The organism is Vibrio halioticoli NBRC 102217 (assembly GCF_000496695.1).
In the GTDB taxonomy this organism is placed as follows: Bacteria; Pseudomonadota; Gammaproteobacteria; order Enterobacterales; family Vibrionaceae; genus Vibrio; species Vibrio halioticoli.
Genome location: NZ_BAUJ01000003.1, coordinates 173,015 through 288,357, shown reverse-complemented (window position 1 = coordinate 288,357; position 115,343 = coordinate 173,015). Strand labels below are relative to the sequence as shown.

The following is a 115,343-nucleotide window of genomic DNA, read 5'->3' as shown; positions in this document are numbered from 1 at the left end:
GTAACGGTTTAGATTTTGCTTAGCCTTAGCATCACAAGGATAATGATACAGCTCCGCTTGTTGCAGCGTTCGCATTCTAAAGTCATTGTCGCTATCGAGCTCAAACACTTGGCAGTGCGTTTCTATCAACTCAATGGCGGGTAAAAAACGAGCTCGTTGCAAGCCATTGCGATACAACAGATGCGGCGGAATATTCGAGGTGGCCACTAAAATGATATTGCGAGCAAACAGCGCCTGAAACAAGGTGCCAAGCAGCATGGCATCGGTAATGTCCGACACAAAAAACTCATCAAAACAAATAACATCCGCTTCGCTCTTAAATTTATCGGCCACTAACTGCAATGGGTCCGCTTGTTGCTCTAACTGTTTAAGCTCATCGTGCACCCGATGCATAAATCGATGAAAGTGCATTCGCATCTTGCGTTGATTTGGATATAAGTCATAAAAGCTGTCCATGAGGTAAGTTTTGCCTCGCCCCACCCCGCCCCATATATACAGCCCTTTAGGTGAAGTCACCGGCTCGGCTTTATTAAACCAACTGCGCCAACCTTTTATAGGAGCTGTCTTTGAAGTTTGAGTAAATTCTGTCAGTCGTACGTACAAGTCATTAAATTCTTGAACTGCCCTATGCTGTTTAGGGTCAAACTGAAATCCGTGGTGCTTGATATCGTGCTGATATTTTTCTAAAGGCGTCATTTTGGGTGATGAACTCAATTAGATTCTTTATTGGATAAGGTTCTCATAGTAACATGAGGTATGTTTCGGTGTAAGAACACAGTAACTAGATTGTTAACAGATTAACAAAAGGAAATACTATGCCTTGGATTTATGCGATCATCAGTCTATTCGTTGGGATCATCATTGGAGTGATTATTTCTCGTATCACTACGCCTCAATACAAAAAACAAAAAGAACTACAAAAAGCACTTGAGACTTCAAAGTTTGCATTAGAGCAACAACGACAAGACATCAATGACCACTTTTCAGAGTCAGCTCAGCTACTGGAAAATATGGGGAAAGAGTATCGTAAGTTGTATGAACACATGGCAAATACATCAAATGATTTGCTGCCTAACCTACCCACTCAAGACAACCCGTTTGCAAAACACATTGAAGCAAAAGATAAAAAAGAAGATGACAGCACATCAACCAATGTACCACCGAAAGACTACGCTAACGGAGCTACTGGGATGTTAAAAGACGAGAAGAAAGAAATTCTAGATGCCCCTGAAGCAATTAGAGCGTCTTAATTAAGCCTTTTCAAAAGCTTAAGTCTATATCGAATTTCTAGATATCACTCTAGATATGGAACTTGCTCGTTTTTTTTATGTCTCAAACTTCAGTATCAACTAAACGGAGTTAATGATGAAAAGACCTTTGCTTGCTTTATCTGTTGTAGCCTTAAGCTTAAGCTCAATCATCACACCGCTGCACGCCAGTGCAGCTCTACCTTTAAAGGTAGATAATCATGAATTGCCTAGTCTTGCACCTATGCTTGAACAGGTGTCTCCTGCTGTTGTGAGCATTGCAGTAGAAGGTACTCAAGTCTCTACACAGCAGATCCCTGATAGTTTTCGCTTCTTTTTTGGCGACCAACTTCCAGCAGAGCAACCTCAAGAGCGCCCATTTAGAGGGCTGGGCTCAGGGGTAATCATCGACGCTGAAAAAGGGCGTATCGTCACTAATTATCACGTTATCAATGGCGCCGACACCATTAAAGTGCAGCTCACCGATGGTCGTGAATATGACGCTGAGCTTATCGGTGGCGACAAAATGTCGGACATTGCGCTGTTAAAACTCACCAAAAAAGTGAAAGGCTTATCAGAAGTCACCTTTGCCGACTCTGACACACTACGAGTTGGCGACTTTACCGTTGCCATTGGCAATCCATTTGGTCTAGGTCAAACCGTCACATCGGGCATTGTATCCGCTCTGGGACGCAGTGGACTAAACCTAGATAACCTTGAAAACTTCATCCAAACTGATGCTGCCATTAACAGCGGTAACTCAGGTGGTGCACTCGTGAACCTAAACGGTGAGCTCATTGGCATTAACACCGCCATTTTAGGTCCGAATGGAGGTAACATTGGGATTGGTTTTGCCATCCCTTCCAATATGATTCGTAACCTCACCGATCAAATCATCGAATTTGGTGAAGTGAAACGAGGCATGCTAGGCGTACAAGGTGGAGAAATCACCACAGAGCTTGCTGAAGCTCTTGGTTACGAGTCAAATCACGGTGCATTCGTCAATCAAGTGATGCCGGATAGCGCAGCGGATAAAGCCGGCCTACAAGCAGGCGATGTTATCGTTAGTGTCAACGGCAAACGCATAGATACCTTTAGTGAACTTCGCGCTAAAGTGGCCACGTTAGGCGCAGGCAAAAAAGTGACTCTTGGGGTTATTCGCGATGGCGACACCAAGAAATTTGATGTTACTTTAGGTGAGTCTCCGACGCAGCAGACCAAAGCTGAACAGCTTCATGCTGGACTAAAAGGCGCGGCTTTAACCAACACTACTAAAGCGGATGCCTACCAAGGCGTTAAAGTCACTTCGGTTGCTGAAAACTCGCCAGCGGCCTCTTATCAAATAGAGCAAGGCGATATCATTATTGGGGTCAACCGCCAACCTGTAGCGAACCTTGGAGAGTTCCGAGCAATTGCTGAAAAACAGGACGGTATCCTTGCGCTACACATTCAGCGCGGCAATAGAAAAGTGGTAGTGGTTGTTCGCTAGAGCAGACCATTAATACCTTAAGGGAAGCTTAGCGGGCTTCCCTTTTCCTTCACTAAAATTGAGTGTTATGCTTTGCGCTCACACATCATTTATTGAGACCATCATGCTGAGATTCTTATTACGATCTGTTCTGCTTGGATTACTCGCTGCGGCTTTAGTTATTGTTGTGGTTCCTAGTCTGCGTAGTAAAGTAATTCCGACTTCAACTCAGCAAAGTCAAAGCGAAAACTCCCCTAGCCCTATGTCTTTCAATAAGGCGGTAAGGCGAGCTGCGCCTGCAGTGGTCAATATCTACAGTCGCCAATACTCAGAAGAAGATCGCAGCAAGCTAAAAACACAAGGTTTAGGTTCTGGAGTGATCGTAAGCGATAAAGGCTACATCATTACCAATTACCATGTGGTGGCAAGTGCCGATCAAGTTATTGTAGCGCTACAAGACGGTCGCGTCGCCAGTGCTCAATTGATAGGGCAAGATCGCCGCACCGATATTGCGGTACTGCAAATATCGATGTCGGATCTTCCGGTTATTCCACTCAACCCTAACTATTCAGCAAAAGTCGGTGATGTCGTATTAGCCATTGGCAACCCATATAACCTAGGGCAAACCACCACTTTTGGCATTATCTCGGCAACGGGACGTTCTTCCATCAGCAATGATGGACGTCAGGCCTTCATTCAAACTGACGCAGCAATCAATGAAGGGAACTCAGGGGGAGCTTTAGTTAACTCTAAAGGAGAGCTTGTTGGTATTAATACCGCCTCTTTTCAGCAAGCAACGGATTTAGAAACCTACGGCATTTCGTTTGCCATTCCACAAAAATTGGTGTGGAAAATCATGAACAAAATTATTGCTGATGGGCGAGTCATTCGTGGCTATATCGGGGTCGATGGGCAAGATATTAGTTCGATGACCAATCGCCTTTTAGCTGGCAACTTTAATGGTGGCATTATTGTGCTAGGCGTTGAGCCTGGAGGCCCAGCAGATGTTGGCGGAATAAAGCCACAAGACATCATAGTTAAAATTGGCGATATGGTGGCTGATAACCGTCAAAACGTTATGGACGCCATCACCGATGCTCGCCCCGGTTCTAAAGTGAATATCATGATCGTAAGAGACGGCAAACAAAAACAACTGACGATTAAGATCGGAGAAGATAATCGACACTTAACCCACAATCAGGGTGCTCGATAATCGCCACTAGAATATCCTCAACACAATGATTCATACATAATAAAACGGCCTGCAAATGATTTGCAGGCCGTTTTTATAGCTTATCAAAGCTGAATGAACTTACTCGTTAGTTTGCACTTCAATAGCAGTGACGCGCTGTAGACCACGTGGCAACATAGCGCCGCGACGTCCTCGCTCACCTCTAAAGTTATCCAAATCACTTGGTTTCAAGCCTAACTTACGTTTGCCTGCGTACAAGGTCACTGTGGCATTGGCAGGCACCGCTAGCAATTGCGTGACAAACTCTTCACGACTCTTAGCTTTCGCTGAAGGAATATTGATGATCTTATTCCCTTTACCTTTGCTCAGTTGTGGTAAGTCTTTAATGGCAAACATCAGCATACGACCTAAGTTTGTGATCGCAAGGATCTCATCTTGGTCTAACTCTGATATAGGGCTTGGCGTTAAGACTTCAGCACTTTGCGGTAAGTTCACTAACGCTTTACCATTGCGGTTTTTGGAGAGTAAATCGCTACCACGACACACAAATCCGTAACCTGCATCAGAACCAACTAACCATAGTTGTTCATCATCACCCATTAATACCTGACGAATACTGGTACCAGTCGATAGGTTTAAACGGCCGGTAATCGGTTCACCTTGGCTTCTCGCCGATGGCAGAGAATGCGACTCTAATGAGTAACTTCGTCCATCAGAACCTAAGAATATTGCTTGTTGATTACTCTTACCTTTGGCCGAGGTTAAGTATTTATCACCGGACTTATAATTGAGGGTTGATGCGTCTACTTCATGCCCTTTAGCATGACGAATCCAACCTTTCTCAGACAAGACCACCGTAATTGGCTCGTTTGGTAGTAAGTCTTTTTCCGTTAGCGCTCGCGCTTCAGCACGTTCTACTAATGGTGAGCGTCGATCATCGCCGTATTTCTCAGCATCGGCTTTGAGCTCTTTCTTCAGCAAGGTGTTTAAACGACGCTCAGAACCTAGTAGCAACTCAAGTTGTTTACGCTCTTTTTCTAGCTCTTCTTGCTCACCACGGATCTTAAATTCTTCCAACTTCGCCAATTGACGCAATTTGGTATCTAAGATGGCATCCGCTTGAATCGCCGAAAGCTCAAAGCGAGACATTAACACCGCTTTCGGGTCGTCTTCAGTACGAATAATCTCAATCACTTCATCAATGTTGAGATACGCTGCTAACAAACCTTCAAGGATATGTAGACGAGCTAAGATTTTATCTAAGCGGAACTGCAAGCGACGGCGAACCGTTGAACGGCGGAACTCAATCCACTCTTTTAGTATTTGAACAAGACCTTTTACCTGCGGACGCTTGTCCAAACCAATCATGTTTAAGTTCACACGATAGTTTTTCTCAAGATCGGTTGAGGCAAATAGGTGGTTCATTAACTGATCGCAATCCACTCGATTTGAGCGAGGTACGATAACAATACGCGTTGGGTTCTCGTGATCGGATTCATCACGCAAATCATCAACCATAGGCAACTTTTTAGCGCGCATTTGGTTGGCGATCTGCTCTAATAACTTAGAACCTGATACTTGGTGCGGTAATGCAGTAATGACCACATCACTGCCTTCTTTATGCCAAACCGCGCGCAGTTTAATACTGCCACGGCCAGTGCGATAAATTTTCTCGATATCCGTTTTTGGGGAAATGATTTCCGCTTCGGTCGGGTAATCTGGGCCTTGCACATATTGCATCACATCCGCTAGCTCAGCTTTCGGATTTTCGATTAACTCAATAGTGGCGTTGGTTACTTCACGGACGTTGTGTGGCGGAATATCCGTTGCCATACCCACTGCGATACCAGTAATACCGTTTAGTAAGATATGAGGCAGACGCGCCGGTAACATTTGAGGCTCTTTCATCGAACCATCAAAGTTAGGTTGCCATTCCACTGTGCCTTGACCTAATTCGCCCAGCAATACCTCAGCAAACTTAGACAGTTTAGATTCGGTATAACGCATTGCAGCAAAAGACTTAGGATCATCAGGAGCACCCCAGTTACCTTGACCGTCTACCAATGGGTAACGGTAGGTAAATGGTTGCGCCATCAGCACCATAGCTTCATAACACGCTGAATCACCGTGTGGGTGATACTTACCAAGTACGTCACCAACGGTACGAGCTGATTTTTTATATTTAGATGAAGCGGATAAACCCAGCTCTGACATCGCATAAATAATGCGGCGCTGTACCGGCTTTAGACCATCACCAATGTAAGGCAATGCACGATCCATGATCACGTACATTGAATAGTTTAAATAGGCGTCTTCGGTAAATTTGCGCAGCGGTAACTGCTCAACGCCATCGTATGTAATCTCGTTCGACATTCTTATACCTCAGCCATATCGCCTTTGTCTTGTAACCAATGACGGCGATCATCTGCACGCTTTTTACCTAATAGCATGTCCATCATTTCCATTGTCTGTTCATCATCATCTATGGTGAGCTGTACTAGACGGCGAGTATTGGGATCCATGGTGGTTTCACGAAGCTGTAATGGGTTCATTTCACCCAGACCTTTGAATCGTTGTACGTTGATTTTGGCGCGCTTACTGCTTAAACGTTCGATAACACCATCTTTCTCTTCTTCATCAAGAGCGTAAAAAACCTCTTTACCGCAATCAATTCTAAACAGTGGCGGCATAGCAACGTACACATGACCTGCCCCTACCAATGAGCGGAAGTGACGCGTAAACAAAGCACAAAGTAAGGTTGCGATATGCAGTCCATCCGAGTCCGCATCCGCTAGGATACAGATCTTACCGTAACGTAAGCCTTCTAGGCTTTCAGTGTCTGGGTCTATCCCCAGAGCGACAGAGATATCATGTACCTCTTGTGAAGCTAACACTTGATCGGCGCTAACTTCCCAAGTGTTCAAAATCTTACCACGCAGTGGCATGATGGCCTGAAACTCACGGTCTCTCGCCTGTTTAGCTGAGCCTCCCGCCGAGTCACCTTCCACCAAGAATAGTTCGGTGCGAGCTAAATCTTGTACGGTACAATCGGTTAATTTACCTGGCAATGCAGGCCCTGATGCTACTTTTTTACGTACCACTTTTTTGCTGGCGCGCATACGGCGGTGAGCATTTGCAATACACGCCTCTGCCAGTTGCTCGGCAATATGTGGGGTTTCATTCAGCCACAGGCTAAAGGCATCTTTGATGACACCAGAAACAAAAGAAGCACATTGACGAGAAGAGAGTCGCTCTTTGGTTTGTCCGGCAAATTGAGGATCTTGCATTTTGATCGACAATACATAAGAACAGCGATCAAAAATATCATCACCGGTCAGCTTCACGCCACGCGGTAATAAGTTGCGGAATTCACAAAACTCACGCATCGCATCTAGCAAACCTTGGCGCAAACCGTTTACGTGCGTACCGCCTTGTGAGGTCGGGATTAAGTTCACGTAACTTTCAGTAATTAATTCGCCACCTTCTGGTTGCCAAATAATGGCCCAATCAGCACCTTCAATCTCACTAGAGAACTGACCGGTAAACGGCGTTTCCGGTAAAACTGTGTAACCTTTAACACCTTCAGCAAGATAGTCTTTGAGACCACTTTCGTAGTACCACTTGTGCTCTTTACTATTGACTTTATCTTGCAGGGTAATTTCGAGGCCAGGACACAATACGGCTTTGGCACGCAGGTTATTGATCAGCCTTGATACAGAGAAATTCCCTGAATCAAAATATTTAGTGTTTGGCCAAAAGTGCACACTAGTACCGCTGTTGCGTTTACCACAGGTACCAACAACGGAGAGTTCTTCGACCTTATCGCCATTTTCAAAAGCGATTTGATAAACTTGTCCATCACGGCGAACGTTGACTTCAACTCGTTGCGATAGTGCGTTTACAACCGAAATACCCACCCCGTGCAAACCACCAGAAAATTGGTAATTCTTATTGGAGAATTTACCACCGGCATGCAGCTTACATAAAATAAGTTCCACACCAGAAATCCCCTCTTCAGGGTGAATGTCCACAGGCATACCACGCCCGTCATCAATCACTTCTAGAGACTGATCGGCATGTAGGATGACCTGTATTTTGGAAGCATGTCCAGCTAACGCTTCATCGACACTGTTATCAATAACTTCTTGCCCAAGGTGGTTGGGACGTACAGTATCGGTATACATTCCAGGGCGACGGCGGACTGGCTCCAAGCCATTTAAGACTTCTATCGCCCCAGCGTTATATTGTTCAGTCATAATTTGAAAATTTACTCTTGGCGTTGTTAAACATCGCTTCTCATCATTGAGAAATTGGCAATCTTATAGATGCTTAAAATTGTTAAAACGGCAATGGCAGATGAATTGATTCTGGTCGTTAATTAACCGTGATACAACTTGAATGCTTTACATAGTCTGGCGCAGTGGCGGTTATGTCAAGTTTGCACTGATTTCCAGATAAAAAAGCATGACAATTGTGCAGTTATCAAGCAAACATCATGAATTGTAGCGTAAGGTTTACATTAGAGTTGAAGAAACTCCACTATCGCGCTTGGGTAGCGCTCAAACCCTATAAAACTATGATCGCCGTCTTCTTCTACGGTCTGTTTGCACCCTATAAATTTATCTACAGCTTGTCGATAATCGAGGACTTCATCCCCTTTTTGTTGCAACAGCCAGAAATCTGCAGTTTGATTAATTTTCGCAACATCAATGGCTCTGAGTTGCTCAACATGTTCCTGCTTTAGAATGTATTTTTCTTCAGTATAGGGATTGAATTGTGGGCCTAAATAATCTTGCAGTAAATCAAAAGGTCTTGCCGCTGGATTAATTAAAGCGGCTTTAAAACCATATTCTTTATTGAGCCATGTTGATAGATACCCACCCATCGAACTTCCCACTAAACCAATTTGATATTCTTGGCTCAATTCATCACATAAAGTGCGTAGGCTTTGAATGCAAGGCTCTGGGTAAACAGGCAGTTGCGGAGCAACAAAGCGAATGTCCGGTCTATGATTTTGGCAAAACTCTCTCATTAACTGAGCTTTATGCGACTGAGGTGAACTATTAAAGCCGTGCAAATAAAGCAACAAAGAGGGTTTGTTATGCATTGTCATTTAATAGCCTTGCGCGTCAAAATCTGGGACGAAACAGCCTTCATCAAGACGATGTAACTGCGAATCTAAACGTCCATCCTTATGCAGCTGTATATGGCGCCAACCTGGTGGTAGTGTATCCAAAGCAAACTCATGGGTATTGGCCTTAAACTGAATGCACGTTGACGGTGTCGCAATCACTTTTATACCGTGACACTCTTGTTCAAAATCTTGATGCACATGTCCACCCAATACAGCGCGAACATTATTATGCTTTTCTAAGACACGCCAAAATTGATCGGCTTTTTGTAGTTTGTGTTGATCAAGCCAAGTGCTACCAATAGGTAATGAGTTATGGTGTAGCAACACTAAGGTATGGCGTTCTGGATGCTGGCTCAATTTTTCATCGAGCAGATCAAGTTCATGCTGCTCAAGGTAGCCGTGGGGTAAACCTTCAACTTGGCTATTGAGCATGATCAATTGCCAATAGTCTCCAGCAAATACATGCGAGACTTCATTGATTTGCTCAGAAGGTAAGACTTTGCCCATATTTGCTTGTAGATCATGATTACCGGGTAACCAGTAACAAGGCTTCACCAGTTTTTTTATGCCGTTTGCAAAACGATTGTAAGAGGCGACTGAATGATCTTGAGATATGTCACCCGTGGCAATAATGGCATCAAAAGGTAGGTTGTGCGCGGCAATATCATCCACTACAGCTTGAAAACTCAACCCTGTATTCACACTTAGCAAACACCCTTCGTCATCAGCGAATAAGTGCGTGTCTGTAATTTGTAGTAATTGGACGGTTTCTTCCGTCACAACTATATGCGGTTCCACAATCAGTCTTTCCAATATTATTTATAAGCTGAGCTCATAACAGGGGCTCTCTACTAATTCCCATTTTTAAACAAAATGTCAGCCAATCTCCAAGAAATTTATTCAATTGGTGCTTTTCATCTTTTTGCACCATTTTTTTATTTGGGTAATCATGGCGTGCATTCACTATTCTCATTTTTTCACTTGCACATACTTCTGCAACCCTTGCATCGTGATATAGACGTACCGTCATGCTTGGAAGTGGAAAAATGGGACATACATCACACTGATAAACGTTCACCAAAGTGGTATAACGAGTAATTTCCAAAATATTAATCTGATAAACTTGATCTTGCACTTGATACGTTCGTTTATCTCCCACCACTGCAGGACGAGGAAGCAAGGCGTTTAATTTGGCATAATTAGTCTCATACAAACGCATAAGGCCTGCAAAATCAACATGATATTCTGAATTTACTTTTCTTGGATTAACCATTGTTTTCTCAGTTGTTGATGATTCAACATCAACCACTGAATCGTTATGATAGATGCTGCGTTCTCAATTGTACCATTTTTCACTCGTTCGTAAGCCTCTTCTCTACTTAGAACATGTACGCGGATATCTTCACCTTCCGACTCTAAACCAAAAACACCACCGGATAGCGGTGCTTCTATCTGCCCAACATATAATTCTAGACGTTCAGAGCAACCCCCTGCCGAAGGATAATAACCGCTGATGTGTTGAATGGCTTTCACGGCCAAGCCAGCCTCTTCAACGGACTCTCGCTTAGCCACATCAATTGGGTCTTCACCTTCTTTATCCAACATTCCTGCCACAATTTCTAACTGCCATGGCCTTGCATCACCAAGTGCACCAACACGAATCTGTTCCACCATCACCAATTGGTCTGTCACTGGATCGTAAGGCAGCATTGCCACAGCGTGTCCGCGTTCAAATAGCTCTCGCTCTATCTCTTCACTCCACCCCCCGGCAAATAGTCGATGACGAAATGTCACTTGAGTCAGGCTGAAAAACCCCTTAAATAAGGTCTTTTTTTCAATAATTTCAACATCTTTATTGTGGAATGTCGGGTAAGAGCTAGGGTTAGACATAAGCATTCTCTTTACGGGGTGAATGACAAGCTATTTTAAGATATTTAGCTATTATCATGTATAAGATTAATACTACCTGAATAGATAATGAACTGTGTTTTTTTAACAAAAACATGTAACAATAGCCATATTATTGGTTTTTGTAGTACCCTGTACGATACTGTATAGGATGCTGTGTAAAATTGTGTAAAAACAGTTCAAATTCAAACCAATACCTATATTCTAATCAATTAAATATAAATTTAAGTAGCAGGAAGAGTTACGACAATGAAGAAAGCGCTGTCCATCTTTATCTCAGCTTCTCTGTGTGGTCTGTCTGTATCAGCCAGTGCAGAAAATCTAGCTGATGTTTATAATCAAGCGAAAAAGAGTGATCCTCAACTGTTACGTTCAGCGGCTCAACGTGACGCAGCTTTTGAATCGATTACTTCATCACGCAGTTCCTTGCTTCCTCAAATTAACCTAACCGCTTCTTATGACTATGGTGAAGGCTACACTGGAGCAAAAACTAACGCTGTTCAAGCTGGCATTGGCTTAAGCCAAGAGCTTTATCAACGTTCAAGCTGGGTTACTCTTGAAACCACAGAGAAGAAAGCACGCCAAGCAGACTCTGCTTATGCGGCTAAGCAACAAGATCTTATCCTGCGTACCGCTACAGCCTACTTTGAAGTGTTACGAGCAAAAGACAGTTTAGAGTTCGTTCAAGCCGAGAAAAGCGCAGTTGAACGTCAACTCGATCAAGAAAAACAACGTTTTGATGTTGGTCTATCTGCAATCACTAACGTACATGAAGCTCAAGCTGAATACGATAGCGTACTCGCAGAAGAAGTAAGCGCAAAAAACGCTTTAGTAAATAGCTACGAATCACTACGTGAAATCACAGGTACTGGCCACCAGAATCTAGATATCCTAGATATCAAACGTTTCTCTGCTTCTAAATCAGATAAAACGAACGATGCACTTGTAGAACAAGCTCAGGAAGAAAACCTTAGCTTACTGGCAGCTCGTATCAACCAAGATATCGCAAGAGACAACATCCGTTTAGCAAGCTCTGGTCACCTACCATCGCTGACTTTCAATGCTGATGCTGGCTACGGTAATGGTGAAATCAGCGGTACTGATGTTGATGACACTAAATACAACCTAGGCATTAACCTTTCTGTACCATTGTATACGGGTGGCAATGTTAGCTCTCAGGTAAAACAAGCTGAATATGACTATGTTGCAGTGAGTGAAGACTTAGAAGCGTCTTACCGTTCAGTAGTTAAAACGGTACGTGCATCTAACAACAACATTGATGCAACCATAGGTTCTATCCGCGCATTTGAGCAATCTCTAGTTTCTGCAGAGTCTGCACTATCTGCTGTTGAAACAGGCTATGAAGTTGGCTCACGTACAGTGGTTGACGTTTTAGATTTCACTCGTCGAGTGTTTGAAGCAAAACGTAACCTATCTGATGCTCGTTACAACTACATCATCAGCGTACTGCAATTAAAAGAAGCGGTGGGTACATTAAGCGAACAAGATATCTTAGATATCAACGATGGCTTAAAACCTGCGCCAGTAGAATCTAAAAACTCTTAATCAGTTTTAGAACAGTAAGTAAAAAGGCTAGTCAGTGACTAGCCTTTTTAATGTCTAAATTTTATCTTCGTAACATCTTTTCCGAACGAGATGCCGAGCTTAATCAATAACCTATAGCCAATAACCTGTAGTAAATAACCTATCAAGCCCGCTGCTTTACATGCTCGATTGTAGGTCGGTTACTTAGCGTTAGCGTGATTAATCTTAGTTTTTCACACCGTCAGCGGCGTTTCTTGCATCAACTTCTTCGTCCAAGCTTTTAAGCTTCTCTTCCATTTGGTTACGGCAAACTTCAGCCAATTTACGGACATTTGATTTGCTGTATTCAGAAGTATCTACAGCAGGTAGCATTTCGATAATTACATGTCCGTTATTCCAACGATTCAGTTTTATCTTGTCTTGCGTGGTGCTACAAACAATCGGAATAATCGGTGTTTCAGCACCAATTGCAGTATGAAAAGCACCCGTTTTGAAGGGTAATAAGCCTCGACCACGAGAACGAGTACCTTCAGGGAACATCCACACGGATAAACGCGTTTGCTTCATTTTATCGACCACTTGATCGATAGTGCCTTTAGCTTTAGAACGGTTGGCACGATCAATCAGGATATTCCCTGTTAACCAGTACAATTGACCAAATAAAGGCAACCACAATAAGCTCTTCTTACCTACAGTCACAACATTTGGCGTAACGGCAGAAGATACGGTAAATAAATCCCAAGAGTTTTGATGGTTAGCAATATAAGTTGCTTGGTCTCGCTTATAAGCATCTTCTGGGAGTCTAAGCTCTAGCTTGATACCAAATACGCGGTGCATTGCACCAAAGTAACGACCAAAGGTAAATACGTGCTTTGGATTTCTTGGGCTAAATAGGCAATAGCCACAGCCAAACACAAACATCAATATGGCAAAAATCAAGACCAAAAACATGCGCAGTAAAGCAATCATTATGTAATTCCTAGCGATAACCTTCGCTGTTTAATTGTTATTCTCAATAGTAATTCCCATCGCCAAAATTAAGTGATGGGTATAATGCACATCGAGAGTATCATTGTATAAAGCCTAGTTTTTCACTAAGTCTCTTATTTTCTCTTTCATAGCTCAGGCTTGCTGGACAAAGAAAGTGAGAAGTTAACAGTCTATCAAATAAAAAAACCGAAACCACAAGGTTTCGGTCTTAAATAGAATCTAAATGTGATTAGTCGCTAAACCTTTCAATATTGGCGCCAAGCAGACTCAATTTATGTTCAATTCGGTCATAACCTCTATCGATATGGTAAATGCGATCAACAATCGTCTCACCGCTGGCAATGCAACCAGCAATAACTAGGCTTGCCGAAGCGCGTAGGTCAGTCGCCATAACTTGTGTGCCACTTAAACCTTCGCTATCGCCACAAATCACGGTATGACCTTCAATCTCAGCTTTAGCACCCATGCGTTGCAATTCAGGAACGTGCATAAAGCGATTTTCAAAGATAGTTTCTGTGATTACGCCGCCGCCTTTGGCCATCATATTCAGCAGGGTAAATTGCGCTTGCATATCCGTTGGGAAACCTGGGTATGGCGCCGTGCGAACAGTGATCGCTTTTAGCTCTCTGTCGCCCGTCATATCCGCAGAAATCCAATCTTCGCCCGTTTCAATCTTAGCGCCAGCTTCTTCTAGCTTAGCTAATACCGCTTCCAGTAAGTTAGCACGAGTGTTATGACATACCACTTTACCACCAGACACAGCAGCTGCGACTAAGAAAGTACCGGTTTCGATGCGATCGGGAACAACAGTATGCTCACCACCGGCAAGACGTTCAACACCTTCAATCGTGATGGTATCAGTACCTGCACCGGTAATTTTCGCACCAAGCGCAATCAAGAAATCAGCCGTATCGACAATTTCAGGTTCACGTGCAGCATTATCAAGAACCGTAGTACCTTCAGCTAACGCCGCCGCACTCATGATAGTGATCGTTGCGCCAACGCTCACTTTATCCATGATGATATGAGCGCCTTGTAAGCGGCCATCCACTTTTGCTTTTACGTAGCCATCTTCAATAGTGATGTTTGCACCCAGGCTTTCTAGGCCTTGAATGTGCAAATCAACAGGGCGAGCACCGATAGCACAGCCGCCAGGTAGACTGACTTGACCTTCACCAAACCTTGCAACCAAAGGACCTAAAGCCCAAATAGAAGCACGCATGGTTTTTACTAACTCATAGGGCGCACAGTATTCATTAATACCTGAAGCATCAACAAATAAAGTGGTCGTATCTCCATCACGAGATGCTTTAACACCTAATTGTTGTAACAAAGCTAGGCTAGTATTAATGTCACGTAGTTTTGGTACGTTGTGTAAAACAACAGGTTCTTCAGCCAAAATAGCCGAGAACAAAATAGGTAACGCCGCATTTTTTGCGCCAGAAATTGACACTTCACCGCTTAAAGGCGCTGAAGAGCCAGTTACTCGAAATTTTTCCATTATTAGTCCTTAAAGCGACATTAGTTTTTTATCACGCTGCCACTCCTCGGGAGTAAAAGCTTTTATTGATAGTGCGTGAATTTCGTTGCGTTGAATGTAATCCGTTAGCGGCGCATAAATAAACTGCTGCTTCTTAACACGGCTCATTCCTTCAAAAGAAGCATCAACAGCAATCACTTCAAAGTGGCTACCCTCTCCTTTTACATGAATCTCTGCTAGCTGCAACGCTTCGTCGAGCAGTTCTTTAACTTGTGTACTATCCACTTTCACCCTCAATTTCGATTTCTATGTGCTCTACCAATAATGGCATTGCATTGCTCACTTCAAATAAAGTAAGCAGTTTATTAGGTACAGATCGCAACATTATATGGCAGTCACAATTTTTTGCATGGTCAATTATGTGCAGAATCAGCGCCATTGCCGCAGAATCTGTACTTAATACGGCACTTAGGTCGAGATCTAGTCGTTCAACCTTTGGCTGCCACTGTGCTATTTGCTGCCATAGCTGCGGAATATAGTTTCGATTGAGCACACCACTTAGCATGGCATGCTGATCATCAATCATGGTCCAAACCGCTTTATCACTCATCATTTAGCAGAGTCATAATGGATTGGTGTTTTCGCTAAAGTGGCTAACTCATGAGTGACGGCTGGCAGACCATCTTTACGTATTTTGCCGCCCCACTCCGATTGCTTACTTGATAACAGACTGACGCCTTCTGCCACCATATCAAACGCTTGCCACTCATTGGTTTTTTTGTTTTTACGCCACTTAAACTCTAATTTTATCGCAGGTCGATTAGCCTGCATAATTTCAACAGGGATAGACACAATGCGTTGATCATCGCGAAGATTGCGAGGCGGTGTGTATTTGATCTCTTGATCTTTATACTGAGTTAACACCTGCGCATAAGCCGTTACTAAGTACGCTCTAAATGCGACCAAAAAGTCAGCCACTTCACCCTTGTCAGCTTTTCTTAAGTAATTACCTAATACTTTAAGTCCAGCATAACGGTCGTTGACGTAAGGCATTAGCTCTTCTTCAACCACCACTTTTAATTGCTCTGGAGACTCTCTAAGTTGGGCTTGTTCATTTTTAAGTCTATCAAAAGTACGACTGCCCACTATTTCCATCATCTGATAAGGCTGGGTTTTATCCACAGTGTCACCCCATGCAATTGAGGAAGACAACATCGCCATCAATAAGATAAGTCTTGTCATAATTTTCATGGTTATTTCCCTGAATTATCGCCTACGCTGTACATAAACTGCCCGATCAAATCTTCCAGTACCAAGGCTGACTTGGTGTCTTCTATCAGATCGCCATCCTTGAGTATCTCAGCGTCATCATCCATAAAACCCGGTATTAAGCTAATATATTGCTCACCAATTAAACCCGAAGTTAAGATATGCGCACTTGAAGTATCTGGAAAGTGACCAAAACGCTCTTCAATAGTCAAAGTGACCACTGGCGTAAAGTATTCAGTATCAAGCGTGATATCCGACACTCGACCTACCACTACTCCACCTACTTTTACCGGAGAACGTACTTTTAGGCTGCCTATATTATCGAAAGATGCTTTAAGTTTATAACTATCTTGGCTTCCTAGCGACTTTACATCAGCCACTTTAAATATCATAAACATCACCGCTACAATGCCTAAGATGATAAAACTACCAACCCACAATTCTAACTTCCTTGATTGATTCATACTTAACTTCCAAACATTAATGCGGTTAAAACAAAATCTAGCCCTAATACAGCTAGAGAAGAATGCACTACAGTGCGAGTCGTTGCTTGACTGATACCTTCTGAGGTAGGGACAGCATCATAACCATTAAACAGCGCTATCCAAACTATAGTTACAGCAAACACCAATGATTTAATTACGCTATTACCTATATCTCGTCCCAGCTCTACTGATGACTGCATTGCAGACCAAAAACTGCCGTGATCGATTCCTTTCCAATCCACGCCAACAATGTGTCCGCCTAAAATACCCACCGCGATAAAAATCATCGTCAACAATGGCATTGAAATAACGCCGGCCCAAAATCGAGGGCTGATAATGCGTTTTAATGGATCGACCGCCATCATTTCCAGACTTGAAAGTTGTTCCGTTGCTTTCATCAATCCTATTTCGGCGGTCAATGCAGAGCCTGCTCGGCCTGCAAACAATAATGCGGTAACAACCGGACCAAGCTCTCGTAATAAAGAAAGCGCAACCATTTGCCCTAAGCTTCCTTCAGCGCCGTAATCCACCAGCACAACATAGCCCTGTAAACTCAGCACCATACCGATGAATAAACCTGAAACCAAAGTAATCACCAGTGATTGAGCGCCTACAGAATAGAGCTGCTTAAACAATAGCGGTATATTTTTCATTGGCTGCGGTTTAGCCACCAGAGCACCAAACAGCATCAAGGTTGCTCGCCCAAAAGAGCGGGTAACTCTGATCCCTGATGCGCCTATGTCGGCAACTTTATTGATAGCCCAAGATATCATCGTTGAAATAAATCCCTTTCTAATGGTGCTGACGGAAATGCAAACGGCACAGCGCCATCAGCGCTGCCATGTAAAAACTGTTGTACGCGCGGATCTTGGCTTTGTTCAATATCAACTGGCTCACCGCTTGCAATCACCTTTTTATCTGCGATCAAATACACGTAATCTGCAATGCTCATTAACTCAGGCACATCATGCGACACCACAATTGAAGTTACGCCTAATGCTTGGTTTAACTTTTTAATCAGTTCAACCAACACTCCCATAGTGATCGGATCTTGCCCCACAAAAGGCTCATCATACATTACAACGTCAGGGTCTAATGCAATGGCGCGTGCCAGAGCTACTCTTCGGGTCATGCCTCCGGATAGTTCACTAGGCATTAACTGGGCAGCGCCTCGCAATCCGACCGCTTCTAATTTAAGGAGCACAATAGTACGAATGAAAGATTCCGATAGCTGAGTATGTTCACGAATCGGGAACGCGACATTGTCAAAAACATTCAGGTCAGTAAACAGTGCCCCAGATTGAAATAGCATGCTCATTTTCTTACGAACTTGATAAAGCTCACCACGGCTAAGCTTGGGAATGTTTTGTTGCTCAAACCATATATCACCGCTATCTGGCGGAATTTGCCCTGCGATAAGTTTGAGCAAGGTGGTTTTACCTATACCCGAAGGTCCCATTATCGCGGTGATTTTACCTTGTGGAATCGACAAACTGATGTTGTCAAAAACCACTCTGGAACCCCGAGAAAATGTCACCTTATCTAATGTAATTTTGTTTTTAGCTTCGAGCATCAACACTCCTTGTTGTGACCTGAAAACCATCCAATATCAAAAAAGTTGAATATATCAGACAGTTGGTCGACTTAATCATAGGAATTTTATCAGACTTGTGTGTAAATAATTCGTCTAAAATCTTCCCTTTTTGACAGCTTAACGTCAAAATCACTGTTTAACTCGTACCAATTAATAAAGAGCACACAAATGATCGTAGCGATTTGTCTACTTGTCGTTGGTTTAATCATGCTGGTTTGGAGTGCCGATAAACTGGTATTCGGTTCAGCTGCATTAGCTAGAAATTTTGGAATATCTCCCTTGGTCATCGGTATGACCATTCTTGCCATGGGCTCTTCTGCTCCAGAAATGATGGTTTCTGCCACTGCAGCTTTAGACGGTCGAACGGATACCGCTGTCGGTAATGTACTCGGTTCAAACATTGCCAACATAGCACTTATTTTGGGTATCACCGCACTGGTTAAGCCTTTAATCGTTAGCTCAGGTATATTACGACGCGAGTTGCCACTGATGATAGGTGTCACCTTGATTGCCGGTGGCATCATGTGGGATCACTACCTTGGTTTTACCGAAGGTGTATTACTTGTTGTGCTGTTTGTTGCGTTCATTCTGGCGATGCTACACATTTCTCGAACAGAGAAACACGTTGGCGATAACATGCTCAGTGAGCAAGAGTCTGAAGTCCCTGACGGCGTCGAGAACAAAAAAGCCATTTTCTGGATCGTTGTAGGCCTTATTTTACTGCCACTGGCGGCAAATCTATTAGTCAATAATGCCGTTTATATTGCCAAGTATTTTGGCATGAGCGATCTTGTGATTGGACTGACCATCATTGCCATCGGTACTAGCTTGCCAGAATTAGCGGCCTCATTAGCTGGGGTCATGAAAGGCGAAGATGATATGGCGGTGGGTAATATTATTGGCTCCAACGTCTTCAATATACTGGCAGTTATGGGCATTCCGGGCTTATTGCACCCTTCTTTTCTTAACGAGAATGCCATGAATCGTGACTTTTGGGTCATGCTCGGCGTTTCCGTTTTATTGGTCATTATGGCGCTAGGTAAATCGAAAAAGATCACCCGAATAGAAGGTGGGATACTCTTTGCCATATTTGTTGCCTACCAAAGCTATCTCTTTTTCAATGTAGGTGCATAAGGAGATTCACATGACAGTAAAATTTGACTACCAAAAAGCAGCGCAAAATGTACTCAATACTGAGATAGCAGGACTCACCCAACTGTCTCAATATTTTAATCGTGATTTTGACCAAGCTTGCGACACTATCCTTGCCAATAAACACGGCAAAGTTGTGGTAATGGGAATGGGTAAATCTGGCCATATTGGCAACAAGATTGCTGCGACCTTAGCCAGCACAGGTACATCAGCTTTTTTTGTCCACCCCGGTGAAGCCGCTCACGGTGATTTAGGCATGATTGCGCCCGGCGATATTGTCCTAACCATCTCTAATTCGGGTGAATCGCAAGAGATCCTTTCTCTTTTCCCTGTGTTAAAGCGCCTTAATATTCAAATCATCAGCATGACTGGCAAGCCAAATTCAAACATGGCAAAACTGGCGGATATCCACCTATGTATCGCGGTACCTCATGAGGCATGTCCAATTGAGTTAGCCCCAACAAGCAGCACCACGGCCACCTTAGTGATGGGAGATGCTCTGGCAATGGCTTTGATGCAAGCACGTGGCTTTACCGCAGAAGACTTTGCGCTGTCTCACCCTGGCGGCGCCTTGGGGCGTAAGTTACTACTAAAACTAGAAAACATTATGCATACTGGTACAGATGTTCCTAAAGTTAAAGCAGATGCTTTAATCAAAGATGCTTTGATTGAGATAAGCGAAAAAGGCTTAGGGATGACCGCCATTGTCGATGATGCAGACAAAATCTTAGGCATATTTACCGATGGCGACTTGCGACGCCTTCTCGATAAAAGAATCGACATCCACTGCACCGTTATTGGTGATGTAATGTCAAAAAATCCAAGCTACGCATCGCCATCTCTGTTGGCTGTAGAAGGATTGAATATGATGCAAGAGCGCAGTATCACTGCCCTATTGCTATGTGAAAATGATAAACTGGTTGGCGCGCTCAACATGCACGACCTTTTAAAAGCTGGAGTAATGTAATTCATGAATGAAATGGTCGATTCTCTATACGGTCCAGTTTCAAAGCCTGTTTTTGCTATAGCAAAACAAATTAAGCTGCTTATTTGTGATGTAGACGGCGTATTCTCTGACGGTCTCGTCTACATGGGCAATGCTGGCGAAGAACTCAAAACTTTTCATACACGTGATGGCTACGGCATAAAATCACTGATGAACGCCGGCATCGAAATCGCTATCGTCACTGGACGTCGCTCACAAATCGTCGAAAATCGTATGCGCGGTTTGGGCATAACGCTCATCTATCAAGGGCAAGACGACAAAATTAAAGCCTACAATGACATTATCGATAAGCTCAATATTTTGCCTGAACATACCGGTTATATCGGTGATGATCTGATCGATTGGCCCGTGATGGAAAAAGTCGCATTAAAAGTGTGCGTCAACGATGGGCACCCATTGCTAGTACAACGAGCTAACTATGTCACTAAAATAAAGGGCGGCCATGGCGCAGTACGCGAGGTGTGCGACCTTATTTTGCAAGCTCGTGGAGAATTAGAGCAACATAAAGGTCTGAGTATATGACGGGTTCTCGCATTTTTCAGATAGTGTTAATCGGTATTATCTGTGTATCCGGTTATTATCTACTGATAAATCAAGAACAAGAGGTTATTCAGGTTGAACCTAGCACTGAATTACCTATGTTTACCGGACGCCAAGTGACCAACACCACTTACGATCTTGACGGTATTCGTAGCTACAAAATCAGTTCCGAAAAACTGGATCACTACGCAACCAGTGGCGACACCCTATTTGATAACCTCATAATGTATGTGTATCGTGATGGGACAGTCGAAGAGTGGCAAGTGGTTTCAGATACCGCCGTTTTAGATAAGAATCATCAACTGACGTTAGCCGGAAATGTCATTGCGACAAATTTACTTCCTGACGCCAGTTTTGAAACATTAACTACAGATAAAATGACAATTGAGCTCGACAGCAAAGACTTTAGTTCCGACGTCCAAGTGACTCTAAAAGGACCTCAGTTTCTCAATATTGGCCAAGCCATGCAGGGAAATTTGGATAAAAATGAAGCCGTCTTGTTCAATCATGTAAAAGGGATCTATGAAAAAGCTAAGCCTTAGTCTTTTACTGGGAATATTACTGTCTCCTTCAGTTTATGCGCTCTCTACCGATTCAGAGCAACCGGTGTACATCGACTCTGACAGTCAACAACTTGATATGAAGAGTAACAAGGTTACTTTTATTGGTGACGTAAAAATGCGCCAAGGCAGTATCAATGTGAAAGGGGACAAGGTCATTGTCTATCGTAACCCTAGTGACGGCGCCATAAAAAAAATTGAAGCTTATGGAAAGCTCGCTAAGTTCTCTCAAAAAACCGATGATGGCAAAACTATTCACGGTCATGCAGAAGAGCTGTATTACGATATGTCTCAAGATCAATTAATTATGATCAAACAGGCGATGCTGGCTCAAGATGACAGCACGATCAACGGCCAACGAATTATCTACCATATCACCACCGAAAAAATGATCGCTGAGGGTGGTAAAGGCTCTCGAGTATCAACCGTGCTACAACCTCAACCAAAAGAGAATAAATAGTCGACCTATGGCAGTATTGAAAGCTGAACACCTAGCGAAAAGCTATAAAAACCGCAAAGTGGTTGCAGACGTAAGCCTGCAAGTAGAATCGGGGCAGATCGTAGGTCTACTAGGGCCAAATGGCGCAGGCAAAACCACCTCTTTTTATATGATTGTGGGATTAGTTGCTCGTGACGAAGGACGAATTCTGATTGATGATCAGGATATCAGTATTCTACCGATGCACAGTCGTTCTCGAATGGGCATTGGCTATCTTCCACAAGAAGCGTCTATATTTAGAAAGCTCTCTGTTGAAGATAACATTTACGCGGTATTGCAAACTCGCAATGAAATCTCAAAACAAGAACGAGATGAAAAGCTTGAAGAGCTATTAGACGAATTCAACATTCAACACATTCGTAAAAGTAACGGTATGGCTCTCTCCGGTGGTGAACGTCGCCGTGTGGAAATCGCACGTGCATTGGCCGCCAATCCGCAGTTTATTCTGCTGGATGAACCTTTTGCGGGCGTCGACCCAATATCCGTTATCGACATCAAAAAGATTATTGAACATTTAAGAGATCGTGGTTTAGGGGTACTTATCACTGACCACAATGTGCGCGAAACCCTGGACGTATGTGAGCGAGCATACATCGTAAGCCAAGGACACTTAATTGCCGAAGGTACGCCCGAGCAAGTGCTTAGCAACGAACAGGTTAAGAAAGTTTACCTCGGTGAACAGTTCCGTCTCTAGACGGCCCACTGCAGGCGACTCATAATTATGAAAGCAGCATTACAACTTAAGTTTGGTCAACACCTTGCCATGACCCCACAACTGCAACAAGCCATACGCTTATTGCAGTTGTCTAGTTTTGAGCTTCAACAAGAGATTCAGCAAGCATTAGACTCTAATCCCTTGTTGCAAGTTTCCGAAGAGAGCACTCAATCGGAAGAAAAAACCGAATCTCCAAAAGAAAGCAACCAGCAAGAAAGCACAGAACCGAGCGCACAAGACAGTTCTGAATTAATGGCCTCTAACTCCATTGGTGACGAACTTGCTGTCGACACCTCTTGGGAGGACGTGTACAGCTCCAATTCAGGCAATACTGGTGTGGCTCTTGATGATGAATTGCCTATCTATCAAGGAGAAACTCAAACCAGTCTCTTTGATCACTTACTGTGGCAGTTAGAACTCACTCCTTTTTCTGAGACCGATCATGCGATTGCGATTGCCATCATTGATGCCATTGACGATCAAGGTTTCTTAACGCTTTCTACCGCCGATATTACTGCCAGTTTATCCCTTCCCGATGTCGAAGAAGATGAAACAGTTGCGGTTCTCAAACGTATTCAGCAATTTGAACCCCTTGGTGTCGGCTCTCGAAATTTACAAGAATGTCTATTGTTGCAACTGTATGCCCTTCCTGATGAGACGCCACGCAAACAGCAAGCTTGTGAGATTTTAAAAAATCATATCGAACATTTAGCTAATCGCGACTACAAATTAATCATTAAAGACACTAAGCTCAAAGAAAGCGATTTAATCGCCATATTGCAGCTTATCCAACAATTAGACCCGCGACCGGGTAGTCAAATTGGCAACAGTGATATTGAATACGTTGTACCCGATATTAATGTGATCAAGGTGAACGGCAAGTGGACGGTCTTTCTCAATAATACCGATATGCCCAAACTTGAGGTCAACCAGCAGTATGCCACTATTACAGGGGCAAACAGCAGTGACAGCCAATACATTAAAGACCAACTGCAAGAAGCAAAATGGTTAATCAAAAGCCTTGAAAGTCGCAGTGATACCCTGCTTAAAGTCGCCAGATGCATTGTTGAAACTCAGCAGGAGTTCTTCGAAAAAGGCGCTGAAGCAATGCAACCAATGATTTTAAATGATGTAGCCGAGGCGATTGATATGCACGAATCGACTATATCACGCGTCACAACTCAGAAATATATGCACACACCACGTGGTATTTTTGAACTAAAATATTTTTTCTCCAGTCATGTTAGTAATAATGATGGAGAAGATAAGTCCTCGACTGCGATTCGTGCACTGATCAAAAAATTGGTCGCAGAAGAGAACACAGCTAAACCATTGAGCGATAATAAAATTACCGCTCTACTCGCTGAACAAGAGGTAAAAGTTGCAAGACGCACAGTGGCAAAATACCGCGAATCATTAGGTATCGCCCCCTCTAGTCAACGAAAACGCCTAGTTTAGGCCTTAACAGAAGGAACGCTTATGCAAATTAATATCACTGGTCACCATGTAGAACTTACAGAGTCACTTCAAGAGTACGTTGATACTAAGTTTCAGAAACTCGAGCGTTTCTTTGAACACATTAATAACGTTCAAGTTATTTTAAAACTTGAAAAAGTTAACCATATTGCGGAAGCTACGCTCCATGTAAGCCAAGGCGACATTCACGCCACCGCTGAAGAAGAAAATATGTATGCAGCCATCGACGCATTAGTCGATAAGCTGGTTCGCCAGCTGACCAAGCATAAAGAGAAGTTAAGTAGCCATTAACCATGCAAATTAATCAAGTATTGTCTTTGGACTGCACCAAAAGTGCAGTCCATTGTACTAGTAAGAAGCGCGCTCTAGAGCTTATTAGCCAAATTGCAGCAACCCATTCAGGCCAAGATTCCACGGATCTATTTGAATGTATGCTCGGCAGAGAAAAACTAGGCAGCACAGGGATTGGCAACGGTATTGCCATTCCACATGCACGAATGAGTAATTCAGACCAGGCGATTGCCGTCCTATTACAATGTGATGAAGCCATTGAATTTGATGCTATCGACAATCGTCCGGTTGATTTGTTATTTGCGCTGCTAGTTCCAGAAAATCAATGCAAAGAACATTTAAAAACACTGTCTTGTATGGCGGAACGCCTGAATGACAAAAAAATTCTTAAACAGCTTCGCCATGCAAAATCCGATGAAGAGCTGTTTGAAATAATGGTTGCAGAATCGATTGAGTGTCCAAAGGGATAAAAGAATGCCTGAATCTCGCCAACTTGTTGTTGTTAGTGGTAATTCCGGTGGCGGAAAAAGCGTCGCTCTACGTGCCTTAGAAGATATAGGCTACTATTGTGTCGATAACCTTCCAGTAGCCCTGCTTAGCTCTTTTGTCGACGGTCTGAGCCCAAAACAAACTAAAGTTGCGGTGAGCATTGATATTCGTAACTTACCGAGTAACCCAAAGCAAGTCACTGCGGTACTGACAACCCTAGATGACTCCGTTCAAGTGATGATTCTTTACCTTGAAGCCAACGAAGAAACCCTAGTTAAGCGCTATAGCGAAACCAGACGCATTCACCCTCTCTCATTAATCAAAGATTCACGATCCCTTCAGCAAGCCATTGTAGAAGAAAAGATCTTACTGTCTGCATTAAAAGAACGAGCCGATCTGGTCATAGACAGCAGTAAACTGTCTATTCACGAACTCAGCGAAATGGTGAGAAAGCGTATCCTAGGCCGCGATGGCCAAGAGTTGGTCATGGTCTTTCAATCCTTTGGCTTCAAACATGGACTGCCCTCTGATGTTGACTATGTATTTGATGTTCGCTTCCTGCCGAACCCACACTGGGAACCAGCGCTAAGACCTTTAACCGGTTTAGATAAACCCATTTGTGATTACCTGTACGGCTTTGACGATGTAGTTGAGCTAAAAGAGCAAATCCAAGCTTTTATTGAACGTTGGCTTCCGGCTCTAGAAAAAAACAATCGTAGCTACCTTACAGTTGCGATTGGCTGTACTGGCGGTAAGCACCGCTCGGTATTCCTTACTCAACAAATCGGTGAATACTTTCTTGCACAAGGGCAACAAGTGCTTATTCGTCACAATCAATTAGAGCAACAAAAGTGATCCAATCTCGTCGCTTACTCATCATTAATAAACTGGGATTGCATGCTCGCGCTGCGGTAAAACTTGTCGAATTAGCCCAAAGCTTTGATGCTAAAGTTACCGTCAGTAATGACGGCAATAGTGCCGACGCTGATAGCGTAATGGCACTACTGATGCTCGAATCTGCGCAGGGAGAATACGTCACAGTGACCGCCAACGGCACCCAAGCACCGCAGGCTCTACAAGCGGTGTGCGCCCTCATCGAAGAAAAATTCGAAGAAGATGAATAATACCGCTCGTACTAAATAACTGCTCACTCTAGCTTGTTTAGTGTGATTGGTATAATTTTCACTCAGTCTATTAAAATATTCGTTTTAGATTTAAGAACTTATTAACCCCTTGAATAAAATAGGCTAATATCCTTCTATTAATTTATTTAGTGTACACACCTAATGGAGGCAAATAATGGCGGAACAGATCGAGTTTGATCAAGCCCACCAAACGCTTCAAGAAGTGAGTGATGCGCTGGATAATGGCCGCTTTGTCTTCGTTAGGCGCCAGCTCCAATCTATGGAGCCAGAGGACATTGCCCACCTTCTTGAAGCGTCGCCAAGAAAAAGCCGTGAAGTACTATGGCAACTCACCGACCCTGAAGATTACGGTGAAATTCTTGATGAGCTAAGTGAAGACGTCAAAGATAACCTCGTATCCAAAATGGCTCCCGGTAAGCTGGCAGAAGCAACCGAAGGCATGGATACCGATGACGTAGCCTACGTTCTTCGAAGCTTACCTAATAACGTATCACAACAAGTCCTAAGCCAAATGGATTCTGCGGATCGATTGCGTGTCGAAACCGCCCTTTCCTATCCAGAAGACACCGCTGGCGGAATAATGAATACCGACGTTACCACCATACGTGGCGATGTTGATATTGATGTTGTGCTTCGTTATATGCGAATGAAAGGCGAACTGCCTGAAGCCACTGATACCCTGTATGTGATTGACGACGATGACCGTTTAATTGGTAACCTGTCACTCACCACCCTGCTAACTACACAACCTGATGTCCCCGTCGTCGAAGTCATGACCCACGCCGATGAAGCCATTGCGGTGGATCTTAGCGATACGGATGTGGCGAGCTTGTTTGAACGTAGAAACTGGGTATCCGCGCCGGTTGTTGACCAAAATCAGCACTTGGTCGGGCGTATTACCATTGATGATGTGGTTGATATCATTAGGGAAGATGCTGAGCACTCCATGATGAGCTTAGCCGGTCTTGATGATGACGAAGATACCTTTGCACCCGTAGTCAAATCAGCGCGTCGCCGTAGTGTCTGGTTAGGCGTCAATGTACTGGCCGCCCTAGCAGCCGCTTCTGTTTCCAACATGTTTGAAGCCACCTTAGAACAAATGGCCGCTATCGCTGTATTGATGACCATAGTCCCTTCTATGGGTGGCGTAGCCGGTAACCAGACCGTTGCCTTGGTGATTCGTGGCTTAGCACTTGGCTATATCGGTGACAGTAACCGCAAAGAACTGCTAATGAAAGAAGCGGCTATCGGCTTTTTAAATGGCGTACTTTGGGCGTTAATTATTGGCGCAATTGTTGTGTTCTGGAAACACGATTGGATGCTCGGCTTTATTATCTCCGCCGCAATGCTCACCAACTTATTTGTGGCAGGGGTCGCCGGCGTTACCATTCCGATAATATTGAAGAAAATGAACATAGATCCTGCGTTAGCAGGCGGTATGGCGTTGACCACCATTACAGATGTAATTGGTTTATCGGTCTTTTTGGGGCTGGCGACGATTTTCTTACTCTAGGTGCTTTTCGCTAGCTAAGTATTCGAACTAACCAACATAAAAAAAACGAGCTTTTCAGCTCGTTTTTTTTAATAACTACAAAGGTGGATAGAGGTTAAACACCCGCAACTTTCATCGATTCAATCAGCATAGAACCGGTTTGAATTTGTGAGCGAGTTTCAACATCATTGCCTACCGCCACAATTCGTTGGAACATCTCTTTGAGATTGCCCGCAACGGTCACTTCTGAAACTGGGTATTGAATCACCCCGTTTTCCACCCAAAACCCAGCTGCGCCACGTGAATAATCACCGGTAACGCCATTCACGCCCTGACCCATTAATTCTGTCACTAAAAAGCCAGTACCCAGCTCTTTAAGCATGGCTTGGTAATCTTGTCCGGTAGATTGAACAAACCAGTTGTGAATACCACCAGCGTGTCCTGTAGCCGTCATACCCAACTTGCGAGCGGCATAACTGGTCAGCAAGTAAGTTGCCAACTTGCCATCGGTGATGATGTCGTAATCTTTAGTCGCCACACCTTCGCTATCAAATGGCGTAGAAGCTAAACCTCGCAGAATATGCGGCTTTTCATTTACGTTGAACCAATCTGGCAGAATTTGCTTTCCAAGATGATCAAGTAAGAAAGAGGATTTACGATAAAGACTGCCACCGCTAATAGCACCAATTAAGTGTCCCATTAGCCCTGTAGCCACTTCAGCGGCAAACATCACGGGATACTCGCCAGTAGCAATACGTCGAGCATCTAAGCTCTGTATGGTTCTTTGTGCCGCTTTTAAACCGACTTCTTTAGCAGACCAAAGATCTTCTGCTCTACGGGCAACGCTATAACTATAGTTGCGCTCCATATCACCATTGGCACCCGAACCAATGACGCTGCAGCTAACGCTATGACGGCTTGACGGATAACTGGCCAGAACGCCATGTGAGTTACCGTAAACACGAATGCCATAGTGAGAATCATAACTTGCGCCATCACTTTGTTTGATCTTGTCGCTGTACGCCAAAGCCGCTTGTTCAGCTTCAATAGCAATTTTCGCAACATGATCAGGGTTTGGCTCATCAGGATGGAAAAGGTCCAGATCTTTCACTTCTTTAACCATCAACTCAGCAGGTGCAGGGCCAGCGCAAGGATCTTCAGAAGTGTACTTGGCAATATCTAAGGCAGCCGCAACCGTTTGTGCGATTGCTTTTTCGCTGAGATCTGAAGTGGATGCACTTCCTTTTCTTTGGCCACGGTAAACTGTGATGCCTAGAGCGCCATCGCTATTAAACTCGACATTCTCTACTTCACACATGCGAGTGGATACACTCAGACCCGTAGATTTATTAATCGCTACCTCTGCGCCATCGGCTTTGGCAGACGCCAATGCAAGGGCTTTGGCAACCGCTTCTTCTAATTCTACTTTTTGTTGGGCAATTTGTTGTCTAGCGTCCATAGTTAAATCAATTATTTGCAGGCAATTGTGTTTAGAATACCAAGCTTTTTCCATTCTCCCCAATTTGTTTGTTAAAATAACGGAAATTATGCGCAATACGCATTCAAAATTGAGTAACTAAGAGCAAATTATGGCCAGAAAAAACCAGAAAGCCCCTTGGGAAGAAGAAGAAGAAATCATTTGGGTAAGTAAAACCGAAATGAAGCAAGACATGGAAGCCTTGCAAAAACTTGGCGAAGAGCTTGTGGCGCTAAAACCGGGTGTACTGGATAAATTCCCGTTACCAGAAGATCTTGCTGATGCCATTAAAGATGCACAACGCTTTAAAAACGAAGCCAAACGCCGTCAACTGCAATACATTGGCAAAGTGATGCGTCAAATTGAGATTGAACCCATTCAAGCAGCGCTCGATAAACATCACAATAAGCACTCTCAAGCTTCGGCTGAATTGCATAAACTGGAAGAATTGCGTGATCGCGTTGTTGCTGAAGGTGACTCTGCAATTGAAGAAGTGCTTAGCTTGTACCCTGAAGCTGATAGACAACGTCTACGCCAATTAGCTCGCCAAGCAAATAAAGAAAAGGCAGCCAGTAAGCCGCCTAAAGCATATCGTGAGATTTTCCAGATCTTAAAAGATCTGAACAGCGAAGCTTAAATCGCTTTATTGTACACACTATAATGATGGGCTTTCCTATCATTACAGTGTGTATGTGTCCCTTACTCTGTGCCACCAACTGTGATGGTTTCAAGTTTAACCGTTGGTTGACCTACGCCGACAGGAACGCTTTGTCCCGCTTTACCACACACGCCAACACCCTGATCAATTTGTAAATCATTACCTATCATCGACACCTGCTGCATCGCTTCAATACCAGAGCCAATTAAGGTTGCATCTTTCACTGGACGAGTGATTTTGCCGTTTTCAATCAGGTATGCTTCTGAGGTTGAGAATACAAACTTACCCGAAGTAATATCAACCTGACCGCCGGCAAAACTTGGCGCATAGATGCCTTTTTTGACGGTTGAAATGATCTCTTCAGGTGTATGTTGACCCGGCAACATGTAAGTATTGGTCATACGAGGCATAGGTAAGTGCGCAAATGATTCACGACGGCCATTACCTGTAGGTGCGACACCCATAAGACGCGCATTCATTTTATCTTGCATGTAGCCTTTAAGAACGCCGTTCTCAATTAAGGTGTTGTATTGACCTTCAACCCCTTCATCGTCAATGTTTAACGAACCACGGCGATCCACCATAGTGCCGTCATCCACAATAGTACAAAGATCGGAAGTAACTTTGTCACCCACTTTCCCAGAAAAGACTGATGACTGCTTACGGTTAAAATCGCCTTCTAAGCCATGACCCACTGCTTCATGTAGCAATACACCCGGCCAACCTGCACCTAGCACGACAGGCATAGCACCGGCAGGAGCTGCATCAGACTCAAGGTTAACTAAAGCCAGGCGAATCGCTTCATCAGCAAAGTGCATAGCCACTGTTTTGTTACCATCCATCGCTAAGAATCGTTGGTAATCGTAACGACCACCACCGCCTGAAGAACTGCGCTCACGGCGATCACCACGTTGCACGAGTACACTAATAGATAAACGCACCAATGGACGAATATCAGTAGCATATGTACCGTCTGTAGCGGCAACAAGCACTTGCTCATACACACCACTTAAACTGATGTTCACCTCGCTCACTAAAGGCTCTTTAGTACGAATGTACATATCAAGCTCTTTCAGTAGGTCAATTTTCTGTTGCTTTTCAAGGCTCTGCAGCGGGTTAACACTTGAATAAACCTTGTTTGAGTTGTGACGAGAGAAAGTTTGAACTTGCGCGGTTTGCCCTTGCTTTGCAATGCCTCGAGCGGCAATTGCCGATTGTTTTAAGCTGTCAGCTTGAATCTGGTCTGAATAGGCAAACCCTGTTTTCTCACCACTGATAGCCCTAACACCCACGCCACGGTCGATATTAAATGACCCATCCTTGATGATGCTGTCTTCTAAAATTAAGGTCTCATGCCAGCTCGCTTGAAAGTAAACATCCGCATAATCGATATCACGAGCGGCAATCAAAGAAAGAGTACGCTCCACATCTTGGTCTGTTAGGCCACTTGAAGCCAACAGCTCTTGTTCTACTGTTTCAATTGTCATAATTTACTCATTTTCCTCATCGATAATGAGGCTAAAAAATTTTTGATGTGCAGCAACAGGCATTGCCTTACGAACTTGCTCCACTTGATGTAATTCAATATCAGCAATTAAATTGCAGGGGGTGGTTTGCGCTGTAGTAATGACCTTACCCCAAGGATCAATCACCATAGAATGGCCCCAAGTTTGTCTGCTGGCAGAATGTTGCCCACATTGGCCTACGCCAATCACCCAAGCTTGGTTTTCGATAGCTCTCGCACGAAGCAGAGCTTCCCAGTGTGCCTCTCCCGTCACCGCAGTAAAAGCGGCAGGTACTAGTAATATGTTCGCACCACCGTCACGCAAGACGTTATACAGATTGGCGAATCGTAAGTCATAACAAATCGATAAGCCGAGTTTCGCGAAAGGCGTCTCAACTATCTTTGGCGCAGTGCCGTGCGCAAAGCAATCCGATTCGCGATAGCTACCATGTCCATCAGCCACTTCCACATCAAATAGATGCATTTTGGCGTAGTCGGCAACTAACTCTCCTTGATCGCTAAACACTAAACTTGTGGAGTAGAGTTTACCTTTTGGCGCTCGAATAGGAAAAGAGCCGATGACAATCCAAACCGCCAACTCTTTTGCCAGTTTAGCTATTTGACTCTGAATTGGCCCCGCACCCAACTCCTCTGCAAGTTTTTGATAACCTTCAGCATTATCGAACAGCAAGCAATTTTCTGGAGTAATAACTAACTGACACTGCTGCGCGGCTAATTCCCTCACCTGCTGTTCAATGTATTGGTAGTTTTGCATGACATCACTAGTTGATGTCATCTGCACTAAACCGACGGTTACTTGTTGCTGCATATATGGCTTCCCTATGACTCAGAGCGAAGTTTTTTAGGTACTTCGTAGTCTCCCTTACGGCGCGATTTCTCTCGCACTTTCGGAGCGTTCATTGGCCCTTTGATTTCATAGGTGACCTGAGTAATAACTTCAATTACCGGAGCCACAACAGTGCTGATAGCCAATACGTATAAAGCGGTTTGTGGCGCTACGGCAAAAGCGGTCAGCATTGGAATACCTGACGTTACGTCAGGTTTAAAGGTCACTTCCGCATCCACCATTTGAGTATTCAAATTTGCTAGACCACGAATGGTCATATCGCCGGATATCGAATCCATTTGTAGATCGTTAGTGACAAATATACCATTTTCGACTTTGCCTTTACCTTCGATAGAATCAAAAGCTAAACCATCATCAAACACATCACTAAAGTCTAACTGCATGCGGCGAATCAAGGAGTCTAAGCTAAACATACCCAGTAATTTAGCCGCGCCGCCAACATCAGAAATCACCCCACGGCCAAATTCTGCGTCTAGCGTACCATTGAGGGTATCCATCTGAATATTCCACGGCGAACCTTTCCAATCTAAAGAGGAGTTAAACTCAAATGGCGCTTTTTGAATGCCTGAGTTCACCCCAAACCTTGCCATGATTTCCGAGTTATCTTCGCCTTTAGCATTAAAGTCTAAATGAGTAGTACTGTCTTTATCTGTTAACTTCCACCAGCCGCTGGCTAATAAGCTCGATTGACCACTGGTTAAATTGGCTTTGTCCCACACAATGCGGTCACCATCGTGTTTCATCACCACATCAACCTGACCCACTTTATAACCTTGCATCCAAAAATCATCGATTTGTAAATCAAAGCTCGGCATTTTGGCAAAGAAGGTTTTATCAAAGTCTGAAATTAACGGCTTGCCCGCCTTAGTTTCTTTACGATCACCTCGATCGACAATTGACTCATCAACAAGGTTTTCAGGATCGGCTAAGTACAGTTGTAGTTTAGATAAATGTACACCTAGGTGCTTCCCATCGTAATCGGCTTTACCTTTTAACTGCGAGCTATCTACGTTGAAATCCCACTTATTACCGCGATTACGAGCCAACAAATCCACATCATTCCAATCTAAACCGCCTGCTTTAAGGTTAGTAGTTTGTACCTGTATACGTTGCGGAATTGGAAACTCTGGGGCATTCAGCTCACTAACAATCGGCTTAGGTCCCACAGTGGAACGGTCTAATGCCTGCATCCATTGGTCTAAATCAAACTCTGGTAAACGCAAAGAGGCGTGATGACCAACAATCGGGCTAACTCGAAAACTGCCCGAACCAATAATGGTATTGGTCGCTTTAAGTACCGGTCTTCCCTGAGTAATATCAATTTCAGTTTGGAACTTCGCTTTTGGCAATTGCAGTCTGGCAGAGATTGACTCTTGGTTGCCTGATGCCTGCATGCGAGCTTGCCACACTTCGCCTTTCTTTTTCCGCATTGGCGCTGGATAAGTACTCGCCACTGACGTTAAGTTTGCTTTAGCATCCAACTGATAGGTAAAGCCTACATCATTGATTTGTAAATCAATTCCCATATTCCACGGCGCTCTACCTGAAATAGGCTCTAGCCAAGTTTTACCAAGGTATGGCACTAAGGGATCAACTTGCCAGTCACCAATAAGATCAATACGAGTGTCGTAGCTCGCCTCGGCATTTTGCCCGGTAAAGTCGAGCGAAATCGGTTGATCCAATACCCTTGCTTTTAAACCAGAAGTGCTAACCACATCATTATCAAACTCTATACGACCGGTGGCTTTTTCCAGCATCATTGGCGGCGCAGTAATATTGATATTGTTATTTTTTAAGTCAGCATAGCCCCACGCTCTCGCGTCTTCACCCTCGCTAAATGGAATGTAAAGCTGGAACTGTGAGTCAACTTGTCCTTTGATATCTATGGTAGTTAATGCTGCTCCCACCGAACCAACTAACGGCGTAGCACTCATGTAGTCTCGCACATCAGAGCCTTCCGCTTTGGCTGCGGCAAACAGCTCAATATGCCCATCGCCATGCATTTGAGGAATTTGACCTGAGATGCGATCGGCATGGATATTCAGCAGTTTTGCGTCTCTAGAATCTAAGAACATCGTCTCGTTTTCAAACAGCAAATCAAGTTGCATATCGGTTAATGCTGGCCATGCTGTGCTAAAGCTAAATTTGGTTTTTCGCAATGGAACCCAAGCCTGAAACACACCGTCATTTTTACGATATGGGAACTTGGACAGTTCACCATACCAAAGCAATTTAGCGGTTTTTACCGTACCACCTTGAATGCCTGCAGAAAGGTAATCGGTCAAGCTACGGCCTAAGGCTAAGGTAGGCAAATAACGCCACGTTTCACCAGCGTTAAGTAAATCGGCTTCTGCGTAGAAAGACAAAAATGTAGGTGCATCTTTCGGGAAGTCGAGCTTAAAAGCACCGAGCACTTGTAGATCCGGTGTCGCGGCGGTGACTTTGTCTGACCATAGTCGCCAGCCGTCATCATCGGATTGCCAAACTAAATCAAGCTCAGCTTGACGAATGCGTAGTGGTGCTTGAAATACATCGCCGTAAGGCAATACATCATCAATCATGGTGACTTTGGCTTTCGCCAGATCGGAGCGACCAAAGACTTGCGCTTCTAAAGTATGGAAACCCGGAAGTAATTCCCATTGCTTCATGCGTCCATCTTTAAGTTTGGCTGAATAACGAAGTGTCTCTATGCCTTTACCCATGGAAACACGCATATCCGTCACTTCACCGCCAAGTTGAACGGTATTGATCCAGTCTTGTGTTTTTTCCATATCCGGCAGTAAATCTAATATCGGTGTTAAGCTACCGATTTTTATCTGATTAACATTTAACTTCCACTGCTCTGGAGCCCATTGCAAAGCAAAGTTAAGCTCTGGCCACTGCGAGCCATTCGAGCGAAACGCAAGATCTTGACCATTCACTTGCCAGCCATCGTCAGTGGGATCTAGCTTCATCACTCCACCTTGGATGGAAATGGAGTTCTTTTTGTTATGTTTGTCTTTCCACTCTAAACGCGATGGAGAAATTTCCAGATAAGCATCAATAGGTTGGTTATTTTTAAGAGAAACCCAAGTGTTTAGGCTCACTCTTCCCTTCTCTACCACGATACCATCGGCTAAATAAGGGGAAACCCAAGGGGTAATATTGAAGTTATTTCCTTGCAGATAAAAGTCACCACTGATATCAGCAATGCCATCGTTATCCGTAAAATCAGCAATAACACTGACGCTGTTCAGTTGAACGTCTTTAACACTAATCACCCCGTCAGCACGGTGACGATTGGCTTTGTTGTGCCAGTTAAGGTTTTCGATTTCCACTTCACGCACATCTCCCGCAGCATCTTTAAACACTAAGGTCGAATCTTTGAGTGAAAATTCACTTAACTGACGCAGAATTAGATTTTCTAGATTTTTTAGAAGTTGTTGCTCACCCTCTTTTGGCGGCTCACTATTTGTATTACTGCGGTGGAATAGATCGATATCACTGATATCAATATGCAACCCATTCACAGTTAATTCGCTGATCTTAGGTTGCAAACTTAATAGAGAATCAACCAGATCAAATTCAGCGGTAACTTCGCCAACAGAAAAAGCTTTTACGCCTTTAGGAATGTCTGCTTGTAAGCCTGATAGAGAAAGAGAAGGATGAGTATTTTTCCAATACCCATGTACCTCACCAATGGTGAAGTTAAGGCCAGACGCTTTGTTTACCCAAGTTTCGATTTCTTGTTGATAGTTATCTAACCGAGGCAAAGCAATGCGTAAAGCGGTGACAAGCACCGCTAAAGATACAAATATAAACACTAATAGCGAGAGAAAAAGTCGCTCTAGTCGAACTGAGAATGACGCCAATGAATCACTACCCTACATCATTACAACATCGAACTGCTCTTGAACATAAAGCGGTTCGGCTGTGATTTTAACTTCTTTACCTATAAACAGTTCTAACTCGGCTAATGCGTGAGATTCTTCACCTTGCAATGCATCCGCAACCGCCAATGAAGCATAAACTAAGAATCGGTCTGCATCGTAAGCACGATTAACTCGTGTGATTTCACGAAGCACTTCATAACATACGGTTTCAACGGTTTTTACTGCGCCTCGGCCTTCACAGCTAGGGCAATCTGAACACAATACGTGCTCGATACTTTCTCGAGTGCGCTTACGTGTCATCTCAACTAATCCTAGTTGAGTAAAACCATTGATATTAGTTTTAACGCGGTCATTGTTTAAAGCCGCTTCAAGTGAAGCAAGCACACGCTTGCGGTGCTCATCACTGATCATATCGATGAAATCTATAATGATGATGCCACCCAAGTTACGTAACCTAAGTTGACGAGCAATAGCTTCGGTTGCTTCGAGGTTAGTATTAAAAATGGTTTCTTCTAAATTACGACGACCGACAAAGGCTCCGGTATTAATATCTACCGTCGTCATTGCTTCTGTCTGATCTATGATCAGCGAGCCACCTGATTTTAAATTGACTCGACGATCAAGTGAGCGTTGAATTTCGCTCTCGGCATCGTATAAATCAAAGATAGGTTTATCACCATCATACAACACCAGTTTGTCCATTAATTCAGGGACAAACTCTTCGGTAAACTCAAGCAATGATTCAAACACCATACGTGAATCGACCTGAATTAAAGACAATTCAGTACCGACAAAGTCACGTAAAATTCGCGGAGCAAGCCCTAGCTCTCCGTATAGTGTTGAACGGGTAATGTATTTGGAGCGGCGAACCATCACCTTCTCCCACAAGCGCTCTAAAAAAGCCGCATCTTGAGCCAGCTCTTTTTCATCCGCGCCTTCAGCAGCCGTTCGAATAATAAATCCGCCGGATTCACTGCAATAAGGGGCGACGATTTTTTTAAGACGATTGCGCTCTTTTTCTGATTCGATACGTTGTGATACGCCAACGTGGCTTGCACCAGGCATAAAGACTAAATAACGAGAAGGAAGAGTAATATCGGTGGTTAAACGGGCGCCTTTCGTGCCAAGGGGATCTTTAACCACTTGCACCACGATATCTTGACCTTGGCGAACCAGTTCCGAGATATCACGCACTTTAAATTGCTGTTTTTCGTTTTCGGCAACGCACTCAGTATGAGGCACAATATCTGAAGCATGTAGAAAGGCCGCTTTATCCAAACCAATATCAACAAACGCCGCTTGCATCCCTGGTAATACACGGCTGACTCGACCCTTGTAAATATTGCCTACAATGCCTCGTCTCGCTTCCCTTTCTATATGAACTTCTTGAAGGACACCGCCTTCAATCATAGCAACCCGAGTTTCACTCGGTGTTGAGTTGATCAATAACTCTGCACTCATGGCGCACCTCTAAAACTTATAAAAATTGGTGCAAGAGCTGTTCGGTTTCAAATAAAGGTAGCCCTACGACTGAGTGATAACTGCCCTCAATGCGCGTAACAAACTTTCCGCCTATACCCTGAATTCCGTAGCTTCCTGCTTTATCGCATGGTTCACCAGTCAACCAATAATCTTTTATTTCTTGGCGGCTGAGAGGTTTAAACCATACGTCTGTAATACAAATAATGGTCTCTGTTTTATGAAGATCAGAAACGCAGACTGCCGTCATCACTTGATGTTTTGCGTTCGACAGTTGACCGAGCATTTCTAAGCTTTCTTGCACAGAACCTGGCTTTTCAAATACACACTCACCCTGAGTTACAATGGTATCTGAGCCAATAACGATAGGTTCAACTATGCCTTCAGAGCGAGCTTGCTCAAGGACAGCTTGCGCTTTATTTTCAGCTAATCGCTGTACATATTGGCTAGGGGATTCCCCTGCATTACGAACTTCATCTATATTGCTGATAAGTATAGTAAATTCGTAGCCTAGTTGAGATAAAAGTTCACGTCTTCTTGGCGACGCTGACGCTAAAATAAGAGATTTCTGCATCACTTATCTTACTCTCCAAATACGGCGAACACGACGTAATAATAAAAATAGCCATGGCCAAAGGATAGCGTTAATAAGGGCTACCCACAGTGATGCAGGGTTAAAGACCACATCTTGAATAACAAATTCGCCAAAGAACTCTATGGTAATGCTTAACATGCTCAAAAGCGCCATCACCAACGCTTGTTGCCACAATGCCATGTTGCGAATAACCAAAAAGTTAATCGCCACTAAGTAAGTCACTATTGCCATCATCAAGCCGTGAATACCTAGCGTGGAACCCAATAGAAGATCCCACAATAAACCTAAAAATAATCCTGTTCCCACATTCACTCTATGCGGGGCGGCCATCACCCAATAACAGGTGACCAATACCAACCATGACGGACGCAACATATCCATTGTGCCCGGCCAAGGGATAGTTTGTAGAATCAGAGCGGCTAAAAAAGTCGTCCAGATAACAAGCTTGCCACCAAAGATACTATTCGCCATCTTTTTCTCCGGCTTGTGCTGTTGTTGGATTCTGTTCGGTTGCTGTGGCTGGTACAGATTCAATCAGCGTTGGTTGCTCATTGGCCGACGTTTGCTGAGGCCAAACCAACAGCAGATAACGCAAACGCCCAAAGTCTACCGCTGGAATGGCGGTAATGGTTGAAAACGGTTGGTGGTTATCTATTTGAACTTTATTTACAGTCGCCACTGGATACCCTTCAGGATACACACCACCCAAACCAGATGAGACCAGTACGTCACCTTCTTGAATATCAAAATTACTTGGGATGTGCTGCAAGTGCATTTGCGTCAAATCGCCACTGCCTGCGGCAATCACTCGAATGTCATTACGAATGACTTGCACTGGAATTGCGGCGTTAGCATCGGTCAGCAGTAGCACTCGACTATTGTGAGCGCCAACTTCAGTGACCTGCCCAACAATACCGTTTTCATTAATCACAGGTTGCCCTTGATAAACACCATCGACACGGCCTTTATCAATCATGATCTGTTGGTGATATGAAGAGGCATCTACCGCCATCACTTCCGTCACTACCTTTTTTTCATCTCGCACAAAGCTAGAGCCCAACAGTTTTCTAAAGCGTTGGTTTTCTTCTTTATATTGAGAGAGCAGCGACAGTTCGCTGTTCATTTTCAGTAGCTGTTCACGGAGCGCTTTATTGGTCGACAACAGTTGTTGTTTGCTGCTTACCTGTTCATAAAGCTTGCCAAACATGCTTCTAGGTAGATCAGCAAGGTACTGGATTGGAGCGACAGAACTGTTTAACACGTATCGTACATTTGAGAAGGTATCTAAACGACTATCAGCCAACATTAAGCTGGCTGATAGTAATACGGCAAAAAAGAGTCTCAATTGCAGAGAAGGACCTCTGCCAAAGATTGGATTCATTCTTCATTACCCGTTTTTGTTACTAGTGGGTGTGATTCAGTGGAAGACTTATTCTTCACTAAATAAGTCACCGCCGTGCATATCAATCATTTCAAGAGCTTTACCGCCCCCACGAGCCACACAAGTTAGCGGCTCTTCTGCCACAACAACAGGGATGCCAGTTTCTTCTGTTAGCAAACGATCTAGATCTTTCAGTAGCGCGCCGCCACCGGTGAGAACCATACCATTTTCAGAAATATCCGAAGCCAGTTCAGGTGGGCACTGCTCTAGTGCAACCATAACTGCAGAAACGATGCCAGATAGAGGCTCTTGCAGTGCTTCAAGGATTTCGTTTGAGTTTAGGCTAAAGCTGCGCGGCACGCCTTCTGCAAGGTTACGACCACGAACTTCTAGCTCTTCTACTTCATCGCCAGGGTAAGCTGAACCGATCACATGTTTGATTTTTTCTGCTGTTGCTTCACCAATCAAGCTGCCGTAGTTACGACGAACATAGTTGATAATAGCTTCATCAAAACGGTCACCACCGATGCGCACAGAAGAAGAGTACACCACACCGTTTAGTGAGATAACCGCAACTTCAGTCGTACCACCACCGATATCAACAACCATAGAACCGGTTGGTTCTGATACGCGTAGACCCGCACCGATTGCCGCCGCCATTGGCTCGTCAATCAAGTACACTTCACGAGCACCTGCACCTAGTGCTGATTCACGAATCGCACGGCGCTCTACTTGTGTTGAACCACAAGGAACACAAACCAAAACTCGTGGGCTTGGTTTTAAGAAACTGTTGTCATGAACTTGTTTGATAAAATGCTGAAGCATTTTTTCAGTAACAAAGAAGTCTGCAATTACGCCATCTTTCATCGGGCGAATCGCTGAAATATTACCAGGAGTACGTCCTAGCATTTGCTTTGCGTCATGGCCAACGGCCGCAACGCTTTTAGTTGAACCTGCGCGATCTTGGCGGATAGCCACTACCGACGGTTCATCAAGAACAATGCCTTGTCCTTTAACATAAATGAGTGTGTTCGCTGTACCCAAATCAATAGACAGGTCGTTTGAGAACATTCCGCGAATTTTTTTAAACATAACTAAGCGCTCTTCTCACAATCTTTGGAAGATAAAATTGTATTAAATGTACCAATGCCACACTTATTGGGCAAGGCATTGGACAACAAAGATTGATATAAAGTGCCTTTTTCTGACGCTGTCCTGACTTAGGCACTAAAAAAGTCAGTTTTCGTTACCAATTAACGCCCGCTCACCTTTAAATATGATCCGATCGTTACCTCTAAAGACACCAAAAGTAACGACAGCCGAAGGGTCTTCATCGCCTTTGTCTCTCCAATTGTATTGAAGCCAAGGTTGGTTGGTGTATGACGTGGCTTTTGAGCAGTCAATATTGGTTTCGCTGCGTTGTGGTGATAGCATTCCTTGTCTCAACCATAAACGTACCTGCTCTCTATGAGAATCAGATTCCTTGACGTGTGTGGCTGATAACTTGTTGCTTTTCCCTTCAGTGACCGTATCAAAACCATTTAAGCTAGCAGAGCTATTACTTCCATTAGTCCATATCACTTTGCTACAAAAATGTTGTGGAGCACTATATTCACTACGGCGATCATCTTTATTAATAATAAACTCAGAGGATTTCCAATATTCTGTACGAAGCGGAACTCGTATCTCTTGCCCTGAATTACCAGCAACATCTTTTAAGTGCATTCTTCCATAACGAAAATCAGGTTGTTCTGATAGCCTTATACCTTCGCCATTAAGGTCTAATATTTGAAAATCTACACCATCAACTTTATTGCTAACCCAAAGACCAAATTGAGAATTTGAACCATCATAAGGTCCGTCCGGAATTGTAGTGTAATTAGTTGTTGATGGCTGAGGATCGGGTAATTTTGACATCATAAAATCTTGAGTATGTGGCGCTAAACGTGCATTGCTAGCCACACCATAAATGTCTGCTTTTCCCCAATCACTTCCCTTCCAACTTAAATCAACCCAAGTTGCACTATCTAATCGGGAAGTAAAATCCACATCATTTCCATCAATCGCTAGATAGTCAATATCAACCATAAGGTTGTCTGCAAATAAGCCATAGTTGTAAGTAGGTTCACTTTGTCTATTCTGAGCCTCTACAATAAAATCATGCCCAACAGGTTGATTCATATAGCCAAAGCCGACATAGTTGCCATTTTCTTCTTGCCCTAGAGGATAAACGATATGATCTTCAATCAAGGCAAGTTTGGCTGGATAAAAACGTCCTACAGGTATTGTTGATGGGTTAACCGTCATATCATAATAAGGCCCATCAAGATTAGAGGTTAATAAAATACTGCCGACTTCGTTCCAAGATAGCCCTGAAAAAGTATAAATCCCGTTAACAATGTCAGTGTGTAACTTTTCAACGCCTCCAGATAAGATTCCAACCTTTCCACCTACTGGTGAGTGAGGTTTATCTGTCGGAATAGATAAGATTTGTTTAGCTGCCAAAGCATCACTTTGGGAATAGTTTGGTGTTGTTTCATAATTACAAAAGTCTTTGCTACTTAGATCAACGATACCTAATTCAGAGTCACCATTAGCCCAAATAATAGGTTTACTGTATAAAGAAAATTCATCACCAGCAGCAGTAAAACCATTTCCGCTAGTAGCTGTCCCTTGAGGGTTAATCACAGGTCCATTTCCTGAATTAGCCTGAATATTACATAGAGCAAAAGTATAAGGCCTTGAATAAATATCAACATTACCCGATAAACCAGTCCAACTACCTTGGTAATCTTCACAATCGGCACCACACTGCTCTTTAGTCCAATCAGGATCAGACACGGTAACTGATACATGACCGGCATCCCGATAAGTTAACTCGAGATTAGCAATCCCTTGAGTAAATACTAAATTAGTGTCTGTAGCGGTAACCAGCTTACTCCCTGAAGAAGGTTGTTGATAATTAGTAGAGCTAAGAGTCAGATCTTTCGTACCATTATAATTATCGATAGTTTCGCATGCTCCTCCAGTATCAGCTAAAGCTTTAACTTGTACTGTAAACGGCTTTCCAGCAATAACTTTTGCTGGTTTTGGTTCAAACTGAAATCCAAACGGTACAAACCTGTAAGGGCCTTCTGTTGCACTTAAATTATCTGAAGCAACTGTAGCTGTAACATTTAAATTCCCAACTGTTGTACTTTGCAGATAAAGTCGTTTTGCTCCATTTATGAACTGACTATTTAAAGCCGTAGAAGTACAGGTGCCTCCACTAGATTGTTCTGACCAGCATGCACTTCCATTAGGAAGATCAATGGCATTAGCATTGAAATTATTGCTATAACCAGTTATTGGTTGACCATTATCATCTACTACATAAAAATCAACAGGGATGCGTTCACAGGTCAAAGCTTGTGCTGTTTTAGGTTGGATAATGAATGTCTTTCCTGTTGGCACTGTTGGCACTTCACAATTATCTTCAACCCTCTGAATTCTATTACCGCTCATATTTATCTCAAAAGCAGTAATAGAGCCTATAATAATTGATCCACCACCTAAATTGACACTTTGCCGACTGAAAATATTGGCATAAAAAGGAGTAGAAGTATCAATATTAATATTTGAATTATCTTCACCCCAAATAGTAATATTTTCAGGAATACCATCAGAATGATCGGAACTGCCTAACGTAGAACTACCATTGATAGTGAAAGTTTTAAGCCGTATTAACGTATTATCTTTAACAACTAACTTAACAGAACCAGGAAGTGTCAAAGAGTCAAATTCGTAATATGTTCCTGTAAGTCGATATTCCCCCCAACCGTTCAAAGATACATTAGTGTATTTCCCTTCAGGGATATCACGAACCTCTTTATCAAATGTCAATTCATCCCTTGATGAAAATGGGATAATCGCAGGCTCTGATATTAACAATGACGGCTCTGCAATACATCGTACCCCTCCTCCATTGATATCACCATCACAAGCTGGCTGATCATAACCCTCGTGAGATTGATCCACTACGGTCCCAAAACCAACATGTCCACTTTTTTCATCATGGGCATCAAAAATACGAGAACCACCACCAAGGATATTAAGCGATGATGATGATGATGATGATGATGACCAAGACTGTACAACGCGGGGAAATGCAGCACATTGTTCTAGTTCAGGAAGATCAACTGACTCCCCACACTCAAGATTACTGATATTAGTACCAGTCCCTTCAAGCTTACCATTCGCAGCAACATTATTTTGAGTATCCTGATGTACCTTCATACCATTCACAATCAAATAATAATTAGCAATATTACTATTTCCAGTCGTGTGCTCGACTTCAATCCGAACTGTATAAGTTTGACCAAGCGATAAGCCTTGTTCATTAAAATGATAAACATTCTCTTCTAACGGTTCTTCCTGCTGGGTGTACCACAATACATACTTATCTTTACCATGTGTAAATGCGATATCTTGATAATAATTTGAACCAACTACCTGAAACTGAACCACATAATCTTTATTCCCCGCCACCGAACAAGTTTCTGCAAAAACAGAATGAGAAAACAAGAATAAGAAAATAAATACAACAAAAGAATACAACCTATTCATCTTTAACTCCTCGAACCCAAACCGTTTGCTGACGCTCTACTTCAAAGGTATTGCCATCATTGCAGATAGCTCTGGATGATATAGAGAGGTGTTTTAATTCTTCAGGGATGTTGTCCATATCTGCAGGTATATTTGATGGTGATGTTTCACAAGAAATGGTTGGGGCACTGCAAGAAACGCCGCTATTTTCAACCAGAGCTGTGGTGGCATTGACTGCGTCAGATCCCAGCGTGTCGCAGCGAGTGGATAAGGTTGTATAGTCATCGTCTCCATCTAACGGAAACAAATAAGTCAAAGCCCACTCATTGGCTGATTGGGCTAACATTGACGCCTGCTTACCCAATACTTCACGAGTTAATGTATCTTGGTTTGACCACGATATTCTGGTGAGATTTAAGGTCAACATCCCTAAAACTACGATAATAAAAACCGCAATGATGTACACATTACCTTTTTGGGAGTTCATTGATGCTTGATTATTACGGTACATTACTCACCTGCACATCATGTTTATATTGACTCTGCTCGTCACCGTTTTTGAACAATAAATCAAGGTGAACTAACCCGCCACGCTGAAGAGCTGTTTGTTGGTAAATAAAATCACTGTCACTAAAGGCAAGACCTGTTGCCACTATCACTCCGATATTATGATTAATATCAGTAATAGCGGTATTGGGCTCAATATCGCCATAATAACGCACTATTCTTCCTATTTCGTCACTGCTACTGGTACGTTCTACGCAGTAAGTTACCGTTTTATCTTGATAGATAAAATGTCGCTTGGCACTCGATTGACTAGTTAAGTTCATTGCCACTGAGAAGTAGTGTCCCAAGGTTGATGTAGTGGTACTTCCTAAACCAACAGCCTGAGAGCCGGACTCCTCTAAATCTTCTATTCGACTGGGGTTTATGACTAATCGAGTATCTGTTGAAAAGGTATGTGGATGTGAATAGTCTTCATTGCTAACCACAAACTCTACATGCTTTGTGGATTCTACAAATTTATAGAAACCAGAATATTGGATGGGGTAAAAGATTAAGCATTTATTTAAGTCATCACTGACTGTTTTAAAGCTATTAGGCACAGCATAACGTATCTCTCGGCTCATTTTTTCTATAGCAAAACGAGCTTGGTTTTGTAATCGCTGTCTATCTACAGACTGCACATATCCTTTAGTGCCAAACTCCACAAAACCTGCAATGCCTAAAAATATAATTGCGAGAATTATGATCGTGATGATCATTTCAATCAGAGTCAAACCACGTTGTTTCATTAGTAGTTCCCTCTATATGAGATAAATTTGAAATCCCCATATTGGCTAGCGGTAATCGTGACTGTGATTTTTTTAAATAAATCCTGACTGGCATCTCCTAAGCGAGTGTCATGGTCATATTCAACCTTCACTTCCGCTCTAAAACCTAAATAATCGCCACTGATATCACTACCAAAAATATCAGTTAATTTCCCGCCATGAGTTTTATCAATACAGCTATTTTGCGAATCAGAGGTGGTGTACCAACAACCTATATAATCATCCACGTCATTAAATAATGCCGGCGGCTCATTGTTGTCAGGCCCAAAATCGGCACTTGCGGTACATAGGATAGGTTGAGCGGAACTATCAATATAGTCACTTTCACCACAACGATATCTTCCACCATCATGATCACTGTGTTCATCAAAGTTTCTGGCTAAGATTTCAGTCATCAAGCTTGAGCCTAACGCCGATGCTCGCACTTCGTAAAAAGGTTTGGCTGATTGGCTGATTTGAGGAAATAGGAAACTGGTCAAGGTGATCAGAGCAATCCCCAAGATAACAATAGCGATGATGCTTTCAATAAGTGTAAAACCAGCCTGCTTTTTAACAGCCATAAACATACCCCTGACTATTGATGCAGATCTCTTGCTGATCTTGAGTGCTAGCAACAAGAATACGGATAGACTGACCTGCTACTGGCGTAGTGCAACCTGAACTGCAGGTGGGGTTGCCCAGTAAATCAAAATCAATGGTCATTGAAGGCGAAAAGTTCATATCTTGATTTTCTAGAACCACTACATTGCTCAGAGGTTGGGTATTGGTGGTGCAGGCTTGTTGCGAACCTAAGCATTGCCCCGTCACCACTAAGCGAAATCGTTGATGAAGTAAGCTACTATCTTCAATATTAGACTGCATTCTACCAAGCTGAATTTGCCGAATAACAGCAATGCCTTGCTGCTGTGCGGCTTGAGCGGAAAACTGTGATACACCAATATATTTACTTGAGGCATACAAAGACAAAATCGCAGCCACGATTATGACAATAATCAGCTCGACCAAGGTAAAACCTTTTATATTCTTTGCAATAGGCTGGTGATCCATTGCTTGTCCCTAACCAATGAAAACGTAAGTAATTAGATTATATAGAATTGAATGCAATCTCGCTAAGAAATAGCATGATTGTTGGGAATAAAAAAGGTCAGCGATTACTGACCTTAGTTCGATGTTAATAATTAACAGCCAGAATCTTCTACATCTACAGTTGGTAAAGCACTGGAGGAGGCTTGAGTATACGTTACGTAACAATGTGTACGCTTTATTGCCATAGCTCCAGAAGCAGTATCTGAAAAAGTTGCAAATAATGAATCGTCAATAATACCGGATGCTAATTTATCACTATCTGATCCTGACTGAATAGCCAAAAGAATACCTGTAGACGTCGCTGATGGGTAACCGTAGGCAGTATCAATATTCTCTATCAGAGTGCTTGATGGTTGAGTTTCTTTCCCTTCAATCACTGATTTACTATAAACAATAGACGCTGCGCTGGTGATTGCACCTTTCAAGCCTTGCAAAGAAGACTTGTGTGCATCAGATTGTAAGTTCAAAAAGCGAGGAGCTGCTGTTACAGCTAGAACACCTAAAATAACTATTACCACTACAAGCTCAATAAGTGTAAAACCACCTTGCCTTTTCATTTTGCCGCCTTTTATATAACCTAACATACCTATTGCTAAGTAGGTTAACTTGTAAGTAAATATAAATAGGCGTTATAGGTCAAATTTACGGTAGATAGCAATATTCTTTTTTAGAATACATGGCGTTATGGAAGGTTATATTTGGATATATAATCCTTTATTTGCGATACGCAGTGAGGTGAATATTGAAATGATAGGCCTTATATATAATTAAAATTAATTTCATTAGGAAATATGTTATTTAATTAGACGCATAAAAAAGACCGACAAAGTCGGCCTTCTGGAGTCTAATATTTTAAGTTAACAATCATTATCAACAACGGTTGCTTTGGCTGATAAATTAGCTGCGGTACTTATCGCCGGATCATATCGAACATAACAGCCATTTGTATCAGTAAACTGACTGGAATCTTGTCCTTTAAATGTAAAGGTCATATCTGAACCGTTTAAAAATACAAGCATCCAATCTTTCTCTAAGCCGTCCACAGCTTTCATTATTCCCGTATCACTATTTGATGGATAACCATATACAATATCGATCCCTTCGATATCTGCTGTAGCTGTAGCTTCTTTACCTTCTATCACAGCCTTACTATAGACAATAGATGCTGCACTAGTCATCGCACCTTTTAAGCCTTGTAAAGAAGACTTGCGTGCGTCAGATTGTAGATTCAAAAAGCGAGGAGCAGCTGTTACAGCTAGGATACCGAGAATGACAATAACTACGACAAGTTCAATAAGCGTAAAGCCAACTTGTTTTTTCATGTTGTTCCCTTTATATGCCCAATTCTAATTGTTACTAAATAGCTTAGTTTCTGAGGTGATTTAAACAAGAGATGTACTAATTTTTTACTATAAATTGACGTCTTAACTACTACTATAAATCTTTGTTCTAAACCAGTAAATAATCGTCAGATATCATAAGTGAAGTATCATATAAGGAGTATGCAGAAGACTATAATTGATCTATGTATTAAAATAAAAAGTCTGACTTCGAAAAAGTATCGAAATCAGACCTTAAACTTCACTTAATAGAAATGTTCAATTTTAGGAAATCACTTCAAAGTGAAGCCAATTTATAAATTCTATTTATTAACAGCTAGTAGCAGTTACGCTAATATCAGGAGTTGATGTTTCCGAGTCAGCCTCTGTATATTGAACATAACAACCAGTATTTTTAATAGCTACTGCACCTGATGCATTGCCGGAAAATGTTGCTACTAGAGTTCCAGCAGTACCAACGACTCCTGGAGTATCTTCTGCATAGACCCATTCATCAGAGTCTTCTAGTCCTTGAACAACCTTAACTAGACCACCTGTTGTTGCAGCAGGATAGCCAAAATTAATTTGTGTCGAGTCATCCAAAGTAGGATAAGCTCCACTAACTTCTTCACGCTCTTTGCCTTCAATCGCAGCCTTACCATAAACGATAGAGCCTGCACCCGCCATTGCACCTTTCAAGCCTTGTAGAGAAGACTCACGTGCATCAGATTGTAGATTCAAAAAGCGAGGAGCAGCTGTTACGGCTAGGATACCTAGAATAACGATAACTACTACAAGCTCAATAAGTGTAAAACCGCCTTGCTTCTTCATATTTTTTACCTTTTATGTATTTAACATACTTGAACTGTTACTAAATATATTAACTCGTAAAATAATATAAACAAGTGATATGCATACTTTTTTATAACATATCGACTCATTTTTTATTTTTATAATCCCTTGTTTTGATAAGGATTATATCAAAGTGTGTTGCTCTTTTTCAGTTACTACATGAAAGTACGACAAAAACGCTCTAAAACTACGTTAAACACCAGTAGTAGCAACACAATACCCAAAAGATCATTGCTACTACTGGTTAATCTTACAAAGCGTTCATGCCACTTTCATTAATTTAAGACTACGTTAACTGCGCCTTTAGACACATCATAATCAAAGTAATGTGCAGGAGCCGTTTGATTACCGCTCAATTGGGTGTAGCGACAGTTATCATTGATAAATTGCGCTGAATATTTGATTGTACTGTCATTACCAGCTTCAGTCGTTGTACCTACTTTCGGTGGATTCTGCAGTAAGTTTTCAAACAATTCTACACAAGCAGTTTCATTCAAACTAACAGGTGACGTTGTTGTTGGTTTAATATCATCAGCAAATGCGATAGGGTAACCATCACGAAGACCAGAATCAGTTCCATTTCCTAGCTCAGATGATGTTAATTGAAAATAACTACCATCATAATCAACAAAATTACTATTTTTATTATCTGTAACGGCACGAGGACGTTGCTCTGCTTCCCACTGCGCGCGAGCCGATAATACAGCGGTAGCGAATCCGCCAGCCACACCTTCTACACTTGCTTCTTTTGCTTTGTCAGTCACGTTTAAGAATCTAGGTAATGCAGCAACAGCTAACAGACCAAGCACCACGATAACGATAACAAGTTCAACCAAAGAAAAACCGGAGTTACGTTTCATAAAAATCCCTCTTGGGTATAAATTTGGACGGCAGATTATATACTTATTGTTTAAATAATCTACTTATAAATAGACATAGATGTACGAAATATCTTCAACTTTCCTTTTGAATAGATAGACTTCCTCCAACCATTTTTATCACTAACACCTCTTGGTTACTAAAAGTATAGGCACATGAATACACGTTACCCTCCTGAAACAATTCGACCGATATAGGTGAATACTCTTGCTTAGATTTTGGCAATATAAATGTCTGCCATGCTTCGCAACTTTGTGCTTCATCCAATATCGGTTTTACCCAGCCTTTATCATTAAACGACACTGTTTTATCGTTAATCTTGGTTTGCATAGGCTTGCCATGCATCTCCCAATGCTGACGCAAATGGTTAGCCCTAAACAGTGCTTTGCTGGCGATTAACGATACTAATGTGCTTTCGGCTTCCGTCCTTATTCGATGCATCGCAGTCAACAATACTGCAATTAAAATCAGCACAACACTGCCCCAAGCAGCCAGTTGCACTAAGTTAGAATTTCGATAACTTGTTTCCACAATTATCCTTGTATCGCATCCAGCATTCCCCACATCGGAAGGAAAATACCCAATGCTAAGATCAGCACCATTCCGGCAACGATCACCAGTAAGATTGGCTCTATGCGAGCAGTCAGTGTTTTAAGATCGTAATCCACTTCACGGTCATAAAAATCAGCGACTTCTATCAGCAACTCATCTATGCGACCTGTTTCTTCCCCGACCGAAATCATCTGCTGAACTAATGGGGTAAATATTCCAGTACTCTTTGCCGCACTGGAAATTGCAGAGCCTGCCTCAATCGCCGCTTTCATTTCTAATAGGCGTGCTTCTAAATATTTGTTGTCCATGGATTCGGCTGATAATGCCAATGCATTATTTAACGGAACGCCTGATTGCAGCATCAAGGAAAATGTTCTGGAAAAACGCGCCAGTTGCGCACGATTGACAATATCCCCCACAACAGGGAAACGCAGTCGAATTTTATCCCAAGTTTCCCGCCCTTCGGCGCGACTGATCCAAGCCTGAAAAGCAAACAGTAAACCGACAATGACTGCGATAATTAAGGTCCAATACTCCACGAAAAAGTTCGACGTTCCAATCAAGATGCGCGTAGGTAATGGCAGATCGACCCCAAAGCGAGCAAACATACTGGCAAATTGCGGAATAACCTTAACGTTAAGCACAAACATCGCAATGCCAATGAAGGACAACACAAATATCGGATAACGCATTGCCGTTTTTATGCGTTTACGAGTTTCTAACTCTTGCTCGTAATAGTGGCTCAACTGCAATAGCGCTTGGTCAAGACGTCCGGTACTTTCACCGACGGAAATCATAGACACAAATAAAGGGCTAAACACATGCGAATGAAGCTGCATGGATGCAGACAAACTGCGACCATTGGTCAGTTCATTACCCACTTCTTCTAATGCTTGTTTAAGTTGCTTGTTACTCGCATCTGAGGTTAAGCCTCGAATGGCGCGTAATAGCGGAATACCCGCTTTGGTTAAGCTGTACATTTGGCGGCAAAATATCACGTACACTTCAAGCGGCACCGCAGGAACAAACATTGCCTTCCAATCGAAGTTGCTTGTTCCCTTCGCTTTACCTGAACGCAGTGAAGTCGGTATGATCCCTTTGTTAATCAATGCTTCTACCGCTAATTCTTGGGTAGCCGCATCGACGAGGCCATTGACTTTTTGCCCTTCGAGGTTTCGTCCTTGATATTTAAAAGTAGCCATAAACCCCTACAAAATATACGGTTCAATAAGGCCAGAGCTGTCACCCTCACCTAAAGTCATCACTTCTTCTAAACTTACAACCCCTTGCAACGCCAACTCCATTGCGGATACCAATAAAGGTTTATACCCTTGGGTATGTCTGGCTTGCTGGGTAAAACCAACGGCGTCATTGGCTCGCAACAGATCCATTAGCGCTTGATCAAATTCTAGTAATTCAAACACACCAACACGGCCTTTATAACCTGTTAAGTTACAGCTTTGACAACCTCGGCCTTTACTAAAGGTCGCATGAGATTGATTTGGGAAGCGCGCTTGCAGCCAAGTTTGTTGGTGCTCACTAACACTGTGAGTTTCACCGCAATCGGTACAGACACGACGAATAAGACGCTGCGCTAATACAGCGCGAACCGAACTTGCAACGAGATAACCCGGCGCGCCCATGTCCATCATACGCAATGCGCTATCCACAGCATCATTGGTGTGCAAAGTACTTAATACTAAGTGACCGGTTAAAGCCGCACGCAAGCCGATTTCGACTGTTTCTCTATCACGCATCTCACCCACTAGAATAATGTCGGGATCTTGACGTAAGAAAGTTCGCAATATGGTGGAGAAATCCAAGTTAATTTTACTATTAACCTGCACCTGATTCACTCGTGGTAATCGATACTCAACAGGGTCTTCCACTGTGATGATTTTCTTACCCGGAGAATTAAGTTCTGTCAGTGCGCCATACAAGGTGGTGGTTTTACCTGAACCTGTCGGTCCGGTAACCAAAATCATTCCATGGGGACGCTTCAATTGATAACGAATGCGCTGTAATAGGTCTTCAGGTAAGCCTGTTTCGTCCAACTGACGCACACCTGCGGTTTGATTGAGCAAACGCATTACCACCGACTCGCCAAACTCCACTGGCATAGTCGACATACGAATATCAATGGATTGCCCTTTGGCATTAATATGAAAACGACCATCTTGTGGTAGACGCTTCTCCGAGATATCCAGATCGGCCATCAGTTTTAAACGAAGCACCAATGCCGAGGCTATATTCACTTCATTTAAAATGGTTTCATGCAAAACGCCATCGACACGTTGCCTTAAACGAAGCACGTTTTCATCTGGTTCAATATGAATATCGGATGCGCCAACTTGTACTGCATCTTCAAACAGGGAATTAATCAGCTTAACAACGGTCACTTCATCGCTGTCTGAATCATCGCTTGCCGAAATGTTAAAACTGTCGGTAGGCTGGTGCTCTGCGTGCAGCTGTTCGGCAAATGAAGCGATATCTTTAGTGCGACGATAATAACGATCAAAACCAGACACTAATTGATGCTCTGCGGCGATAACAAATTCAATGTCGTAATTTGATAGCAGACGCAGTACCGATTCTTGAGCAAACAGATCGGCAGGGTCACTCATTGCCACGCGCACAACATGCTCGCGACAATCGATAACTAAGGCTCTTAGGCGGCGTGCATGCACTTCGGGAAGCAACTGCACGGCATCCACATCTACCTGCGCTAGGTTAAGATCGATCAGTGGTAAGTTTAATTGCTGAGACAAAAACTCAAGTAACTGCTTTTCGGAAATAAAGCCTAACTGAATAAGCGTATCACCGAGCTTTCGCCCCGTTTGTCTTTGTGCATCAAGAGCTTGCTGTACTTGTTCTTCGGAAACAATGTTGCTTTCAACTAACAAATCACCTAAGCGTTTTACAAGTTTAATTGCCACTATCGTCCCCTTCTAATGATTTAAGAAGCTTTAAACGGTCTCGAATAAAGGACTGTGTTTTGCTAGAAACACCGACTAAGCCTATCGCTTTAGTGTAAGAAACCTGTGCATTTTTATAATCTAAACTGCGCTCTTGGGAAATGCCCAACCCTAACCACCAGCGGGCATTCTTAGGATCTTTTTCTGACAGTATTTGATAGCTCTCTAGCGCAACATCGGTATTTTTCACTTCTTGAGCTAGGCCTGCACGCAACGCCAGATAATCATTACTGGCTGTTTTTGGCACCGTAATTAATACACTGAGCGCAGCCTCTGGTTGCTGTTCTTTAATCAACAATTTAGCCAATGAGTAGCGAAGCGCTTCACTCTGGTCATTAAGACGAATGCCGTCTTGCAACGTTGTGGCCGCTTTTCTCAGGTCTTTTCTTCCATAGTAAAGTGCCGCTAATTTTTGGCGGATATTTTCATCACCCGGCACTAAGCGCAAAGCTTTGTTGTATTCAGTAAACGCTGTATTTACATCATTGGAGTCAATTGCCTTCTCGGCTATCGCAACTGACTTATCCGCCAGCTCTCTATGGGTTAACTCAACATGTTCAACCGTCACACTTTCTTGACTCGTTGGCGTGTTCACTTTTGCCAGTAAAATCGGCTCTTCGACTTTAGTTTGAGCTTTTATTGGCGCAGCTTTAACTCTTGCTGTTTTAGCTACAGGTTTAGGCTGAGTTGCAGCAGTCGTTGTTTTAGCCGGAGCGGGTTTTACTTTAACTGGTACAGTTTTCGCTTTAACGACAACAGGCTGAGCTTTTGGCTCATTGGCACTCACCTTAGCAACAGTTTGTTTCGTTGCCTCTTTTTTGACAGGATCAGCGACGGGCACGATAGGTTGCGCACTGTGAATTTTCACCGATTGTTGCACTTTACTGTGCGTCGGGGAAAGCCTCATTGGCTGAGCTTGTTCGGCGGACGGTTGGCTTGGTTGCTGTGATGCCATTTCAGACACCGTCGTTTCCGGCGCAGATTCTTGCTTAGTGGTAATGGCATCTGATGATGTGCTGTATCCAAGGTCTTTTTCTTGTTGCGATACAGCCCAGCCACCAATAGCCATGCTAATGGTAAATCCAGCAATCAACCAGACCAAAGGTTTTGAGCGTTTGATTTTAGGCACTTCGGCCTTGGTTATGCTTTGCCCTTGCGGTTTATCGTTATCCGCTAATTTAGATAGGGCGCTATTCACTACACTCATACTTGTTGCCATCCCCATAAACATGGTGTTTTATATTTTGGCTTTTGCATTACATAGGTATCTTTCATTGCATCGAACAAATGTCGATTGGCGACGGTTTGTTTGTCGCAAGTAAAAGCCAACAACAATGCCTTATGGCACAGCTGATTAATGATTCTTGGAATCCCTGACGCCGACCGCCAAATGGCTTTCTTTTGACGCAAATTAAACAAGTTTTTACTACCACCGCAAGAGGTGATCCTATGATCGATATATGCCGCGGTTTCTTCTAAGGTTAACGGTCTTAGCTCGGCACTAAAGGTGATGCGTTGTCGAAATTGTCGTAAATGATGCAAAGAGAGCCTTTCTTCTAGCTCTGGTTGTCCAATCAATACAATTTGCAGTAGCTTACTATTGATGGTTTCAAGGTTGCCAAACAAACGTATGGTTTCCAACGCTTCATCACTTAACGCTTGCGCCTCATCAATCAAAGCCACTACAGGTTTTCCTGCTTCTCTAAGTAGCAATAATTTTTGTTGAATATTGTCTACAATCGCTCTTTGATCTGTCGTATCAACTTGCAGCTCTTTCGCTATCGCAAAGCGAATGCCATCGCCATCAAGTACCGGATTGGGTAGATAAACCAATGAGTAGTCATGCTCTAGTTGCTCTATCAGCATGCGACACACCATGGTTTTTCCAGTGCCCACTTCTCCAGTTAACTTAATGACACCTTCCCCCATACTGATTGCAGACATCACGGTATTGATCGCCTCATAATGTGGGGCTAATCCGTGAAACAACTCAGTATTTGGCGTTAGGCCAAACGGCGGTTGATTAAAACCAAATCGAGAAAAATACATTATTGCCCTTCAGGGAACCATTCGTTCAATAAATCTCGTGAGCGCTCAATCTCATGTGGCCAAGTATTCACGCCAACAACCGTTGGTTTAAGTAAGATAACCAGCTCGGTTTTTTCACTTAAATTCACAGTGTTACGGAATAAGTGTCCAATACCTGGGATATCACCTAAGAAAGGAACTTTTGAAACGACATCTTTATTTGATGACTTCATCAAACCACCGATAACGACAACATCGCCATCCGACGCTCGAATAATCGTGTCTGACTCACGAATAGAGCTTTTAGCCAGTGGCAATTGAATCACGCCTGCGGTATCACCAAGATCGATAGATTTTACTTCTGTCGACACATCAATAACTGCTGGGTGCACATGCAGCAATACATTGCCTTTGTCATCAATTTGCGGTGTCACATCCAAAGAAATACCTGAGAAAAACGGCGTTAGCTCAACATCTGGCGCAACATTCGCGTTATCACCACTGCCCACTACACTGCTGACGTCAGTCACAAAGTATTCATCTTCACCGACTTTGATCAGCGCTTTTTGGTTGTTGGCGGCGGTCACTCTTGGGCTAGAAAGAACGTTTAAGTCCCCCTGAGTTGCCATAAAGTTCAGTACTGCTTGGAAGTTACCATCTGACACCGTAACACTGGTAGAGCCGCCTAATAGATCGGCGATAGGATCTAAACCTGCTAGCGTAGAAGCCGCGCGGTTTACCACAACATCAGCACCGCCAAGAGAAGCACTCATGTTGCTCCACTCAATGCCTTGTTGGTAGCCATCATTTAGAGTGACTTCTAAAATTTTCGTTTCTAAAATAACCTGACGCTGTAAGCGTTTTTGAGACACGTTAAGGAATTGGCGAACTTCACGAATTTCATTTGGCATAGCACGAATAGTAATCACACTCGCTTGTGGCGACACCACAACACTGCGTCCACCATTGGCACCAATTAAAGTTGACACTGATTTTTCTAATTGAGTCCAGAAGTCACTTTCACTCAAGGTTTCAATATCAGTACCGCCGGTTTTCTCGGTGGATGTGCTTGAAGAAGAACTCGATGAGCTTGAGTCACTACTACTACTAGAACCATCATCTTTAGATGATACTGAGCCATTGGTAATCGACGTTAAAGAACGTCCAATTCGTTTCAGCTGTAAGTAATCAACAGGAATAGTCTCAGTACGCAGTCCTGCAGGGTAAACTTGGATGACTTTGCCACTTTTAACAACATCGTATCCGTAGATATCACGCACGACATTGAGCACTTCATCCATAGTGACGTCAGTTAAGTTTACTGTCACTCTGCCCGTAACATCAGGATGAATAGCAACACTAAACTCAGTACCTTTGACTAAGTTGGCGAAGAAGGCTTTAGCCGGAACGCCATTTGCCTGCACTCTAAAGCGCTTAATCGTCGGTTGTTCAGAAGAGGATAAGCCTTCTAATTCAGGCATCAGATCAGCTTGCACTGAGTCAGGCAGTTCGTCCAAACTTTTGCTATTTGCTTGATTCGCTGCTTCATTCAAAGCTTTCTTGACCTCAACAGGGTCTCTATGGCCCATTGAACATCCAGATAAAATAGCGATAACCATCCCTAGGAAAATAATACGCATAAATTTAATAAAGCCTTATTGTCTGATATCTGAGTTGAAAATTTCTAAGTTCCAAGTTTTTCCGGCACGAACCAAGGTAACTCGTTCAAAAGTTATCGCTTTAATCTGATAACCGGCTACAAACTGCCCATTGGATAAAATCTTATCATTGAGCATCGCAAAGCACTGAGATCCATCATCACAAACGATACTTTGCAAAGTTGGCAAAGGCGCTGTTTTTCGCTTAACCACATTGCTTGATTTCTTGCCATACCATCCTAGTGGTGCCGTTGGGTCTTGAGCCGCATGCGCCACTGAACTTAAAAGAAATAAAAGGGTAATCGCTATCACTCTAACCACTGATAAACTCCTGTCTCGTGCCTAGGGTGTAAACCACTAAAACTAACTCCGCTCTAGGATATTTTTGCACCTTATAATCAAAGCTTCGCCAAAAGTATTTCACAGGCATGCCTTCAAGCTTCGCCAAAAAATCCTTAATATCGAAATATCGACCGGAGATAGTGATTTTGACTGGATGCAAAAAGTAACCGGCACTATCGCTGGTTTTGGTAATCGATTCTGCGGGTAGAGACTGCAAAGACTCTAACTTGAGGTTGTTGCTACTACCTAAGACCGTTTCTAACAACTCAGCCATCTGGCTAGGAGCGATTAAACTATCCACCACATTAGAAAGCTCTTCAGAAAGCTGCTGGTTTGACAGGGTTAGGCTTTTTAGCTTTTTATTAATCTCAGCGTCTGGGTCTCGTTTTAACTTAGCCACCAGCACATTAATATCGGCTTGAGTTAACTGAACCGCGCTGCGCTCTCTTTCTAAGTTTCTTTGCGTGCTCTGTCTTGTCTCAGTAGCAGGGTCTAATAAGAAGGTTAATGAAATTAAAAGAATACTGACCCAACCACCCGCTGAGACTAGCCACTTCTCTCTCTCACTTAAATTAGAGAATCGTTCGCAAAATAATAGCCATTGCTCTTTCATTATTTCACCCCAGCCTTAGATTTAAGCTCAAATGTCACTACATTTTTTTTGTCTCTAGCAATGTGTAATGACTCAAAGGTTCTTCCTACTAATGCGAGCTCTTTCTTAAACTGATTGACCCAACTCGGCACCGCTTTCGGATTACTTGCTACGCCATTAAGGTCTAAACGAGTGCTGGTAATAAGAATGTGTTGTAGTGAAATGTCGTTTCTTGCTTGCGAAGCTAAAGCATCCATAATTCCTGAATAGCCGACTTTTTGTGACTCATCAAATTTACCAACCGCTTGTAGTGAGCTCTTCTTCGCATCAATATCTTGCTCAATTCTCTTGGCTGCATTTAATTTTGCTTGAGTGGGCGTATGACTTGCAAGTTGCTGTTGCAGGCTGGATTTTTCTTTATTTAACAACTCAGATTGAGTTTGAATACTGGTTAATTGTTGCTGAATACTTTGTGCTTGTTGTTTTTCTAAATAAGCTAAGCCTGCAATAACTACAAAAGTAACCACCCACAATGCCACCACTTTATTCAGAGTAAGTAACTCTTGCGTTGGTCGCAGATGCTTAGGATACAAGTTGATGCTATACGAGGATAATTGCGCGACAGTGTTACACAACTCTATTCCACAAGGTAAATGTGGTTGTGACAAAGCATCAATTTTAGGGTTGACCGTATCTTGCAGTTTAGCCACTAACTCTTCAACATTGTCTTCATCACAACAAACGAATAAATGGCGAAATGATGCTTGTGGTAAAGAAGCCGTTAAGTAATCTGCGCTTCGCTGAATATCCAGAGCAAGGGAGTCGTACATAGATGGAGTGCCATGCTCTCCAGTAATGGGAGCAGCAATACCCCGTAAGCTACGATGAAAAACAGGTGTGCCATCCACATAGGCAGCTAATTTATAGCCGTCATTCACACTGCGTCTTAGTAGCAGAAAACTCTGTTGTGCTTCAGTGGAATGCCCCCAAACTTCATCTTCAGTGATGACTCTGGTGACAGTCACATGTTGCGCATTACACACATCTAATAGGGTTTGCAGAGTGTGTTTGCTAATAATGTAAGCTTGTACCTTTTGTCCATCAGGCATCAAACTGGCATCGGCCACAATATCAGAGAATTTTTCGGAGATGAGATCTTTGAGTAAGAAAGGCAGCGCAACCGGCCACTCTTCTTTTGGTATTTGAGGCTTGTCTATCTGATAACTTTGGTAATGCTGAGTGCCAAGAACAATACAAGCCTTACCTTTAGTAGACTTGTTCGAAAGGGCCTCTTTAAGCGCATTCTCCCAATTACCATGTGCTATTGAGTAAAGTTCTGGTGTTTTTTGCGGATGGGATAAATCCGACAGATAAACTCCATCTGCCTGAATAACAATGACTAATTGAAAATCATCATCCTTTGATGATTTTAAGTTCTTCAATTTCGACAACCATGTCATTTTGTATTACCACTTAGTATTTTTAGAGCCAATAAAAAACACTGATTAGTTATTGGTTACTTTATTTTTCCACCTATTCCGTCTTCCTGGAATAGTCGATTTAACCGTCAATGGTTGAGATATAACCGGGGCAATAAAATCACTTTCTTCTGCAAAGAAACGGCCTTGACCACCGTCTATTCCCAGCTCAACTAATTGTTGCCATTCACGCTTTGTCTCTACACCAACCGCTATTACTTTGGTCTCTGTATTTGCACATGCCCCTATAAGGCTACGAATGTACAATTGGTTTTCTGAGCGTCTTTCTATATTGCGTACTAGGCTTCTATGCAATTTGAGATAATCAATGGTCGAATCCTTAATATAGTGCGAACTAATTATGGTGCGTCCAGCTTGATTAACAATGACCTGACAACCTAAAGCAGATAGCATTTTTAACACTCGACGAATAGAGTCTAAGTAAGTCACCATCGGCCCTTCCATAAACTCAAATGCTAATCTTTGTCTTTGTTTAGGTGTTAATTGCAGTAACTCATTTCTAAACCAATCAAAATGAGAACGATACCTAAACGGTTGTGCATAGAGATTGATAGAGTAACATGAATCTAGACTGTCTTGCTTCAAAAATTTAACTACATTTATCAACACGTTCCGATCAAGTTGTCGCTCATATCCTACTTGTCGTATTGCTGGGCTAAACTTAGATGCTTTTAGTATTTCACCTTTTTCATCACGTATTCTGCTAAACAGTTCATGATGAATTAACTCAACTTCCCCTGTGTCATCCAATAAATAACACGGCTGTTTTATTAAGGTTAATTTCGTTGCATCCAATTGTTGGTCAAAAAGAGTTCTCCAACGCACACTGCCTCTTTCTGATGACGGCATACTGCGTTTTTTAAAGCGACTCCAATTGTTAGAACCTTCCAATTGTGCACTTTTTAGTGCGGTTTCAACTTCATTTAAAATATCGCTCTTACGCTCACCTTGTTTATACACTGTCATACCTGCATGAATCCAATTATCAGGATCATGCTCGGGCAAAGGCGCTAACTTACTGGCTTGCTTTAATATTTGAGAGGCTAAGCTAGACACTTCAACTTGCGACTGGTTTGGAATAAGTACCGCAAACGTAGAGTCAAAATAACGCGCAAAAACCACATCAGGAAAACGATTAATACAATTGGTTAGAGCATCGCCTAAAGCAATGATTAAGCGATCTTTCTGCTGCTTACTTTCTGGACCTCGAATCTCAGCCCAATCATTAACCTGAATGATAATAATACCACCCGCAGCATTACTTTCTGTGAGGGTTGACTCTAATTTATTATCAAAAGACAAACGGTTAGCCGCGCCTGTTAATTGATCAAGGAAGGCTTGAGAGCGAATAAATGTATCAAATCGGCTTCTTTCTTGTCGTGCATCTTGTAACTCTGCAATTAACTTATCCAGAGCCTCACTGGCGGTATACGGCCATTCGAGATGATCCCCCACCGCGTATTGTTCAACGCGACCTGCCAATATCATCCTGGCTCTTTCTTCTAATAATTCAGAACCATGCAACTGAACCTTTAACCAGCGAACCCCTTGAATCAAACAAATAACGATTAAACCAAACGCTAGAGTAATTGATGACAGTGCCCCAACGGAGTAATGATAACCAATATAAGGAGGCAACAATTTAATATTAACGGTGTGCGATGGGTTGAGCGTAAGTGGCGTCGAAATAGAGATTAATCGCGTTTTATCGTATCGAGTTTCAGTGTCGTTATACTGGAAAACAACCGCATGAGGCGTAGTGACTTCGAGCTCAATAATATTACTGGCTTTAATCAGTTTAGGTATCCAACGGCGCAACTCACTGGTATTGACGTGCTCGAGGAGTTGCTGATCGATAACTTTAGTCACGCTTTGCACTGAATGCTTGGTGTACTCTTCGCCAAGTTGTTTAAGCGATAGTGCGCCTCCCACAAAGAGGATAAACACTGCGCCAATAACTATCATGGTCACAAATGCAACCAAACGGGTGCTAAGCTTGAGTGAAGGGGTTGCTCTCATGAAGATTCAATCCTTGAATTTCATTGGTAATCTTAAGGATATACAGGTCCGAACCGAATGAAACCATTTTACGAAAAAAATAAGGCTCAGTTACCAAAAATGATCTATTAAAAGGCTATTTTGTTATTTAATGACTCATTACCTATTAATTTAATTTGCATAAAAATACACAAACCCCATAGGTAATATTACTTAAAGTTATACTGGAAATCTGTAGCGCCTCAATAAACAGGTGCACTTTGCCTTTTTGTTCATCAATAATCAACCTTAATGTCTGCATGGCTATGTGAATACGCCACCACCAACTCCATGCACTAGCCGATACGTACAATTACAGCTTACATAGGATTGATATACCGTTACTTTTCCCACTAAAAACACGGTTATTAGTGCTTTCTTTGCCTCAGCAACAAAATTTCACACGTTCAAATATGCATATATACACTCATTAAAAATGGATGGTTTTCGTCCTACAAGCCTTGATTTGTATAGATTTACAGCAAATTCCAGTGTCATTAACTGTGCTTCCATCATTTTAGTTCTAAAGAGTTAGGGGTGTAATAGCCAACGGATATAATGTACTCTTTAAAAGAGACCAAATCATACAAAAGGACTTATGATGAAATGGAAACTAGCCTCACTAGCAATAATTGCTAGTGTTTCAAGCCAAACTCAAGCAGCAGAATGTGGCACAGTGACTATCGCTGACATGAACTGGAATTCAGCGAGTGTTATTGCCAATATCGACCGATTTATCCTTGAACACGGTTACGACTGTGACGCTGAACTGACTCCTGGCGACACCATGCCTACCGCCACTTCCATGATTGAAAAAGGCCAACCCGATATAGCACCGGAACTTTGGACTAACTCAGTTAAAGACGCGATTGAAAAAGGCGTCGAAGAAGGTCGACTTGCTTATGCAGGTAAAGCACTAATTGACGGTGGTGAAGAAGGTTTTTGGGTGCCATCTTATCTCGTTAAACAGTACCCAGAGCTTGCGACTATCGAAGGGGTCAAAAAGCACGCGAAACTATTTACTCACCCTGAAGATCCTGATGTAGCGGGTTTCTACGGTTGCCCTGCAGGTTGGGGGTGTCAGATTTCGGGTGGCAATCTATTTAAAGCTTTAGAACTCGACAAAGCCGGCTTTGAACTGATTGATTCTGGATCAAGTGCTGGTCTTTCAGGTTCTATCGCGAAAGCTTACGAACGTAAAGAAGGTTGGTTTGGTTACTATTGGGCGCCCACCGCAGTACTGGGTAAGTACGACATGGTGAAAGTTGATTTTGGTAGCGGTGTCAACGAACAAGAGTTTGTGAACTGTATTGCGGTTGAAGGCTGTGAAACCAAAACAGTTTCTATGTATCCACCCTCTCCTGTCAACACGGTGGTCGTCTCTAGCTTTGCCAGCAAAAACCCGGCAGCAATGGAATACCTAGCGAAACGTGGCTTTAAAAACAGCGATATGAACAAGCTGTTAGCATGGATGGAAGACGAACAAGCCAGTTCAGAAGACACCATGTATCACTTCTTTGAGACTTCACCTGAAATCTGGAAACAGTGGGTTTCTCCAGAAATTGCTAAGAAAATCACTAGCAACCTCTAATCTCTTCATAAGCCATAAAATAAAGGGTAACTCAATCAGTTACCCTTTCGACTATATAAAGGAATGTATATGTTCGATAGCAGTTGGTTGTCCAGTTTTCCCGAAATCGATCGCTCAACCATGCGCACCATCCGTAAAACATTAGACGGTGCGTATAAAGATTTTTCGAGAGAATATGGCGACTTCATCGAATCCTTATTTGATCCCCTTCTTTCATTTTTGGTGTGGTTTGAAAAGCTATTGCTTGCCACGCCTTGGTTCATCGTACTGGCAGTCATCACCGCCCTTATCTATCTTGCCAGTCGCTCATTAAAACTCACCCTTGGTGGTGTCATCGCACTGCTCTTTATTGGCTATTTAGGGATGTGGGACGACACTATGCGCACCCTAAGTATTATTACGGTTTGTACAGCGCTCGCCATTATTGTCGGTATCCCGATAGGCATAGCAATGGCACGCTCTAATCGAGTGCAAAGTGTTGTTACTCCCATTCTCGACATCATGCAAACTATGCCCGCTTTTGTGTATTTGATTCCTGTGGTCATGCTATTAGGTATTGGCAAAATTCCTGGGCTTATTGCCGTTGTCATCTATGCGATTCCGCCGGTAATTCGCCTAACCAACCTCGGTATCCGCTTGGTTGATAAGGAAGTAATGGAAGCGGCCACCGCCTTTGGCGCAAGCCGCAGTCAGCGCCTATTTGGGGTGCAGTTGCCTTTAGCAATGCCCACTATCATGGCAGGTATCAACCAAACAGTAATGATGGCGCTATCTATGGTGGTGATTGCTTCTATGATTGGCGTGAAAGGCTTAGGCCAGCCGGTATTGAGATCCATTACTAACCAATACTTCACTTTAGGCCTACTCAATGGCTTGGCCATTGTGGTGTTAGCCATTCTTATTGACCGCTCAACCCAGGCTTATGCCAAACGCACCCAAGCTCATTTAGGAGATCTAAGACATGACTAAACCTCTAATTAAGATCTCCGGCCTGTATAAGATTTTTGGTCCTAAACCTGAGTCTGTTTTGCCTTTAGTCAAACAAGGCTTGAGTAAAGACGATGTGCTAGCTAAAACCGGTCACACTGTTGGGCTAAAAGACATCAACCTTGAAATTAACAATGGTGAAATCTTTGTCATCATGGGCTTGTCGGGTTCAGGGAAATCCACGTTGATTCGTCACTTCAATCGTTTAATTGACCCAACTGAGGGGCAAATTGACGTGGAAGGGACAGATGTTATGCAATATGGACCTAAAGAACTGGAAGCATTTCGTCGTCATAAAATGTCGATGGTATTCCAACGTTTTGCTTTATTGCCGCACCGCAAAGTCATCGACAATGTGGCGTATGGCTTAGAAATCCAAGGGGTGGATAAAGCTCAACGTTTGGATAAAGCGTCGCAATGGATAGAGACTGTTGGGCTTAAGGGCTACGATGATCAATACCCTTCTCAACTCTCTGGCGGACAGCAGCAGCGAGTGGGTTTAGCGCGAGCCTTATGTACTGATGCTGAAATTCTATTGATGGATGAGGCTTTTTCTGCACTTGATCCTCTCATTAGAAGTGAAATGCAAGATCAGTTGATTGAACTACAAGAGAAGCTACATAAGACCATTATATTCATCACTCATGATCTTGATGAAGCACTGCGCATCGGTGACAAAATTGCCATTTTGAAAGACGGTGAATTGGTCCAGCAAGGGACTCCTGATGAAATTCTACTTAACCCTGCTACCGCTTATGTGGAAGCATTTGTAAAAGACGTCAACAGAGCTCGAGCACTGACAGTGGAAACGGTAATGCAAAAACCATCGTTACGCATTACTCACAGCACCATAGAAGGTGCGCTAAAACAGATGAGAAACTCTGTCCATGACTATGGCTACCATGTTACCGATGAGGGTTATCAAGGTTTAATTACCGAAGAAGCGCTGCAAGAAGCGGCCGATGACGATGCTATCGATAATATCGAACCTAGCTTGTATGAAGATGTACCGACTATCTCTTGTGAATCTGCCATTGAGGAGGTTCTGACTGAAGCGATTTCATCGGATTACTCATTACCTGTGATTAATGATGAAGGCGAGCTAGAAGGCACTTTAGAAAGAGAGAAAGTAGCGGATATATTCTCAGATAAAGAAACGAAAGACAGTAGTAAAGATGAACAAGAGCAAACTAAAGAAGCAAACGCCTAACTCTAGGAAAAACGCTACCTTTTATTAGCTCGAATAAAGGTCTGATAGCTAACACTTATTATTTGTTAACTATCAGACCTTTTCTTTTTCGTGCTCAGCAAAAGCCTCGTATAGGAAATCTAAGAACAAACGAATTCGTTTTGGCTGATGCCTTTTATCCAGATAATACACTTTAAGATCAGTGCTGCTTTCTGTGGTTGCAGAGCTGAAATTTTTTACATAGTCATCAAGCACTGTACACAAGCGACCTTGCTCAACATCGGATTGAATATCTAAGCGTGACTTCATCACAATCCCATACCCACTTAAGGCCAGTTGCTTAATGATCTCTCCATCATCAGACAAGTACTTAGGATTGACGACCACAGATTGTAATTTGGCACCCTTTCGAAAATACCAAGTTTTTAGCTCCTGTTGAGAGCTCAACATCACCAAAGCGGCATGATCTTTTAAATCGTTTGGCGTATTTGGCACACCCTGTTGTTTTAAGTATTGCGGTGAGGCGCACAATACTCTTTCACTTTCGCCTAATCGTCGTCCAATGATGTTGACATCATCCAACTCCCCATAGCGAATCACAATATCAACACCACTTTCGGTCACGTTGTGGACATGATCATTAAGATAAAGGTGTGGCGTCACTTCAGGGTACTTGGCTGTAAAATTGGTGATTATAGGTAAAATGAGTCGTTTACCTATATCTTTTGGGGCGATGATTTTTATGGGGCCCTGCGAAGAGCGAACCCCTTTGGTAATGAGGTTTTCTACTTCATAGACACTGTCTAAAATATCCAAACACGAGCGATAGTAAATCTCACCAGAATCAGTCAATGAAATATGTCGAGTAGTACGGTTTAATAATTTAACTCCGTAGCGATCTTCTAACGTCTTCAAGCGGGTAGTAATAGAAGCCGGCGATACTCCTAACTCACGCGCAGCCCCTGCCATACTTTGCAATTTAACAATGACAGCGAACATCTGCATATCCGAGAATTTACCCATAACCGCCCTTTACTATTTAACCATTCTAAATAATGTATTCATTTTTAACCCAATTATCAAATTATGCATAACAATCCATAATATCCACAGATAATCCCGTCAGCATAACTATCGGAGCTGAAAATGAACCAACAAAAAATGCCAATGCAGGTATGGATATTAACACTGGCAGCTTTTGCCATAGGCACCGCCGAATTTGTCATTGCAGGCATATTGCCGCAAATAGCCACCTCGCTATCCATTACAGAAGGGCAAGCCGGCTACCTAATCAGTGCTTACGCATTAGCCATTGTCATTGGTGGTCCAATATTGACCATCTACCTTGCTAAGTTCAATAAAAAGAACGTTCTCATTGGCTTAATGGGACTGTTTATCTTAGGCAATATTCTTTCAGCTCTTGCACCTAATTACACTTTACTATTGGTTAGCCGCGTTATTGCAGGCCTAGTTCAAGGTCCTTTCTATGGTATTGGCGCTGTTGTTGCCACTAATCTAGTGTCAGAAAAAATGGCAGGACGAGCGGTAGGACAAATGTTTGCGGGCCTCACCTTAGCCAACGTATTAGGCGTTCCTGCTGGTACTTGGATCAGCTTGACATTCGGTTGGAGCAACACCTTCTTCACCGTAGCCGCATTTGGCGCTGTAGCACTTGTGTTTATCATGCTTGCTATTCACTCATCAGGTCATAGTGAAGCCAAAAGCATCAAAACTCAGCTACTTGCCTTTAGAAACCCTATGCTACTGATCAGTTTGGCCATTACCGCTTTTGCATGGTCAGGGTTTATGACTCTGTATGGCTACATTGCTCCTATCGCAATGCACGTGACTGGTTTTGGGCAAGACTCTGTTACTTGGATATTAGTCTTAGTTGGTGTTGGTTTAATTATTGGTAACACCTTAGGCGGACGCTCTTCAGATAAAAGTCTCGCTAAAGCATCGATGTTTTGGGCTGTTGCATTAATTGCTTCACTGCTACTGGTTGGCGTATTTACCGACAATAAAGTGCTGTTTGTTATCTCATTGTTTATATTTGGTATTGCTTCATTTGCCAATGTACCTGCAATGCAATTACGAGTTATGAACCATGGTGGTGAAGGTCAAGAGCTAGCAGCGACCGCCAACATCTCTGCTTTTAACTTGGCAAACGCATTTGGTGGCTTCCTTGGTGGAATGGTATTGGATGGACACCTTGGTGCGAGCATGATCCCGTACACCGCTATCGTTGTACCTCTTATTGGATTATTCTTAATTGCCAAAGCCAATAAAGCGGAAGAAAAAATTTCATCAAATGTTGAAGATGCGGCGGCAGTAACCGCTAGCTAAACTTCCCATAAGCAAAATATAAGCAAAAGCCCCTTAATAACAAGTTATTAAGGGGCTTTCTATTTATTCGCCACAGACGGATTATTCTTTAAGATAAATCATCCAGAAGTAGATACCGACAAACAGGCCACCACCAATGATATTGCCTATGGTGACTGGAATCAGGTTATTAACAACAAAGTCGGCCACATTAAGGTCAGCGTAGTTCGCAATGTTAGCGCCGGTCATTTGCCAGAACTCAGCCGGAGCAAAAGTTTTAATCGCAATCGCCATAGGGACTTGGAACATATTCGCAATACTATGCTCAAAACCGGATGCCACAAACATCGCTACAGGAAGAATCAAAATAACCACTTTATCTGTTAGCGAACGAGCACTAAATGTCATCCAAATAGCAAGACATACTAATAGGTTACACATAAGCCCAAGAGCTACAGCTTGCCAAAATGTATGATGCAATTTGTGTTGTGAGATAGCCATGGCATTCAACCCCATCAGCCCACCGTCACTCATATACTCTTTAGTAATCATCATAATGATGATAAGCAAAGATGCGCCCACAAAGTTGCCCACATACACAACCGCCCAGTTTTTAAAAAGGGCGCGCCATGTCACTCGACCACTGGCTTTTGCAACCAAAGTTAATACGCTACTGGTGAACAATTCACCACCGGTAATGACCACAAGAATAAGACCTAAGCTAAACGCCAATCCCCCCATAAGTTTAGCCATGCCATAAGGCATTTCTGCAGCGCCCGTAGTGACAACTGTATAAAAGACGAATGCAATACCGATGTGCATACCTGCAGCAACTGCGAGTAGAAAAGATTTTAATTGGTTTTTATTTACTTTGCTTTCTCCCACCTCTGCGGCGCGCTCTGCCATCTGTGGAGGTAAAAGAGATTCAAACGATGTAGGGTTTTGATCTGCCATTTTCTGCTTATTTCGTGGTTGAATTAAAGTGAACGCAGAATTTACGTTGTATCAAGAATGTTTCATAGTGCTAATTGTGCAACCTTAAGTTGCTTTTCATTAACCATAAACACCCAAAACATCATCATTAAAAACAAGCCAAATAACCTAAATTTAATCAACAAGACTCATTATATCTTTATTTTTTAAATGGTTACAATAATCATACAAATAGATTCTAATGTATTGCTTTGCTTGTAGCCCACCCATGTTCATATATAAATTGTCTTTCATATCTGCTGTTTTTCTAGATAATAGAGCCAAATCTATTCATGTCTAAATCTAAAATGACCGAAGAAATAATTAAAAAGAATGAGTCGGTAAGCCGAGTATTTTGGCGATTTGCTATCCCATCTGTGGCTGCAATGCTAATTAATGGCTTATATCAAATTATTGATGGGATTTTTGTTGGTCATTATGTCGGTTATGCCGGCCTTGCGGGTATCAATATGGCCTGGCCGATTATTGCGACGGTAATGGGATTTGGCATTTTAATTGGCATGGGCGCTGGAAGTTTACTCTCTATGTTTCGAGGGGAAAGGCAATTCCAAAAAGCAGCCTTGGTATTACAAACCTCTATAGGCTTAACCATTGTATTCTCACTCATATCTATGCCTATAGTGGCAATATGGGGAAAAGAGTTATTGATACTGCAAGGCGCAATGGGTGATTCACTCCTGCACGGTAATGATTACTTAAAAGTCTTTATCTATAGCGCCCCTGCGGCAATAGCTTCAGCCGTCATACCTATGCTCGTACGCAATGACAACAGCCCTAAAATTGCCACCACACTGACTATCATTGGCGCGGTCCTAAATATTGTGTTGGATTACCTGTATATAGGTGTATTAGCGCAGGGCCTGCAAGGTGCTGCTATTGCAACAGCGTGGTCACAATCGGTGGTCATCTTATTGGGAATAATTTATTTTCTGTCGCATCATGCTGAAATTCGACTCACTCGCCTAGCATTCGATATGAAGAAAGCGATTCGCATCTGTCACTTAGGTGCATCTAGCATGGTGATGTTTGCTTATTTTTCTTTTGTGATTGCGTTGCACAATCGACTGTTAATGGAATACGGCAGTGAAGTTCATGTAGGCGCATTCGCAATTATTGGCTATATCGCCACCATGTACTATCTGTTTGCGGAAGGGATAGCATCGGGCATGCAACCGCCGATCAGTTATGACTTTGGTGAACAGCGCTATCACCGCATCAAAGGAACCTTAATGTTAGCCCTTAAAGTGGTGCTAATTTCAGGGATTATCACCGTTGCCCTTCTTGTAGTATTTCCTGAGTTTTTTATTCGTTGGTTTTCTGATTCAACAGAGTTAATCGCAACAGCTGTTGCCGGAATGCGCTTGCATTTATGTGCGTTATTTCTCGATGGCGTGTTATTTTTGGCGTCAGTCTATTTCATGGCTGTAGGAAAAGCAGGCAAGGCCATGTTTGTATCGATAGGCAATATGGTTGTGCAACTCCCTTTCTTATTTTTTGTACCACAATGGCTTGGTGTGGATGGTGTTTGGTTAGCGGTTCCTATGTCAAATGTGGTGCTAACCCTAGTGGTGGTGCCTATGTTATGGAAGGATCTGACAATATTGATGAGCAAAAAGGTGGTGATTAATGACGCAACCACTGTCACCACCTCTTAGGCTTTATTTGTGATAATTTACTGGCGATAGACGCAACACATCACCGCAGGTAAGTGCTAAAAATATCGCTAAAAAATACTTATAATGCAATAAGGTAATCCAACATACCAATAATGGCTGCCACTTGCGCACGATTACACTGCTCCGGAGTTGCCTTGGTGCTGTCGGGGTAGACTTCTGTTGTTGTGGTGTATTTTGCCTGACTAAAGCCAGCACACAAACCTAGTGCCTGTAGTGGATAATTGATAACACCATGTTGTACTACTTCAGATCCAATAATTGTGCCATCTGGATCGGCAGGCGCAATGTGGGTGACCTTTTGTACTGACTCTATAATAGCAGCCTGCATATCCGCACATGGATTTTCAGTATCACCAACGGTATAAAAACCATCAGGAATCGAACCCTCTATATAGCGCTTTCCATCACGAGCGGCCAATGCCGGACGAAACTCTTGCTCGTCACTATCGGTAGTTTCATGCAAATCGATATGAGCGAAAATTTCGCCCCCTAGATCTTGTACAAACTTCATCACTAATGCAGATTCTGATGCTGGGCTATTTTTTATAAATGAACGGTTGGGATCGATAGCATCAGGATTCCAACGATTAATAATTTCGTATCCCCATGGAGACACACATGGTGCAACAAGCAAATTAAAGTGAGCTAAATATTGAGAGGCGGTTTCTTTTAAAAACAAAAGCGCACCTTGCACTCCGCTCGTTTCATAACCATGCACACCACCGGTAATCAGCACCGTAGGTTTGTGCTCATCCCATGACTTCGACTTAAATCCAAACAGTGGATAACAACCTAAGTCATACTCAAGTTCGCCATATTGAATACGCTCAAATTCATCACCAATCTGATCCATTTTTAGCACGACATCTTGTTGATAAGAACGTTGAATTATTTGGCTTTCACGCCATTTTTGAACCTCTTTTGATGTCCATTTTGTTCCTGGTACACCAATTGGGTAAAAGTGTGCTTGTTGCATGAGCGTATTCCATAATAAATAAAGAGATCACTTAGACTACCACACAAATAAAAAGCTAATTAATACTCGTTAAGTCAGTTTCTCTATTCGTTATCATCAGGAAATACCACCCCTGTTTGCAAACGGATCTGTGTAATAATTTTAGCGGTTGAAAGAGCTCGCTGTTTTGCCTCAGGCGAAATTCCCCCCGCCTGTATGGCTTGAGCAAATGCCTGTGCTTCGTAGTACATAGGGTTATCGTTTTGTTGTACACCAATAGAAATAGGCAACTGACCACCTTGATACAATTCAACCTTTTGACACAGGGCTATCATGTCAATTTGCAGTGCAGCATCTTCCCCTTGTATCTCACTAGGAAGGTACGAATCGTTCACCTTTGAATGCATAATAACAGCATCAAACCCCTCATAATTGAGGATTACGCTCCCATGGCCGTCAACCCCAGACGTTAACAAAGTTGCACTTGCTTGAATTGATTGCGGCTCCCCAAACAGATCAATACAAGCTGCTATACAATAAAACCCAATATCCATAATTGAACCATTTGAAAAATTAGGATTAAAAGTATTGGGGTTATCACCATCAAGAAATTTTTGGTACCGCGAAGAATACTGACAATACTGCATAAAGACTTTACGTAGCGTACCCAGTTGAGCCATTTTTTGCCGAACAATAGTAAAATTAGGTAAATATGCCGACATATACGCTTCAAACAGCACAACTTTGTTCCGTTCCGCCACTGCATACATCTGCTTGGCTAGCCGATAATTTGATGCCATAGGCTTTTCAACAATGACGTGTTTACCCTGCTCCATCATCTGTATTGCTTGGGGGGCGTGTAGCGAATTGGGACTTGCAATATAAACAGCGTCTACGTCACTGTTCGCCAAATCCTCTAGTGAATCAAAGTAATATGGCGCGTCATATTTTGCTGCGAATTCTCGTGCTTTTTCGAGTTCTCTTGAATAAATAGCATGCACCCAAAAAGAGTGACTCTCTTGAGTTGCTTTAATAAAACGTTCAGTAATCCAGTTACTGCCTATGACACCAAGCTTCAACATACTCACTCTACCTTGACCATTATCGTGTATTTTTCACTCATTAACGCTTCAATATATCACGCTTAATAGTGAGGTTTTTATGCATTTCAAACTACTTAGTCTTATGAATTAAAGTCATTTTTGTTCGAAAAGAATTATTTTATTGTTAAAAATAATTCTTTTGCGCTAAAACCTTGTTCTAAGACAATTCTAAACCGTGAATTTGCCCTGTTTCGGTGTTAGAATCCGACACCAGAAAGAAACTTTATTACAAAATTATTATCAACAATCACAGAGCAAATATTGCTGAATTCGTGATCTAACGATAAATATGGCGAAAAACAATACAAAAGTCGGTCTAAAAACGGTTGATTTTGTGTGATAAGCCATCAAGGCCACCTATAATTACTTTCGAGTCATCATTCATGACGACTCCGTAGAATTTTGTAATTTAATTACAAATGAAGTAATATAGCCGCCAGTACCCTATTTAAACTTATGTAATACTTACCGGAGAGTATTTTCCATGAAAAAGACCAAAATCGTATGTACGATTGGCCCTAAAACTGAATCTGTAGAGAAGTTAACTGAACTAGTAAATGCAGGCATGAACGTAATGCGCCTGAACTTCTCTCACGGTAACTTTGAAGAGCACGCTGGCCGTATCACAAACTTCCGTGAAGTTATGGCTAAAGTTGGTAAACAACTGGCTATCCTTCTAGACACTAAAGGTCCAGAAATCCGTACAATCAAACTAGAAGGCGGCAATGACGTTAATCTAGTAGCTGGTCAAGAATTCACTTTCACTACAGACGCTTCTGTAGTGGGTAACAAAGACATCGTTGCTGTAACTTACCTTGGTTTCGCAAACGACCTATCTGCTGGTAACACTATCCTAGTAGACGACGGTCTAATCGAAATGGAAGTTGTTTCTACTACTGCAACTGAAGTTAAGTGTAAAGTTCTTAACAACGGTGCACTAGGCGAAAACAAAGGTGTTAACCTTCCTGGCGTTTCTGTTCAACTTCCTGCTCTTTCTGAGAAAGACAAAGCTGACCTTAAATTTGGTTGTGAGCAAGGCGTTGATTTCGTTGCTGCTTCTTTCATCCGTAAAGAAGAAGACGTTAAAGAAATCCGTGAGCTTCTAAATGCTAACGGTGGCGAAAACATCCACATCATTTCTAAAATCGAAAGCCAAGAAGGTGTTGATAACTTCGATGCAATTCTTGAAGCTTCTGACGGCATCATGGTTGCTCGTGGTGACCTAGGTGTTGAAATCCCACCTGAAGAAGTTATTTTCGCTCAGAAAATGATGATTGAGAAATGTAACCGCGCTCGTAAAGTTGTTATCACTGCAACTCAAATGCTTGATTCTATGATTCAAAACCCACGTCCAACTCGCGCAGAAGCGGGTGACGTTGCTAACGCAATCATGGATGGTACTGATGCAGTAATGCTTTCTGGTGAAACTGCTAAAGGTAAGTACCCAGTTGAAGCTGTTACTATCATGGCTCAAATCGCTAACCGTACTGACGGCGCGCTTAAAGCTGAACTAGGTTCTCGTCTAGACAGCCCACGTCTACGCATCACTGAAGCAGTATGTAAAGGCGCAGTAGACACAGCTGAGAAACTAGCAGCTCCTCTAATCATCGTTGCTACTGAAGGCGGCAAGTCTGCACGTTCTGTACGTAAATACTTCCCAACAGCAAGCATCGTTGCTCTAACTACTAACCCTAAGACTGCTGCACAGCTAGTTCTTACTAAGGGTGTTCGTCCAGTTCTTGTTGAATCTATCAACAGCACTGATGAGTTCTACAAAAACGGTAAAGAATATGTTCTTGAAGCTGGTTTTGGTAAGAAAGGCGACATCGTAGTTATGGTTTCTGGCGCGCTAGTTGCTTCAGGTACTACTAACACTGCATCTGTACACGTACTGTAATTTACAGCGACCTAACAGATACAAAAAAGAGAGCCTTTGGGCTCTCTTTTTTTATGTCTTTTTTATATCTTTTTTAAAAGATATATTTTGCTAGAAAGAAAATAGCTCACGACGATGAGTGTTCATTAACAGAACTAACGGAAGGAAATAAACGGCATTAAATACCATTGCCATTCCCAGCAATCCACCTACAACCAATCTTACAAATGCAGTTCGTAACATACAGTGCCTCTATGATGATCACAAAGTTAGGCAATCCCTATCTGACTCAGCGATAACGTGTCTAAAAACTCACTGCAACCAGTGTATCGTTCAAAAAAGCACCACGCAATCATATTGCGATCCACATTTACGTTTGCTAAACATTCCAACATAAAAAAGCCACCTCAATAATAGAGATGGCTCGATAGAAAGGCTTAACTTTCAAAAGAATATGTGGTGTTTGTTCACTTATTCTTTTGAGTCGACGCAGTATTGGTAACTAAGCTTTCAACGCTCGTTCGCCACGAGCCAGTCCAACCACACCACTTCTCGCCACTTCAATCACATCGGTGATTTCAGAAATAGCTTTAATAAAAGCGTCCAGTTTTTCGCTTGTGCCTGCCAGTTGCACCGTATATTGAGAGGCAGTGACATCCACAATCTGGCCACGGAAAATATCAGCGGTACGTTTTACTTCAGCGCGAGCAAAACCAGAGGCTTTAAGTTTGACCATCATCAGTTCACGCTCAATGTAGTCCGACTCTGTCACTTCCTGAACTTTAAGTACATCGATCAATTTGTGTAGCTGCTTCTGAATTTGTTCTAGTTGCAGTTCATCAGTTTCGGTGGTGATGTTCAAACGAGATAAGGTTTCATCGTCTGTCGGTGAAACGGTTAGCGATTCAATGTTGTAACCACGCTGAGAAAATAATCCAACCACTCGCGACAAGGAGCCCGGTTGGTTTTCCATTAATAGGGAAATAATGTGTCTCATATTATGTTCTCTCCGTCTTACTTAGCCACATACTATCCATGCCATCGCCTTTCACTTGCATTGGATAAACATGCTCTGTTTCATCAACACTAATATCTACAAATACCAAACGATCTTTCATATCGAGCGCTTTTTGCAGCCCTGACTCCAACTCATCAGGAGAGGAAATGCGCATACCAACATGCCCATAGGCTTCTGCAATGGCGGCGAAATCAGGTACCGAAGACATATAAGAATTGGAGTGGCGTCCTTCATAGATAATATCTTGCCACTGCTTAACCATGCCTAAGAAGCGATTATTTAGGTTGATAATTTTCACTGGAATGCCGTATTGCAACGCCGTCGACAGCTCTTGAATATTCATTTGAATACTGCCGTCACCGGTTACCACTACCACCTCTTCTTCTGGATGAGCAAACTTCACGCCCATACCAGCTGGCAAACCAAAGCCCATAGTGCCAAGACCACCGGAGTTAATCCAACGACGAGACTGTTTAAATGGGTAGTATAAGGCCGCAAACATCTGATGTTGGCCCACATCGGAAGCCACATAGGCATCGCCATTGGTCAGCTTGTGTAAGGTCTCTATCACCTGCTGAGGCTTGATTTTATCGGCGGACTTTTCATAGGCTAGACAATCGCGCTCACGCCAGGTTTGAATCTCATTCCACCAAAGCTGCAGTGCTTGTTGATCGTTACTTGCATCTTGGTTTTCTAACAATGACACCATGCATTCCAGCACTTTATCGGCAGAACCGACAATCGGCAGATCCGCGCGCACATTTTTCGATACTGAGGATGGGTCGATATCAATATGAATAACTTTTGCATCTGGACAGTATTTTTCTAAATTGTTGGTGGTGCGGTCGTCGAATCGAACCCCAACACCAAAAATAAGGTCGGCATTATGCATCGCCATATTGGCTTCATAAGTGCCATGCATGCCCAGCATGCCTAGCGAGTTAGCATGCATTCCAGGAAAAGCGCCTAAGCCCATCAATGTGCTGACTACTGGCAGTCGTAGCTTCTCAGCGAGGCTAAGCAGATATTGATCTGATTCAGAAATAACCGCGCCACCACCAACGTACAATACGGGTTTTTTCGCTTCGAGAAGGGCTTTTAACGCCTTCTTAATTTGCCCTTTATGCCCAGCTGTTGTTGGGTTGTAAGAGCGCATTTTAATGCTGTCTGGATATTGGAAAGGGAGCTTAATTTGCGGATTCATGATGTCTTTAGGGACATCAATCACTACTGGACCAGGTCGACCTGTTGAGGCGATAAAAAAGGCTTTTTTGACGGTCTCTGCGATATCTTCAGCACGTTTAACTAAAAAGCTATGCTTCACTATTGGTCTTGAAACACCGACGATATCGCACTCCTGAAAGGCATCATTACCAATTAAGTTATTTGGCACGTTGCCAGAGATAACAATCATTGGAATGGAGTCCATGTAGGCGGTTGCGATGCCGGTGACGGTATTGGTTGCGCCAGGGCCTGAACAGACCAGCACTACGCCGGGTTTACCCGTAGATCTGGCATAGCCATCAGCCATATGGGTTGCGGCTTGCTCATGACGAACTAAAACGTGCTTAATTTGGTCGGTTTTTGCATGCAGGGCATCATAAATATCGAGAACTGAGCCTCCTGGGTAACCAAAAATCTGCTCAACTTCTTCTTCAATCAATGACTGGACGATGATTTCTGCGCCAGATAACATTTCCATTAACTCTCTCCTTACCATTGACGAATAAACTTGGGTTATCTATTCGTTGGGTTTACATAGTTAGGGCTTATTCGTAGCCTAAAGTCTATTATTCCTTGTCAAAACGGCTTGTTTTTCGCCTCAACAATAACTGACTATGTTCCTACCTCCGCCATAGCAAATGTAGGGTTACCTTTCCACCATACAGTTTTTATCCCGCCTCTGTCTACGCTAAAAAACACATTTCATTAACAGAAATATTTAAAGACTCATCACCCATGATTAACCGCTTCTAACTCATTGTTTTTCATAGACCCAAATAAAAATCCCCGCGAGCTTATCAAAGCTGCGGGGATCATTTTTATTTAAGTTAACTCACTACTTTTTCGGCTTTGCCTTAGCTTTGCCTTTTTCATGGTACATTTCTTCAATTTCGTCTTGATAACGATCATTGATGACTTTACGACGTAGCTTTTGAGTTGGCGTTAGTTCGCCTTTTTCCATAGAGAAGGCTTTAGGCAGTAATTTAAACTTCTTAACCTGTTCAAACTTCGCTAAGTTCTTTTGTAACTCAGTGACTCGTTCTTCTAGCATTTCAACAACTTGGCTGTGTTTTAATAATTCCACTTTGTCGTGATACTTGATGTTCAATTCTTTGGCGTACACTTCTAAGGCTTCATAGCTAGGTACGATTAGCGCCGAAACAAACTTACGAGTGTCTGCAATAACGGCAATTTGCTCGATAAAGTGATCTTTACCTATGGTGCCTTCTACTACCTGTGGCGCAATATATTTACCACCAGAGGTTTTCATCAACTCTTTGATGCGATCAGTGATAAACAAATTACCATTCTCATCAAAATGCCCGGCATCACCAGTCTTCAAGAAGCCATTTTCATCAAACGTTTTAGCAGTTTCTTCCGGTAACTTGTAATAACCACGCATTACCATAGGACCGCGAACTAAAATCTCGTTATTTTCACCAATCTTAACCTGAGCCCCCGGCATAGAGGTACCGATTGAATCAGGATCAAATTTCGGATCATCCCAGCATGATACTGTAGCCGTCGTTTCAGTCATACCATAACCTAGCTTCACGTTAAGACCTAGGGCATGGAAAAAGCGACCTATTGTCTCATCAAGCTTAGCGCCGCCACATGGCATCATGGTGATATTACCGCCCAATAAAGCACGTAATTTGCTTAGCACAAGCTTGTCAGCTAAGGCATGGCTGCGTTTTAATAAATAGGATGGTTTACGCTGTTCTTGCTTACATAGAGCAATTCTTGCTCCCGTATTAACCGCCCAAGTGAACATGGCTTTTTTAGCGAAGGAAGAGTGCGATACTTTTTCATGAATCGCCGAGAAAATTTTCTCATAGAAGCGCGGCACCGCACACATTACGGTTGGCTTCACTTCACCCAACGCATCACGTACTTGCATCGTATCCACAAGATAAGCATTAGTCGCACCGGTAAACAGCACAAACATAGTCCATGCACGTTCGAACACGTGTGACAGTGGCAAGAAACATAAAGATACATCGTCTTTACTTAGGTTTAGGCGAGCTACGTGCCCTTCTAACTGCGATGCAAAGTTAGCGTAATCTAGCATTACCCCTTTTGGCTGGCCTGTGGTGCCAGAGGTATAAATTAATGTCACTAGATCGTCTAAGTTGGCATCTTGTATGCGCTTCTCAAATTCTTCTTTTACTTCTGCTGTGTGCTCTTGTGTTTTAACAAAATCATCCCAAGACTGGCTGAAGTTGTTTTCAGAAAGTGAAATACTGTCACACATAGCAACGATCAATTCTAGTTGTTCGCACTGATCGAAGATTGAAACGGCTATGTCATATTGCTCTTGTTCACCTACGAACAAAACCTTTACGTCTGCATTTTGCAGAACATAAGCAGACTGCTCTGCAGTATTAGTTGGATAGATAGGAACGGTGACTATGCGTGCTTGTAGCGCACCAATATCTGCCATTGTCCATTTCGGCATATTATTCGAATAAATACCCACTTTATCCTGAACACTCAATCCTTGAGTCAAAAGCGCCATCGAAACAGCATCCATCTGCTGCCCAAACTGTGACCAAGAAATCCCCTGCCAAGCACCATGAATTTTGTGCTTAAGTGCAATGCGACTTCCTCCGTCTACAACTTGCTGACGAACTTTTTTAACAATGTGAAACTCTGAACTGGCCATATACCTCTACCTTTTGGCTTACACCTGTAAGCTGAGTTAGCCAGATAGTTTACAGTCGAGTAAAAAAAAGGCAATTACACTCGCGTTTTCTTGCTTCAAAATTGGACATGAATCTTGTTTTTGAACACTGGTAAGAGCAGTATCAGTGCAATATTGCTCATAAAAAAAGCATCGATAACGTTCGCTATCGATGCTTCATGAATTTTTACTGGATACTTCTAATTACCCTTTAGCAACCACTTCACCACACACGGCCATTAATTGGTCTCTCATCCAGATATGAGCGGCATCATTTTGTCGAGATTCATGCCAAGTTAGATAGGCTCTAATCTGAGTCTGCTCACCCGGAAACGGCATAGCGTGTAGCTCTAAACTGGTTGGGAAAAACTCTTTAACCCAACGCGGAACAACACACAATAATTCAGACTGCGCGGCTACCGCAATTAAGTTGCCAAGCGTTGCGCCACGGTATGAAGATTGAACTTGTAAATCTTTATATACGATATGGTTTAAATCCATCACATCACTGGTTGGCGATAAACTGGCATGCTGTTCGTGCAGCAGTTGCTCCATTGATATTTTGCTCGATTGACCAAGACGAGGATGGTCTTTGGCACAAATCACCACCAACTCATCACTAAAGATCTCTGTGCTTACAAAGTCAGCATTGTCAAAATAAGTGTAGCCAATGATGTAGTCGATCTCTTGCTGAATGAGTCGTTCTTGTAGAGATGTGCCACCCAAAGAATCTAAGTTCAATTTAACGCTAGGTGCTTTCTTAGCTGTGTTCTTGATCAATTCAGGAGCAAAACGAACATCGTTTGGCGTACCGATAGCAATCGAGAATATGCGGCTAGAAGTCGCCGGATCAAACGATGTTCCGGGCAGTTCATTTCTCACCAATTGCAAAGCTTGACGCACTGGTGTGGATAATTGACGAGCACGTAATGTAGGAGAAATGCCTCGTCCTTTACGCATGAACAAATCATCTTTAAACATCACCTTCAAACGAGCAACGGCGTTGCTCACTGCAGGTTGAGACATATTCAAGTTTTTTGCTGCACGAGTAATATTCTGTTCTTGCATAACAGCATCAAATACGATGAGTAAATTTAGATCAACACCACGTAAAGTGGCATTTTTTGGGTCTACTGTTTGTTGCCAATCATGTGCACTGCTACTCGCCAACATCCGCTCTTCTCTCTATTATTGTTGTAATGGGTAAGCCGTTAAATCAGCAAACCATTAATAGGATGAATATTCATTGAAACTAATATGTTTCATATCATCACTATAGAACAAGCAAATTGATAAAGAATGAGTAGATTTTAGTTATAGAGATATATTACCACTATAAAACAGCAACTTACTGATAATATAAAAAAACAAAAAACACTGTTTTTGATAAAAAATACGTATGATTTGTACGACAAATACATAATTTAATCATATAGATCGAAGTGGTGACGCATGGCCAAATCATTGACCCAACTAATTATACGCCACCCATTCGTCTAATTATCAATCTAGCAGATGGGTAATATGGCTAGGGAAACTCACTTGCTTCCAGAGGTTCTCACTCAACTGAGCTTGTTGATCCCAGTTACCTTCAAGTACCCAATCAGAGATAGCCCCAGCCACATCCGGATAATGAATAGGATCTGGCTTCTCTTCCTCTAACCACTTACGGATAATACTCGGCTCCAACACCAACATAGCGCTTCCCAGACCAAGATACTCTAGAGTGGCCACATTACTTTGCTGTTCAAATTGCCCACTCAATGGTTTGAGCAGCAGTTTTTTACCCAGAGAAAGCGCCTCAGATGGCAATTCAAATCCACCGTTAGCAATAACGCCCTGACAAAGCACCAGATCTTGTTGAAAATTGGTAAAGGACAGAGGACGAAATTGCACGTTATCCAAGTCGTACACTTCTTTAATATCAGGGTGATAGCAACAGAATGTGTAATCAGATAAGCGCTGCAGCAACTCAGCCACTTGCTTTAAATCTTCAAAAGGAAGATAGACTAATATGAAGTCCTCTCCTGCACTTCTAGATTCAACACCATTATGAGCCCCGCCACTGTGTACGATAGGCGGTAGAATAGGTTGGTCGAAATGATACCAGTGCAATCCCAGTTGAAAATCCGAAGGCGCAAAGTGATGGATAATGGTTTTATCCATCAAGCCATAGCCTTTTTTAGGCACTTGATAGCGAAACGCATTTTGGTGGCTAATGCCAATACACGGCACTTTATGCCTTTTGGCTGCCCATGCACTTATTGGTTCAAAATCATTTAAGACTAAATCGTAGCTCTTAACATCTAATGTATTAATGTCCTGCAGCAGCTCAACTAAGTTATTGTTGGTGGCGGTTTTTAGGTAATCCACCTTGCCACTGTTGGAATTAAAGGTCAGCCCAGAAAAGGCGCGATAACCATTAAATGCTTCCATCGAGAAGTATTTCTCTTTTTCTCTCCCAGAAAAGACGAAATCAACTTGGATACCATCACGGTTTTTGAATGCTTCAGCCATCGCGCGTGCACGCGCAATATGACCATTTCCTGTACCTTGTACACCGTATAATATTTTCATGTTACGCCCCTATGATCGCCATAGCAGTAAAAGCACTAGCCGCTCCAAGCGCCACTCCCGCAACAATGTCGCTAAAGAAGTGCACACCAAGAAGAATTCTAGATAACGCAATAAGACCTGCCCAAACTACAGCGATAATCGCTAACGTCGGGAAAAATAGAGAAATATTAATTGCCATGATAGTGGCAGCAGCAGTATGCCCAGACGGCAAACTGTACTTATCTGAAGGTTCTATATAGTTAATGAATCGTGGTGATAATTCATGAGGACGACGACGACGAAAGCCATTTTTCACTAGCCAGTAAATCGGTAATTCAATGGCAAATGCTAATAGCCCGCAAGCTAAAAATAGACTTCCCGTCGCTGAATCGACAACGTAAGCAATTAAAGCCAAGAATACATAAAGATGACCATCACCAGAGTGCGATACAGCTCTACTAATTTGGCTAACTCGATCCGCATATTTGTGTTCCATACAAAATAGCGAAAACGTCAGGTCGAAACGAACAATAGGGTTAATGTGCTGTACATCTTGACGGTTAAAATCAAAGATACTCATATCACTGCCTTACTCCCTTAATTTAGTTAACACCTAAACTAAGGAAGTTAAATGACAGAAAAGTGACGTTTTGTTTGCTTTGAAATTACATTTTCAGTGGTTTTTTCTTACCCGATGTAAACCACTGATTTATAGTCAAATATCAATTGCTTCATGCTTTTTAATTTTGCCAAAATCAGCCAAAATTGTGTAAGCACAAGGAACCATAAACAGCACCAATATCGTGGAAGTGAAAATACCAAATACAATCGAAATAACTAATGGCTGAATAACCTGAGCTTGCAGGCTGGTTTCCAATAATAGCGGTAGCAAACCCGCTGCTGTGGTCATCGAAGTAATAAACACGGCGCGAAAACGCTCACGACTCGCTTTTACTACCGCATCTCGAACCTCATCACCTTCATCAATATGGAAGCGTATATATTGCACTAACAAGATTGAGTCATTGACCACGATACCGGCTAAAGAAACAAAGCCCATAATGCTTGGCATACTCATATTATGCCCAAGTAAGAAGTGCCCCCAGATAACGCCAATCAATGCCAATGGTATCGCTAGCATCACCACGAAAGGTTCTAAGTAGCTACGGAATTGGTAACTGAGGATGGCAAACACGCCAAATAAACCGACTAAGAATCCTTTACCCATAGAAGAGCTGGTCTTGTCGGTATCTTTCGATTCACCGTCAAAGTCCACTCGAATACCGGGGTATTCTTTTTGCAGTTTAGGCAGCTCTTGAGTTTTAAAAGTGCTGATGATCTCCCCAGAACTGGCTTTTGAGGTATCTAAATCGCTAAAGACCGCCACCGTTCTCATGCCGTTAATACGTTGAATACGCACGTAACTGCGCTGAAAATCAAAACTTGCAATAGTCCCCAGCGGGATCTGCGCGCCACTTGGCATGATGATTGGGAAGTTTTCTAGATGCTCTAGATTACCCGCTTCATCTTTATCTAGGCGCACTTCAATCTTGATATTTTCTACGCCAACTTGTATCTCATCAGCAGTTTGACCATAAAAAGCGCCGCGCAATTGGCTGGCAATCATTTGCCCATTTACACCATAGCTTTCAGCGCCGGGACGCAGTTTTACTAGCACCTCTTCCTTACCCATACGCATGTCATCAAGCACGCCGTGCACACCATCAAACTCATTCAAGTATGACTGCACTTCGTTAGAGGCCGCTTTCAATGACTCTAAGTTGTCATGCTGCAAACGAATCTCGATAGCGCGTCCACCCGGCCCCATAGTAGGCTGTTTGTAGACTAGAGATATTGGTGTGGCTAATTCGCCCACATCACTGCGCCACGCATCAATAAACTCGTCTAATACCGTGTTTCGCTCTTCTGCGCCTAATAAATCTAAACGTACGGTCGCAATATGTGGCCCTGATTCATCCGCATCGGCATTGGTGTTATAGCTAGTGGTGATATGTTGAATGAGCGGTACGCCATTTTCTACTTTTTCAGTCCACTCTTTGTCCAGTTTTTGCGCAGAATTAACCAAACGATCGACGACGATTTCGGTCTGACTTAATGTCGAACCCGGCGGCAAAATAATACGTGCTTCGGCGATATCCCCATCTAAATCTGGGAAAGGTACAAATTTCAAAAAGCCGCCTGCGAGCAAAGAAACCGAAATAAGTAGCGCCGCTACAACCGAGCCCATAAACAGGTAGCGATATTCCACCACTTTATCTACAGCGCGTACCAATGTGCCATTGCGAAACTCATCAAACTTTCTTAAAAAGGCGGTTTTAAAACGTAGATCAGGACGCTCCTTTTTCGCACTGTGTAGTGAATGAGCTAAGTGATGAGGCAATATCAAGAAAGCTTCAATTAAGCTTAGAGTCAGTACCAGAATTAAGACTTGCGGAACAGCCTTTAGTACTGCCCCCATCTCGCCATCCAAAAAGAGCAAACTACCAAAAATACAAACCGTAGTTAGGAATGAAGAAACCACTCCCGGCAGCACTTTTTTAACCCCTAAGTGCACCGCATCATCGATGCTTTCTCCCCGATCCAAATGGGCGGCAATCGACTCGGCAATCACTATCGCATCATCCATCATGATACCGATGGCCATCAATAACCCAACCAAAGACATGATGTTTATGGATAGACCTAGATTGGCCATCATAAACAACCCACCTAAAAAGGCGACGGGCAAGCCTGCTGCAACCCAGAAAGAGTAACGTAAACTAAAAAATAGCCACATAGTGACAAAGACCAGCGCAATACCTTGCCAGCCATTACGCACCATCATGGTTAATCTGTCCCACAATACCGATGACAGATCATTGGTCATGCTAATCGTTACGCCTTGCGGTGCAACAGCCCGCTGCGCCTCAACAAAGCGCACTACATCATCTTTGATTCTTAGCGCATCATCTTCTTTGTTCTTGCTGACTTTTAAAATGGCCGATGGTTTGCCATCAAACAGCACTTTTTGCTCATCTAACTCAAAGCGATCGGTAATTTTAGCAATATCACGCAATCGTACCGCCGCACCATTTGGACCTGAACCCACCACAATATTTTGCAATTGCTCTGGCGTTACCTGCCTTTCATCAAAACGAATCAGAAAATTCTTTTGCGGCGTTTCTATATTACCGCTCGGTAATTTTACGTTCTGCTTACCAATTTGAGAGGCGATATCACTGACATTTAAACCCAACTGACGCATCGCATAAGTATTGAGTTCTACCCGATATTCGTGATCAGAAAAACCCGATACATCTACCAATGAAACGCCATAATCAAGTTTCATGATCCGCTTTAGCTTCTCAGCATACGCTTTAAGATCAGGCCAATTCATATCGGCTGTGATAGCGACATCAACCACAGGTTCATTCCAGTCAAGCTCACGCACGACTGGAGATTCAATTTCATCCGGGAAGTCATTGATGGCGTTAATCTGTGTCTGTACATCCACCAGCATACGCCCGATATCAGCAGAGCCATTAAGCTTTAAGACTAAGCTGGCACTGCCTTCTAAAGCGTCACAGGTCGTCTCTTCAATATTAGATAAACCATCGACAGCATCTTCCATACGCACACACAAGCTCTCTTCAACCTCTAAAGGTGAAGCGCCCGGATAGGCAATTGAAGCAATGATATAAGGTGGTGAAAATTCAGGAAACGTTTCACGCTTAATGGTAGGTAGTGATAGCACACCCACTAAAAAAATCAGTAGCATCAATAGATTGGCAGCCGTCGGATGCCTTGCGAAAAATCGGATCACGCCGCATCCTCCACAGGCTTAGACTCATCAGCCGCTTTCTCTAACTTAAGCTGCATTCCAGAAAGTGCCGGTAATAGATCATTTAAAATTAAGCGATCTTCTGCTTTAAAATCACCGCTAACGATCACTTTCTGATCACGGCGATATTGCACCGAAACGGGTAGGATTTTCAGTTTGCCATCTTCAAACAGATACACTTTATTGCCATGCAATGCCATTTCAGGGATAACCCATTGCGGTGATTGCACACCTTCTATTTTAGCGCGCAACAACATGCCACTGATCATGGATGCTGTTGGCGTAGGCATACCTTTAACACCTTGTTGGATCTCCAAGATCACACCAATGGTGGCGTGAGTAGGATCAACGGAGTCGCTAACTCTAGTCACTTTCGCCGGCCAAACTGCGGTATAACTTCCACTAGAAACACTCACTGAGGCTTGTAAGCGAGATAAATCAGGGAAGCGTGCATCGGTACCTGGTTTACTCACTAAGCTCTGCGTCAATAACTGCATATCATGAATCGACACTTGCGCTTCGACTTCCATAACATCTAACCCTTGAGCGGTCAGCATATTTTGTTGCAAGTTAACCACTTGGTTAAGCTCAATATCAACCGAGGAGATACGTAAATCGCGAGGCAGAACAATACTGGTTTTTGCAAGAGCGCGTTCGGCTTCTTTAACTTTAGCTTTGTTCACCTCAACCAAGGCTTGTGCAACTTTTCTTTCATCTGGATAAAGCGTGACTTTGTTTTCACTATCTTGCACCAGTTTGCGCTGCGCAAGATACGCTTGTTGCTGAGTATCCACATCAGATTGCGAGGCTACTTTTTTGTTTCTCAAATCTTGCAGACGTTTTAACTCTGTTTCTGATAACTGAAGGCGGTTCTTTTCTATCGCTAAGCTACTTTTATTGTTGTTAAACTCTATAGCTAATTTCTTAAGCTGGGTTTCACTAGAACTCAAATCGGCTTTGGCTTGCACTAGCTTCAATTCATAATCGAGCGGATCGATTCGCAACACTTCAGTCCCCGCTTTAAGCACTCGACCACGCTCAAGATTGGGATTGCGATAAACCACTTTTCCTGACACTTCAGCAATCGCAGTCCACTCAAACTTGGCAGAAGCTTGCCCAAAACCAATGGCTTCTGGGGCGATATGAGTCAATTTCATCGCCATTACTTTTACCGGCTTTGCCCTATCTCCGGCAGGCTTAGTCGGTACTTTCGGACGGGTTTCTATAGCCACGATTAAAATAATAATTCCAACAATAACAGCGGGAAAGAACAGTAGCTTGCGATTAAATTTCATGAATTCGAATCCTAGTTTCTAGCCAATTTGCTTCATCATTTAAAATGAGAGAACACTGAGGTTACGCAGAAGCAATACTCTATAGACGCAGAGATGCTTTAATTAATTGAGGTCGTGACTAAAGTAATGATATTGCCAGCAATAATATCGAAACATTGCCGAGTTTACCCATGCTTTTTAGTGAATTCAGAGAAGTCGCTTTATTTGATGCATATTAAAGGAAAATTTCCTCTGTATGCCAATGCGTCACATGCGCGCATATCGAGTATGGCGAATACAGCAGCGTAAATATACATAAAACAAATGCAAGCCACGCCAACCAATAAGTTTAATTTATTCAATGACTTGCACCAAAATCATAATAATACAGTTTCATTTTCGCCATCTCTATTGAATGTTTTTTCAACTTTCCTCTTGACGATTGTAGTCAAATCGCGGTATTAATTTGTTAACTTCATTGATGGATTGTTTTTTAAAATGAAATTCGTTGTTTCAACTTCACTACTGCTCCTCCTGATCGTGACATAAACACGCGGGTTGCTAGTGGGCGAAAAACACCACCAAGATGAACAGAAACCCGCAACTTAGATGCGGGTTTTTTTGTATATAAATTTAACGATAACGCTGGAAAAGGAAGCCAATATGAGCGATCAAGTCATTATCTTTGACACCACACTACGAGATGGTGAACAGGCACTTTCTGCAAGCCTAACAGTTAAGGAAAAATTGCAGATTGCCTACGCGCTAGAACGATTGGGCGTAGACGTTATTGAAGCTGGCTTTCCTATTTCTTCGCCAGGTGATTTTGAATCGGTACAAACCATTGCCAAACACATCAAGAACAGCCGCATTTGCGCCCTATCTCGCGCAGTGGCAAAAGATATCGATGCAGCGGCAGAAGCGTTAAAGGTGGCTGACCAGTTCCGAATTCACACCTTTATCTCAACATCGACCGTGCACGTGCAAGACAAACTTCGCCGTAGCTACGACGATGTGATTGAGATGGGTGTCAATGCCGTTAAACACGCCAGAAAATACACAGACGATGTAGAGTTTTCTTGTGAAGATGCCGGTCGTACGCCAATCGATAATCTATGTCGCATGGTTGAAGCGGCGATTAATGCTGGCGCGAATACCATCAACATTCCCGATACCGTTGGCTACACAGTACCAAACGAATTTGGCAGTATTATCGAAACCCTATTTAACCGCGTGCCGAACATAGATAAAGCCATTATCTCTGTCCATTGTCATGATGACTTGGGTATGTCAGTGGCCAACTCAATTGCCGCTGTACAAGCTGGTGCTCGTCAAGTGGAAGGGACGATCAACGGCATCGGTGAACGTGCAGGTAACTGTTCACTAGAAGAAATCGCTATGATCATCAAAACTCGCGAATCCTTCTTGGGCGTACAGACTAATTTCAAACACGATGAGATTCATCGCACCAGCAAACTTGTTTCACAGCTTTGTAATATGCCTATTCAAGCCAATAAAGCCATTGTCGGCGCGAATGCCTTTAGTCATTCATCAGGCATTCACCAAGACGGCATGTTAAAGAACAAAAATACCTATGAGATCATGACTCCTGAATCCATAGGTCTTAAGAACCAAGCACTTAACTTAACAAGTCGCTCTGGTCGCGCAGCTGTGAAAAGCCATATGGACAGCATGGGTTACAAGGAAGAAGAATATAACCTTGATACTCTATACGCTGATTTCTTGAAGTTGGCTGATAACAAAGGACAAGTATTCGACTACGACCTAGAAGCATTGATGCACTTTGCTAATTTACGAGATGAAGATGACTACTTCAAGTTGAACTACTTGAGCGTTCAATCCGGCAGCATCATGGCAACCACCAGCATCAAATTGCTATGTGGCGATGAAGAAAAATGTGAAGCTGCGGTAGGCAATGGTCCGGTAGATGCCTTGTATCAGTGTATTTATCGCCTAACGGGTTACGAGATTGTGCTAGATAAATTCCACCTAACCGCAAAAGGCGAAGGTGAAGACGGTCTAGGTCAAGCCGATATTATCGCTAACTACAAAGGTCGCAAATATCATGGTACAGGTTTGGCAACGGATATTGTTGAAGCCTCAGGACAAGCATTGCTACACGTAATTAATAGCATCCATCGTGCTGACCAAATTGAAGAAATAAAGCAGAAGAAACACACAGCAACAGTTTAAACACTATCACCTCCTCTTATGCAGCATCTAAGAGGAGGAAACCAACATATAAATTTAAGGAAGACCATTTCATGGCAGATAAATCTTACAAGATTGCCGTACTACCAGGTGACGGTATTGGCCCAGAAGTAATGCAACAAGCTCATAAAGTATTGAATGCTATTGAAAGTAAGCATTCACTTAAATTTGAACGTGATGAATTTGACGTGGGTGGCATTGCTATCGATAACCACGGTTCACCACTACCACAATCAACATTAAACGGTTGTGAAGCTGCTGATGCTATCTTATTTGGCTCTGTGGGTGGCCCTAAATGGGAAAACCTACCACCAAACGATCAGCCTGAACGTGGTGCTCTACTTCCTTTGCGTAAGCATTTCCAACTGTTCTGTAACCTTCGTCCTGCACAAATTCATAAGGGCTTAGAAAGCTTCTCTCCACTGCGTGCTGATATCTCAGATCGTGGTTTTGATATTGTGGTGGTACGTGAACTTACTGGCGGCATCTACTTTGGTCAACCAAAGGGCCGTGAAGGTGAAGGCGCAAATGAAAAAGCGTTTGATACCGAAGTTTACCACCGCTATGAGATTGAGCGTATTGCGCGTATCGCCTTTGAATCAGCTCGTCTGCGTGACAAAAATGTCTACTCCATCGATAAAGCGAACGTTCTACAAAGCTCTATTCTTTGGCGTGAAGTGGTGGAAGAAGTGGCTCAGGAATACCCTGACGTTGAGCTTAAGCATATGTACATCGATAACGCGACTATGCAGCTTATCAAAGACCCGTCGCAATTTGACATCATGCTATGTTCAAACATCTTTGGCGATATCATCTCTGATGAATGTGCCATGATCACAGGCTCTATGGGTATGCTTCCTTCTGCAAGCTTAAACGCGAGCAACTTTGGTTTATACGAACCTGCTGGCGGCAGTGCGCCTGATATTGCTGGCAAAAACATCGCTAACCCAGTCGCACAAATTCTGTCGGCGGCACTGATGTTGCGTTACAGCCTAAGCGAAGAAGATGCGGCTAAAGATATTGAAAATGCAGTCTCGAAAGCATTAGCCGCAGGCGAGCTTACTGCCGACCTTGCCGGTGACAAACCCGCTCTAAGCACCTCTGAGATGGGTGATAAAATTGCTGAGTATGTTTTGAACTCTTAACCAATAGATGAGTTTCCTTGGCAAGTAAATTGCCAAGGAAAAAGGAAGTAACAATGGCTAAAACTTTATATCAAAAAATCTATGATGCACATATTGCGGTAGAAGCTGAAGGCGAAAACCCTATCTTGTACATCGACAGACACTTAGTGCACGAAGTGACCTCACCACAAGCGTTTGATGGTCTGCGTGAAAAAGGTCGTCGTGTACGTCAAACGAGCAAAACCTTCGCCACCATGGATCACAACGTTTCTACGACCACCAAAGACATTAATGCCTCTGGTGAAATGGCGCGCATCCAGATGGAAACCTTGTCGAAAAACTGTGGTGAGTTTGGGGTTCGTCTTTATGACTTAAACCATAAATATCAAGGTATTGTGCATGTTATGGGCCCAGAGCTTGGTATTACCCTACCGGGCATGACCATTGTGTGTGGTGACTCACATACCGCCACTCACGGTGCATTTGGTTCTATTGCCTTTGGTATTGGTACCTCTGAAGTTGAGCATGTGTTAGCAACTCAAACCCTAAAACAGTCTCGTGCAAAAACCATGAAGATTGAAGTTAAGGGCAAGGTTGCACACGGCATTACCGCAAAAGATATCGTACTGGCGATCATTGGCAAAACAACCGCTGCTGGCGGCACTGGCTACGTGGTTGAGTTCTGTGGTGAAGCGATTACCGACCTTTCTATGGAAGGCCGTATGACCGTATGCAACATGGCTATCGAACTTGGCGCAAAAGCGGGATTGGTTGCTCCAGACCAAACCACCTTTGATTACATCAAAGGCCGTAAATTTGCTCCAACAGGCAAAGATTGGGATGACGCGGTTGAATACTGGTCAGGTCTACAATCTGATGCGAACGCTGAATTTGACGCGATCGTTACCTTAGATGCTACCGAAATCAAACCTCAGGTGACTTGGGGCACAAACCCAGGTCAGGTAATTTCGGTTGATACTCCAATCCCTAATCCGGCTAGCTTTGCTGACCCTGTAGAAAAAGCGTCTGCAGAAAAAGCCTTAGCTTACATGGGATTAGAAGCAGGAAAATCTCTATCAGAATACCCTGTTGATAAAGTATTTGTTGGCTCTTGTACCAACTCTCGTATCGAAGATATGCGCGCTGCCGCCAAAGTCGCTGCAGGGCGTAAAGTAGCGAGCCATGTGCAAGCACTTATCGTTCCAGGTTCAGAGCAAGTAAAAGCACAAGCGGAAGCCGAAGGCTTAGATAAAATATTTATTGAAGCAGGCTTTGAATGGCGTCTACCGGGCTGTTCTATGTGTTTAGCCATGAACAATGACCGTCTTGGACCACAAGAGCGCTGTGCTTCTACCAGCAACCGTAACTTCGAAGGTCGTCAAGGTCGTGAAGGCCGTACACATTTAGTTAGCCCAGCAATGGCAGCCGCAGCCGCTATCGCCGGCCATTTTGTTGATATCCGCACTTTTGAACAGCAGTAAGGGGAAAGAACATGTCAGGTTTTAAACAACATACGGGCTTAGTTGTCCCTCTTGACGCTGCTAACGTCGATACCGATGCCATCATTCCAAAGCAGTTTCTACAAAAAGTGACGCGCACCGGATTTGGCCAGCATTTGTTCCACGACTGGCGTTTTCTTGATGATGCAGGTCAACAAGCTAACCCTGAGTTTGTCATGAACGAAGCACGTTATCAGGGTGCAAGCATCCTACTAGCGCGTGAAAACTTCGGTTGCGGATCGTCTCGTGAACACGCCCCATGGGCACTGGCTGATTACGGTATTCAAGTGATGATAGCGCCAAGCTTTGCCGATATTTTCTATGGCAACTCTATCAATAATCAAATGGTACCTGTGCGTTTAACTGAAGCTGAAGTAGACGAAATCTTTACTTTTGTTGAAGCGAATGAAGGGGCTGAAATTACCGTTGATCTAGAAGCGATGTTGGTCACAGCCAATGCTAAACAGTACAGCTTCGAAATCGATGAGTTTCGCCGCCATTGCCTACTAAACGGTTTGGATAACATAGACTTAACGCTGCAGCACGTTGAGAAAATCACGGAATATGAGCAGAATATCCCTGCATTTATGCGTTAATCATTATTCGCTGAAATAGAATCTATGCTTAAAAGGTCTTGTTGATACAAGGCCTTTTTTATTGGGTTTTTCTTTGCAATCGAGATGGAGAGAGATATGTCAAAGGTATGGATACTGATTCTTGTACTGTTTTCCTGCAACAGCTTCGCCGCACCCAAGTCTGAGCTTTGGTCATACTGGGATGTGCATAGCCAAAGCAAGCAAAGCATTGATCACAGCCAATGGCAGTCTATTCTAGATACTTATCTCGTTACCCAAGGGGACTTGACGCTATTTCGCTATTCATCCGTCACTACTGCTGACAAACAGCGCCTAAAAAACTATCTAGCATCGCTGGCGAACATTGACCCTCGCCAATACTCAAAAGCCGAGCAGTACGCGTATTGGGTAAATCTATATAATGGTTTAACTGTGCAACTCATCCTTGATAATTACCCCGTCAAATCCATTACTAAACTAGGTGGTTTATTTAGCTTTGGTCCGTGGGGTGACAAACTGCTCAGCGTGACAGGAAAATCTTTAACGTTAAATGATATCGAACATCGAATTTTACGCCCTATCTGGAACGACCCTCGCACTCACTACGCCGTCAACTGTGCCAGTTTAGGTTGCCCTAACCTACAACCTCAAGCCTTTACAGCGCAAAATACTGAGCAGCTACTGACACAAAGTGCCAAGGCGTTTATCAATAGCGAAAAAGGGGTAAAAGTCAGTAATGGAGCACTACAACTCTCCTCGATTTACGATTGGTTTGCCGTGGACTTTGGCGGTAAAAAAGGCGTTTTGCAGCACATCGCACAATATCGCGATGACTTAGCCACCGCAGATAAGCTTGCCACTTTTAATGGCAAAATCACTTACGACTACGACTGGCAGTTAAATGAGACAGCTAAATAGAAACTAGAAGCTAGAGCCGGGCTGAGAAAGGAAAGCTACCTCTTCAGGTGTGCTGACTCGGCCTAAGGCTTGATTACGATGAGGATATCGGCCAAAGCGCTGTAAAATTGCGGTGTGCTTTAAGTGAAATGCGCGATTATTTTCAAGATTACTTTGGGTAAATAACTGCAATCCATGTTGATGAATAAGTAAAGACTCACTATGCATGTACGGCATGTACAGAAAGCTTCTTTGCGACAAAGGCAGTGTTTTATCTACCCCAAGAGAAACCGCTTCTTGCGCCAAGGCTAACGCTAAAGAATCATTGGCAAAAGCGAGCGCTGATTGCCGGTATAAATTGCGCGAAAACTGATCGAGTACAATAATTTCAGCTAAACGTCCACTAGCGGAGACGCGCCAATCAGCAAGCTCACATTGCACGGCTTGCTGATGTAGCGACATAAAACGCTGCTTGATCTGCAAATCAACATCTGGATTGGAGCGGAACCAATCTTGTGGTGCCAACTCTGTAAACCAATAGTGTAAGACGTCGCTATGACTCAATGTCATCAATTTGCCTATTTAAAGTTTCTCTCTTTCTTAACTACATCATAGGCGTGTTGAATCTCTTGTGCTTTTTCTTTTGCCACTTCCAGCATCTCAGGTGGCAAGCCTTTCGCTGAAAGTTTGTCTGGGTGGTGCTCATTCATCAATTTACGGTAAGCTCGTTTAATCTCTTTTGGTTCAGCGGATGCTTCGATACCCAGAATCTCATAAGCCGCAGCCAATTGATCTTGAGTCGTTGCTTGCTGCTGATAACCACCACCAGAATGTTGACCACCAAAGCCGCCACTTTGTTGGAAGCGGTATGCGGCTTCTTGCATTTTTAAACGGCGCTCTAGTTGAGCCGCGCTAAAGCCAAGCACCTCGGCAACAATGTGTAACACGTCGCGCTCTTTAGGATGCAAACTTCCATCAGCAAATGCCGCTGAAATCTGTAACTCAAGGAAGAACTGCGTCAGATCGTGTCTGCCACGGCTAATTTCGCGTACTCGATTTAACACATCACGCAGCGGGAACGAGGCCGACTTGCCTTGGCGAAATGCTTCTTGAGCTGTTCGCCTTTGATTTTCATCCAAGTTCATACGTTGCATCATGATGCTTGCAAGTTGAATCTCTTGCTCAGTAACTTGACCTTTTGCCTTAGCAACATGCCCCATCACCGAAAACGCCGCTTGGAAGAATTCTGCTTGTTGCGCCGGATTTGCGCCTCTTTGGAATCCTCCAAAGCCACTTTGACGAGCTCGACTTAGTGTTTTTGCTCGATCAAATCTATGTCCAATGTACAATCCAAGTAGCGCGCCAAAGGGGCCACCGAACAAAAAACCAAAAAATGCGCCTAATATTTTGCCAAAAAAATGCATGCTTTTTCTCAATCTACTAATTTTTATAGAGTAATGTGCTCTTTTAGTGCCTGATGCTCCAAATTCTATTATCATAAGGAACATTCTGCCGAGTAAACGGTCAACTACAGTCTACGGACTTATTCATCATCAAGGAAGTTTCTATTCGATGTCAAAATTTCCCCGCACCTGGCTAGCTCTTTCAATAACCGCCGCATTGTTGGTTACAAATGCGCAGGCGGAAACTAGTGTGCAGGAGAACTCCCCTGAAGATCAAGGATCGGTTGCAAATGTTGATCTTAATGACTCTCAGAATGACTCCACAGACAATTCAACACCAGAGCAAGATTCTGCTCCGGCTGCTGAGTTGACCGCACTGCTTTCTGCAGCCAAAGACCAAACCTTTGATCTGACGTCACAGTGCCTACCTCCTGATGATGCAGAACAAGCAAACTCGCTACCGACCAACGTTGAAGCCGATTCTCTTGATGGAATCAACGGTAAGGAAGCGACTTATCGTGGCAATGTAGAAGTGACGCAAGGAACTAAGCGCGTCAATGCCGATAGTGTCACTCTCTATCAAGATCAAAATACCATAGTTGCCAAAGGCAACGTAAAAATGACCAACGGTCAAATCAAGACAGTTTCCGATACCGCTACTACCAACCTTGATACCGATGTTACCACCCTTGAGATGGCCAACTATCAACTGCTATGTCAAAGCGGACGTGGTGATGCCAAAGTTATTCGAGCAGAAGGTAAGCTGTATTATGAGTTGAAAGATGGCTCGATCACTTCTTGTCCAGAAGATGATGACTCATGGCGCTTGGTTTCATCATCAATTGAAATAGACCAAGAAGCCGAAGAAGCGACGCTGTATAACCCACGCTTTGAAATCCAGAAAGTTCCTGTTTTTTATCTGCCATGGTTAACCGTGCCTATTGGCGATAATCGTAAAACGGGTTTCTTATATCCAACGGTAGCCTATGGCACCAGTGATGGATTTGAATTAGATGTTCCAGTTTATTGGAACCTTGCACCCAATTATGATTTAGAAACTACGTTCAAATATATGTCTGAACGTGGATTACAAACCGATGCTAAGTTTAGATACCTTAGTGACTGGGGTCGCGGTCAGATAGAAGCTCAATACCTAGCTGACGATCAAAAATATCCAGAGCTTGGTGATCGTTGGGGCTTTGGCTACAACCACTTTGGTGTATTTGACCGAAACTGGAAACTCGAAGTCGATTACGCAAAAGTCAGTGACATTTATTACTTTAGAGACATATCTTCTGACATAGGTGAACGAGAAGACGGACAGTTGCTACAACAAGGTAAAGTCTCTTATCGTAATGAACACTGGGACACCAGCTTACTAGTGCGTGATTTTCAGTTGTTATCCACCACAACTAACCTCCCTTACCGGATGTTACCGCAGTTGAGTGCGCACTATTTTTATCCTCAGCTGATGCCTAATTTAGATTTCGACGTAATCAGTCACGTTACACAGTTTTCTACCGATGACGCGCGTAAAGTGAAACCTAAAGACGCTACCCGTGTTCATATTGAACCTGGCTTCACTGTGCCACTGAATACCACTTGGGGCAGTTGGGAAACCGAAGGGCGTTTATTGGGGACGTATTACCATCAAGATCTGGACGATATTACCGATCCTAAAAATCTCGACTCGGAAGTGATTCGATCTCTGCCAGAGTTTCGTAGTACCGGGACATTGTTCCTTGAGCGAGACACCACTTTCTTAGATGGTTACACTCAAACACTAGAACCAAAAATGCAGTACTTGTATGTACCGTATAAAGATCAAAGTAATATTTACGACTACGATACCACCCTGTTGCAAACAGACTACTATGGTTTATTCAGAACTCGTAAATACAGTGGCGTTGATAAAATAGCGGCCGCAAACCAAATCAGTTATGGTGCGACAACTCGTTTTTACGACTCTAGCTACAAAGAGAGAATGAACCTCTCCTTTGGTCAGATCTACTACTTAAACACCAACTCTAGCGATACAGATCCAGCTGATTCTAACTACTCGGCTTGGGCGATTGAAAGTGACTTTAACTTCAATGACTACCTCTTCTATCATGGCGGATTACAATATGATATTAGCGCAGCGGAAATACAGTTAGCCGATAGCACCATTGAGTATCGTCAAGGTGCAGGATACATACAGACAAACTATCGTTATGTCACCAAAAGCTACCTTGATAAGACCGTAGGTAGTTCTATAAACCTCGATAACATCACCACTGATGGTATCTCACAAGTGGGTTTATTAGGCGGATATAAAATCAATAGAAACTGGAATGTAAACGGCCAATACTTCTACGATACAACTGAAAACATCATGCTAGAAGCATTAGCTCGAGTCACTTATACCTCTGATTGTTGGTATGTGGGTATCACCTACACTGACCAATTACGCTCATGGGATAATGTTGGAGTTCATACTCCAGGGCCGGAATATGAAGAGAATATTAGCTTCAATGTCGGCATTATTGGATTTGGCACTAATTTTGGAACAGATTATGGTGACGGAGGTAACGCTCTAGGTTACGGTCGTCCTTTCTATTTGAATAACTAAAACTTCACTGGAATACACCGGTGATCATTAAGATGTATTGGAAAACAAATGAATATGTTTAAACGACTCATTGCTTCGATGATCCTAATACTGATACCTGCTATGACTGTAGCAGCGCCAGTTGAATTAGACCGAGTAGTAGTAATCGTTAACGATGGCGTGATTTTACAAAGCGATATCGATAGTGCGATGAAAACACTTAAGCTCAACGTCCAAGAAAATAAACAGGCACTTCCTGAAGGCGACGTACTCAAAGAGCAAGTCATCGATAAGTTGATTATGGATGAACTGCAATCACAAGAAGCCAAGCGTATTGGCGTTCGTATTGATGACAATCGCCTTGATCAAGCTATCCAAAGTATCGCGGAAAAAAATAATCAAAGCCAAGCTCAGCTGTTGGCGAGCGTAAAAGCAAAAGGTCTTAGCTACACTGAGTTCCGAGAGCAAATTCGCACTGAAGTGGCTATCTCTGAAGCGCGCAATGCATTGGTTCGTCGTCGCATTAATATCCTGCCTGCAGAAGTCGAAACATTGGCAGGTATGTTAGCCAAAGAAACCAACAAAAATGTGAACTACGATATCAGTCACATCCAACTGCGTTTCAATGACGATCAATCTAAAGCCGAAGTAGAAGAACAAGCCAATAAGCTAGTCGAAAGACTCAAAAATGGTGAGAAATTTGCCGACCTCGCTATCGCATACTCAAAAGGTCCAAAAGCCTTAGAAGGTGGTGAGTGGGGTTGGATGCACAAAGAAGAAATGCCGACAATCTTTGCTGACCAAATCACCTCACAAGGTAAAGACGCCATTATTGGTCCTTTCCGTAGCGGTATTGGTTTCCACATCTTAAAAGTGAATGATGTTCGAGGACTAAAAACAGTTGCCGTAACCGAAGTCAATGCTCGTCATATCTTGATTAAAACCTCGGTTATTTTGAGTGATGAAGGCGCTAAACGTGAGCTGTATGATTTCATTCGTAAAATCAAATCTGGTGAAGCTACCTTTGGTGAGCTAGCACGACAATACAGTGCCGATACAGGCTCTGCGGCCAATGATGGTGAACTTGGCTACCAAACGCCGGATCTGTATGTACCTGAATTTAAGCACCAAGTAGAAACATTGCCTGTTGGTCAAATCAGCGAACCATTTGAAACCGTACATGGTTGGCATATTGTTGAAGTGCTGGATCGCCGTCAAGAAGACCGCACCGACAGCGCTATGACCAATAAAGCTTATCGCATTCTGTTTAATCGTAAGTTTAACGAAGAAGCCTCAGCCTGGATGCAAGAATTAAGAGCCAGTGCTTTCATTGAAAGACTCGACAAACAAGATACTGAAGAGGCTGACGATGCATTGTAACCGAATCATTATTACGGCCGGTGAACCTGCCGGTATTGGCCCAGATCTTGTTTTATCGTTAGCGGATAATCCTTATCCGCACCAATTGGTGGTGTGCGCCGATAAAGAGATGCTACAACAGCGCGCACAGCATCTTGGTATTGAGGTCGACATTGTTGATTACGATGCCAATAGCAAGCCAACACCGCAGCAAAAAGGCCAATTGGTAGTAGAACACATTCCATTGGCCCAGCAGACCGTAATTGGTCAGCTCAACGAAGCTAACGGCCATTATGTTCTAAAAACTTTAGAAAGAGCCGCACAAGGCTGTATGAATGATGAGTTTGCCGCTATAGTTACCGGCCCCGTGCACAAGGGGGTCATTAACCGAGCTGGTGTTGCCTTTAGTGGGCATACCGAGTTTTTCGCTGAGCAATCCGATACCCCTATGGTGGTGATGATGCTGGCAACAGAAGGACTCAAAGTTGCGTTGGTGACGACACACATTCCATTGGCTTATGTGTCAAAAGCAGTAACCGAAGAAAGAATCGAGCAAATTATGCAGATTCTACATAAGGATATGGTCACTAAGTTTGCTCTGCCAAACCCTCGCATTTATGTGTGTGGATTAAACCCTCATGCGGGAGAAGACGGCTGTTTAGGGCAAGAAGAAATCGAAACGATTTCTCCCACTTTAGATAAGCTAAGAGAACAAGGTATGGACATTGTTGGTCCACTACCTGCAGACACCATTTTTAATCACAAGTATCTAGAAGATGCGGATGTGATTTTGGGTATGTACCACGACCAAGTACTTCCAGTGCTAAAATACAAAGGCTTTGGAAGTTCCGTTAATATTACTCTGGGTCTACCCTTTATAAGAACCTCTGTCGATCATGGTACAGCCTTAGATTTGGCCGGCACAGGTAACGCGGATACAGGCAGTTTCCAAACTGCACTGTCCCACGCGATTGAATTAGTTGAGAAAAAACAATGAGAAATGATGTCCACTTAGGACACAAAGCGCGTAAACGTTTTGGTCAGAACTTTCTAAACGACCCGTACATTATCGACGGAATCGTTTCATCTATTAACCCACTACCAGGCCAAAACTTGGTTGAGATTGGCCCTGGTTTGGGCGCAATTACTGAGCCTGTGGGTAAATTAGTTGATAAGTTAACCGTAATTGAGCTAGATAGAGATCTGGCTGAACGCTTACGCAATCACCCGGATTTAAGCTCTAAGCTGACTATCCATGAAGGTGATGCTATGCGTTTTGACTTTACCCAATTGGTAAAGCCAAACAATAAGTTACGTATTTTTGGTAACTTGCCGTACAACATTTCGACCCCTTTGATGTTCCATTTGTTTGAATTTCACAAAGACATCCAAGACATGCACTTTATGCTGCAAAAAGAAGTGGTTAACCGCTTAGCCGCAGGCCCTGGCACTAAAGCCTATGGTCGCTTAACGGTTATGGCGCAATACTACTGTAAAGTAATGCCAGTATTGGAAGTGCCACCAACCGCATTTGTACCACCACCGAAAGTAGATTCCGCTGTAGTACGCCTAATGCCATACGAAGTATTACCGTACCCAGCAAAAGATCTAAAATGGCTTGATAGAGTGTGTCGTGATGGCTTTAACCAGCGTCGCAAAACCATTCGTAACTGCTACCGCTCGCTAATTAGTGCCGAAGTTATGGAGCAGTTAGATATCAATCCAAGCATGCGCCCAGAGAACCTCACTCTGAAACAATTTGTCGATATGGCCAACTGGCTTGCAGACAATCACTAAGGCTTAATCACCTTAGCAAGGAGACCGAATATGGACGTTAGTCAACCTTGTATCAAATGTCATGTGCAAACTAAATACATAGAGGCGCAATCTGAAGCAGAGAGCGGCCACTATGTATTTATTTACATGATCACCATAAAAAACCTCAGCCCCACCCCTGTACAACTGCTTTCTCGATACTGGCTAATCACCGATGGTGATGGCAAAGAAATGACGGTAGAAGGCGATGGCGTGGTCGGAGAGCAACCTGTCATTGATTCTAATGACGATTACTCCTACACCAGCAGTACAGCGTTAAAAACCCCTGTCGGCGTGATGCAAGGCCACTATGTCATGCAAACCACTGAGGGTAAGCGCTTTCGCGCTCAAATATCCCCATTTAGCCTTTCTGTACCCAATATCATTAACTAATTTGAGGCCACAACTTGTCTAACTATCTCGTTGGCGATATCCAAGGCTGCTTGGACGAACTCCTTTTATTACTTGAACAAGTTCACTTTAACCCACAGCAAGACACACTGTGGGTCGCCGGTGATCTGGTCGCTCGCGGACCAAAATCACTAGAAACATTGCGTTTTATTCGAGATTTAGGCGATGCTGCTAAAGTCGTTTTGGGTAATCATGACTTACATCTGATTGCCGTTTCATTAGGTATTCATAGCGCGAAGCCAAGAGACAAAACCCAACCTATTTTAGACGCTGAAGATTGCGAACAACTGATCGAGTGGCTTCGCCAGCAACCTTTGCTAGCCGAGCACCCTGAATTTGTGATGAGCCATGCTGGGATATACCCTCTATGGGATTTATCACAAACCAAAGCCGCCGCCGCAGAAGTAGAATCGGAACTGCGTGGGGATAATTGGCAGTCATTAATAAAACAAATGTACGGTAACTCTCCCGACATTTGGCACCCTTCCCTACAAGGAATGGAGCGTCTGCGCTTTATCATCAATGCCTTCACCCGCATGCGTTATTGCTACCACGATGGTCGCTTAGACATGGCCAGCAAGCTGCCACCAGATCAAGAAGACAAGAGTAAGCTACTGCCTTGGTTTGAACTTACCCAGCGCAAGCCGCTATCGAAAAAAGCCATTTTTGGACATTGGGCCGCATTGATGGGCATCGACGCGCCACAAGTTATCGGATTAGATACTGGCTGTGTGTGGGGAAATTATATGACGTTGCTCAGATGGGAAGATAAGCGCTACTTTACTCAAGCAGCGCTTTAAAACTAAAAATTTATATATAGATTTATATCGATAGGCTGATTGAGTTCAGCTTATCTACCTACTTATCTACTTTATCTAAAACAACAAACTCCATAGCATGCGCATTTTTCTCATCAGCGGCGAAGGTTTCACTGTAGCTCTGTGTCCAATGCTCGCCCCAATCAGGAAATTGCGTATCTCCTGCTACTTCTAAATCAATATGAGTTAAATACAGCTTGTTGGCTAAAGGTAAGCAGTGTTGATAGATAGAGCCGCCACCAATAATCATCACCTCAGCTTGCTCCGCAACCAACTCTAATGCTTGCTCAACCGAAGTAACCGTAGTGACACCATCAATTTGCAACTGTGAATCACGGCTAATCACCAGGTTATGACGACCCGGTAAAGGACGGCCAATAGACTCATAGGTTTTACGACCCATAATCACAGGCTTACCCATAGTGCACTTTTTAAACCAAGCAAAATCTGCCGGTAAATGCCACGGCATTTGGTTGTCTTTGCCGATAACACGGTTGTGAGCCATAGCGGCAATCATACTAATGATCATTGATGTTCCTTTAAACGATAGGACGACGACGATAAATAAACAATCCAGGCATAGCGAGCCCAACTGCAAGTCCTGCAATGATAAACATTGCGGTCAGGAAATTCTCTATCAAACTGGCAAATAATACTGGGGTATAGCCTGTTTGGTTAATTTCTACCATCGCTATCATAGCATTAAAGGCATACACCCCCGGAACCATAGGGATCATGGCCGCCACGGTGAACACTTTTGGATGTGCCAAAAAACGACGTGACCAAATCACGCCAATAAAACCCACCAAGGTAGCGGCAAACAAAGTCGCCCATTCTATAGGCATGCCAAAATGCATCATAAAGAAACGCGAACCATGCCCGACCGCTCCGCCTAAAGCACAATAGAAAAGTGCATTTTTAGGGACATTAAACACCAACGCAAAGCCGACTGCAGGAATGGCGGCAAAAAACATGTCATCGATTAGCGCGAGTAATAATGAAAAGAACTCGTTCATAGCATCACTCCAAACATGGCCAACACACCACTAACAGCGACGATTCCCAAGCAAGTGGCAAGTGTCAGTAAGCTACCCATCACAAAGCGAGCAATGCCCATATTGATATAGCCTTTTAGCACATCAGCTACAGCATTTATTAAGGGGAATCCGGGAACTAACATTAACACCGACGATGCCATAACAACATTTGGGCTGTTGCCAATTTCAAACACAACCGCTTGCGCCGATACAAAGGTGGTAACGAAAGCGGTCACGGCAAAGTTAAGCATCGGATTAAAGTGGCGATGACCAATCTCTTGTCGCACAATCATGCCAATTGACGAGGCCAAAAATGTCATGCAAAAGACCGCTTTATCACCACCAGCAAGGTGGCTAAAGGATGCACACGATAAGCCGATCATGAATACAACGAGCCAACGATTGTAACGCTCAGGGGTGATCTTATCTAACTTCTGTTGCGCTAAATTATGATCAAGTATGCCTTTTTCTAGCATAATGCAAACACGCTGAACTTCCGTTACCACTCGCATATTTATGCCTCTATCAGCACAGCGACGCGCCGTAGTCATGCAGTGTTCACTGGTTACGGTTGTTACGACAAAGGAGTTGGCACACACAGAGACTTGAACCTCATCCATACCACACGCTAGGCCAATACGTTCCATAATACCGACAATTAAAGCACTTTCAGCACCATGCGCATGTAACATTTGCCCTGCTTGAGCAATGAGGCGAGAGATTGAGCGTTGTTCAGATTCCATTCTTACTTTACAAATCGTTTAAAATAAAGCCAACATTCTATTGGCTTTACTTAAAAAACTATACCCGTAATTGAATTTTAATTGATTAAAAACAACCACTATTGCATATAAAAATATCATTAGTGCTCTTGTGAGAGGTTTAAGGCTAAAACAAGCAGTTTCTTTAAATCCCCTAGATCTTCAATTAACTTCAAGTTAAGCCATACATACCCATAAATGTTAGACTCTTCACCGCCCAACTCGGCGATATTGCTTTTCAGTTCTCGGGTAATCTCATCGATACCTTGCACATTCAAACCGCCTCGAATCTCGCCCTTTTCCACTAAATAGGCAAGGTCTTGCAACTCTTGTTCTATCTGCTTCTGACAACTATTCAAAGGCTTAGACCACAACATATTCAAATGACTTTCTCTATCACTCCAATAAGAGTGGTTGAGTAACCCTATGGTATTTAATAGATTTCGCATTTGATTGTTAATGGCGTCCAGTAACTGACGTTTCAGTTTGGTTTCTTTTACCGAGGGGGAAATAAGGGTGTTAATCACCGCCATTTCTTTCATGATGATGCTTTGATAAGGCTCTAAACTAGGCTTTTCTAATACATTGGGAGAGTATGAAAGATGATAAACTTTAGAGAAGTTAGTCAATGTATTGGCGGTACGTAAACGCCAATGTATAAAAGCTCGTTGCGGGTGAATAAGACAAAATAATACCGCAATGATACAACCAAGAGTCACATCTAAACCGCGCCACACAGCAACATCAATATGCGTATTCGAAGAACCTACTGTTACCGCCAACGTGATACCTATTAGAATCCCTACATAAGGTCTCTTTCCTAAAGCAAAGTAACCACTGAGGAAGATCACAATAGAGCACCATAGATACATCAACAGCATAGAGTGCTGACTCATCGCCAGACCTAAAATCCCTGAAACAGCACCAATAGTTGTGCCTAGCACTCGGTGCCATGCTCGTGGTAATACGTTGCCGAGATAAGACATAGGACCGATAACCACAAATAATGTAATCAAGATCCAAGAACGCTCAGGTAGCGCAAAATAGGAGGTGACAATCAGTGTGGAAACAAACGCAACTGCAATACGAATGCCGTGTACGATGCGATAACGAGCAAAAATAAACGCGTCAAGATCAGAAATTTTCTTGTTCAGATACATACTCTCATATCCTTGAGATGAAACTGTACAGCCAAATAAAAAAAGAGCCTGAATAGAAATTCAAGGCTCTTTTTATTATGTTTATAAATCAAATGATTGTCTATAGAAGATACTAATCACGTACGTAGATTACGTGGCCATCATCTTCTTCATCGTCGTCCCAATCATCGTCATCTTCAGTCACTACATTGCTACCTGACATAGCATCTTTGTGGTAGTCATCCCACATGAAGTCAACTTTGTCTTCTTCTTCAATCTCTTCCGCTTCGCGAGGTAGATTGTCCATGAAGTCAGCCAGCTTGTAACATAACTCTTTAGTACCCTGCTTGTTGATTGCAGACACTTTAAAGTATTGATCTTCCCAACCAAGCGCATCCAAGATCTCTTGGATCTTTTCGTTCGCTTCATCTTCTGGCATAAGATCCACTTTGTTAAAGACTAACCAACGTGGCTTGTTCAGCAACTTCTCACTGTACTGCTCAAGTTCATCGATAATGGTCAATGCATTTTGCACTGGATCACTTTCATCGATCGGCATGATGTCGATCATATGCAGTAGCACGCGACAACGTTCCAAGTGCTTCAAGAAGCGAATACCAAGGCCTGCGCCATCAGCTGCGCCTTCGATAAGTCCAGGAATATCAGCAACTACGAAGCTTTTCTCCGGAACCACACTGACTACGCCTAAGCTAGGAATAAGTGTGGTAAACGGATAATCCGCTACCTTTGGTTTAGCCGCAGAAACTGAGCGAATAAAAGTAGATTTACCTGCGTTTGGCAAGCCAAGCATACCTACGTCAGCTAACAGCAATAGCTCTAAACGAAGTTCACGAACCTCGCCTTTGGTACCCATTGTCTTTTGACGAGGTGCGCGGTTCACTGATGACTTGAAGCGCGTGTTACCTAAGCCGTGCCAGCCACCTTTCGCGATCATGACTTTTTTGCCGTGTTCAGCCACTTCACCGACGGTTTCATTGGTATGAATATCAACGGCGCGAGTACCCACTGGCACTTTAAGCGTCAAATCTTTACCACGTTTACCGGTACAATTACCACCACGACCATTCTCACCACGATCAGCGGCGTAGAAGCGCTGGAAACGGTAATCAATCAGTGTGTTAAGGTTTTCGTCAGCTTCAAGGTAGATATCACCACCGTCGCCGCCATCGCCCCCATCAGGACCACCTTTTGTAATAAACTTTTCACGCCAGAAACTTACGATGCCGTTACCGCCATCACCCGCTTCTACCTTTACTGTTGCTTCATCTACGAATTTCATTTCTCACTCCGTATTGGTGTGAATACCCGACTGGATCAAATGTAGCAGATCCAATTGTGTTTGGTTCTAGGTATCTGGGTGCTAGACCCTAGGGGTTATCAATCATCATAAGAGACCGATATCATCTCTAGGACCCAGGACCAAGAAACCGAGTACCTATAAAATAAAAAACCCCGCCTAATTGGCAGGGCTTTTGAATTCAGCTTGTTCTAAGTAATAATTACTCAGAATCGATGCTTACAAATTTACGGTTCTTAGGACCTTTAACTTCAAATTTCACTTTACCTTCAGTAAGAGCGAAAAGAGTGTGGTCTTTACCGATACCAACGTTGTTACCAGCGTGGAATTTAGTACCACGTTGACGAACGATGATGTTACCCGCTAGAACTGATTCGCCACCAAAACGCTTAACACCTAGGCGTTTGCTTTCTGAATCGCGACCGTTACGAGTAGAACCGCCAGCTTTTTTGTGTGCCATTGTTTAACTCTCCTAAAACTTAAGCGTTAATGCCAGTGATCTTCACTTCAGTGAACCACTGACGATGACCTTGTTGCTTACGAGAGTGCTTACGACGACGGAACTTAACGATTTTTACTTTATCGCCACGACCGTGCTTAACCACTTCAGCTACAACTTTACCGCCCTCTACAAGAGGAGCACCAACAGTGATTTCTTCACCGTTTGCGATCATAAGAACTGAGTCAAACTCAACAGTTGCACCAGTTTCAACGTCCAATTTCTCTAAACGAAGAGTTTGGCCTTCGCTTACACGGTGTTGTTTACCACCAGATTGGAAAACAGCGTACATATTTTACTCCGCTTTTTCCGCACAGCCTTTGCCTGTTTTGGGCAGTTTGGGTGTGCGCTAACTAATTTATCAATAGGGCGCAGATTCTACGTGAACGCATCACATAAAACAAGCCATATTTTAAAAAAATAGGCGAAAAGATAATCGCCACATAAAAGTGTGAGAATGATGCCTTTTACAGCTGTATTTAGCAACGTTTTTTAGTGTAAAATTCGACATTAATTATCATCTTAGCTACCCCTTTGTAGCAACTCAAAACCGGAAGTATCATGGACTTTAGTGCTATCCAGGACCTCACTGCCGATGACATGGCAAAAGTAGATCAAACAATCCAAGCCCAATTAAACTCAGAGGTCACTCTGATTAATCAACTGGGTTACTACATTGTCAGTGGTGGCGGAAAGCGTCTGCGCCCTCTCATCACGCTCCTATCAGCTCGTGCGTTAGGCTACCAAGGTGAAGGTCATATTACGGCAGCTGCGTTCATTGAATTCATCCATACGGCAACTTTGTTACACGATGATGTGGTAGACGAATCCGATATGCGACGCGGCAAAGAAACCGCAAATGCCGCTTTTGGTAATGCACCTAGCGTATTGGTCGGTGATTATATTTACACTCGCTCTTTCCAAATGATGACTAGCTTAGGATCTTTGAGGATCCTTGAGCTAATGAGTGAAGCGGTAAACGTCATCGCTGAAGGTGAAGTTCAGCAATTAATGAATTGCAACGATGCCTCAACAACAGAAGAAAGCTACATGCAGGTGATCTACTCTAAAACCGCACGCCTGTTTGAATCTGCCTCTCAGTTATCGGCTATTTTGGCAGAAGCAGGCCCTGAAATGGAAACAGCCATGCAAACCTACGGTCGCCATCTTGGCACCGCATTCCAGCTCATTGATGATGTATTAGATTACACCGCTGACGGCAAAGAGATGGGTAAGAACGTGGGTGATGACCTAGCAGAGGGTAAACCTACCCTTCCGTTGCTGTACGCTATGCAGAATGGCTCACAGGAACAAAGAGAGATGATTGTTGAAGCCATTGAAAAAGCCAACGGAATGGATCGACTCGATGACATTTTAGCGGCTATGCATCAAACTGGCGCGTTAGAATACACCACTAAAGTGGCGAATCAGGAAGCCGATAAAGCGATTGCCGCTTTAACGAAACTGGCTGACTCCCCTGAAAAACAAGCGCTTGAAGCACTGGCGCACCTTGCCGTTAAACGCAGCAAGTAATCGCTCTTTGCATTAATCATGTTTAGCGCCGATCACAAATACGACATCTAACAAATAAAAAAGCGGATCATCATGATCCGCTTCTCGTATCCAATTTGTCCCGTCCTAAAACAAGTCAGCCAACCGCTATTTAGCGAATGCTTCGCCTTTACTGATATCGTTAGACAATGTTTCCAACATACCGTCTAAAGAGGATCTTTCAAAATCACTCAGCTCGCCATAATCTAATATTTCTTCAACACCCTCTTTACCCAACTTCACAGGCTGAGCAAAGAATCGCGTATGTTCGCCTCGGCCTTCAACATAAGCACATTCAACGATATTAGATTCACCTTGCAGTGCGCGTACCAATGATAGACCAAAGCGACAAGCTGCTTGCCCCATTGACAAGGTTGCACTACCACCGCCGGCTTTTGCTTCAACAACCTCAGTGCCCGCATCTTGGATACGAATAGTTAACCAAGAAACTTCTTCACTGGTAAATTCCACACCTTCAATTTGAGAAAGGAGAGGAAGAATCGTCACACCAGAGTGGCCACCAATAACAGGTACATTAACTTTGGTTGGATCAAGTCCTTTCAATTGACCGACAAACGTTTCAGAGCGAATCACATCCAAAGTTGTCACACCAAATAAGCGACGCTTATCGTATACACCAGCTTTTTTCAGTACGTCAGCCGCAATTGCTACGGTTGTGTTGACTGGGTTGGTGATAATACCGATGCATGCTGTTGGGCAAACCACTGCGATCTTTTCTGCTAATGATTTGACAATACCAGCATTTACATTGAATAGATCTTCACGATCCATACCCGGTTTACGAGCTACACCTGCCGAGATTAATACAACATCTGCATCGACCAATGCGGGTGTTGGATCTTCCCCTGAGAAACCAGAAACAGTTACTGGAGTTGGTATATGACCAAGATCAGCAGCAACGCCAGGAGTTACAGGTGCAATGTCATAAAGAGCTAGATCTGAACCAGCAGGAAGGTTGTTTTTCAATAGTAGGGCTAGTGCTTGTCCAATACCACCAGCAGCTCCGATAACAGCGACTTTCATTGTGTTCTCCTTGGATAATTTAGAGGTAGTTTTGTTCCGTGATATATTAAGCCTGAAATTATAATATTTACTTTGCATTTACAATTACGCAACCACACCTTTGCGACCTTACTCACTCATCGCACCTCTATTCCTGCTAATGCCTGCCCTTCATCACGAATTGACACACTAAATAAGAGGTTTTTATCGAGTAACAATCCCATTACTTGGGAATGATCCCGTTCTATGAGACACTGTACTGACTGAGGTAAAGCTCTCCAGTAAACATAAAATCAATAATATGTGGAACAAGTAATGCGAAACAGCGAAAAACAGGACCATTTAGTCCGCGAGTTCAAATCCCTTTTGAAACAAGAACGTTTCGGCTCACAAAGTGAGATTGTTGAAGCACTAAAGCTCGAAGGGTTTGACAATATCAATCAATCTAAAGTCTCGCGCATGCTCACCAAGTTTGGTGCTGTTCGAACTCGCAATGCCAAAATGGAAATGGTTTATTGCTTGCCAGCAGAGCTTGGAGTACCAACAGTATCAAGCTCATTGCGTGAATTAGTCTTAAGCATCGACTACAACAATGCGCTTGTTGTTATCCATACTGGCCCTGCCGGTGCGCAACTGATTGCTCGACTGCTTGACTCTCTAGGTAAGTCGGAAGGCATTCTTGGCGTTGTCGCTGGCGATGACACCATCTTCATTACCCCAACCCTAGAAATTGACACCAAACAACTCTTCGACTCTGTTTGCGAACTCTTTGAATACGTTGGATAAAATATAATTTTTCCACTAACACAGCCTGATTTTCAGGCTGTGAGAACGATCACATCCTTATAAAATACTCCTTATTGACCGCAAAAACCATAAGTAACTGTTTATAAAGACTTTTATTGAAAATAACCTTTTAAATTAATCGCATAAGCAACTGATTTTGTACTGTCAATCTTGCTATGCACCCTATTTCTGGTTGTTTTTTGATATGATGCAGACACTTTTTCAACAAATCCCCTATCACTATTGATGTTATGTTGAGCGTTTCTTTAAAGAGAACTACGCTTAAAAGATGCGACAAGATCGATAAAAATAACGTCATTTAAGTGCTATGGGCATTGTAGGAGTTGAAAAAGATGCCGTTTCCATACAGGAAACCTCAACAGCACATAGAAGGCTGTTGGTATGATCATGGACATAAGGAAGAAAACATCATGGCATTTAAGAAAGCAATTAAGTTTGGCGCGATTGCAGCTGCAGTTATGGGTGCAAGCGTTGTTTCTGCTCAAGAGTTCATTACTATCGGTACAGGCTCAGTAACGGGTGTTTATTACCCAACTGGCGGCGCTATCTGTAAGTTAGTTAACAAAGATCGCAACGATCACAGCATTCGTTGTTCAGTGGAATCCACTGGCGGTTCTATTTACAACGTCAACACTCTTCGCTCTGGTGAGCTTGATTTTGGTATCGTACAGTCTGATTGGCAGTTCCACGGCTACAACGGTACTAGCAAGTTTTCTGAGCAAGGCCCATACAAGAAACTACGTGCGGTATTCTCCCTTCATACCGAACCTTTTAATATAATCGCACGCGAAGATTCTGGTATTAACAACGTTTCTGACCTAGCTGGCAAGCGTGTCAACATTGGTAACCCTGGCTCTGGTGACCGTGCAACTATGAGTGTTGTAATGGACGCAATGGGCTGGACTAACGACAGCTTTAAACTGGCTTCTGAGCTAAAAGGTTCTGAGCGTTCACAAGCACTTTGTGATAACAAGATTGATGCATTCATCTACATGGTAGGTCACCCAAATGGCTCTATCAAAGAAGCAACAACCTCTTGTAATGCAAAACTGGTCCCTGCGACTGGCCCACAGATCGACAAGATCGTTGCTGACAACCCATACTACGCATTTAGCACAGTTCCGGCTGGCATGTATCGTGGTACAGACATTGACGTGAAAAGCTTCGGTGTTGCAGCAACTATGGTAACCACATCGGACGTTTCTGATGAAGTTGCTTATACCGTGGCAAAAGGGGTATTTGAGAACTTTGATACCTTCAAACGTCTACACCCTGCTTTCGCTAATTTGAAAAAAGAAAACATGGTAAAAGATGGTATTTCCATTCCACTTCACCCAGGTGCAGTGAAGTACTACAAAGAAGTCGGCCTACTTAAGTAAGTAGCTGACCATAATACCAATCACTTAATTATTGCGATTGGTATGAGGAGGCTTCGGCCTCCTTTTCAACCTATTTGTAGTATTGGGAAACACCATCCCCACTAGTCAATGCCCCCTTTCAGGTGGGACTTTTTATTTGCCACAACTTGGCAGTACCTTTCTATATTGTAATTTTTATTGGCTAGTATTTCGGCTTGCTCTAGAACTATTGGTGATACCAATCACAGCTCTTAGCCCGCCTGCGTCAACAGAATTAGGATACACTAATGACACATTCAACGACTCCGTCTCAAGAAGCCCAAGATATCGTCGCGCAAGCCGATACGGGAGCACGTAATCCCTTCGGAATTGCTGGAAAAATTCTCTGGTTTGTACCTTTGTGCTGGTCACTATTCCAGCTTTGGTATGCATCACCACTGCCGTTTATTTTCAACTTCGCCATATTAAATGATACTGAGGCTCGTTCTATTCACTTAGCCTTCGCTATCTTCTTAGCCTTTACCGCTTACCCGGCAATGAAACGCTCACCTCGCGACAGAATTCCTGTCGTTGATTGGGTTCTGGCGTTAGTCGGTAGCTTATCGGCCGCTTATATCTATCTGTTTTACACCCAACTCGCAGGACGCTCTGGCGCACCCACTTCTTTTGATATTGTGGCCGCTGTAACCGGAATGGTATTGCTACTGGAAGCAACACGTCGCGCATTAGGTCCACCACTGATGGTGGTAGCCGCAGTATTTCTACTGTACACCTTTGGTGGTCCACATATGCCAGATGTTATTGCACATAAAGGGGCGAGCTTAAACAAAGCGATGTCGCATTTATGGCTGACAACCGAAGGGGTTTTCGGCATTGCACTGGGCGTTTCTACCTCCTTTGTTTTCCTGTTTGTATTGTTTGGCGCCATGCTAGAGCGCGCAGGAGCAGGCGCTTACTTCATTAAAGTGGCCTTCTCATTGCTTGGTCATATGCGCGGAGGCCCAGCCAAAGCGGCTGTCGTCGCCTCTGGACTTTCAGGTTTAGTCTCTGGCTCTTCCATTGCAAACGTAGTCACTACGGGGACTTTCACCATTCCACTGATGAAGCGAGTGGGCTTTCCGGGCACCAAAGCGGGCGCGGTAGAAGTTGCCGCTTCAACCAATGGTCAGCTGACGCCACCCATTATGGGCGCGGCGGCGTTTCTGATGGTGGAATACGTCGGAATATCCTATGTCGAAGTGATTAAAGCGGCGCTCTTACCTGCATTAATCTCCTACATTGCTCTTATCTACATTGTGCATCTGGAAGCCTGCAAAGCAGGAATGCAAGGACTGCCACGCCGACATACTCCAACCAAACTGCAAAGCCTTACTTCCTTTATCGGCACCATTTTAGGCTTATGCGTCATCAGTGCTGCGGTATATTACGGCATTGGCTGGACCAAAGATGTGTTTGGCGCCGCCGCAACGCCTATTGTGACCGTGGCGTTATTGCTGAGCTATGTTGGCCTTGTTCGAGTGTCATCTCGCTATCAAGAACACGCTGAAATGGACCCAGAGCTAACAGAAATTCCAGATGTTGGCCCTACGGTAAAATCAGGACTGCATTTTTTACTGCCTATCGTAGTGCTTGTTTGGTGCTTAACCGTAGAACGCTTTTCTCCGGGTTTATCGGCATTTTGGGCCAGTGTATTTATGATTTTTGTCTTGCTGACTCAGCGTCCACTGATGGATCTGTTTAACAAGCAAAACAACACCTTTGCCGCCTTCAAACTGGGCGTACACGATCTACTGGAAGCTTTAGTATCTGGCGCTCGTAATATGATAGGCATTGGCGTAGCAACGGCGGCGGCAGGTATTGTAGTGGGCGTAGTGACCCTTACCGGTATTGGCTTAGTGATGACTGACTTCGTCGAGTTCATCTCTGGTGGCAACATCATTATGATGCTTCTATTTACTGCCATTATCAGTTTAATTCTCGGCATGGGACTACCAACTACCGCAAACTACATAGTGGTCTCTACCTTGATGGCTCCGGTTATCGTCACCCTAGGTGCCGCTCACGGGCTGATCATTCCACTTATTGCCGTGCACTTGTTTGTGTTCTATTTCGGTATTCTTGCCGATGATACACCGCCTGTCGGTTTAGCCGCTTTTGCTGCGGCCGCAATTGCTAAATCCGATCCGATTCGCACTGGTATTCAGGGTTTTACTTACGATATACGTACTGCAATTTTGCCGTTTATGTTTATCTTTAATACTCAACTACTAATGATGGGGATCGACAGTTGGTGGCACTTATTACTTACGGTGCTTTCTGCCATCACCGCTATGTTGCTGTTTTCTGCTGCCACGCAAGGATGGTGGTTTACTAAAAATAAATGGTGGGAAACCATCGCTTTATTGTTACTGACCTTCACCTTCTTCCGACCAGGTTTTTGGTGGGATCAAATCTACCCAGCCAAAATAGAAGTGCCCGCCTCAGAAATCTCGCAAGTAGTACAGAAAATGCCTGTAGGGCAAACACTGGAAATGCGAGTGGCCGGTGAAAACATTGAAGGAAAGTTCATTGCTAAAACAGTGCGCCTGCCTTTTGACGATAATGCTGTATCTGCTGAAGATCGCATCTCATCAATGGGCTTAATGCTGTCTCACAATGATGATAATGTCATCGTTGATATGGTGGAGTTTGGCAGTCCTGCCGAAGCTTCTGGGATCGATTTTGATTGGCAAATTCAACATATCATCCAAAAAGCTGAGCGCCCGATGAAAGAGTGGGTGTTCTTGCCTGCGCTTATTTTAGTGATATTAATGGGCTTAAATCAAAAACGACGCGTAACTAGAGAGTCTATCACCACTTAATTTGATTTCGCTCAATGCCCCATAGTCTGCTCTATGGGGCAATAGACACGACGCAATCTCAAGAGCATTTCTCATGTATAAACAGATCTTAGTTCCCGTTGACTTAAATGAAAAAGGCTTCAGTGACAAAGCATTAAAAGCGGCCATTTGGCATGCTAAACAAAGTAACGCACAACTGCATCTTCTAAACGTATTACCTGGAATTCATATGTCCATGGTCGCAACTTATTTTCCACAAGATGCGATTAAAGATATGAAGAAAGATGTTGATGCACAATTACGCAGTTTCGCAGATAAGTTTATTGACCCTGAGTTGGTTTACCATGTGCATATCGCCGAAGGCAAACCTTATGCAACTATCATTGACTATGCAGAAAAGCTCGGTGCTGACCTGATTGTAATGCCAAGCCATAAGCGTTCAAGGATTGATAATGTGGTACTAGGTTCAGTGGCAACCAAAGTCGTACATAACTCGCCTGTGAACGTGTTAGTGATTAAACCACAAGGCTGATAGAAGAATGGATAAAGCACCCATCAGTGGTGCTTTATCTTTTTAAGCAGTAACAGGCTAAACCACTCGATTGCTGTGTTTTCCCGCCATAAATTGTTCAATATTATCGAACAAAATACTCACTAAGCGATTAAGAGCAGAATCACTGCCCCAAGCCACGTGAGGGGTTAATAACAAGTTAGGTAATGAGATATTGGCTAATAGCGGATTCGAGTTATCTGCCGGTTCTTGAGTAAACACATCCACCCCTGCGCCAGAAATCTCACCAGATTTAAGTGCTTCGACTAAGTCAGACTCATTGACTAAGCCACCACGTCCCGTATTTATCAGCACCGCGGTCGATTTCATCAATTTAAGTTCATCAAGCCCAATCAGATTAGTAGTAGATTCGGTTAATGGACAGTGCAAAGAAACGATATCCGCTTGTTGCAGTGCATCAGTAAAAGGCACGTAACCTTGCTTACTTTGCTGTTCACCTTTACGACCAGCAAAGATCACCTGCATACCTAAAGCGCGCGCTAAAGTCGCCACCCCTTGCCCTAAGTTACCACTTCCCATAATCGCAATTGTTGAACCTGCAATATCATTAATGGGATGGGTAAAGAAACAAAACTGTTTATCCTGTTGCCAAACACCATTGGCAATATCTTGATGATAGGCAAATAGATTGCGCTTTAAAGCAAAGATCATGGCGATCACATGCTCTGGTACAGATTGAGTGGCGTAACCCTGAATATTGCACACTGCGATTTGTTGCTGGCGACAGTAATCAAGATCCACGTTATTAGTGCCCGTTGCTGACACAGCGATCAACTTGATCTGTGGCTGTTTCTTTAAAATATCTGCGCTCAAGACAACCTTGTTACTAATGACAATATCAGCACCTTGTATGCGCTCCTCGACCTGCTGCGCTGAAGTGTAATCGTACTCAACCCAATGATGAGGAAAATTCAGTGTGCGAAATGGAACGTGCGCAGGAATAGTTGCCCTATCTAAAAAGACAACGTTAGGTAACGACTGTGACATGCAAAATCCTTAATGTTTAGGCAGAGTTTTGTAATCAGGTAACTCAGGCTCAGCTAAATAGAGCTCTAATACTAACGGTTTTGCCTCAGGATAAAAGTCACATGGCACAAACATACTGACTAATTTATTGTCTTTTGGATGATAAAAACTCAGCTCGGTCGAATGCAATTGTAAGCGCTCGGAAAACGCC

At 43.1% G+C, this 115,343-nt stretch carries 107 protein-coding genes (2 of these 107 running past the window's edge); 39 read left to right on the top strand and 68 right to left on the bottom strand.

Annotation, left to right across the window (positions count from 1 at the left end):
* Positions 1 to 696, bottom strand: partial view of a cell division protein ZapE gene (zapE, locus tag VHA01S_RS01560; RefSeq protein WP_023402596.1) — the 5' portion only. It extends 417 nt beyond the left edge of the window; 696 of the gene's 1,113 nt are visible here — the first part of the coding sequence; it begins with the start codon at positions 694 to 696; its stop codon lies beyond the left edge, outside the window.
* Between the two features lie 119 nt (positions 697 to 815).
* Here zapE and zapG point away from each other — a divergent pair, with 119 nt between their 5' ends.
* The 3 genes from zapG to degS all read left to right on the top strand — a co-directional run bounded on the left by zapG (position 816) and on the right by degS (position 3,928).
* Positions 816 to 1,250, top strand: coding sequence for a Z-ring associated protein ZapG (gene zapG, locus VHA01S_RS01555; RefSeq protein WP_023402595.1), 435 nt, complete (start codon positions 816 to 818; stop codon positions 1,248 to 1,250).
* A 115-nt stretch (positions 1,251 to 1,365) separates the two neighbouring features.
* Positions 1,366 to 2,736, top strand: coding sequence for a DegQ family serine endoprotease (locus tag VHA01S_RS01550; RefSeq protein ID WP_023402594.1), 1,371 nt, complete (start codon positions 1,366 to 1,368; stop codon positions 2,734 to 2,736).
* 103 nt (positions 2,737 to 2,839) lie between these two features.
* Positions 2,840 to 3,928, top strand: coding sequence for an outer membrane-stress sensor serine endopeptidase DegS (degS, locus tag VHA01S_RS01545; RefSeq protein WP_023402593.1), 1,089 nt, complete (start codon positions 2,840 to 2,842; stop codon positions 3,926 to 3,928).
* A gap of 99 nt (positions 3,929 to 4,027) precedes the next feature.
* Here degS and parC read toward each other — a convergent pair whose 3' ends face one another.
* The 6 genes from parC to nudF all read right to left on the bottom strand — a co-directional run bounded on the left by parC (position 4,028) and on the right by nudF (position 10,931).
* On the bottom strand, positions 4,028 to 6,280 hold the full coding sequence (parC, locus tag VHA01S_RS01540; RefSeq protein WP_023402592.1) for a DNA topoisomerase IV subunit A: 2,253 nt from the start codon (positions 6,278 to 6,280) through the stop codon (positions 4,028 to 4,030).
* A 2-nt stretch (positions 6,281 to 6,282) separates the two neighbouring features.
* Complete coding sequence (gene parE, locus VHA01S_RS01535; protein ID WP_023402591.1) at positions 6,283 to 8,163, bottom strand: DNA topoisomerase IV subunit B; 1,881 nt, start codon at positions 8,161 to 8,163, stop codon at positions 6,283 to 6,285.
* Positions 8,164 to 8,426: 263 nt separating this feature from the next.
* Positions 8,427 to 9,014: an esterase YqiA gene (yqiA, locus tag VHA01S_RS01530; RefSeq protein WP_373277876.1), complete on the bottom strand. Its 588-nt coding sequence runs from the start codon at positions 9,012 to 9,014 to the stop codon at positions 8,427 to 8,429.
* Positions 9,015 to 9,020: 6 nt separating this feature from the next.
* Positions 9,021 to 9,839 carry a 3',5'-cyclic-AMP phosphodiesterase gene (gene cpdA / locus VHA01S_RS01525; protein WP_023402589.1) on the bottom strand — a complete coding sequence of 273 codons (819 nt, stop codon included), beginning with the start codon at positions 9,837 to 9,839 and terminating at the stop codon, positions 9,021 to 9,023.
* A 34-nt stretch (positions 9,840 to 9,873) separates the two neighbouring features.
* Entirely contained in the window at positions 9,874 to 10,314 is a 441-nt protein-coding gene (locus VHA01S_RS01520) for a DUF1249 family protein (protein WP_023402588.1), read from the bottom strand.
* Positions 10,293 to 10,931 carry an ADP-ribose diphosphatase gene (gene nudF, locus VHA01S_RS01515; protein WP_023402587.1) on the bottom strand — a complete coding sequence of 213 codons (639 nt, stop codon included), beginning with the start codon at positions 10,929 to 10,931 and terminating at the stop codon, positions 10,293 to 10,295. The genes VHA01S_RS01520 and nudF overlap by 22 nt, the downstream gene beginning before the upstream one ends.
* Before the next feature lie 267 nt (positions 10,932 to 11,198).
* Here nudF and tolC point away from each other — a divergent pair, with 267 nt between their 5' ends.
* The gene (gene tolC, locus VHA01S_RS01510) at positions 11,199 to 12,515 is read left to right on the top strand and encodes an outer membrane channel protein TolC (protein WP_023402586.1); all 1,317 of its coding nucleotides are present in this window, start codon (positions 11,199 to 11,201) and stop codon (positions 12,513 to 12,515) included.
* A gap of 204 nt (positions 12,516 to 12,719) precedes the next feature.
* On the opposite strand, the gene VHA01S_RS01505 is transcribed toward tolC, so the two are convergent.
* From VHA01S_RS01505 to mlaF, 8 genes are all read right to left on the bottom strand, one after another.
* Positions 12,720 to 13,463, bottom strand: a complete 744-nt coding sequence (locus VHA01S_RS01505) for a 1-acylglycerol-3-phosphate O-acyltransferase (RefSeq protein WP_023402585.1) — start codon at positions 13,461 to 13,463, stop codon at positions 12,720 to 12,722.
* Positions 13,464 to 13,713: 250 nt separating this feature from the next.
* Positions 13,714 to 14,985 (bottom strand): UDP-N-acetylglucosamine 1-carboxyvinyltransferase, encoded by a 1,272-nt coding sequence (murA, locus tag VHA01S_RS01500; protein WP_023402584.1) that lies wholly within the window; start codon positions 14,983 to 14,985, stop codon positions 13,714 to 13,716.
* Positions 14,986 to 14,994: 9 nt separating this feature from the next.
* Positions 14,995 to 15,249, bottom strand: coding sequence for a BolA family iron metabolism protein IbaG (gene ibaG, locus VHA01S_RS01495; RefSeq protein ID WP_023402583.1), 255 nt, complete (start codon positions 15,247 to 15,249; stop codon positions 14,995 to 14,997).
* Entirely contained in the window at positions 15,242 to 15,577 is a 336-nt protein-coding gene (locus tag VHA01S_RS01490) for an STAS domain-containing protein (RefSeq protein WP_023402582.1), read from the bottom strand. Before VHA01S_RS01490 ends, ibaG begins: the two co-directional genes overlap by 8 nt.
* Positions 15,574 to 16,215, bottom strand: a complete 642-nt coding sequence (mlaC, locus tag VHA01S_RS01485; protein ID WP_023402581.1) for a phospholipid-binding protein MlaC — start codon at positions 16,213 to 16,215, stop codon at positions 15,574 to 15,576. Before mlaC ends, VHA01S_RS01490 begins: the two co-directional genes overlap by 4 nt.
* 2 nt (positions 16,216 to 16,217) lie before the next feature.
* Complete coding sequence (gene mlaD, locus VHA01S_RS01480) at positions 16,218 to 16,697, bottom strand: outer membrane lipid asymmetry maintenance protein MlaD (protein ID WP_023402580.1); 480 nt, start codon at positions 16,695 to 16,697, stop codon at positions 16,218 to 16,220.
* A gap of 2 nt (positions 16,698 to 16,699) precedes the next feature.
* A complete protein-coding gene (mlaE, locus tag VHA01S_RS01475; RefSeq protein WP_023402579.1) occupies positions 16,700 to 17,491 on the bottom strand; it encodes a lipid asymmetry maintenance ABC transporter permease subunit MlaE in 792 nt (263 codons plus the stop codon).
* Positions 17,488 to 18,291: a phospholipid ABC transporter ATP-binding protein MlaF gene (mlaF, locus tag VHA01S_RS01470; protein ID WP_023402578.1), complete on the bottom strand. Its 804-nt coding sequence runs from the start codon at positions 18,289 to 18,291 to the stop codon at positions 17,488 to 17,490. Before mlaF ends, mlaE begins: the two co-directional genes overlap by 4 nt.
* 189 nt (positions 18,292 to 18,480) lie before the next feature.
* Here mlaF and VHA01S_RS01465 point away from each other — a divergent pair, with 189 nt between their 5' ends.
* From VHA01S_RS01465 to mgtE, 12 genes are all read left to right on the top strand, one after another.
* The gene (locus tag VHA01S_RS01465; RefSeq protein ID WP_023402577.1) at positions 18,481 to 19,446 is read left to right on the top strand and encodes a calcium/sodium antiporter; all 966 of its coding nucleotides are present in this window, start codon (positions 18,481 to 18,483) and stop codon (positions 19,444 to 19,446) included.
* A gap of 10 nt (positions 19,447 to 19,456) precedes the next feature.
* Entirely contained in the window at positions 19,457 to 20,431 is a 975-nt protein-coding gene (gene kdsD / locus VHA01S_RS01460) for an arabinose-5-phosphate isomerase KdsD (RefSeq protein ID WP_023402576.1), read from the top strand.
* Positions 20,432 to 20,434: 3 nt separating this feature from the next.
* Positions 20,435 to 20,992 carry a 3-deoxy-manno-octulosonate-8-phosphatase KdsC gene (kdsC, locus tag VHA01S_RS01455; RefSeq protein ID WP_023402575.1) on the top strand — a complete coding sequence of 186 codons (558 nt, stop codon included), beginning with the start codon at positions 20,435 to 20,437 and terminating at the stop codon, positions 20,990 to 20,992.
* Entirely contained in the window at positions 20,989 to 21,552 is a 564-nt protein-coding gene (lptC, locus tag VHA01S_RS01450; protein ID WP_023402574.1) for an LPS export ABC transporter periplasmic protein LptC, read from the top strand. Before kdsC ends, lptC begins: the two co-directional genes overlap by 4 nt.
* Entirely contained in the window at positions 21,533 to 22,030 is a 498-nt protein-coding gene (lptA, locus tag VHA01S_RS01445) for a lipopolysaccharide transport periplasmic protein LptA (RefSeq protein ID WP_023402573.1), read from the top strand. The genes lptC and lptA overlap by 20 nt, the downstream gene beginning before the upstream one ends.
* A gap of 7 nt (positions 22,031 to 22,037) precedes the next feature.
* Positions 22,038 to 22,763 carry an LPS export ABC transporter ATP-binding protein gene (gene lptB, locus VHA01S_RS01440; RefSeq protein ID WP_021712403.1) on the top strand — a complete coding sequence of 242 codons (726 nt, stop codon included), beginning with the start codon at positions 22,038 to 22,040 and terminating at the stop codon, positions 22,761 to 22,763.
* A gap of 27 nt (positions 22,764 to 22,790) precedes the next feature.
* Entirely contained in the window at positions 22,791 to 24,242 is a 1,452-nt protein-coding gene (locus VHA01S_RS01435) for an RNA polymerase factor sigma-54 (protein ID WP_023402572.1), read from the top strand.
* A 21-nt stretch (positions 24,243 to 24,263) separates the two neighbouring features.
* A complete protein-coding gene (gene hpf, locus VHA01S_RS01430) occupies positions 24,264 to 24,551 on the top strand; it encodes a ribosome hibernation promoting factor (RefSeq protein WP_023402571.1) in 288 nt (95 codons plus the stop codon).
* 2 nt (positions 24,552 to 24,553) lie between these two features.
* Positions 24,554 to 25,021 carry a PTS IIA-like nitrogen regulatory protein PtsN gene (gene ptsN / locus VHA01S_RS01425; RefSeq protein ID WP_023402570.1) on the top strand — a complete coding sequence of 156 codons (468 nt, stop codon included), beginning with the start codon at positions 24,554 to 24,556 and terminating at the stop codon, positions 25,019 to 25,021.
* Positions 25,022 to 25,025: 4 nt separating this feature from the next.
* On the top strand, positions 25,026 to 25,895 hold the full coding sequence (gene rapZ, locus VHA01S_RS01420) for an RNase adapter RapZ (RefSeq protein ID WP_023402569.1): 870 nt from the start codon (positions 25,026 to 25,028) through the stop codon (positions 25,893 to 25,895).
* Positions 25,892 to 26,164 (top strand): HPr family phosphocarrier protein, encoded by a 273-nt coding sequence (locus tag VHA01S_RS01415; protein WP_023402568.1) that lies wholly within the window; start codon positions 25,892 to 25,894, stop codon positions 26,162 to 26,164. Before rapZ ends, VHA01S_RS01415 begins: the two co-directional genes overlap by 4 nt.
* 175 nt (positions 26,165 to 26,339) lie before the next feature.
* Positions 26,340 to 27,698, top strand: coding sequence for a magnesium transporter (mgtE, locus tag VHA01S_RS01410; RefSeq protein WP_023402567.1), 1,359 nt, complete (start codon positions 26,340 to 26,342; stop codon positions 27,696 to 27,698).
* Positions 27,699 to 27,792: 94 nt separating this feature from the next.
* Here mgtE and pmbA read toward each other — a convergent pair whose 3' ends face one another.
* Positions 27,793 to 29,136 carry a metalloprotease PmbA gene (pmbA, locus tag VHA01S_RS01405; RefSeq protein ID WP_039969941.1) on the bottom strand — a complete coding sequence of 448 codons (1,344 nt, stop codon included), beginning with the start codon at positions 29,134 to 29,136 and terminating at the stop codon, positions 27,793 to 27,795.
* A gap of 130 nt (positions 29,137 to 29,266) precedes the next feature.
* Here pmbA and yjgA point away from each other — a divergent pair, with 130 nt between their 5' ends.
* Positions 29,267 to 29,791: a ribosome biogenesis factor YjgA gene (yjgA, locus tag VHA01S_RS01400; protein ID WP_023402565.1), complete on the top strand. Its 525-nt coding sequence runs from the start codon at positions 29,267 to 29,269 to the stop codon at positions 29,789 to 29,791.
* Between the two features lie 62 nt (positions 29,792 to 29,853).
* Here yjgA and tldD read toward each other — a convergent pair whose 3' ends face one another.
* The 27 genes from tldD to csrD form a co-directional block, all read right to left on the bottom strand.
* Positions 29,854 to 31,299, bottom strand: a complete 1,446-nt coding sequence (tldD, locus tag VHA01S_RS01395) for a metalloprotease TldD (RefSeq protein ID WP_023402564.1) — start codon at positions 31,297 to 31,299, stop codon at positions 29,854 to 29,856.
* A gap of 3 nt (positions 31,300 to 31,302) precedes the next feature.
* Complete coding sequence (locus VHA01S_RS01390) at positions 31,303 to 32,145, bottom strand: carbon-nitrogen hydrolase family protein (RefSeq protein ID WP_023402563.1); 843 nt, start codon at positions 32,143 to 32,145, stop codon at positions 31,303 to 31,305.
* A gap of 11 nt (positions 32,146 to 32,156) precedes the next feature.
* Positions 32,157 to 36,035: a YhdP family protein gene (locus tag VHA01S_RS01385; RefSeq protein WP_039969918.1), complete on the bottom strand. Its 3,879-nt coding sequence runs from the start codon at positions 36,033 to 36,035 to the stop codon at positions 32,157 to 32,159.
* Positions 36,036 to 36,047: 12 nt separating this feature from the next.
* Positions 36,048 to 37,517, bottom strand: a complete 1,470-nt coding sequence (gene rng / locus VHA01S_RS01380; protein WP_023402561.1) for a ribonuclease G — start codon at positions 37,515 to 37,517, stop codon at positions 36,048 to 36,050.
* 16 nt (positions 37,518 to 37,533) lie between these two features.
* Positions 37,534 to 38,109 (bottom strand): Maf family protein, encoded by a 576-nt coding sequence (locus tag VHA01S_RS01375; RefSeq protein ID WP_023402560.1) that lies wholly within the window; start codon positions 38,107 to 38,109, stop codon positions 37,534 to 37,536.
* A 3-nt stretch (positions 38,110 to 38,112) separates the two neighbouring features.
* A complete protein-coding gene (gene mreD / locus VHA01S_RS01370) occupies positions 38,113 to 38,601 on the bottom strand; it encodes a rod shape-determining protein MreD (protein WP_023402559.1) in 489 nt (162 codons plus the stop codon).
* The gene (gene mreC, locus VHA01S_RS01365; RefSeq protein ID WP_023402558.1) at positions 38,591 to 39,511 is read right to left on the bottom strand and encodes a rod shape-determining protein MreC; all 921 of its coding nucleotides are present in this window, start codon (positions 39,509 to 39,511) and stop codon (positions 38,591 to 38,593) included. Before mreC ends, mreD begins: the two co-directional genes overlap by 11 nt.
* Positions 39,512 to 39,559: 48 nt before the next feature.
* On the bottom strand, positions 39,560 to 40,603 hold the full coding sequence (locus VHA01S_RS01360; RefSeq protein ID WP_021712419.1) for a rod shape-determining protein: 1,044 nt from the start codon (positions 40,601 to 40,603) through the stop codon (positions 39,560 to 39,562).
* 144 nt (positions 40,604 to 40,747) lie between these two features.
* Positions 40,748 to 44,116: a DUF6701 domain-containing protein gene (locus VHA01S_RS01355; RefSeq protein WP_023402557.1), complete on the bottom strand. Its 3,369-nt coding sequence runs from the start codon at positions 44,114 to 44,116 to the stop codon at positions 40,748 to 40,750.
* Positions 44,109 to 44,606, bottom strand: coding sequence for a hypothetical protein (locus VHA01S_RS01350; RefSeq protein ID WP_023402556.1), 498 nt, complete (start codon positions 44,604 to 44,606; stop codon positions 44,109 to 44,111). The genes VHA01S_RS01355 and VHA01S_RS01350 overlap by 8 nt, the downstream gene beginning before the upstream one ends.
* Complete coding sequence (locus tag VHA01S_RS01345; protein ID WP_023402555.1) at positions 44,596 to 45,390, bottom strand: prepilin-type N-terminal cleavage/methylation domain-containing protein; 795 nt, start codon at positions 45,388 to 45,390, stop codon at positions 44,596 to 44,598. The genes VHA01S_RS01350 and VHA01S_RS01345 overlap by 11 nt, the downstream gene beginning before the upstream one ends.
* The gene (locus tag VHA01S_RS01340; RefSeq protein ID WP_023402554.1) at positions 45,390 to 45,989 is read right to left on the bottom strand and encodes a type IV pilus modification PilV family protein; all 600 of its coding nucleotides are present in this window, start codon (positions 45,987 to 45,989) and stop codon (positions 45,390 to 45,392) included. The genes VHA01S_RS01345 and VHA01S_RS01340 overlap by 1 nt, the downstream gene beginning before the upstream one ends.
* Entirely contained in the window at positions 45,979 to 46,476 is a 498-nt protein-coding gene (locus tag VHA01S_RS01335) for a prepilin-type N-terminal cleavage/methylation domain-containing protein (RefSeq protein WP_023402553.1), read from the bottom strand. The genes VHA01S_RS01340 and VHA01S_RS01335 overlap by 11 nt, the downstream gene beginning before the upstream one ends.
* 131 nt (positions 46,477 to 46,607) lie before the next feature.
* On the bottom strand, positions 46,608 to 47,072 hold the full coding sequence (locus VHA01S_RS01330; RefSeq protein WP_039969917.1) for a prepilin-type N-terminal cleavage/methylation domain-containing protein: 465 nt from the start codon (positions 47,070 to 47,072) through the stop codon (positions 46,608 to 46,610).
* A 300-nt stretch (positions 47,073 to 47,372) separates the two neighbouring features.
* A complete protein-coding gene (locus tag VHA01S_RS01325) occupies positions 47,373 to 47,837 on the bottom strand; it encodes a type II secretion system protein (protein WP_023402551.1) in 465 nt (154 codons plus the stop codon).
* Positions 47,838 to 48,164: 327 nt separating this feature from the next.
* Complete coding sequence (locus VHA01S_RS01320; RefSeq protein ID WP_023402550.1) at positions 48,165 to 48,665, bottom strand: type II secretion system protein; 501 nt, start codon at positions 48,663 to 48,665, stop codon at positions 48,165 to 48,167.
* Between the two features lie 296 nt (positions 48,666 to 48,961).
* Complete coding sequence (locus VHA01S_RS01315) at positions 48,962 to 49,546, bottom strand: prepilin-type N-terminal cleavage/methylation domain-containing protein (RefSeq protein ID WP_023402549.1); 585 nt, start codon at positions 49,544 to 49,546, stop codon at positions 48,962 to 48,964.
* A 94-nt stretch (positions 49,547 to 49,640) separates the two neighbouring features.
* Positions 49,641 to 50,096 (bottom strand): hypothetical protein, encoded by a 456-nt coding sequence (locus VHA01S_RS01310; RefSeq protein WP_023402548.1) that lies wholly within the window; start codon positions 50,094 to 50,096, stop codon positions 49,641 to 49,643.
* Positions 50,097 to 50,098: 2 nt separating this feature from the next.
* Entirely contained in the window at positions 50,099 to 51,319 is a 1,221-nt protein-coding gene (locus VHA01S_RS01305; RefSeq protein ID WP_023402547.1) for a type II secretion system F family protein, read from the bottom strand.
* 6 nt (positions 51,320 to 51,325) lie between these two features.
* Entirely contained in the window at positions 51,326 to 53,053 is a 1,728-nt protein-coding gene (locus VHA01S_RS01300) for a GspE/PulE family protein (RefSeq protein WP_023402546.1), read from the bottom strand.
* The gene (locus tag VHA01S_RS01295) at positions 53,043 to 54,299 is read right to left on the bottom strand and encodes a tetratricopeptide repeat protein (protein WP_023402545.1); all 1,257 of its coding nucleotides are present in this window, start codon (positions 54,297 to 54,299) and stop codon (positions 53,043 to 53,045) included. The genes VHA01S_RS01300 and VHA01S_RS01295 overlap by 11 nt, the downstream gene beginning before the upstream one ends.
* Complete coding sequence (locus tag VHA01S_RS01290) at positions 54,296 to 55,141, bottom strand: ExeA family protein (RefSeq protein WP_023402544.1); 846 nt, start codon at positions 55,139 to 55,141, stop codon at positions 54,296 to 54,298. The genes VHA01S_RS01295 and VHA01S_RS01290 overlap by 4 nt, the downstream gene beginning before the upstream one ends.
* Complete coding sequence (gene mshL / locus VHA01S_RS01285; protein ID WP_023402543.1) at positions 55,141 to 56,760, bottom strand: pilus (MSHA type) biogenesis protein MshL; 1,620 nt, start codon at positions 56,758 to 56,760, stop codon at positions 55,141 to 55,143. The genes VHA01S_RS01290 and mshL overlap by 1 nt, the downstream gene beginning before the upstream one ends.
* A gap of 15 nt (positions 56,761 to 56,775) precedes the next feature.
* Positions 56,776 to 57,099 (bottom strand): hypothetical protein, encoded by a 324-nt coding sequence (locus VHA01S_RS01280; RefSeq protein WP_023402542.1) that lies wholly within the window; start codon positions 57,097 to 57,099, stop codon positions 56,776 to 56,778.
* A complete protein-coding gene (locus VHA01S_RS01275; protein ID WP_023402541.1) occupies positions 57,092 to 57,733 on the bottom strand; it encodes a type 4a pilus biogenesis protein PilO in 642 nt (213 codons plus the stop codon). The genes VHA01S_RS01280 and VHA01S_RS01275 overlap by 8 nt, the downstream gene beginning before the upstream one ends.
* A complete protein-coding gene (locus VHA01S_RS01270) occupies positions 57,733 to 59,154 on the bottom strand; it encodes a hypothetical protein (protein ID WP_240432740.1) in 1,422 nt (473 codons plus the stop codon). Before VHA01S_RS01270 ends, VHA01S_RS01275 begins: the two co-directional genes overlap by 1 nt.
* A 63-nt stretch (positions 59,155 to 59,217) precedes the next feature.
* Positions 59,218 to 61,230, bottom strand: coding sequence for an RNase E specificity factor CsrD (gene csrD, locus VHA01S_RS01265; RefSeq protein ID WP_023402539.1), 2,013 nt, complete (start codon positions 61,228 to 61,230; stop codon positions 59,218 to 59,220).
* Between the two features lie 619 nt (positions 61,231 to 61,849).
* Between csrD and VHA01S_RS01260 the strand changes: the two genes are divergently transcribed.
* From VHA01S_RS01260 to VHA01S_RS01250, 3 genes are all read left to right on the top strand, one after another.
* Entirely contained in the window at positions 61,850 to 62,839 is a 990-nt protein-coding gene (locus tag VHA01S_RS01260) for an ABC transporter substrate-binding protein (RefSeq protein ID WP_023402538.1), read from the top strand.
* Positions 62,840 to 62,908: 69 nt separating this feature from the next.
* Positions 62,909 to 63,808 carry an ABC transporter permease gene (locus VHA01S_RS01255; RefSeq protein WP_023402537.1) on the top strand — a complete coding sequence of 300 codons (900 nt, stop codon included), beginning with the start codon at positions 62,909 to 62,911 and terminating at the stop codon, positions 63,806 to 63,808.
* Entirely contained in the window at positions 63,801 to 65,036 is a 1,236-nt protein-coding gene (locus VHA01S_RS01250; RefSeq protein WP_023402536.1) for a quaternary amine ABC transporter ATP-binding protein, read from the top strand. Before VHA01S_RS01255 ends, VHA01S_RS01250 begins: the two co-directional genes overlap by 8 nt.
* 72 nt (positions 65,037 to 65,108) lie before the next feature.
* On the opposite strand, the gene VHA01S_RS01245 is transcribed toward VHA01S_RS01250, so the two are convergent.
* A complete protein-coding gene (locus VHA01S_RS01245) occupies positions 65,109 to 66,038 on the bottom strand; it encodes a LysR family transcriptional regulator (protein ID WP_023402535.1) in 930 nt (309 codons plus the stop codon).
* A gap of 123 nt (positions 66,039 to 66,161) precedes the next feature.
* On the opposite strand from VHA01S_RS01245, the gene VHA01S_RS01240 reads away from it, so the two are divergent.
* The gene (locus VHA01S_RS01240) at positions 66,162 to 67,361 is read left to right on the top strand and encodes an MFS transporter (protein WP_023402534.1); all 1,200 of its coding nucleotides are present in this window, start codon (positions 66,162 to 66,164) and stop codon (positions 67,359 to 67,361) included.
* A gap of 81 nt (positions 67,362 to 67,442) precedes the next feature.
* Here the strand turns inward: VHA01S_RS01240 and focA are convergent, their stop codons facing one another.
* Entirely contained in the window at positions 67,443 to 68,294 is an 852-nt protein-coding gene (gene focA, locus VHA01S_RS01235) for a formate transporter FocA (protein WP_023402533.1), read from the bottom strand.
* A 311-nt stretch (positions 68,295 to 68,605) separates the two neighbouring features.
* On the opposite strand from focA, the gene VHA01S_RS01230 reads away from it, so the two are divergent.
* A complete protein-coding gene (locus tag VHA01S_RS01230) occupies positions 68,606 to 69,988 on the top strand; it encodes an MATE family efflux transporter (RefSeq protein ID WP_023402532.1) in 1,383 nt (460 codons plus the stop codon).
* A 79-nt stretch (positions 69,989 to 70,067) separates the two neighbouring features.
* Here VHA01S_RS01230 and VHA01S_RS01225 read toward each other — a convergent pair whose 3' ends face one another.
* Together VHA01S_RS01225 and VHA01S_RS01220 are read right to left on the bottom strand one after the other, a co-directional pair.
* Positions 70,068 to 70,985: a M14 family metallopeptidase gene (locus VHA01S_RS01225; RefSeq protein ID WP_023402531.1), complete on the bottom strand. Its 918-nt coding sequence runs from the start codon at positions 70,983 to 70,985 to the stop codon at positions 70,068 to 70,070.
* Positions 70,986 to 71,068: 83 nt separating this feature from the next.
* A complete protein-coding gene (locus VHA01S_RS01220) occupies positions 71,069 to 72,046 on the bottom strand; it encodes a Gfo/Idh/MocA family protein (protein ID WP_023402530.1) in 978 nt (325 codons plus the stop codon).
* Positions 72,047 to 72,551: 505 nt separating this feature from the next.
* On the opposite strand from VHA01S_RS01220, the gene pykF reads away from it, so the two are divergent.
* Positions 72,552 to 73,964 (top strand): pyruvate kinase PykF, encoded by a 1,413-nt coding sequence (pykF, locus tag VHA01S_RS01215; RefSeq protein WP_023402529.1) that lies wholly within the window; start codon positions 72,552 to 72,554, stop codon positions 73,962 to 73,964.
* A gap of 90 nt (positions 73,965 to 74,054) precedes the next feature.
* On the opposite strand, the gene VHA01S_RS18580 is transcribed toward pykF, so the two are convergent.
* The 9 genes from VHA01S_RS18580 to VHA01S_RS01175 all read right to left on the bottom strand — a co-directional run bounded on the left by VHA01S_RS18580 (position 74,055) and on the right by VHA01S_RS01175 (position 86,560).
* On the bottom strand, positions 74,055 to 74,186 hold the full coding sequence (locus VHA01S_RS18580; protein WP_255209298.1) for a hypothetical protein: 132 nt from the start codon (positions 74,184 to 74,186) through the stop codon (positions 74,055 to 74,057).
* 259 nt (positions 74,187 to 74,445) lie between these two features.
* Positions 74,446 to 74,940, bottom strand: a complete 495-nt coding sequence (ilvN, locus tag VHA01S_RS01210; protein ID WP_021712448.1) for an acetolactate synthase small subunit — start codon at positions 74,938 to 74,940, stop codon at positions 74,446 to 74,448.
* A 1-nt stretch (position 74,941) separates the two neighbouring features.
* Positions 74,942 to 76,663 (bottom strand): acetolactate synthase 3 large subunit, encoded by a 1,722-nt coding sequence (locus VHA01S_RS01205; protein ID WP_023402528.1) that lies wholly within the window; start codon positions 76,661 to 76,663, stop codon positions 74,942 to 74,944.
* A gap of 357 nt (positions 76,664 to 77,020) precedes the next feature.
* Positions 77,021 to 78,850, bottom strand: a complete 1,830-nt coding sequence (locus VHA01S_RS01200) for an AMP-dependent synthetase/ligase (protein ID WP_023402527.1) — start codon at positions 78,848 to 78,850, stop codon at positions 77,021 to 77,023.
* 222 nt (positions 78,851 to 79,072) lie between these two features.
* Entirely contained in the window at positions 79,073 to 80,041 is a 969-nt protein-coding gene (gene leuO / locus VHA01S_RS01195; RefSeq protein WP_023402526.1) for a transcriptional regulator LeuO, read from the bottom strand.
* A gap of 330 nt (positions 80,042 to 80,371) precedes the next feature.
* The gene (locus tag VHA01S_RS01190) at positions 80,372 to 81,445 is read right to left on the bottom strand and encodes an MJ1255/VC2487 family glycosyltransferase (protein WP_023402525.1); all 1,074 of its coding nucleotides are present in this window, start codon (positions 81,443 to 81,445) and stop codon (positions 80,372 to 80,374) included.
* A gap of 1 nt (position 81,446) precedes the next feature.
* Entirely contained in the window at positions 81,447 to 82,004 is a 558-nt protein-coding gene (locus VHA01S_RS01185) for a phosphatase PAP2 family protein (RefSeq protein ID WP_023402524.1), read from the bottom strand.
* A 135-nt stretch (positions 82,005 to 82,139) separates the two neighbouring features.
* Positions 82,140 to 85,247, bottom strand: coding sequence for an efflux RND transporter permease subunit (locus VHA01S_RS01180; protein ID WP_023402523.1), 3,108 nt, complete (start codon positions 85,245 to 85,247; stop codon positions 82,140 to 82,142).
* A complete protein-coding gene (locus tag VHA01S_RS01175; protein WP_023402522.1) occupies positions 85,244 to 86,560 on the bottom strand; it encodes an efflux RND transporter periplasmic adaptor subunit in 1,317 nt (438 codons plus the stop codon). Before VHA01S_RS01175 ends, VHA01S_RS01180 begins: the two co-directional genes overlap by 4 nt.
* Positions 86,561 to 87,202: 642 nt before the next feature.
* On the opposite strand from VHA01S_RS01175, the gene leuA reads away from it, so the two are divergent.
* From leuA to VHA01S_RS01150, 5 genes are all read left to right on the top strand, one after another.
* The gene (leuA, locus tag VHA01S_RS01170; protein WP_023402521.1) at positions 87,203 to 88,753 is read left to right on the top strand and encodes a 2-isopropylmalate synthase; all 1,551 of its coding nucleotides are present in this window, start codon (positions 87,203 to 87,205) and stop codon (positions 88,751 to 88,753) included.
* A gap of 71 nt (positions 88,754 to 88,824) precedes the next feature.
* On the top strand, positions 88,825 to 89,916 hold the full coding sequence (gene leuB, locus VHA01S_RS01165; RefSeq protein ID WP_023402520.1) for a 3-isopropylmalate dehydrogenase: 1,092 nt from the start codon (positions 88,825 to 88,827) through the stop codon (positions 89,914 to 89,916).
* Positions 89,917 to 89,969: 53 nt separating this feature from the next.
* The gene (gene leuC / locus VHA01S_RS01160; RefSeq protein WP_023402519.1) at positions 89,970 to 91,376 is read left to right on the top strand and encodes a 3-isopropylmalate dehydratase large subunit; all 1,407 of its coding nucleotides are present in this window, start codon (positions 89,970 to 89,972) and stop codon (positions 91,374 to 91,376) included.
* An 11-nt stretch (positions 91,377 to 91,387) separates the two neighbouring features.
* Positions 91,388 to 91,990, top strand: a complete 603-nt coding sequence (leuD, locus tag VHA01S_RS01155; RefSeq protein ID WP_023402518.1) for a 3-isopropylmalate dehydratase small subunit — start codon at positions 91,388 to 91,390, stop codon at positions 91,988 to 91,990.
* Positions 91,991 to 92,086: 96 nt separating this feature from the next.
* Positions 92,087 to 92,887 carry a DUF547 domain-containing protein gene (locus VHA01S_RS01150; protein ID WP_023402517.1) on the top strand — a complete coding sequence of 267 codons (801 nt, stop codon included), beginning with the start codon at positions 92,087 to 92,089 and terminating at the stop codon, positions 92,885 to 92,887.
* Between the two features lie 3 nt (positions 92,888 to 92,890).
* On the opposite strand, the gene VHA01S_RS01145 is transcribed toward VHA01S_RS01150, so the two are convergent.
* Complete coding sequence (locus VHA01S_RS01145) at positions 92,891 to 93,436, bottom strand: DUF924 family protein (RefSeq protein WP_023402516.1); 546 nt, start codon at positions 93,434 to 93,436, stop codon at positions 92,891 to 92,893.
* A gap of 8 nt (positions 93,437 to 93,444) precedes the next feature.
* Positions 93,445 to 94,290, bottom strand: coding sequence for a co-chaperone DjlA (gene djlA, locus VHA01S_RS01140; RefSeq protein WP_023402515.1), 846 nt, complete (start codon positions 94,288 to 94,290; stop codon positions 93,445 to 93,447).
* Between the two features lie 148 nt (positions 94,291 to 94,438).
* Here djlA and lptD point away from each other — a divergent pair, with 148 nt between their 5' ends.
* The 6 genes from lptD to VHA01S_RS01110 are packed head-to-tail and all read left to right on the top strand — an operon-like array spanning position 94,439 to position 101,244.
* Positions 94,439 to 96,880, top strand: a complete 2,442-nt coding sequence (lptD, locus tag VHA01S_RS01135) for an LPS assembly protein LptD (protein WP_023402514.1) — start codon at positions 94,439 to 94,441, stop codon at positions 96,878 to 96,880.
* Positions 96,881 to 96,928: 48 nt separating this feature from the next.
* Complete coding sequence (surA, locus tag VHA01S_RS01130; protein WP_023402513.1) at positions 96,929 to 98,239, top strand: peptidylprolyl isomerase SurA; 1,311 nt, start codon at positions 96,929 to 96,931, stop codon at positions 98,237 to 98,239.
* Complete coding sequence (pdxA, locus tag VHA01S_RS01125) at positions 98,229 to 99,215, top strand: 4-hydroxythreonine-4-phosphate dehydrogenase PdxA (protein WP_023402512.1); 987 nt, start codon at positions 98,229 to 98,231, stop codon at positions 99,213 to 99,215. Before surA ends, pdxA begins: the two co-directional genes overlap by 11 nt.
* Positions 99,212 to 100,015 carry a 16S rRNA (adenine(1518)-N(6)/adenine(1519)-N(6))-dimethyltransferase RsmA gene (gene rsmA, locus VHA01S_RS01120; RefSeq protein ID WP_021712467.1) on the top strand — a complete coding sequence of 268 codons (804 nt, stop codon included), beginning with the start codon at positions 99,212 to 99,214 and terminating at the stop codon, positions 100,013 to 100,015. Before pdxA ends, rsmA begins: the two co-directional genes overlap by 4 nt.
* A 30-nt stretch (positions 100,016 to 100,045) precedes the next feature.
* On the top strand, positions 100,046 to 100,426 hold the full coding sequence (apaG, locus tag VHA01S_RS01115; protein ID WP_023402511.1) for a Co2+/Mg2+ efflux facilitator ApaG/CorD: 381 nt from the start codon (positions 100,046 to 100,048) through the stop codon (positions 100,424 to 100,426).
* 14 nt (positions 100,427 to 100,440) lie between these two features.
* Positions 100,441 to 101,244: a symmetrical bis(5'-nucleosyl)-tetraphosphatase gene (locus VHA01S_RS01110; RefSeq protein ID WP_023402510.1), complete on the top strand. Its 804-nt coding sequence runs from the start codon at positions 100,441 to 100,443 to the stop codon at positions 101,242 to 101,244.
* 58 nt (positions 101,245 to 101,302) lie between these two features.
* On the opposite strand, the gene folA is transcribed toward VHA01S_RS01110, so the two are convergent.
* From folA to rplU, 7 genes are all read right to left on the bottom strand, one after another.
* A complete protein-coding gene (gene folA / locus VHA01S_RS01105) occupies positions 101,303 to 101,791 on the bottom strand; it encodes a type 3 dihydrofolate reductase (RefSeq protein ID WP_023402509.1) in 489 nt (162 codons plus the stop codon).
* Between the two features lie 10 nt (positions 101,792 to 101,801).
* Positions 101,802 to 102,278, bottom strand: a complete 477-nt coding sequence (locus VHA01S_RS01100; protein WP_023402508.1) for a threonine/serine exporter family protein — start codon at positions 102,276 to 102,278, stop codon at positions 101,802 to 101,804.
* On the bottom strand, positions 102,275 to 103,042 hold the full coding sequence (locus tag VHA01S_RS01095) for a threonine/serine exporter family protein (protein ID WP_023402507.1): 768 nt from the start codon (positions 103,040 to 103,042) through the stop codon (positions 102,275 to 102,277). Before VHA01S_RS01095 ends, VHA01S_RS01100 begins: the two co-directional genes overlap by 4 nt.
* Before the next feature lie 119 nt (positions 103,043 to 103,161).
* Positions 103,162 to 104,220 carry an FUSC family protein gene (locus tag VHA01S_RS01090; RefSeq protein WP_023402506.1) on the bottom strand — a complete coding sequence of 353 codons (1,059 nt, stop codon included), beginning with the start codon at positions 104,218 to 104,220 and terminating at the stop codon, positions 103,162 to 103,164.
* Positions 104,221 to 104,332: 112 nt separating this feature from the next.
* Positions 104,333 to 105,499, bottom strand: a complete 1,167-nt coding sequence (gene cgtA / locus VHA01S_RS01085) for an Obg family GTPase CgtA (RefSeq protein ID WP_023402505.1) — start codon at positions 105,497 to 105,499, stop codon at positions 104,333 to 104,335.
* Between the two features lie 220 nt (positions 105,500 to 105,719).
* A complete protein-coding gene (rpmA, locus tag VHA01S_RS01080; RefSeq protein WP_017029046.1) occupies positions 105,720 to 105,977 on the bottom strand; it encodes a 50S ribosomal protein L27 in 258 nt (85 codons plus the stop codon).
* A 19-nt stretch (positions 105,978 to 105,996) separates the two neighbouring features.
* On the bottom strand, positions 105,997 to 106,308 hold the full coding sequence (gene rplU / locus VHA01S_RS01075; RefSeq protein WP_017029047.1) for a 50S ribosomal protein L21: 312 nt from the start codon (positions 106,306 to 106,308) through the stop codon (positions 105,997 to 105,999).
* Positions 106,309 to 106,577: 269 nt separating this feature from the next.
* Between rplU and ispB the strand changes: the two genes are divergently transcribed.
* Complete coding sequence (gene ispB, locus VHA01S_RS01070) at positions 106,578 to 107,549, top strand: octaprenyl diphosphate synthase (RefSeq protein WP_023402504.1); 972 nt, start codon at positions 106,578 to 106,580, stop codon at positions 107,547 to 107,549.
* Between the two features lie 126 nt (positions 107,550 to 107,675).
* Here ispB and mdh read toward each other — a convergent pair whose 3' ends face one another.
* The gene (gene mdh / locus VHA01S_RS01065) at positions 107,676 to 108,611 is read right to left on the bottom strand and encodes a malate dehydrogenase (protein WP_023402503.1); all 936 of its coding nucleotides are present in this window, start codon (positions 108,609 to 108,611) and stop codon (positions 107,676 to 107,678) included.
* Between the two features lie 294 nt (positions 108,612 to 108,905).
* Here mdh and argR point away from each other — a divergent pair, with 294 nt between their 5' ends.
* The 4 genes from argR (at position 108,906) to VHA01S_RS01045 (ending at position 114,127) form a co-directional block, all read left to right on the top strand.
* The gene (gene argR, locus VHA01S_RS01060; RefSeq protein ID WP_023402502.1) at positions 108,906 to 109,376 is read left to right on the top strand and encodes a transcriptional regulator ArgR; all 471 of its coding nucleotides are present in this window, start codon (positions 108,906 to 108,908) and stop codon (positions 109,374 to 109,376) included.
* A gap of 431 nt (positions 109,377 to 109,807) precedes the next feature.
* On the top strand, positions 109,808 to 110,776 hold the full coding sequence (locus VHA01S_RS01055) for a TAXI family TRAP transporter solute-binding subunit (protein ID WP_023402501.1): 969 nt from the start codon (positions 109,808 to 109,810) through the stop codon (positions 110,774 to 110,776).
* 266 nt (positions 110,777 to 111,042) lie between these two features.
* Positions 111,043 to 113,616, top strand: coding sequence for a TRAP transporter permease (locus VHA01S_RS01050; RefSeq protein WP_023402500.1), 2,574 nt, complete (start codon positions 111,043 to 111,045; stop codon positions 113,614 to 113,616).
* A gap of 73 nt (positions 113,617 to 113,689) precedes the next feature.
* Positions 113,690 to 114,127, top strand: coding sequence for a universal stress protein (locus VHA01S_RS01045; protein ID WP_023402499.1), 438 nt, complete (start codon positions 113,690 to 113,692; stop codon positions 114,125 to 114,127).
* 57 nt (positions 114,128 to 114,184) lie between these two features.
* Here VHA01S_RS01045 and VHA01S_RS01040 read toward each other — a convergent pair whose 3' ends face one another.
* Together VHA01S_RS01040 and rluA are read right to left on the bottom strand one after the other, a co-directional pair.
* Positions 114,185 to 115,153 (bottom strand): D-2-hydroxyacid dehydrogenase, encoded by a 969-nt coding sequence (locus VHA01S_RS01040; RefSeq protein WP_023402498.1) that lies wholly within the window; start codon positions 115,151 to 115,153, stop codon positions 114,185 to 114,187.
* 9 nt (positions 115,154 to 115,162) lie between these two features.
* Positions 115,163 to 115,343, bottom strand: partial view of a bifunctional tRNA pseudouridine(32) synthase/23S rRNA pseudouridine(746) synthase RluA gene (rluA, locus tag VHA01S_RS01035; protein ID WP_023402497.1) — the final stretch only. Its footprint extends 557 nt past the window's final position; only the last 181 of its 738 coding nucleotides appear in the window; the start codon falls outside the window, past its right edge; it ends in the stop codon at positions 115,163 to 115,165.

Excerpts from the sequence above, each read along its gene's own strand:
- zapG (WP_023402595.1), top strand. The coding sequence starts at position 816 with ATGCCTTGGATTTATGCGATCATCAGTCTATTCGTTGGGATCATCATT.
- VHA01S_RS01550 (WP_023402594.1), top strand. The coding sequence starts at position 1,366 with ATGAAAAGACCTTTGCTTGCTTTATCTGTTGTAGCCTTAAGCTTAAGC.
- degS (WP_023402593.1), top strand. The coding sequence starts at position 2,840 with ATGCTGAGATTCTTATTACGATCTGTTCTGCTTGGATTACTCGCTGCG.
- parC (WP_023402592.1), bottom strand. The coding sequence starts at position 6,280 with ATGTCGAACGAGATTACATACGATGGCGTTGAGCAGTTACCGCTGCGC.
- parE (WP_023402591.1), bottom strand. The coding sequence starts at position 8,163 with ATGACTGAACAATATAACGCTGGGGCGATAGAAGTCTTAAATGGCTTG.
- yqiA (WP_373277876.1), bottom strand. The coding sequence starts at position 9,014 with ATGCATAACAAACCCTCTTTGTTGCTTTATTTGCACGGCTTTAATAGT.
- VHA01S_RS01520 (WP_023402588.1), bottom strand. The coding sequence starts at position 10,314 with ATGGTTAATCCAAGAAAAGTAAATTCAGAATATCATGTTGATTTTGCA.
- nudF (WP_023402587.1), bottom strand. The coding sequence starts at position 10,931 with ATGTCTAACCCTAGCTCTTACCCGACATTCCACAATAAAGATGTTGAA.
- tolC (WP_023402586.1), top strand. The coding sequence starts at position 11,199 with ATGAAGAAAGCGCTGTCCATCTTTATCTCAGCTTCTCTGTGTGGTCTG.
- VHA01S_RS01505 (WP_023402585.1), bottom strand. The coding sequence starts at position 13,463 with ATGATTGCTTTACTGCGCATGTTTTTGGTCTTGATTTTTGCCATATTG.
- murA (WP_023402584.1), bottom strand. The coding sequence starts at position 14,985 with ATGGAAAAATTTCGAGTAACTGGCTCTTCAGCGCCTTTAAGCGGTGAA.
- VHA01S_RS01490 (WP_023402582.1), bottom strand. The coding sequence starts at position 15,577 with ATGATGAGTGATAAAGCGGTTTGGACCATGATTGATGATCAGCATGCC.
- mlaC (WP_023402581.1), bottom strand. The coding sequence starts at position 16,215 with ATGAAAATTATGACAAGACTTATCTTATTGATGGCGATGTTGTCTTCC.
- mlaD (WP_023402580.1), bottom strand. The coding sequence starts at position 16,697 with ATGAATCAATCAAGGAAGTTAGAATTGTGGGTTGGTAGTTTTATCATC.
- mlaE (WP_023402579.1), bottom strand. The coding sequence starts at position 17,491 with ATGATATCTTGGGCTATCAATAAAGTTGCCGACATAGGCGCATCAGGG.
- mlaF (WP_023402578.1), bottom strand. The coding sequence starts at position 18,291 with ATGCTCGAAGCTAAAAACAAAATTACATTAGATAAGGTGACATTTTCT.
- VHA01S_RS01465 (WP_023402577.1), top strand. The coding sequence starts at position 18,481 with ATGATCGTAGCGATTTGTCTACTTGTCGTTGGTTTAATCATGCTGGTT.
- kdsD (WP_023402576.1), top strand. The coding sequence starts at position 19,457 with ATGACAGTAAAATTTGACTACCAAAAAGCAGCGCAAAATGTACTCAAT.
- kdsC (WP_023402575.1), top strand. The coding sequence starts at position 20,435 with ATGAATGAAATGGTCGATTCTCTATACGGTCCAGTTTCAAAGCCTGTT.
- lptC (WP_023402574.1), top strand. The coding sequence starts at position 20,989 with ATGACGGGTTCTCGCATTTTTCAGATAGTGTTAATCGGTATTATCTGT.
- lptA (WP_023402573.1), top strand. The coding sequence starts at position 21,533 with ATGAAAAAGCTAAGCCTTAGTCTTTTACTGGGAATATTACTGTCTCCT.
- lptB (WP_021712403.1), top strand. The coding sequence starts at position 22,038 with ATGGCAGTATTGAAAGCTGAACACCTAGCGAAAAGCTATAAAAACCGC.
- VHA01S_RS01435 (WP_023402572.1), top strand. The coding sequence starts at position 22,791 with ATGAAAGCAGCATTACAACTTAAGTTTGGTCAACACCTTGCCATGACC.
- hpf (WP_023402571.1), top strand. The coding sequence starts at position 24,264 with ATGCAAATTAATATCACTGGTCACCATGTAGAACTTACAGAGTCACTT.
- ptsN (WP_023402570.1), top strand. The coding sequence starts at position 24,554 with ATGCAAATTAATCAAGTATTGTCTTTGGACTGCACCAAAAGTGCAGTC.
- rapZ (WP_023402569.1), top strand. The coding sequence starts at position 25,026 with ATGCCTGAATCTCGCCAACTTGTTGTTGTTAGTGGTAATTCCGGTGGC.
- mgtE (WP_023402567.1), top strand. The coding sequence starts at position 26,340 with ATGGCGGAACAGATCGAGTTTGATCAAGCCCACCAAACGCTTCAAGAA.
- pmbA (WP_039969941.1), bottom strand. The coding sequence starts at position 29,136 with ATGGACGCTAGACAACAAATTGCCCAACAAAAAGTAGAATTAGAAGAA.
- yjgA (WP_023402565.1), top strand. The coding sequence starts at position 29,267 with ATGGCCAGAAAAAACCAGAAAGCCCCTTGGGAAGAAGAAGAAGAAATC.
- tldD (WP_023402564.1), bottom strand. The coding sequence starts at position 31,299 with ATGACAATTGAAACAGTAGAACAAGAGCTGTTGGCTTCAAGTGGCCTA.
- VHA01S_RS01390 (WP_023402563.1), bottom strand. The coding sequence starts at position 32,145 with ATGCAGCAACAAGTAACCGTCGGTTTAGTGCAGATGACATCAACTAGT.
- rng (WP_023402561.1), bottom strand. The coding sequence starts at position 37,517 with ATGAGTGCAGAGTTATTGATCAACTCAACACCGAGTGAAACTCGGGTT.
- VHA01S_RS01375 (WP_023402560.1), bottom strand. The coding sequence starts at position 38,109 with ATGCAGAAATCTCTTATTTTAGCGTCAGCGTCGCCAAGAAGACGTGAA.
- mreD (WP_023402559.1), bottom strand. The coding sequence starts at position 38,601 with ATGGCGAATAGTATCTTTGGTGGCAAGCTTGTTATCTGGACGACTTTT.
- mreC (WP_023402558.1), bottom strand. The coding sequence starts at position 39,511 with ATGAATCCAATCTTTGGCAGAGGTCCTTCTCTGCAATTGAGACTCTTT.
- VHA01S_RS01360 (WP_021712419.1), bottom strand. The coding sequence starts at position 40,603 with ATGTTTAAAAAAATTCGCGGAATGTTCTCAAACGACCTGTCTATTGAT.
- VHA01S_RS01355 (WP_023402557.1), bottom strand. The coding sequence starts at position 44,116 with ATGAATAGGTTGTATTCTTTTGTTGTATTTATTTTCTTATTCTTGTTT.
- VHA01S_RS01350 (WP_023402556.1), bottom strand. The coding sequence starts at position 44,606 with ATGTACCGTAATAATCAAGCATCAATGAACTCCCAAAAAGGTAATGTG.
- VHA01S_RS01345 (WP_023402555.1), bottom strand. The coding sequence starts at position 45,390 with ATGAAACAACGTGGTTTGACTCTGATTGAAATGATCATCACGATCATA.
- VHA01S_RS01340 (WP_023402554.1), bottom strand. The coding sequence starts at position 45,989 with ATGGCTGTTAAAAAGCAGGCTGGTTTTACACTTATTGAAAGCATCATC.
- VHA01S_RS01335 (WP_023402553.1), bottom strand. The coding sequence starts at position 46,476 with ATGGATCACCAGCCTATTGCAAAGAATATAAAAGGTTTTACCTTGGTC.
- VHA01S_RS01330 (WP_039969917.1), bottom strand. The coding sequence starts at position 47,072 with ATGAAAAGGCAAGGTGGTTTTACACTTATTGAGCTTGTAGTGGTAATA.
- VHA01S_RS01325 (WP_023402551.1), bottom strand. The coding sequence starts at position 47,837 with ATGAAAAAACAAGTTGGCTTTACGCTTATTGAACTTGTCGTAGTTATT.
- VHA01S_RS01320 (WP_023402550.1), bottom strand. The coding sequence starts at position 48,665 with ATGAAGAAGCAAGGCGGTTTTACACTTATTGAGCTTGTAGTAGTTATC.
- VHA01S_RS01315 (WP_023402549.1), bottom strand. The coding sequence starts at position 49,546 with ATGAAACGTAACTCCGGTTTTTCTTTGGTTGAACTTGTTATCGTTATC.
- VHA01S_RS01305 (WP_023402547.1), bottom strand. The coding sequence starts at position 51,319 with ATGGCTACTTTTAAATATCAAGGACGAAACCTCGAAGGGCAAAAAGTC.
- VHA01S_RS01295 (WP_023402545.1), bottom strand. The coding sequence starts at position 54,299 with ATGAGTGTAGTGAATAGCGCCCTATCTAAATTAGCGGATAACGATAAA.
- VHA01S_RS01290 (WP_023402544.1), bottom strand. The coding sequence starts at position 55,141 with ATGTATTTTTCTCGATTTGGTTTTAATCAACCGCCGTTTGGCCTAACG.
- mshL (WP_023402543.1), bottom strand. The coding sequence starts at position 56,760 with ATGCGTATTATTTTCCTAGGGATGGTTATCGCTATTTTATCTGGATGT.
- VHA01S_RS01275 (WP_023402541.1), bottom strand. The coding sequence starts at position 57,733 with ATGAAAGAGCAATGGCTATTATTTTGCGAACGATTCTCTAATTTAAGT.
- csrD (WP_023402539.1), bottom strand. The coding sequence starts at position 61,230 with ATGAGAGCAACCCCTTCACTCAAGCTTAGCACCCGTTTGGTTGCATTT.
- VHA01S_RS01260 (WP_023402538.1), top strand. The coding sequence starts at position 61,850 with ATGAAATGGAAACTAGCCTCACTAGCAATAATTGCTAGTGTTTCAAGC.
- VHA01S_RS01255 (WP_023402537.1), top strand. The coding sequence starts at position 62,909 with ATGTTCGATAGCAGTTGGTTGTCCAGTTTTCCCGAAATCGATCGCTCA.
- VHA01S_RS01250 (WP_023402536.1), top strand. The coding sequence starts at position 63,801 with ATGACTAAACCTCTAATTAAGATCTCCGGCCTGTATAAGATTTTTGGT.
- VHA01S_RS01245 (WP_023402535.1), bottom strand. The coding sequence starts at position 66,038 with ATGGGTAAATTCTCGGATATGCAGATGTTCGCTGTCATTGTTAAATTG.
- VHA01S_RS01240 (WP_023402534.1), top strand. The coding sequence starts at position 66,162 with ATGAACCAACAAAAAATGCCAATGCAGGTATGGATATTAACACTGGCA.
- focA (WP_023402533.1), bottom strand. The coding sequence starts at position 68,294 with ATGGCAGATCAAAACCCTACATCGTTTGAATCTCTTTTACCTCCACAG.
- VHA01S_RS01230 (WP_023402532.1), top strand. The coding sequence starts at position 68,606 with ATGTCTAAATCTAAAATGACCGAAGAAATAATTAAAAAGAATGAGTCG.
- VHA01S_RS01225 (WP_023402531.1), bottom strand. The coding sequence starts at position 70,985 with ATGCAACAAGCACACTTTTACCCAATTGGTGTACCAGGAACAAAATGG.
- VHA01S_RS01220 (WP_023402530.1), bottom strand. The coding sequence starts at position 72,046 with ATGTTGAAGCTTGGTGTCATAGGCAGTAACTGGATTACTGAACGTTTT.
- pykF (WP_023402529.1), top strand. The coding sequence starts at position 72,552 with ATGAAAAAGACCAAAATCGTATGTACGATTGGCCCTAAAACTGAATCT.
- VHA01S_RS18580 (WP_255209298.1), bottom strand. The coding sequence starts at position 74,186 with ATGTTACGAACTGCATTTGTAAGATTGGTTGTAGGTGGATTGCTGGGA.
- ilvN (WP_021712448.1), bottom strand. The coding sequence starts at position 74,940 with ATGAGACACATTATTTCCCTATTAATGGAAAACCAACCGGGCTCCTTG.
- VHA01S_RS01205 (WP_023402528.1), bottom strand. The coding sequence starts at position 76,663 with ATGGAAATGTTATCTGGCGCAGAAATCATCGTCCAGTCATTGATTGAA.
- VHA01S_RS01200 (WP_023402527.1), bottom strand. The coding sequence starts at position 78,850 with ATGGCCAGTTCAGAGTTTCACATTGTTAAAAAAGTTCGTCAGCAAGTT.
- leuO (WP_023402526.1), bottom strand. The coding sequence starts at position 80,041 with ATGTTGGCGAGTAGCAGTGCACATGATTGGCAACAAACAGTAGACCCA.
- VHA01S_RS01190 (WP_023402525.1), bottom strand. The coding sequence starts at position 81,445 with ATGAAAATATTATACGGTGTACAAGGTACAGGAAATGGTCATATTGCG.
- VHA01S_RS01185 (WP_023402524.1), bottom strand. The coding sequence starts at position 82,004 with ATGAGTATCTTTGATTTTAACCGTCAAGATGTACAGCACATTAACCCT.
- VHA01S_RS01175 (WP_023402522.1), bottom strand. The coding sequence starts at position 86,560 with ATGAAATTTAATCGCAAGCTACTGTTCTTTCCCGCTGTTATTGTTGGA.
- leuA (WP_023402521.1), top strand. The coding sequence starts at position 87,203 with ATGAGCGATCAAGTCATTATCTTTGACACCACACTACGAGATGGTGAA.
- leuB (WP_023402520.1), top strand. The coding sequence starts at position 88,825 with ATGGCAGATAAATCTTACAAGATTGCCGTACTACCAGGTGACGGTATT.
- leuC (WP_023402519.1), top strand. The coding sequence starts at position 89,970 with ATGGCTAAAACTTTATATCAAAAAATCTATGATGCACATATTGCGGTA.
- leuD (WP_023402518.1), top strand. The coding sequence starts at position 91,388 with ATGTCAGGTTTTAAACAACATACGGGCTTAGTTGTCCCTCTTGACGCT.
- VHA01S_RS01150 (WP_023402517.1), top strand. The coding sequence starts at position 92,087 with ATGTCAAAGGTATGGATACTGATTCTTGTACTGTTTTCCTGCAACAGC.
- VHA01S_RS01145 (WP_023402516.1), bottom strand. The coding sequence starts at position 93,436 with ATGACATTGAGTCATAGCGACGTCTTACACTATTGGTTTACAGAGTTG.
- djlA (WP_023402515.1), bottom strand. The coding sequence starts at position 94,290 with ATGCATTTTTTTGGCAAAATATTAGGCGCATTTTTTGGTTTTTTGTTC.
- lptD (WP_023402514.1), top strand. The coding sequence starts at position 94,439 with ATGTCAAAATTTCCCCGCACCTGGCTAGCTCTTTCAATAACCGCCGCA.
- surA (WP_023402513.1), top strand. The coding sequence starts at position 96,929 with ATGAATATGTTTAAACGACTCATTGCTTCGATGATCCTAATACTGATA.
- pdxA (WP_023402512.1), top strand. The coding sequence starts at position 98,229 with ATGCATTGTAACCGAATCATTATTACGGCCGGTGAACCTGCCGGTATT.
- rsmA (WP_021712467.1), top strand. The coding sequence starts at position 99,212 with ATGAGAAATGATGTCCACTTAGGACACAAAGCGCGTAAACGTTTTGGT.
- apaG (WP_023402511.1), top strand. The coding sequence starts at position 100,046 with ATGGACGTTAGTCAACCTTGTATCAAATGTCATGTGCAAACTAAATAC.
- folA (WP_023402509.1), bottom strand. The coding sequence starts at position 101,791 with ATGATCATTAGTATGATTGCCGCTATGGCTCACAACCGTGTTATCGGC.
- VHA01S_RS01100 (WP_023402508.1), bottom strand. The coding sequence starts at position 102,278 with ATGAACGAGTTCTTTTCATTATTACTCGCGCTAATCGATGACATGTTT.
- VHA01S_RS01095 (WP_023402507.1), bottom strand. The coding sequence starts at position 103,042 with ATGGAATCTGAACAACGCTCAATCTCTCGCCTCATTGCTCAAGCAGGG.
- VHA01S_RS01090 (WP_023402506.1), bottom strand. The coding sequence starts at position 104,220 with ATGTATCTGAACAAGAAAATTTCTGATCTTGACGCGTTTATTTTTGCT.
- cgtA (WP_023402505.1), bottom strand. The coding sequence starts at position 105,499 with ATGAAATTCGTAGATGAAGCAACAGTAAAGGTAGAAGCGGGTGATGGC.
- rpmA (WP_017029046.1), bottom strand. The coding sequence starts at position 105,977 with ATGGCACACAAAAAAGCTGGCGGTTCTACTCGTAACGGTCGCGATTCA.
- rplU (WP_017029047.1), bottom strand. The coding sequence starts at position 106,308 with ATGTACGCTGTTTTCCAATCTGGTGGTAAACAACACCGTGTAAGCGAA.
- ispB (WP_023402504.1), top strand. The coding sequence starts at position 106,578 with ATGGACTTTAGTGCTATCCAGGACCTCACTGCCGATGACATGGCAAAA.
- mdh (WP_023402503.1), bottom strand. The coding sequence starts at position 108,611 with ATGAAAGTCGCTGTTATCGGAGCTGCTGGTGGTATTGGACAAGCACTA.
- argR (WP_023402502.1), top strand. The coding sequence starts at position 108,906 with ATGCGAAACAGCGAAAAACAGGACCATTTAGTCCGCGAGTTCAAATCC.
- VHA01S_RS01055 (WP_023402501.1), top strand. The coding sequence starts at position 109,808 with ATGGCATTTAAGAAAGCAATTAAGTTTGGCGCGATTGCAGCTGCAGTT.
- VHA01S_RS01050 (WP_023402500.1), top strand. The coding sequence starts at position 111,043 with ATGACACATTCAACGACTCCGTCTCAAGAAGCCCAAGATATCGTCGCG.
- VHA01S_RS01045 (WP_023402499.1), top strand. The coding sequence starts at position 113,690 with ATGTATAAACAGATCTTAGTTCCCGTTGACTTAAATGAAAAAGGCTTC.
- VHA01S_RS01040 (WP_023402498.1), bottom strand. The coding sequence starts at position 115,153 with ATGTCACAGTCGTTACCTAACGTTGTCTTTTTAGATAGGGCAACTATT.